113 protein-coding genes (2 of these 113 cut by a window edge) are annotated in these 114,395 nt (G+C 66.5%); 14 read left to right on the forward strand and 99 right to left on the reverse strand.

What is annotated here, in order from left to right; translation table 11 throughout:
• Both ITJ49_RS01450 and ITJ49_RS01455 read right to left on the reverse strand, forming a co-directional pair.
• Positions 1–454, reverse strand: partial view of an ABC transporter permease subunit gene (locus ITJ49_RS01450; RefSeq protein WP_194600582.1) — the start only. It extends 554 nt beyond the left edge of the window; 454 of the gene's 1,008 nt are visible here — the first part of the coding sequence; the start codon lies at positions 452–454; its stop codon lies off the left edge, out of view.
• Positions 455–472: 18 nt separating this feature from the next.
• Positions 473–1,633, reverse strand: a complete 1,161-nt coding sequence (locus ITJ49_RS01455) for an extracellular solute-binding protein (protein ID WP_194600585.1) — start codon at positions 1,631–1,633, stop codon at positions 473–475.
• A gap of 188 nt (positions 1,634–1,821) precedes the next feature.
• On the opposite strand from ITJ49_RS01455, the gene ITJ49_RS01460 reads away from it, so the two are divergent.
• A complete protein-coding gene (locus tag ITJ49_RS01460) occupies positions 1,822–2,529 on the forward strand; it encodes a phosphonatase-like hydrolase (RefSeq protein ID WP_194600587.1) in 708 nt (235 codons plus the stop codon).
• Between the two features lie 88 nt (positions 2,530–2,617).
• On the opposite strand, the gene ITJ49_RS01465 is transcribed toward ITJ49_RS01460, so the two are convergent.
• From ITJ49_RS01465 to ITJ49_RS01485, 5 genes are all read right to left on the reverse strand, one after another.
• Positions 2,618–5,632 carry a glycoside hydrolase family 38 C-terminal domain-containing protein gene (locus tag ITJ49_RS01465; protein WP_194600589.1) on the reverse strand — a complete coding sequence of 1,005 codons (3,015 nt, stop codon included), beginning with the start codon at positions 5,630–5,632 and terminating at the stop codon, positions 2,618–2,620.
• A 90-nt stretch (positions 5,633–5,722) separates the two neighbouring features.
• Positions 5,723–6,553: a carbohydrate ABC transporter permease gene (locus ITJ49_RS01470; RefSeq protein WP_194600593.1), complete on the reverse strand. Its 831-nt coding sequence runs from the start codon at positions 6,551–6,553 to the stop codon at positions 5,723–5,725.
• An 8-nt stretch (positions 6,554–6,561) separates the two neighbouring features.
• Positions 6,562–7,539, reverse strand: coding sequence for a carbohydrate ABC transporter permease (locus ITJ49_RS01475; protein WP_194600596.1), 978 nt, complete (start codon positions 7,537–7,539; stop codon positions 6,562–6,564).
• A gap of 5 nt (positions 7,540–7,544) precedes the next feature.
• Positions 7,545–8,936 carry an extracellular solute-binding protein gene (locus ITJ49_RS01480; protein WP_370544350.1) on the reverse strand — a complete coding sequence of 464 codons (1,392 nt, stop codon included), beginning with the start codon at positions 8,934–8,936 and terminating at the stop codon, positions 7,545–7,547.
• 260 nt (positions 8,937–9,196) lie between these two features.
• The gene (locus ITJ49_RS01485) at positions 9,197–10,495 is read right to left on the reverse strand and encodes an ROK family transcriptional regulator (RefSeq protein ID WP_194600602.1); all 1,299 of its coding nucleotides are present in this window, start codon (positions 10,493–10,495) and stop codon (positions 9,197–9,199) included.
• Between the two features lie 96 nt (positions 10,496–10,591).
• Here ITJ49_RS01485 and ITJ49_RS01490 point away from each other — a divergent pair, with 96 nt between their 5' ends.
• Positions 10,592–11,071 carry an N-acetyltransferase gene (locus ITJ49_RS01490; protein WP_055965141.1) on the forward strand — a complete coding sequence of 160 codons (480 nt, stop codon included), beginning with the start codon at positions 10,592–10,594 and terminating at the stop codon, positions 11,069–11,071.
• Positions 11,072–11,101: 30 nt separating this feature from the next.
• Positions 11,102–11,446 (forward strand): MGMT family protein, encoded by a 345-nt coding sequence (locus tag ITJ49_RS01495; protein WP_194600605.1) that lies wholly within the window; start codon positions 11,102–11,104, stop codon positions 11,444–11,446.
• Positions 11,447–11,526: 80 nt separating this feature from the next.
• On the opposite strand, the gene ITJ49_RS01500 is transcribed toward ITJ49_RS01495, so the two are convergent.
• From ITJ49_RS01500 to sucC, 7 genes are all read right to left on the reverse strand, one after another.
• A complete protein-coding gene (locus ITJ49_RS01500) occupies positions 11,527–13,347 on the reverse strand; it encodes an ABC transporter ATP-binding protein (RefSeq protein WP_194600608.1) in 1,821 nt (606 codons plus the stop codon).
• Entirely contained in the window at positions 13,344–15,212 is a 1,869-nt protein-coding gene (locus ITJ49_RS01505; RefSeq protein ID WP_194600611.1) for an ABC transporter ATP-binding protein, read from the reverse strand. The genes ITJ49_RS01500 and ITJ49_RS01505 overlap by 4 nt, the downstream gene beginning before the upstream one ends.
• 516 nt (positions 15,213–15,728) lie before the next feature.
• The gene (purH, locus tag ITJ49_RS01510) at positions 15,729–17,375 is read right to left on the reverse strand and encodes a bifunctional phosphoribosylaminoimidazolecarboxamide formyltransferase/IMP cyclohydrolase (RefSeq protein ID WP_194600614.1); all 1,647 of its coding nucleotides are present in this window, start codon (positions 17,373–17,375) and stop codon (positions 15,729–15,731) included.
• A complete protein-coding gene (gene purN, locus ITJ49_RS01515; RefSeq protein ID WP_123939522.1) occupies positions 17,372–17,965 on the reverse strand; it encodes a phosphoribosylglycinamide formyltransferase in 594 nt (197 codons plus the stop codon). Before purN ends, purH begins: the two co-directional genes overlap by 4 nt.
• A gap of 154 nt (positions 17,966–18,119) precedes the next feature.
• The gene (locus ITJ49_RS01520; protein WP_194600616.1) at positions 18,120–19,613 is read right to left on the reverse strand and encodes a DUF6350 family protein; all 1,494 of its coding nucleotides are present in this window, start codon (positions 19,611–19,613) and stop codon (positions 18,120–18,122) included.
• A gap of 203 nt (positions 19,614–19,816) precedes the next feature.
• Positions 19,817–20,704 carry a succinate--CoA ligase subunit alpha gene (gene sucD / locus ITJ49_RS01525; RefSeq protein WP_194600620.1) on the reverse strand — a complete coding sequence of 296 codons (888 nt, stop codon included), beginning with the start codon at positions 20,702–20,704 and terminating at the stop codon, positions 19,817–19,819.
• 12 nt (positions 20,705–20,716) lie between these two features.
• Positions 20,717–21,895, reverse strand: a complete 1,179-nt coding sequence (sucC, locus tag ITJ49_RS01530) for an ADP-forming succinate--CoA ligase subunit beta (protein WP_194600622.1) — start codon at positions 21,893–21,895, stop codon at positions 20,717–20,719.
• Positions 21,896–22,118: 223 nt separating this feature from the next.
• Here sucC and ITJ49_RS01535 point away from each other — a divergent pair, with 223 nt between their 5' ends.
• From ITJ49_RS01535 to ITJ49_RS01545, 3 genes are all read left to right on the forward strand, one after another.
• On the forward strand, positions 22,119–22,532 hold the full coding sequence (locus tag ITJ49_RS01535) for an ester cyclase (RefSeq protein ID WP_055965115.1): 414 nt from the start codon (positions 22,119–22,121) through the stop codon (positions 22,530–22,532).
• A gap of 1 nt (position 22,533) precedes the next feature.
• Positions 22,534–22,758: a hypothetical protein gene (locus ITJ49_RS01540; RefSeq protein ID WP_055965113.1), complete on the forward strand. Its 225-nt coding sequence runs from the start codon at positions 22,534–22,536 to the stop codon at positions 22,756–22,758.
• Positions 22,759–22,868: 110 nt separating this feature from the next.
• Entirely contained in the window at positions 22,869–24,920 is a 2,052-nt protein-coding gene (locus tag ITJ49_RS01545; RefSeq protein WP_194600625.1) for a hypothetical protein, read from the forward strand.
• Positions 24,921–25,075: 155 nt separating this feature from the next.
• Here ITJ49_RS01545 and ITJ49_RS01550 read toward each other — a convergent pair whose 3' ends face one another.
• Positions 25,076–27,520, reverse strand: a complete 2,445-nt coding sequence (locus tag ITJ49_RS01550; RefSeq protein WP_194600629.1) for an ATP-dependent helicase — start codon at positions 27,518–27,520, stop codon at positions 25,076–25,078.
• Between the two features lie 52 nt (positions 27,521–27,572).
• A complete protein-coding gene (locus ITJ49_RS01555) occupies positions 27,573–28,583 on the reverse strand; it encodes a glycerophosphodiester phosphodiesterase family protein (RefSeq protein WP_194600632.1) in 1,011 nt (336 codons plus the stop codon).
• Between the two features lie 231 nt (positions 28,584–28,814).
• Here ITJ49_RS01555 and ITJ49_RS01560 point away from each other — a divergent pair, with 231 nt between their 5' ends.
• Positions 28,815–29,669 carry a Bax inhibitor-1/YccA family protein gene (locus ITJ49_RS01560; protein ID WP_194600636.1) on the forward strand — a complete coding sequence of 285 codons (855 nt, stop codon included), beginning with the start codon at positions 28,815–28,817 and terminating at the stop codon, positions 29,667–29,669.
• Between the two features lie 462 nt (positions 29,670–30,131).
• Here ITJ49_RS01560 and guaA read toward each other — a convergent pair whose 3' ends face one another.
• The 8 genes from guaA to guaB form a co-directional block, all read right to left on the reverse strand.
• Positions 30,132–31,715, reverse strand: a complete 1,584-nt coding sequence (guaA, locus tag ITJ49_RS01565; RefSeq protein WP_194600639.1) for a glutamine-hydrolyzing GMP synthase — start codon at positions 31,713–31,715, stop codon at positions 30,132–30,134.
• Complete coding sequence (locus tag ITJ49_RS01570; RefSeq protein WP_055965098.1) at positions 31,712–32,152, reverse strand: DUF3817 domain-containing protein; 441 nt, start codon at positions 32,150–32,152, stop codon at positions 31,712–31,714. Before ITJ49_RS01570 ends, guaA begins: the two co-directional genes overlap by 4 nt.
• Positions 32,153–32,183: 31 nt before the next feature.
• Positions 32,184–33,011 carry an SURF1 family protein gene (locus ITJ49_RS01575; RefSeq protein WP_194600643.1) on the reverse strand — a complete coding sequence of 276 codons (828 nt, stop codon included), beginning with the start codon at positions 33,009–33,011 and terminating at the stop codon, positions 32,184–32,186.
• Positions 33,011–34,441, reverse strand: a complete 1,431-nt coding sequence (locus tag ITJ49_RS01580) for a cation:proton antiporter (RefSeq protein WP_194600646.1) — start codon at positions 34,439–34,441, stop codon at positions 33,011–33,013. The genes ITJ49_RS01575 and ITJ49_RS01580 overlap by 1 nt, the downstream gene beginning before the upstream one ends.
• A 5-nt stretch (positions 34,442–34,446) precedes the next feature.
• A complete protein-coding gene (locus ITJ49_RS01585; protein WP_055965091.1) occupies positions 34,447–35,019 on the reverse strand; it encodes a cation:proton antiporter regulatory subunit in 573 nt (190 codons plus the stop codon).
• A 223-nt stretch (positions 35,020–35,242) separates the two neighbouring features.
• A complete protein-coding gene (locus ITJ49_RS01590; protein ID WP_055965089.1) occupies positions 35,243–36,364 on the reverse strand; it encodes a GuaB3 family IMP dehydrogenase-related protein in 1,122 nt (373 codons plus the stop codon).
• A 100-nt stretch (positions 36,365–36,464) separates the two neighbouring features.
• The gene (locus tag ITJ49_RS01595) at positions 36,465–37,046 is read right to left on the reverse strand and encodes a hypothetical protein (RefSeq protein ID WP_194600649.1); all 582 of its coding nucleotides are present in this window, start codon (positions 37,044–37,046) and stop codon (positions 36,465–36,467) included.
• Between the two features lie 490 nt (positions 37,047–37,536).
• The gene (gene guaB, locus ITJ49_RS01600; protein ID WP_055965083.1) at positions 37,537–39,039 is read right to left on the reverse strand and encodes an IMP dehydrogenase; all 1,503 of its coding nucleotides are present in this window, start codon (positions 39,037–39,039) and stop codon (positions 37,537–37,539) included.
• A gap of 424 nt (positions 39,040–39,463) precedes the next feature.
• Between guaB and ITJ49_RS01605 the strand changes: the two genes are divergently transcribed.
• Genes ITJ49_RS01605 through ITJ49_RS01620 form a run of 4 tightly spaced genes read left to right on the forward strand, consistent with a single transcriptional unit; the run spans position 39,464 to position 43,573 of the window.
• A complete protein-coding gene (locus tag ITJ49_RS01605) occupies positions 39,464–40,768 on the forward strand; it encodes a branched-chain amino acid ABC transporter permease (RefSeq protein WP_370544325.1) in 1,305 nt (434 codons plus the stop codon).
• A gap of 12 nt (positions 40,769–40,780) precedes the next feature.
• Complete coding sequence (locus ITJ49_RS01610; RefSeq protein WP_055965080.1) at positions 40,781–41,767, forward strand: branched-chain amino acid ABC transporter permease; 987 nt, start codon at positions 40,781–40,783, stop codon at positions 41,765–41,767.
• On the forward strand, positions 41,760–42,791 hold the full coding sequence (locus ITJ49_RS01615) for an ABC transporter ATP-binding protein (protein WP_370544326.1): 1,032 nt from the start codon (positions 41,760–41,762) through the stop codon (positions 42,789–42,791). Before ITJ49_RS01610 ends, ITJ49_RS01615 begins: the two co-directional genes overlap by 8 nt.
• Before the next feature lie 59 nt (positions 42,792–42,850).
• Complete coding sequence (locus ITJ49_RS01620) at positions 42,851–43,573, forward strand: ABC transporter ATP-binding protein (protein WP_370544351.1); 723 nt, start codon at positions 42,851–42,853, stop codon at positions 43,571–43,573.
• Between the two features lie 440 nt (positions 43,574–44,013).
• Here the strand turns inward: ITJ49_RS01620 and ITJ49_RS01625 are convergent, their stop codons facing one another.
• From ITJ49_RS01625 to groES, 3 genes are all read right to left on the reverse strand, one after another.
• Entirely contained in the window at positions 44,014–45,345 is a 1,332-nt protein-coding gene (locus tag ITJ49_RS01625) for an ABC transporter substrate-binding protein (RefSeq protein ID WP_194600654.1), read from the reverse strand.
• Between the two features lie 111 nt (positions 45,346–45,456).
• Positions 45,457–46,458 (reverse strand): EamA family transporter RarD, encoded by a 1,002-nt coding sequence (gene rarD, locus ITJ49_RS01630; RefSeq protein WP_194600656.1) that lies wholly within the window; start codon positions 46,456–46,458, stop codon positions 45,457–45,459.
• 125 nt (positions 46,459–46,583) lie between these two features.
• Complete coding sequence (gene groES / locus ITJ49_RS01635) at positions 46,584–46,880, reverse strand: co-chaperone GroES (protein WP_055965070.1); 297 nt, start codon at positions 46,878–46,880, stop codon at positions 46,584–46,586.
• 137 nt (positions 46,881–47,017) lie between these two features.
• On the opposite strand from groES, the gene ITJ49_RS01640 reads away from it, so the two are divergent.
• On the forward strand, positions 47,018–48,232 hold the full coding sequence (locus ITJ49_RS01640) for a class I SAM-dependent methyltransferase (RefSeq protein ID WP_194600657.1): 1,215 nt from the start codon (positions 47,018–47,020) through the stop codon (positions 48,230–48,232).
• A 110-nt stretch (positions 48,233–48,342) separates the two neighbouring features.
• Here ITJ49_RS01640 and ITJ49_RS01645 read toward each other — a convergent pair whose 3' ends face one another.
• The 10 genes from ITJ49_RS01645 to glmS all read right to left on the reverse strand — a co-directional run bounded on the left by ITJ49_RS01645 (position 48,343) and on the right by glmS (position 56,898).
• Positions 48,343–48,534, reverse strand: coding sequence for a hypothetical protein (locus tag ITJ49_RS01645; protein ID WP_194600659.1), 192 nt, complete (start codon positions 48,532–48,534; stop codon positions 48,343–48,345).
• Complete coding sequence (locus tag ITJ49_RS01650; RefSeq protein WP_194600661.1) at positions 48,531–49,124, reverse strand: DUF4190 domain-containing protein; 594 nt, start codon at positions 49,122–49,124, stop codon at positions 48,531–48,533. The genes ITJ49_RS01645 and ITJ49_RS01650 overlap by 4 nt, the downstream gene beginning before the upstream one ends.
• 289 nt (positions 49,125–49,413) lie before the next feature.
• On the reverse strand, positions 49,414–50,472 hold the full coding sequence (gene tsaD, locus ITJ49_RS01655; protein ID WP_194600663.1) for a tRNA (adenosine(37)-N6)-threonylcarbamoyltransferase complex transferase subunit TsaD: 1,059 nt from the start codon (positions 50,470–50,472) through the stop codon (positions 49,414–49,416).
• Complete coding sequence (gene rimI / locus ITJ49_RS01660; RefSeq protein ID WP_370544327.1) at positions 50,469–50,939, reverse strand: ribosomal protein S18-alanine N-acetyltransferase; 471 nt, start codon at positions 50,937–50,939, stop codon at positions 50,469–50,471. The genes tsaD and rimI overlap by 4 nt, the downstream gene beginning before the upstream one ends.
• Positions 50,936–51,622, reverse strand: a complete 687-nt coding sequence (gene tsaB / locus ITJ49_RS01665; RefSeq protein WP_194600664.1) for a tRNA (adenosine(37)-N6)-threonylcarbamoyltransferase complex dimerization subunit type 1 TsaB — start codon at positions 51,620–51,622, stop codon at positions 50,936–50,938. The genes rimI and tsaB overlap by 4 nt, the downstream gene beginning before the upstream one ends.
• 227 nt (positions 51,623–51,849) lie before the next feature.
• Positions 51,850–52,341: a tRNA (adenosine(37)-N6)-threonylcarbamoyltransferase complex ATPase subunit type 1 TsaE gene (gene tsaE, locus ITJ49_RS01670; RefSeq protein WP_194601371.1), complete on the reverse strand. Its 492-nt coding sequence runs from the start codon at positions 52,339–52,341 to the stop codon at positions 51,850–51,852.
• A 35-nt stretch (positions 52,342–52,376) separates the two neighbouring features.
• Positions 52,377–53,555: an alanine racemase gene (gene alr / locus ITJ49_RS01675; protein WP_194600666.1), complete on the reverse strand. Its 1,179-nt coding sequence runs from the start codon at positions 53,553–53,555 to the stop codon at positions 52,377–52,379.
• Complete coding sequence (alr, locus tag ITJ49_RS01680) at positions 53,552–54,655, reverse strand: alanine racemase (protein WP_194600668.1); 1,104 nt, start codon at positions 54,653–54,655, stop codon at positions 53,552–53,554. The genes alr (ITJ49_RS01675) and alr (ITJ49_RS01680) overlap by 4 nt, the downstream gene beginning before the upstream one ends.
• Complete coding sequence (locus ITJ49_RS01685) at positions 54,655–55,047, reverse strand: holo-ACP synthase (RefSeq protein ID WP_370544328.1); 393 nt, start codon at positions 55,045–55,047, stop codon at positions 54,655–54,657. The genes alr (ITJ49_RS01680) and ITJ49_RS01685 overlap by 1 nt, the downstream gene beginning before the upstream one ends.
• A 3-nt stretch (positions 55,048–55,050) precedes the next feature.
• On the reverse strand, positions 55,051–56,898 hold the full coding sequence (gene glmS / locus ITJ49_RS01690) for a glutamine--fructose-6-phosphate transaminase (isomerizing) (protein ID WP_194600669.1): 1,848 nt from the start codon (positions 56,896–56,898) through the stop codon (positions 55,051–55,053).
• A gap of 65 nt (positions 56,899–56,963) precedes the next feature.
• Here glmS and coaA point away from each other — a divergent pair, with 65 nt between their 5' ends.
• Entirely contained in the window at positions 56,964–57,914 is a 951-nt protein-coding gene (coaA, locus tag ITJ49_RS01695) for a type I pantothenate kinase (RefSeq protein WP_055965469.1), read from the forward strand.
• Between the two features lie 30 nt (positions 57,915–57,944).
• On the opposite strand, the gene glmM is transcribed toward coaA, so the two are convergent.
• The 10 genes from glmM to infA all read right to left on the reverse strand — a co-directional run bounded on the left by glmM (position 57,945) and on the right by infA (position 64,873).
• The gene (gene glmM, locus ITJ49_RS01700) at positions 57,945–59,315 is read right to left on the reverse strand and encodes a phosphoglucosamine mutase (protein ID WP_194600671.1); all 1,371 of its coding nucleotides are present in this window, start codon (positions 59,313–59,315) and stop codon (positions 57,945–57,947) included.
• Between the two features lie 19 nt (positions 59,316–59,334).
• Positions 59,335–59,820 carry a 30S ribosomal protein S9 gene (rpsI, locus tag ITJ49_RS01705; RefSeq protein WP_055965039.1) on the reverse strand — a complete coding sequence of 162 codons (486 nt, stop codon included), beginning with the start codon at positions 59,818–59,820 and terminating at the stop codon, positions 59,335–59,337.
• 29 nt (positions 59,821–59,849) lie between these two features.
• Positions 59,850–60,296, reverse strand: a complete 447-nt coding sequence (gene rplM, locus ITJ49_RS01710; protein ID WP_055965036.1) for a 50S ribosomal protein L13 — start codon at positions 60,294–60,296, stop codon at positions 59,850–59,852.
• Positions 60,297–60,481: 185 nt separating this feature from the next.
• Positions 60,482–61,360, reverse strand: coding sequence for a tRNA pseudouridine(38-40) synthase TruA (locus ITJ49_RS01715; protein WP_370544329.1), 879 nt, complete (start codon positions 61,358–61,360; stop codon positions 60,482–60,484).
• 208 nt (positions 61,361–61,568) lie between these two features.
• On the reverse strand, positions 61,569–62,165 hold the full coding sequence (gene rplQ, locus ITJ49_RS01720; RefSeq protein WP_055965034.1) for a 50S ribosomal protein L17: 597 nt from the start codon (positions 62,163–62,165) through the stop codon (positions 61,569–61,571).
• A gap of 51 nt (positions 62,166–62,216) precedes the next feature.
• A complete protein-coding gene (locus ITJ49_RS01725; protein ID WP_055965031.1) occupies positions 62,217–63,209 on the reverse strand; it encodes a DNA-directed RNA polymerase subunit alpha in 993 nt (330 codons plus the stop codon).
• 201 nt (positions 63,210–63,410) lie between these two features.
• Positions 63,411–63,809, reverse strand: a complete 399-nt coding sequence (gene rpsK / locus ITJ49_RS01730; RefSeq protein ID WP_055799944.1) for a 30S ribosomal protein S11 — start codon at positions 63,807–63,809, stop codon at positions 63,411–63,413.
• 42 nt (positions 63,810–63,851) lie between these two features.
• Entirely contained in the window at positions 63,852–64,226 is a 375-nt protein-coding gene (gene rpsM, locus ITJ49_RS01735) for a 30S ribosomal protein S13 (RefSeq protein WP_055965028.1), read from the reverse strand.
• A 204-nt stretch (positions 64,227–64,430) separates the two neighbouring features.
• Positions 64,431–64,547 carry a 50S ribosomal protein L36 gene (gene rpmJ, locus ITJ49_RS01740; protein ID WP_055965025.1) on the reverse strand — a complete coding sequence of 39 codons (117 nt, stop codon included), beginning with the start codon at positions 64,545–64,547 and terminating at the stop codon, positions 64,431–64,433.
• 104 nt (positions 64,548–64,651) lie between these two features.
• Positions 64,652–64,873 (reverse strand): translation initiation factor IF-1, encoded by a 222-nt coding sequence (gene infA, locus ITJ49_RS01745; protein ID WP_055965022.1) that lies wholly within the window; start codon positions 64,871–64,873, stop codon positions 64,652–64,654.
• 267 nt (positions 64,874–65,140) lie between these two features.
• Here infA and ITJ49_RS01750 point away from each other — a divergent pair, with 267 nt between their 5' ends.
• Positions 65,141–66,451 carry an LCP family protein gene (locus ITJ49_RS01750; protein ID WP_194600673.1) on the forward strand — a complete coding sequence of 437 codons (1,311 nt, stop codon included), beginning with the start codon at positions 65,141–65,143 and terminating at the stop codon, positions 66,449–66,451.
• A 48-nt stretch (positions 66,452–66,499) separates the two neighbouring features.
• Here ITJ49_RS01750 and map read toward each other — a convergent pair whose 3' ends face one another.
• The 52 genes from map to ITJ49_RS02010 all read right to left on the reverse strand — a co-directional run.
• Positions 66,500–67,333: a type I methionyl aminopeptidase gene (gene map, locus ITJ49_RS01755; RefSeq protein WP_194600675.1), complete on the reverse strand. Its 834-nt coding sequence runs from the start codon at positions 67,331–67,333 to the stop codon at positions 66,500–66,502.
• Positions 67,334–67,365: 32 nt separating this feature from the next.
• Positions 67,366–67,983, reverse strand: coding sequence for an adenylate kinase (locus ITJ49_RS01760; RefSeq protein WP_194600677.1), 618 nt, complete (start codon positions 67,981–67,983; stop codon positions 67,366–67,368).
• Positions 67,980–69,302, reverse strand: a complete 1,323-nt coding sequence (gene secY, locus ITJ49_RS01765; RefSeq protein ID WP_055965016.1) for a preprotein translocase subunit SecY — start codon at positions 69,300–69,302, stop codon at positions 67,980–67,982. Before secY ends, ITJ49_RS01760 begins: the two co-directional genes overlap by 4 nt.
• 66 nt (positions 69,303–69,368) lie before the next feature.
• Complete coding sequence (gene rplO, locus ITJ49_RS01770; protein WP_194600680.1) at positions 69,369–69,938, reverse strand: 50S ribosomal protein L15; 570 nt, start codon at positions 69,936–69,938, stop codon at positions 69,369–69,371.
• Positions 69,938–70,120, reverse strand: a complete 183-nt coding sequence (gene rpmD / locus ITJ49_RS01775; RefSeq protein ID WP_194600685.1) for a 50S ribosomal protein L30 — start codon at positions 70,118–70,120, stop codon at positions 69,938–69,940. The genes rplO and rpmD overlap by 1 nt, the downstream gene beginning before the upstream one ends.
• Positions 70,120–70,842 (reverse strand): 30S ribosomal protein S5, encoded by a 723-nt coding sequence (rpsE, locus tag ITJ49_RS01780; protein WP_084816339.1) that lies wholly within the window; start codon positions 70,840–70,842, stop codon positions 70,120–70,122. Before rpsE ends, rpmD begins: the two co-directional genes overlap by 1 nt.
• Positions 70,839–71,210, reverse strand: a complete 372-nt coding sequence (rplR, locus tag ITJ49_RS01785; RefSeq protein ID WP_055965011.1) for a 50S ribosomal protein L18 — start codon at positions 71,208–71,210, stop codon at positions 70,839–70,841. The genes rpsE and rplR overlap by 4 nt, the downstream gene beginning before the upstream one ends.
• Positions 71,211–71,212: 2 nt before the next feature.
• Positions 71,213–71,749 carry a 50S ribosomal protein L6 gene (gene rplF / locus ITJ49_RS01790; RefSeq protein ID WP_055965008.1) on the reverse strand — a complete coding sequence of 179 codons (537 nt, stop codon included), beginning with the start codon at positions 71,747–71,749 and terminating at the stop codon, positions 71,213–71,215.
• Between the two features lie 6 nt (positions 71,750–71,755).
• A complete protein-coding gene (gene rpsH, locus ITJ49_RS01795) occupies positions 71,756–72,154 on the reverse strand; it encodes a 30S ribosomal protein S8 (protein ID WP_055965006.1) in 399 nt (132 codons plus the stop codon).
• A 140-nt stretch (positions 72,155–72,294) separates the two neighbouring features.
• The gene (rplE, locus tag ITJ49_RS01800; protein WP_055965002.1) at positions 72,295–72,888 is read right to left on the reverse strand and encodes a 50S ribosomal protein L5; all 594 of its coding nucleotides are present in this window, start codon (positions 72,886–72,888) and stop codon (positions 72,295–72,297) included.
• A complete protein-coding gene (gene rplX / locus ITJ49_RS01805) occupies positions 72,888–73,247 on the reverse strand; it encodes a 50S ribosomal protein L24 (protein ID WP_055964999.1) in 360 nt (119 codons plus the stop codon). The genes rplE and rplX overlap by 1 nt, the downstream gene beginning before the upstream one ends.
• Before the next feature lie 3 nt (positions 73,248–73,250).
• Positions 73,251–73,619, reverse strand: a complete 369-nt coding sequence (gene rplN, locus ITJ49_RS01810) for a 50S ribosomal protein L14 (RefSeq protein ID WP_055964996.1) — start codon at positions 73,617–73,619, stop codon at positions 73,251–73,253.
• Positions 73,620–73,647: 28 nt separating this feature from the next.
• Positions 73,648–73,959: a 30S ribosomal protein S17 gene (rpsQ, locus tag ITJ49_RS01815; protein WP_194600689.1), complete on the reverse strand. Its 312-nt coding sequence runs from the start codon at positions 73,957–73,959 to the stop codon at positions 73,648–73,650.
• Positions 73,959–74,294: a 50S ribosomal protein L29 gene (gene rpmC, locus ITJ49_RS17940; protein WP_055964990.1), complete on the reverse strand. Its 336-nt coding sequence runs from the start codon at positions 74,292–74,294 to the stop codon at positions 73,959–73,961. Before rpmC ends, rpsQ begins: the two co-directional genes overlap by 1 nt.
• Positions 74,294–74,713, reverse strand: a complete 420-nt coding sequence (gene rplP / locus ITJ49_RS01825) for a 50S ribosomal protein L16 (protein ID WP_055964987.1) — start codon at positions 74,711–74,713, stop codon at positions 74,294–74,296. Before rplP ends, rpmC begins: the two co-directional genes overlap by 1 nt.
• A gap of 2 nt (positions 74,714–74,715) precedes the next feature.
• Positions 74,716–75,507, reverse strand: coding sequence for a 30S ribosomal protein S3 (gene rpsC / locus ITJ49_RS01830; RefSeq protein ID WP_055964984.1), 792 nt, complete (start codon positions 75,505–75,507; stop codon positions 74,716–74,718).
• Entirely contained in the window at positions 75,507–75,899 is a 393-nt protein-coding gene (rplV, locus tag ITJ49_RS01835) for a 50S ribosomal protein L22 (RefSeq protein WP_055964981.1), read from the reverse strand. Before rplV ends, rpsC begins: the two co-directional genes overlap by 1 nt.
• A gap of 25 nt (positions 75,900–75,924) precedes the next feature.
• Positions 75,925–76,206, reverse strand: coding sequence for a 30S ribosomal protein S19 (rpsS, locus tag ITJ49_RS01840; protein WP_055964978.1), 282 nt, complete (start codon positions 76,204–76,206; stop codon positions 75,925–75,927).
• Positions 76,207–76,218: 12 nt separating this feature from the next.
• The gene (rplB, locus tag ITJ49_RS01845) at positions 76,219–77,058 is read right to left on the reverse strand and encodes a 50S ribosomal protein L2 (protein WP_055964975.1); all 840 of its coding nucleotides are present in this window, start codon (positions 77,056–77,058) and stop codon (positions 76,219–76,221) included.
• Positions 77,059–77,076: 18 nt separating this feature from the next.
• Positions 77,077–77,376 (reverse strand): 50S ribosomal protein L23, encoded by a 300-nt coding sequence (gene rplW, locus ITJ49_RS01850; protein WP_055964972.1) that lies wholly within the window; start codon positions 77,374–77,376, stop codon positions 77,077–77,079.
• The gene (gene rplD, locus ITJ49_RS01855) at positions 77,373–78,032 is read right to left on the reverse strand and encodes a 50S ribosomal protein L4 (RefSeq protein ID WP_194600693.1); all 660 of its coding nucleotides are present in this window, start codon (positions 78,030–78,032) and stop codon (positions 77,373–77,375) included. The genes rplW and rplD overlap by 4 nt, the downstream gene beginning before the upstream one ends.
• A 3-nt stretch (positions 78,033–78,035) precedes the next feature.
• Positions 78,036–78,689 carry a 50S ribosomal protein L3 gene (gene rplC / locus ITJ49_RS01860; protein ID WP_055964965.1) on the reverse strand — a complete coding sequence of 218 codons (654 nt, stop codon included), beginning with the start codon at positions 78,687–78,689 and terminating at the stop codon, positions 78,036–78,038.
• A 14-nt stretch (positions 78,690–78,703) separates the two neighbouring features.
• A complete protein-coding gene (gene rpsJ, locus ITJ49_RS01865; protein WP_055964962.1) occupies positions 78,704–79,012 on the reverse strand; it encodes a 30S ribosomal protein S10 in 309 nt (102 codons plus the stop codon).
• 456 nt (positions 79,013–79,468) lie between these two features.
• Positions 79,469–80,275 carry a DarT ssDNA thymidine ADP-ribosyltransferase family protein gene (locus ITJ49_RS01870; RefSeq protein WP_194600696.1) on the reverse strand — a complete coding sequence of 269 codons (807 nt, stop codon included), beginning with the start codon at positions 80,273–80,275 and terminating at the stop codon, positions 79,469–79,471.
• A 67-nt stretch (positions 80,276–80,342) separates the two neighbouring features.
• The gene (locus tag ITJ49_RS01875; RefSeq protein ID WP_194600699.1) at positions 80,343–81,317 is read right to left on the reverse strand and encodes a DNA topoisomerase IB; all 975 of its coding nucleotides are present in this window, start codon (positions 81,315–81,317) and stop codon (positions 80,343–80,345) included.
• Between the two features lie 102 nt (positions 81,318–81,419).
• Positions 81,420–81,638 carry an Rv0909 family putative TA system antitoxin gene (locus ITJ49_RS01880; RefSeq protein ID WP_194600703.1) on the reverse strand — a complete coding sequence of 73 codons (219 nt, stop codon included), beginning with the start codon at positions 81,636–81,638 and terminating at the stop codon, positions 81,420–81,422.
• A 200-nt stretch (positions 81,639–81,838) separates the two neighbouring features.
• Positions 81,839–83,029: an elongation factor Tu gene (tuf, locus tag ITJ49_RS01885; RefSeq protein WP_055964949.1), complete on the reverse strand. Its 1,191-nt coding sequence runs from the start codon at positions 83,027–83,029 to the stop codon at positions 81,839–81,841.
• Positions 83,030–83,190: 161 nt separating this feature from the next.
• Positions 83,191–85,305 carry an elongation factor G gene (fusA, locus tag ITJ49_RS01890; RefSeq protein ID WP_055964947.1) on the reverse strand — a complete coding sequence of 705 codons (2,115 nt, stop codon included), beginning with the start codon at positions 85,303–85,305 and terminating at the stop codon, positions 83,191–83,193.
• Positions 85,306–85,429: 124 nt separating this feature from the next.
• Positions 85,430–85,900 (reverse strand): 30S ribosomal protein S7, encoded by a 471-nt coding sequence (gene rpsG, locus ITJ49_RS01895; RefSeq protein WP_055964944.1) that lies wholly within the window; start codon positions 85,898–85,900, stop codon positions 85,430–85,432.
• Positions 85,900–86,274, reverse strand: coding sequence for a 30S ribosomal protein S12 (gene rpsL, locus ITJ49_RS01900; RefSeq protein ID WP_055964941.1), 375 nt, complete (start codon positions 86,272–86,274; stop codon positions 85,900–85,902). Before rpsL ends, rpsG begins: the two co-directional genes overlap by 1 nt.
• Before the next feature lie 269 nt (positions 86,275–86,543).
• Positions 86,544–87,014 (reverse strand): hypothetical protein, encoded by a 471-nt coding sequence (locus ITJ49_RS01905; RefSeq protein ID WP_194600706.1) that lies wholly within the window; start codon positions 87,012–87,014, stop codon positions 86,544–86,546.
• Positions 87,015–87,168: 154 nt separating this feature from the next.
• The gene (locus ITJ49_RS01910) at positions 87,169–87,621 is read right to left on the reverse strand and encodes a DUF6121 family protein (protein WP_194600710.1); all 453 of its coding nucleotides are present in this window, start codon (positions 87,619–87,621) and stop codon (positions 87,169–87,171) included.
• Positions 87,622–87,803: 182 nt separating this feature from the next.
• A complete protein-coding gene (locus ITJ49_RS01915; protein ID WP_194600713.1) occupies positions 87,804–88,601 on the reverse strand; it encodes a hypothetical protein in 798 nt (265 codons plus the stop codon).
• Between the two features lie 2 nt (positions 88,602–88,603).
• Complete coding sequence (locus tag ITJ49_RS01920; protein WP_194600716.1) at positions 88,604–89,461, reverse strand: hypothetical protein; 858 nt, start codon at positions 89,459–89,461, stop codon at positions 88,604–88,606.
• Positions 89,458–90,507 carry a type IV pilus assembly protein PilM gene (gene pilM, locus ITJ49_RS01925; RefSeq protein WP_055964927.1) on the reverse strand — a complete coding sequence of 350 codons (1,050 nt, stop codon included), beginning with the start codon at positions 90,505–90,507 and terminating at the stop codon, positions 89,458–89,460. Before pilM ends, ITJ49_RS01920 begins: the two co-directional genes overlap by 4 nt.
• 46 nt (positions 90,508–90,553) lie before the next feature.
• Positions 90,554–91,384, reverse strand: a complete 831-nt coding sequence (locus ITJ49_RS01930) for an A24 family peptidase (protein ID WP_194600719.1) — start codon at positions 91,382–91,384, stop codon at positions 90,554–90,556.
• Positions 91,381–93,246 carry a hypothetical protein gene (locus ITJ49_RS01935; RefSeq protein WP_194600723.1) on the reverse strand — a complete coding sequence of 622 codons (1,866 nt, stop codon included), beginning with the start codon at positions 93,244–93,246 and terminating at the stop codon, positions 91,381–91,383. Before ITJ49_RS01935 ends, ITJ49_RS01930 begins: the two co-directional genes overlap by 4 nt.
• Entirely contained in the window at positions 93,246–93,962 is a 717-nt protein-coding gene (locus ITJ49_RS01940) for a hypothetical protein (protein WP_194600725.1), read from the reverse strand. Before ITJ49_RS01940 ends, ITJ49_RS01935 begins: the two co-directional genes overlap by 1 nt.
• On the reverse strand, positions 93,959–95,326 hold the full coding sequence (locus tag ITJ49_RS01945; RefSeq protein ID WP_194600728.1) for a hypothetical protein: 1,368 nt from the start codon (positions 95,324–95,326) through the stop codon (positions 93,959–93,961). The genes ITJ49_RS01940 and ITJ49_RS01945 overlap by 4 nt, the downstream gene beginning before the upstream one ends.
• Before the next feature lie 84 nt (positions 95,327–95,410).
• Positions 95,411–95,881, reverse strand: coding sequence for a type II secretion system protein (locus tag ITJ49_RS17945; RefSeq protein WP_305038607.1), 471 nt, complete (start codon positions 95,879–95,881; stop codon positions 95,411–95,413).
• A gap of 211 nt (positions 95,882–96,092) precedes the next feature.
• The gene (locus ITJ49_RS17950) at positions 96,093–96,563 is read right to left on the reverse strand and encodes a type II secretion system protein (RefSeq protein ID WP_305038608.1); all 471 of its coding nucleotides are present in this window, start codon (positions 96,561–96,563) and stop codon (positions 96,093–96,095) included.
• A 239-nt stretch (positions 96,564–96,802) separates the two neighbouring features.
• Complete coding sequence (locus ITJ49_RS17770) at positions 96,803–97,285, reverse strand: type II secretion system protein (protein WP_194600731.1); 483 nt, start codon at positions 97,283–97,285, stop codon at positions 96,803–96,805.
• A gap of 41 nt (positions 97,286–97,326) precedes the next feature.
• Positions 97,327–98,553: a type II secretion system F family protein gene (locus ITJ49_RS01965; protein ID WP_194600733.1), complete on the reverse strand. Its 1,227-nt coding sequence runs from the start codon at positions 98,551–98,553 to the stop codon at positions 97,327–97,329.
• Positions 98,553–100,166: a type IV pilus twitching motility protein PilT gene (locus ITJ49_RS01970; RefSeq protein WP_305038609.1), complete on the reverse strand. Its 1,614-nt coding sequence runs from the start codon at positions 100,164–100,166 to the stop codon at positions 98,553–98,555. Before ITJ49_RS01970 ends, ITJ49_RS01965 begins: the two co-directional genes overlap by 1 nt.
• Before the next feature lie 92 nt (positions 100,167–100,258).
• Entirely contained in the window at positions 100,259–101,926 is a 1,668-nt protein-coding gene (locus ITJ49_RS01975; RefSeq protein ID WP_123939615.1) for a GspE/PulE family protein, read from the reverse strand.
• Positions 101,927–102,110: 184 nt separating this feature from the next.
• Positions 102,111–102,644 carry a GNAT family N-acetyltransferase gene (locus ITJ49_RS18005; protein ID WP_194601381.1) on the reverse strand — a complete coding sequence of 178 codons (534 nt, stop codon included), beginning with the start codon at positions 102,642–102,644 and terminating at the stop codon, positions 102,111–102,113.
• Positions 102,645–102,656: 12 nt separating this feature from the next.
• Complete coding sequence (locus tag ITJ49_RS01985) at positions 102,657–103,856, reverse strand: hypothetical protein (RefSeq protein WP_194600736.1); 1,200 nt, start codon at positions 103,854–103,856, stop codon at positions 102,657–102,659.
• A 44-nt stretch (positions 103,857–103,900) separates the two neighbouring features.
• On the reverse strand, positions 103,901–105,103 hold the full coding sequence (locus ITJ49_RS01990) for a hypothetical protein (protein WP_194600739.1): 1,203 nt from the start codon (positions 105,101–105,103) through the stop codon (positions 103,901–103,903).
• Between the two features lie 233 nt (positions 105,104–105,336).
• Entirely contained in the window at positions 105,337–109,218 is a 3,882-nt protein-coding gene (locus ITJ49_RS01995; RefSeq protein WP_194600742.1) for a DNA-directed RNA polymerase subunit beta', read from the reverse strand.
• Positions 109,219–109,260: 42 nt separating this feature from the next.
• Positions 109,261–112,752 (reverse strand): DNA-directed RNA polymerase subunit beta, encoded by a 3,492-nt coding sequence (rpoB, locus tag ITJ49_RS02000; RefSeq protein WP_055964899.1) that lies wholly within the window; start codon positions 112,750–112,752, stop codon positions 109,261–109,263.
• A 342-nt stretch (positions 112,753–113,094) separates the two neighbouring features.
• Positions 113,095–113,721 carry a LysE/ArgO family amino acid transporter gene (locus ITJ49_RS02005; protein WP_194600746.1) on the reverse strand — a complete coding sequence of 209 codons (627 nt, stop codon included), beginning with the start codon at positions 113,719–113,721 and terminating at the stop codon, positions 113,095–113,097.
• A gap of 38 nt (positions 113,722–113,759) precedes the next feature.
• Positions 113,760–114,395 carry the 3' portion of an SDR family oxidoreductase gene (locus ITJ49_RS02010; protein ID WP_194600749.1) on the reverse strand. It continues 192 nt past the right edge of the window, so 636 of the gene's 828 nt are visible here — the last part of the coding sequence; its start codon lies off the right edge, out of view; it ends in the stop codon at positions 113,760–113,762.

Here is a 114,395-nt window from a genome sequence, read left to right on the forward strand (position 1 = left end):
CGGCATCGACGACGGTGCGGAGCATGCCCTCTGCCTTCGTGCCGAGGAGCGCGAAGCAGACGAGCGCGCCGATGACGGCGCCGAGCAGGGCGCTGACGATCGAGACCAGCAGAGAGCCCTGGAACGCCTTGACGATCGTCGGATCGGTGAGAGCGGAGAGGTTCGCCAGGGTGAAGGCGCCGTCGGCGGTGAAGAAGCCGCTTGCCACCGCGATCACCGCAGGGATGCCGAGGAACAGCACGACATAGGCGGCGAACGGCGTGAAGCCGAGCCAGGCCGCACTGCGGCGTCGAGGTCGCGAGCCCCCGGTGCCGCCGCTGTCGCCCGGGGCCGGGGCGCGCCCGGCGGGGGTGCGCGGAGCGGGTGAACGCCGAGCACTCCCCGCACGCAGCTCCGACGACACGACCGATCCCACCGTGGGGGATGCCGTTTCGGGGATCGATCGTGTCGTCATGAGGTGTCTTCTCCGGTGCTAGTTGACTGCCTTGGCCCAGCCGGCGGTCAGGAGCTTGGCTGCGGCCGTGGCCTGGTCGCTGGTGAGTTGGACGAAGTCGCTGGGCGCCTCGCCGACGGTCTTCAGCGTGTCCTTGTCGACGGTGCCGGCCTTCTCCATGGCGGCGAGGGTCGCGGGGTACGCGCCGGCGGCCAGGTAGAGGTTCTGCACCTCGGGGCTGTAGAGGTACTCCTCCCAGAGGCGCGCCGCAGCGGGGTGCGGGGCGTCCTTGTTGATGGCCTGGTTGTAGTACGAGCCGAGGGCGGTACCCGGGAGCACGACCGTCTTCCAGTTCGGGTTGCCGGCGGATCCTCCGGCAGGGCCCCACGCGAGGTTGTTGTAGCTCCACTGGATCACGACGGGGGTCTCACCCGAGTTGACCGTGGCCTGGGTGGGCAGCGTCGAGTTGAAGTTGCCGTCGCCCTTCAGCTTCTTGAAGAAGTCGATGCCCGGCTGGATGTCGTCGGCCGAGCCGCCGTTGCCGAGGGCTGCGAGGTAGACGGCCGAGGCGGCCTCGTTGGCCTGCGTCGGGTCGCCCTTGATCGAGACCTTGTTCTTGTACTCCGACGAGAGCAGGTCGGTGATCGACGTCGGGGCCGTCTTGATGACGCTGGAGTCGTAGCCGACCGACATGAGGCCGGTGTAGTCGTAGTACCAGGTGCCGTCGGCGTCTTTGAAGTCGGCGGGGATGTCCGACCAGTTCGAGACCTTGTACTTGGCGAGCAGGTCGGTGTTCTCGTTGAGCACGGCCGTGCCGAGGTCGAACACGTCGGGGGCGGTCGACTGGCCCTTGAGCGACTTCGCCGCGGCGACCTCGTCAGCCGACGAGCCGTTCGGGTTCGCCGAGGTGATCTTGATGTCGGGGTACTTCTTCTCGAAGCCGGCGATGATCTTGCCGTAGTTGGCCCACGACGGGGGCAGCGTGATGACATTGAGCGCACCCTCGGCGTTGGCCGCCTTGACGAGGGCATCCATGCCGCCCAAGTCGGCGGCGCTGGTCGCGGTGGCGGCTTTCGAGTCGCTGGCGTTTCCGCCGGCGCTCGAACCCGTCGAGCAGCCGGTCAGCACGATGGCGACGGCCGCGGAGAACGCAAGCCCGGCGACGATGCGCTTCGCCGGCTTCGAGAACGATGTCTGCACTGTGTTTCCTCCAGGACGCCTGCGGTGGTCCGTGGTGCCGGACGGGGGGAATCCGCAGGTCGATCGGGGGCCATGGTTGCCGTCCCCCGTTACGGGGACACGCTGGCTCGGTGAATGGCTTGCGAACTCTCGGCGACCAACGGCTTGACCGTCGCCCTCGGGTTTTCGGCCCCACCTACGCTCGGAGGATGATCGAATTGGCAGTCTTTGACATGGCGGGAACCACCATCGACGACGGGGGCGCCGTCTACCGTGCGCTCTCGGAGGCCGTCACCGGAGCCGGCGCGACCCTCTCGGACGGCGACCTTCAGGCGTGGATGGGCACCGACAAGGTGCAGGCGATCACCGCCCTCCTCGATCTCGGCGGCATCTCCCCCACCGACGAGCTGGTCGCGAGCCGCTTCGCCGCATTCAAGGTCGCCCTCGCCGAGGCCTACCGCACCGACCCGCCGACCGCCTTCGACGGCGTGCCCGAGGCTCTCGTTTCGCTGCGCTCCCGCGGCATTCGGGTGGCCCTCTCGACCGGGTTCGATCGGCCGGTCGTCGAGGGGCTGCTGGCATCGCTCGGGTGGACGGTGGCCGAGGATCCTGCGGCTCCGATCTCGGCCTCCACCACCGTCGACGCGGTTGTGACCACCTCGGACGTCGCCGCCGGGCGCCCAGCGCCGTACCTGATCCACCACGCGATGGAGCTCACCGAGGTGCACGACGTCGCGCGCGTGCTCGCGGCCGGCGACACCCTCGTCGACCTGCAGGCCGCGCGCAATGCCGGGGTGATCTCGGTCGGCGTGCTCACCGGGTCGCTCTCGCGGGAGGCGCTCGCGGAAGGCCCGCACGACTACATCGTCGGCGGTGTGGTCGACATCCCGGCGCTGGCGGAGTGCCGGCCCGCCTGATCGGCGCAGACCCGCACGACCGGCGTAAGCACCCCGCGTAGGGCAGGTGTGGGCGCCGACCGTGCGGGTCTATGCCGCAAGCGAGGGCCTAGCCCACCTTCACCCGCAGTGTCACCACCTGGAACGGCCGCAGCTCGAGCTCGATGGCGTCATCGGCACCCCACCTTGCGGCGGCATCGCCCGAAAGCTCCCGCTCGATCAGGTCGGTGGTCCACGCCGAGACCACCGGCACGCCGAGCCCGATCGTCGCCCGCGCGCGACCGCCCTGCGCCTCGTACAGGCGCACTACCAGGTCGCCCGAGCGGTCTTCGGCGAGTTTGACCGACTCGACGAGCACCGCCGGTGACGAAACGGTGAGGATGGGGGCCACGCCGTCGGATCCTGCGCCCGAAATGGTTCGCGCCGGCAGATTCAGTCGGTAGCCGTAGGCAGCCGCGTCGAGAACGGTGTCGGCGACGGCGAGCGCGGTCCGCAGCACGTGGACGCCCTGGTCGGCCTCGGGGTCGGGGAACCGCGGGGCACGCAGCAGCGACTCGCGCACCAGCGTGGTCGTGCCGCCGTCGTCGCGGGTCGAGCGGGTGATGTCGTGGCCGTACGTCGAGCCGTTCGCCACCGCGATGCCGAAGCCGGGTTCGCCGACGTGCACCCAGCGGTGCGCAATCGTCTCGAAGCGGGCGTAATCCCACGACGTGTTGACGGCGGTCGGCCGGTTGATGTGGCCGAACTGGATCTCGGACGAGGCCTGCTCGGCCCGCACGTCGAGCGGGAACGCCAGCTTCAGCAGCTTCTCGGTCTCGTGCCAGTCGATCTCGGTCTCGAGCTGCACGGCCGCCTCGCCCTCGACGAGCCAGTAGCGCTGGGTGAACGTCGACTGTCCGTGCGTGTGCACGACCTCGACGACGTCGCCCGCGATCGAAACCGAGTCGGGGGTGTCGAGTTCGAATCGGTTGTTCTTGTAGTGGCGGTCAATGTCCCACGCATCCCACTGGTTCGGGGTGTCACGGAAGATCTGCAGGCGCGCGGCCACCTCGCCGGGGGCGACGAGCTCGCGGCCGGAGGCCAGATGACGGACCGACACCAAGGATCCGGCGGCGTCCAGTCGCACGCTCAGCAGCCCGTTGTCGAGGGTGATCCCGTCGCTCGTCTCGACCGGGCGCACGGTGCGCGCGCGTCCGTCCGCACCGGCGCCGAGCGGCGCCACCTCCCCCGCGGCCACGGGGCTCGCGTTGAAGACGAGCTCGGCGTCGCCCGACCCGGCGAGCGCGCGCTGCGCCGCTCCGATGAGCGTCTCGAGCTCCCGCGCGATGCGGGCGTAGTTCTCTTCGGCCTGCTGGTGCACCCAGGCGATCGACGAGCCGGGCAGGATGTCGTGGAACTGCTGCAGCAGCACGGTCTGCCAGATATCGGTCAGCTCGTCGTAGGGGTAGTCGAGTAGGCCACGGGTGGCGGCCGTTGCACTCCAGAGCTCGGCTTCGCGGAGCAGGTGCTCGCTGACCCGGTTGCCCTGCTTGGTGTTCGCCTGCGACGTGTAGGTGCCGCGGTGCAGTTCGAGGTACATCTCGCCCGACCAGACCGACGGGTGGGGCAGCGTCGCCTTCGCCTCGTCGAAGAACTGCTGCGGCGAGCCGATAGTCACCTTGGGCGATCCCTCGAGGTCGTGGGTGCGCTTGGCTGCGGCGAGCATCTCGCGGGTGGGCCCGCCGCCGCCGTCGCCCCAGCCGAAGAGGCCCATCGAGATGTTCGACGCGCCCTTCTCGGCGTACTGCCTCTGGGCGCGGGCCAGATCAGAGGCCGCGAGGTCGGAGTTGTAGGTGTCGCTCGGCGGGAAGTGCGTGAAGACCTGCGACCCGTCGATTCCCTCCCAGAGGAACGAGTGGTGGGGCATCCTGTTGGTGTCGTTCCAGGAGATCTTCTGCGTGAGGAAGGAGTCGGATCCTGACGCCCTGACGATCTGGGGCAGCGCGGCCGTGTAGCCGAACGAGTCGGGCAGCCAGACCTCTTTCGGCTCGTAGCCGAACTCGCGGAGGAAGAAGCCCTTGCCGTGCACGAACTGGCGCACGAGCGCCTCGCCGCCCGGCATGTTGGTGTCGCTCTCGACCCACATGCCGCCGACCGGTACGAAGCGGCCCTCGGCGACTCGCGTGCGGATGCGCTCGAACAGCTCGGGGTAGAACTGCTTCATCCAGGAGAACTGCTGGGCGCTCGAGCAGGCGAAAACGAAGTCGGGGTCGACGTCCATCAGCTGCAGCACGTTCGAGAACGTGCGAGCGCACTTGCGGACGGTCTCGCGGGTCGGCCAGAGCCAGGCCGAGTCGATGTGCGCGTGGCCGACGGCCGTGATGGCGTGCGCGCTGGCGTAGGCCGGCGAGGCGAGGACCGCCTCGAGTGCCGCTCGGCCTCGGCCCGCGGTGGAGGCGACGTCGTCGGGGTCGACCACGTCGCAGACCCTCTCGAGCGCCCGCAGGATCTCGGCGCGACGCGGCAGAGTGGGCTCGAGCTCGCGCATCAGACCGAGCAGGCTCCACACGTCGCGCTCCAGCTCGTACACGTCGACGTCGCGTTCGACGAGGTCGATCTGCCGCAGCGTGTAGATCGACTCGGTGCCGGCGGTCGCCTTGTCGCCGAGGGGCGTCGGAATGTAGAAGAAGTTGCCGCCGACATCGGGGTTCGATGCCGCCTCGATGTAGAAGTCGAGACGGTCGCCCGGAGCGACGTCGATCGGCACGTAGCCGTTGTAGGGCTCGATCGCCTTGACGATGGTTCCGTCCGGGCGAAAGACGAGGCCCTCCGCCTGGAAGCCGGGCTGCCGCGTGCTGAACCCCAGGTCGACGAGGAGTTCGAGAGCCGTTCCAGCGCTGCCCCACCCCGCGGGCACCTCGCCGGTCACGTGGAACCAGGTGGTCCCCCACGGCTTGCTCCACGGGGTGCCGACAGCGAAGGGCGTGAATTCCTGCGCCACCGCCTCGGCGAACGGCACGGGTTCGTCGGGGACGTCCCACGCCTCGACGGTGAGGTGATGGGATCGGCGATACAGGGCCGGGATGAGCCGCTCTAAGACGAAACGGTCGACGCGGACTTCGACGGAGGCAGAGTTGTCGTGCATGGGGTGGTGCTCCTTGCAGAATTCGCGGCCGCCCGAGGGGCGACGCGAGGGCGAGAGGTGGAACGGGATCGAGGGGTTCTGCCTACCGGCCTACCCCTTCACGGCACCGGCCAGTGCGTTCGAGCCGCCGAGCACGCGCGAGATGAAGACGTACAGGGCGATCACCGGCACCGAGTAGACGAGCGAGAAGGCGGCGAGCTGCCCGTAGGCGACGGAGCCGTATTGCCCGAAGAAGTTGAAGATGCTCACGGCCGCCGGCTGGTTGCCCGGGCTCAGTAGCAGGATGAAGGGAACAAAGAAGTTTCCCCAGGCCTGGATGAACACGAAGATGAAGACGACCGCGATGCCCGGTCGCATCAGCGGCACGACCACCCGGGTCAGGGTGGTGAACATCGAGGCGCCGTCGGTCCAGGCGGCCTCCTCGAGTGAGATCGGCACGGAGTCCATGAAGTTCTTCGACATCCAGATCGCCATCGGCAGGCTGGAGGCGGCGAGGAAGAACACGGTGCCGGCCACGGAGTCGATCAGGTTGAGCGACACGAACAGGCTGTAGACCGGCACCATGATCGCGGTGATCGGCAGGCAGGTGCCGAACAGGATCCCGTACAGGAACGGCTTGTTGATCCGCATCCGGTAGCGCGACAGCGGGTACGCCGCGAGGATCGCCACGACGACCGTCACGATCGCGCACCCGCCCGACAGGATGAGGCTGTTCATCAGGGGAATGAACGAGATGTCGGGCGTCAGCACCTTCTGGAAGTTCTCCATGGTGAACTCGGTCGGGATCTTCACCGACAGCGTCGCCGAGGAGTCGAACGAGGCCAGCACGAGCCAGACGAGTGGCACGGCGAAGCAGACGGCGATGATGACGAGCACGCCGTTCGAGACGAACCGCAGGTTGCGGCCGCTGGGAGAGGTCATGGCCAAGGTCAGTCGACCTCCGGCTTGAGGGCCCGGATGTAGACGATCGAGAAGATCGCGCCGATGAGCAGCATGATCGTCGCGATCGCGGTTCCGAAGCCGAGTTGCGAGAACTTGAACGCCTCCTGGTAGGCGAGGATCGGCAGGGTCGAGCTGTTGGTGCCGGGCCCGCCTCCCGTCATCACGAAGATGAGGGTAAAGACCGACAGGGTCTGCAGCGTCGTCAGCATCAGGTTGGTCGAGATGCTGCGTCGGATCACGGGCAGCGTGATGTAGATGAGGCGCTTGAACCCGCCCGCTCCGTCGACCTCGGCCGACTCGGTGATCTCGGGCGGCACCTCTTGCACGGCCGCCGCGTAGACCAGCATCGAGAAGGCCGTGCCGCGCCAGATGTTCGCCAGGATCACGGCGATCATCGGGAACGTGTAGAGCCAGTTCGCGCCCTCGATGCCGAACCACGCGAGCACCGTGTTGAGCGTGCCCGTCTGGTTGAAGAACGCGTACGCGGCGAATGCGGCGACGATCTCGGGCAGCACCCAGGCCGCGACGACGAACGTGCCGACGAGCGAGCGGACGACGGGGTTCGCCGAACGCATCAGGAGGGCGAGGCCGAGCCCCAGGACGTTCTGGCCGATGACTGCCGACGCGAACAGGAACACCAGGGTCAGCACGATCGACTTGGGGAAGTCGGGCGAGTTGAAGAGCTTGACGTAGTTGTCGAGCCCGATGAACGACGACTTCTGCGCCGCGGCCCCGGTGAGCGAGGCGTTGGTCAACGAACCGTAGAACGACGAGACGATGGGCCCGAGCAGGAACAGCGCCAGGAGCACCATCGACGGCACGAGGGGAATCGTGCGGCCGACGGTGCGGATGTTCCGCGCTCGCGCCGACCCCGGCCGGGGCCCTTGCGACGAGGTGCCGCTCGAGCCCCGACCTCCGGTCGGGTCAGTGTCTTTGCCGAGAGGGGTCGGCGCGATCGTTGCCATCAGCCCTACTTCGAGACCGTCTTGTCGGCGCCGACGATGCCGGTGAGGGCTGTGTCGTAAGCCTTCGCCGCTTCTTCGGGCGTCTGCTGGCCCGTCATCACCGCCTCCATCGCCACGGTGATCTGGTTCGAGATCTGGCTGTAGTCGGTGGTCGCGGGTCGGAAGTGCGTGTCTTTCACGAGCGACGAAAAGAACTTGAAGCTCGGGTTCGAGTCGGCGTAGTCGGGGTCGGTCGCGACGTCGCTGCGCACCGCGATCTGGCTGGCGGCGATGTCGTACGACATCGAGCCGTCTTTATCGAGTGCGTCGGCGATGAAGTCGAACGCCTTGTCGGGGTTCTTGCTGGTCGCGCCGACCGCGAGGGTCCAGCCGCCCGACATGCTGTTCACGCCGGGAGCCTCGCCGTTCTGGGTCGGCATTCCGACCTGGCCCATGACCTTGCTCCACTCGGGCCACGGGTTCGTGCCGGTCGAGAGCCAGGTGCCACTGAGCCACGAGCCGTCGAGGTCGATGGCGAGCTTGCCCTTGGGAAGCCAGTCGCCGCCGACGACGGTCGAGATGTTGGTGTCGAGGGCCTGCTCGGGTGTCGGGCCCACTCCGCCCTGGTAGACGTCTTTGATGAAGCCGAGCGAATCGGTGAAGTTCGACGACCCGGTGATCCACTTCTTCGACGCGTCGTCGTAGAGGGTGCCGTTCGGGGTGCCGTAGAGCAGCATCTCGAAGCCCTGCATGGTCGAGCCCTCGCCCTGCGGCTTGCCCGAGTAGACGTTAAGCGGCACGACGTCGGGCAGCTTCGACTTGATCGTCTTGGCCGCACTCAGTACGTCGTCCCAGTTCTTGGGCTCCCACGGCACGGTCAGACCGGCCTTCTTGAAGAGGTCTTTGTTGTACCAGAGGGCCCTGGTGTCGGTGCCCATCGGGATCCCGTAGGTCTTGCCGTCGGTGCCGACGCCCGCCTCTTTGGCGTTGTCGTAGAACTTGCTCCAATCGGCCCACTTGGCGGTGTATTTGTCGAGGGACAGCAGGTAGCCGGCCTCGGCGTCGGCCTTCACCTTGAACGTGTCTTCGTAGATGACGTCGGGGGCCGTCGAGGGCGCGCGCTCCATCAGGGCGAGCTTCGTGTAGTAGTCGTCGTTCTGGGCGGCGATCGGCTCGAGCTGCACCGTCATGCCGGGGTTGGCCTTCTCGAACGTCTTCTTCACCTCTTTGAGGTGGGCGTCGAGTTGCGTGAACGTGCCGAACTTCTGGTACGCGATCTTGATCGTGTTCGAATCGCCACCGCCGCCGGCGCTGCACCCGGTCGCGACCAAAGCTGTGGTCATGACGGTGGCCGCGATGGCGAGGATGCGGGCGGCTCGCCGCCCCCTGCGAGAAGTGGTGGTGCCGGTGCTGCTCATCATGGTGCTCCCTTGCTCCATAAGACGCCGTCTCGGCAACTCCGCCGATCCGCTCGGCATTACTCAATCGTCTTTACTAACCTCTGTCAAGACTCATTTTCGTAACGCTCCAGTCGGGATCCTGCGTTCGCTGGTGCCGTCGCCGCTCGTGCAAATTCGAAAGAGAAACCGCCGCCGGGCGACAAGAAATCAAGGATCCGTCGGGGTCACCCACGCGGATCTCCTTCGAATTCGACACCGTGCCGCGAGCCGCGAGCGGGTCAGACCGAGATCAGCATCCCCGACGGCCGCGGCGAGAACGCATGGTCGAGCACCAGGCACGCAGCGCCGACAGCGGCGACGTCTTCGCCGATCGCCGAGCCGACGAACCCGAGCCTGCGCCGTGGGATGAGAGCGGCCGACTGCTCCACCGCCTCCGGAAGCACCTCGAGCACGACATCGCCGATCTCGTCCCAGAACGGGCCGCCGAAGACGAGCTCGTCGAGGTCGAGCAAATTGACCAGCACGACGATCGCCCGGGCGAGGTGCAGCCCGGCCCCGTGGAGGATGCGCCGGGCGGAGTCACGCTGGTCGGAGGACGGCGTCGCCTGGGCATCGGCCGGGCCGGATCCTTCGATTTCGGTCACGTCGACGGGAGCACCGCCCGCGATGGCCGCGAGCCGGTGGAAGGCCCCGCTGACCGACTCCATATCGGCGCCGTCGTCGAGCGCCGGAAGCAGTCCCGCGTCGACCGCCTGACACACCAGCGCGCGCGGCGTGATGAGGTCGCCCACGCAGCCGGCCCGCCCGCAGACGCAGATCGCCCCCGCGGGATCGACCGTGATGTGCCCCGCGTCGCCGGCATTCGAGCTCGAGCCCCGGACCACTTCGCGGCCGACGACGAGCCCGGTGCCGAACCCGGTGCCGTAGTAGACGAACGCGAAATTGGCGCGCTCGGAGGCCGTCGAGAACCAGAGCTCGGCGACCGCGGCAGCCGTGACGTCTTTCTCGAGCAGCACCGGCAACCCCGTCGCTTCGCTGAGTGCTGCCCGAAGCGGCACATGACGCCAGAGCGGCAGCATCGGCGGGTCGAGGACGATGCCCTGCTCCGCATCGATGGGGCCGGGCGAGGCGATTCCGACACCGATCACGAGCCGAGGATCCACGCCCGAGTCGCCGATCAACCGGTCGATCGAGCGCGCCATCAGGTCGATCAGCTGAACGGGCTCCGATGCGGAGGGCGTGCGGGTGCGGGAGTGCGACACGACGGCCCCGCGCAGATCGAGGACGACGTAGGTGATGACGGCCGGGTCGATATGGACGCCGACCGCGTAGCTGCCGCGAGCTTCGAGCTGCAGGATGGTGCGCGGCTTGCCCGGGCCGTTGACGATCTTGCCCGTCTCGCGCACGAGGCCCGCCTCGAGGAGGCGCCTCGACACGTTTCCGATCGTCTGGGCGCTGAGCCCCGTCTGCACGGCCAGCTCGACCCGGCTCAGCCCCTCGGATGCGCGCCGGATCGCGTCGAGCACGACGGCCTGGTTGTAGCCGCCGATCGCCGGGAGGTTCGTGCCGGTTCGCATGGCGTCGAGAGTAGCGGTCATCCGGCTGACAAGGGGTTCTCCACAAGGGCCGAAGGGATCCTGTTGCACCCCGGAGCCGCACGCTAGCCTGGGCACATGAGTGACCTCCGCCTCGAAGAGCTGTCGGCCAAGACCATCGTCGCGGCCAATACCCTGACCCTCAAGCCGGGCCAAGAGCAGTACGTGGCGCCCGTGTCGCACTCCATCGCCGAGGCCTACGTCAACCCGACGTCGGCGTGGCCACGAGTCGTGCTCGACGGCGACGAGGTGGTCGGCTTCATCATGGGGCAGTTCGACCCCGACAACGATCACGAAGAGCTCCGCAGCTGTATCTGGCGCATCAACGTGTCGGCCGACGCGCAGGGCCAGGGGGTGGGCCGCTTCGCCGTGCACTCGCTGGCCACCGAGGCGCGCAACCGGGGCTTCGAGCGACTCACCGTCATCTACGAGCCCGGCGACGACGGCCCCGAGAGCTTCTTCACGCACGTCGGCTTCGAAGTGATCGGCGAGACCCCCTACGGCGAGCACCTGGCCGCGCTGACCATCGCGCCGTCGCCCCACGACGACGAGGCCTGAGCCCCGACGACGCCTGAGCCGCAGCGTTCCATGCGCTCTTCCGAGCCCGGCGCCGACCTCGCGAGTCCGGCAGACGCCGACGATTGGGTCTCCCGCGTTGTCGCCGTCGTCGAGTCCATTCCCGCCGGGTGCGCGCTCAGCTACGGCGGGGTCGCGGCCCTGCTCGGCTCCCGCTCCTCACGCGGCGTCGGCAAGGTGATGGCGCAGGCCGGCCACGATCTGCCGTGGTGGCGGGTGATCCGCGCGTCGGGTCATCCACCCGAAGGCCACGAGCAGCGCGCCCTCGAGATGTACCGCGTCGAGGGCACGCCGCTCCGGTGGAGCCGCACGGGCACCTGGCGCGTCGATCTCAGCGCTGCCGAGTGGCGCCCCTGAGCCACGAGCGCTCGTGGCACCATGTTTCGGGCCAAGCACCGCCGAAAGACGGTGCCCTGCCCGAAACGTGGTGTCGGCGCTCAGACCAGCGACTCCCGCCACGCCGCGTGCAACTGCGCGAACCGGCCCGTCCCGGCGATGAGGTCATCGGGCGTGCCGTCTTCGACGATGCGTCCGTACTCCATCACGAGCACCCGGTCGGCGATCGCGACCGTCGAGAGCCGGTGCGCGATGATCAGCGCTGTCCGGTCGCTCAGCAGCGTCTGCAGCGCCTCCTGCACGAGCCGCTCCGACGGGATGTCGAGCGACGCCGTCGCCTCGTCGAGAATCAGCACCGCCGGGTCGGCGATGAACGCCCGCGCGAACGAGAGCAGCTGACGCTGACCCGCTGAGACACGACCGCCGCGCTTGTTCACGTCGGTGTCGTAGCCGTCCGGCAGCGCCATGATGAACTCGTGCGCGCCGACCGCCCGCGCGGACCGCTCGATCTCCTCACGCGTCGCGTCGGGCTTGCCGAGCGCGATGTTGTCGGCGACGGATCCCGAGAAGAGATACGCCTCCTGGGTGACCATGACGATCGCCCGGCGCAGGTCTTTCGGGTGCAGGTTGCGCAGGTCGACGCCGTCGAGTCGAATGCTGCCGCGCGAGGGGTCGTAGAAGCGGGCGATCAGCTTCGCGAGCGTCGACTTGCCGGCGCCGGTCGATCCCACGAGCGCGATGGTCTGGCCGGCCGGCACGTGCAGGTCGAATTCGGGGAGCACGACCGCATCGCTGTTGTACGCGAACTCGACGTCGTCGAAGTCGACGGCGCCCTTCGCGTCGTAGAGGTCGGTCGGGCGCACCGGATCGGGCACACTCGGCTCCTCCTCGAGCACGCCCGAGATCTTCTCGAGCGCGGCCGACGCCGACTGGTAGCCGTTGTAGAACATGGCCAGCTCTTCGGCCGGATCGAAGAAGCGTTTCGCGTAGAGGGCGACGGCCAGCAGCGCGCCGATCTCGAGCGAACCGTCGATGACGCGGAACCCGCCGAACAGTACGACCGCGGCGAGGGTCGCGTTGCCGATCATCACGAGGCCGGGGTCGAACGTTCCGAACAGGCGGAAGACCTTCGCGTTGGCCTGCCGGTAGCTCTCGACGTACTCGCCGTAGGTGTCTTCGTTGCGCTTCTCCTTGCGGAACGCCTGCACGGCGCGAATGCCCGTCATCGTCTCGACGAAGTGCACGATCACGCGCGCACTGGTCGTGCGGGTGGCACGGAACAGTCGCTGCGACCGCACCTGGAACCACCGGGTGAAGGCGAACAGCGGGATCAGCGCCACCCCGAGGATCAATCCCGACGGAGCATCGAGGCTGACGAGCGCGACGGCCGTGAAGACCATGTACAGCAGACCCTGCACCAGCTGGTTGATACCCGAGTCGAACAGCTCGCGGATCGAATCGAGGTCGCTCGTCTGGCGCGAGATGATGCGGCCCGACGTGTAGCTCTCGTGGAACTCCAGGCTGAGTCGCTGCGTGTGCAAGAAGAGCCGCTTGCGCAGGTCGAACAGCACACTCTGGCTGATCCGGGCGAAGAGCACCGTGTACTGCGCCATCATGACGGCGCCGATGATGCCGGTCGCGAGGTACAGGCCGACCACGACGAAGGTCGGAGCCCAGTTCTGATCGTCCAGCAGCGCCGGCAGCGCGTTGTCGATGCCGTACGCGATGAGGGTGGGCCCGGCGACCTGGGCAGCGGTCGAGAGCACCACGATGATCGCGGTGACGAGGATCCTGCGCTTCAAAGGGGACAACAAGGATCCGAGAAGACGCCGCGAACGCAACTGCAGTCGCCTGCTCTCGTCGCGCGTGAAGTCGTTGCGCTCTTCGCCCTTGACGCCCTGGGTGCTTGCAGTGGTGCTCACGCCAGCACGTCCTCTCGGGTGGTCCGATCGTCGTCGTCGAGCGACGAGATCACATAGCGGTAGTGGTCGTTGGTGGCGATCAGGTCGGAGTGTCGACCGACCGCGGTGACGCGTCCGTTTTCGAGGAGCGCCACGCGATCCGCGAGGTTCACGGTCGACGGGCGGTGCGCCACGATCAGCGACGTCGTCTCGGAGAGGACCCTCCGGAGCCCCGCCTCGACGCGGGCCTCGGTGTCGACGTCGAGCGCCGACAGCGGGTCGTCGAGCACCAGCACCGACGGCCGCGCCGCGATGGCTCGGGCCAGGGCGAGCCGCTGGCGCTGGCCTCCCGAGAGGCTGAGCCCCTCTTCGCCGACGGTCGTGTCGACACCCTCGGGCAGATCGTGCACGAACCCGGCCTGAGCGATGTCGAGGGCCTCGCGCATCACGCGATCGGCCTCGTCGCCCGACAGGTCGGGTCGTCCGAGCAGCACGTTGTCGCGCACCGTGGTGCTGAACAGGGTCGCGTCTTCGAAGGCCATGCCGATGTGGCGGCGGAGCTCTTCGCGCGTCAGATCGCGCACGTCGACACCGTCGAGCAGCACTTCGCCGCCGGTGACGTCGTACAGGCGCGGCACCAGAGCCAGGAGCGTGGTCTTGCCGGATCCTGTGAGCCCGACCAGGGCCATCGTCTCACCCGGCTGCAGCTCGAGATCGACGCCGTCGACGAGGTCGGCGAACTGCGCCGGGCTGTCTTGGTACCGGAAGTGCGTCGCCCGGAACTCGAGGTGACCGCGGGGGTTCGTGATGGTCTTCGGCTCGACCGGGTCGGTCACCGTGTTGACACTGTCGAGCACCTCGAAGAAGCGATCGACGGCAGTGCGCGTGTCGAAGGTCATCGACAGGAGGAACCCGATCGACTCGACCGGAAAGCGCAGCACGGTCGCCGTAGCGAAGAACGCGAAGAGCTCGCCGACCGTCAACTGCCCCTCGGACGCCAGCCAGATGCCCGCCAGCAGACACAGCGCGAACGCCACGTCGGGCACGAGCAGCAGCCAGAGCCACAGTTGTGCGATCGCCTTCGACTTCTCGATCTCGGTGCCGCGCAGCTCTTCGGCACGCTTCGCGAAGTCGCGCAGCGAATGCTTGCCGCGACCGAACGCCTTGAGCACCCGAATGCCGTGCACCGATTCTTCGACGCTCGTCGCCAGGTCGCCGACCTGGTCTTGGCTCCGCCGCGCGATGACCGAGTAGCGGTTCTCGAACCGCAGACCGACGACCCAGATCGGAATCGACGCGACCACGAAGATCAAGCCGAGCAGCCAGCTGTAGAAGAACAGCACCACGAAGCCGACGACGATCGTCAAGAAGTTGACGATCAGCAGAACGATTCCGAACGCGAGCCACCGGCGGATGAGGCTGAGGTCGCTGACCGAACGGCTGAGCAGCTGGCCGCTCTGCCACCGGTCGTGGAAGGCCACGGGCAGGTCTTGCAGCTTTTTGTAGAGGCCGTTGCGCATGCTCGTCTCGACGTGCGTGCTCGGCGTGAGCACCAGCCAGCGCCGGCCCATGATCATGACCGCCTCGACGACGCCGAGCCCGAGGACGATCCAGAACGCCGGCCACACCTGCCGCGAATCGCCGCTCGACAGCGGTCCGTCGACGAGCTGCTGGAGCACGAACGGGATCAGCAGGGCGACGACGGAGGCCAGGAGCGCGGCCACCATGCCGAGGACGATGCGAGGGAAGGCGGGCTTGACGAAGGGATAGAGGCGCTTGAGCGTGCCGAACGTCGAGAGGCGGTCGGCCGTGTCGGTGCTCGTGGTGTTGCCGGTGTTCGTGTTCGTGTTCGTGTTCGTGTTCGTGGGAGGGGGATGCTGAGACATGAAGGATCCAAGTCGTGGGGCAGGGTCGACGCGGCGATCCTGAAAGTTGCGATGTGGTGGGCGTGACCGTGAAGGAGGTCACGTGAACGGCGCCACGCGGGCGCGGATGGTGCTGCGGAGGCGATCGCTGGTCAGGCGGCCGAGGCAGAGTGTCGGCGAGCGCGCGGGGAAGAAACGGCGCTGATAGCCACCGTCCGGAACGGGGTGTGGGCTGTCTTCGTCATTGTGTCCTCCCGAGGCATTCGCTTCTGCATATAGTCACGTGGCTTCATGCCGCCACCTCGAAGGTGACCGCAAGCAGCCTTACAGGATAAACCGACGCCGACGTAAACCGCAATGAAAAGTTCGGTTCTCGCGCTGCCGCCGAATTCGAAGGAGAAACGCCCGGCCGACCCCGCCCGATCGGCATGGAGTCGTCGGCGCGCTCGCGTTTCTCCTTCAAATTCGGGCCCGATGCCGCGCTCCGGCAGGAGAGCCCGAAATCGGCGGAGACGGCTGGCCTGGAAGACGCCCTGCCTAGTGGAAGAAGTGACGCTCTCCGGTGAAGTACATCGAGGCACCGGCGGCCTGGGCGGCGGCGATGACCTCGTTGTCGCGGATCGACCCACCCGGCTGCACCACGGCGCGAACGCCCGCGGCGAGAAGCACCTCGAGCCCGTCGGCGAACGGGAAGAACGCGTCGGAGGCAGCTACGGAGCCCTGAGCGCGATCGCCAGCCCGCTGCACGGCGAGGTGGCACGAGTCGACCCGGTTGACCTGCCCCATGCCGACGCCGACCGAGGCACCGCCCGAAGCCAGCAGAATCGCGTTCGATTTGACCGACCGCGACGCGATCCAGGCGAACTCCAGGTCGGCGCGCGTGGCCTCGTCGACCTCCTCGCCCGCCACCAAGCTCCAGCCCGACGACGAGAAGCCCGTGAAGCGGTCGCTGTCTTGCACGAGCACGCCGCCCGAGATCTGCTTGTACTCGCGGTCGGCGAGGGCGAACCCGTCGGGAAGCTGCAGCAGGCGGATGTTCTTTTTCGCCGTCAGGATCGCGAGCGCCTCCGGCTCGAAGCCTGGTGCGACGACGACCTCGGTGAAGATGTCTTTGACCGTCTCGGCCATGGCGATGGTGACGGTGCGGTTCGCCGCGATCACTCCCCCGAAGGCCGACAGGGGGTCGCAGGCGTGCGCGCGGGCGTGCGCGTCGGCGATGGGGTCAGCCTCATCGAGACCTCCGACGGCGATCCCGCACGGGTTGGCGTGCTTGATGATGGCGACGGCCGGACGGTCGAAGTCGAATGCCGCCCGCACCGCCGCGTCGGCATCGACGAAGTTGTTGTACGACATCTCTTTGCCGTGCAGCTGGGTCGCCTGCGCGATGCCGGTTCCGTCCGTCTCGGCGTACAGCGCGGCTGCCTGGTGCGAGTTCTCGCCGTAGCGGAGGGTGTGCTCCAGTTCGGCCGAGACGGCGAAGGTCTGATCGAACGGGGCCGAGGATCCTGCCGTCGCCGCTGGGGCATCCGTGCCGGCATCGTGCTCGGCCCGCACCCCGACACTCGCCGCGAAGTACGCCGCGACCGCGGTGTCGTAGGAGGCGGTGTGGGCGAAGGCCTCGCCCGCGAGACGCTGACGCTGGGCCAGAGTCGTGCCGCCGAGGGTGAGTGCCTTCGTGATCTGGGGGTACGACGCGGGTGAGACGGCGATCGCCACGTTGGCGTGGTTCTTGGCCGCCGCCCGGACGAGCGCCGGGCCGCCGATGTCGATGTTCTCGATCACGGTCGGGGCATCCGCGCCCGACGCCACCGTCTCGACGAACGGGTAGAGGTTGACCACGACGAGCTGGAACGGCTTGATGTCGAGGTCGCGGAGCTGGTCTTCGTGCGTCTCGAGGCGCAGGTCGGCGAGCACGCCGGCGTGGATGGCGGGATGCAGCGTCTTGACGCGCCCGTCGAGCGACTCGGGGAAGTCGGTCACCGCACTCACGTCGGTGACCGCGAACCCGGCGTCGCGGATCGTCTGCGCGGTCGAACCCGTCGACACGATCTCGACGCCCGCCTTCGCGAGGGCCGTCGCGAGTTCGACCAGCCCGGTCTTGTCGCTCACGGAGATCAGCGCGCGCGCGATCTCGATGGCGTCGCGGTCGCGGTAGAGGCTGGGGTCGATTGCGTGGCCGCTCATGCGGGAGTCTTCTCCGTCAGGTCGATTGTTCCGTTGGCGATATCGAGGATGCTCTGCACAAGCAACCGGCGCTCGACGACCTTGATGCGGTCGTGGAGCGTGTCTTCGGTGTCGCCGGGGTGCACGGGAATGCGCTCCTGCGACAGGATGGGGCCCGAGTCGACGCCGTTGTCGACGACGATGACGCTCGCCCCGGTCTGGCTCACTCCGGCCGCGATCGCATCGCGGACCCCGTGGGCGCCGGGAAACTCGGGCAAGTAGGCGGGATGCGTGTTGATCAGCCTCGGGCTGAACGCCTCGACGACGCGGGGCGGTACGAGCCGCATAAAACCGCTGAGAACCACGAGGTCGGGCTGCCACTGCCGAATCTGGTCGAGCAGCTCGTCGCCCCAGGCCTCGCGGTCGGGAAAACTCGTGAACGGCACCGAGAACGTGGCGATGCCGAACGCCTCGGCATGCTCGAAACCGTCGGCCGCTCGGTCGGCCCCGACTGCGACGACCCGGGCCGGATATTCGACGTCGCTCGCGGCTTCGAGGAGGGCCCGGAGATTGGAGCCCCCGCCGGAGATGAGCACGACGAGCCTTAGCACCCGGCAAGCCTAGCGTGCGGTCTAGCGCTGCCCGGGCGGTTCTCCACAGGGCTATCCGGCCCGGGAAAGCTGCTCCGAAGCGGGCCCACCAGTCGGCCCAATATGCGGACAGCACACCAAGGCCCACCATGGTGTCGAGTCTGCATCGTGGGCATCAGCGCGTGAACCCGTCGAGGCGCTCAGTCGGAACGTCGTCGGGCGAGCGCGTGTCGGACGAGCGGCCGTCGGACGACCGCTTGTCGCGCGGCAGCACCGTGTCGAGGCTCGGCAGCCCATCAACTCTCTCGGGCGCGCCGGGCCCGCCGGCGTCACGGTCACCGGCACTACGCGAGCGACCAGGATCCGACACGGCCGACACCGGCTCCGTCTTGGCGCGAGCAGCGGCCGCACGCTCCGGCAGCCTCTCGCCCACCACCTGCGCGAGGTCGCCGATCGCCTCGGCCCCGGACTTCACCACGAGGGCGAGAACCGCCGGGATGCCGACCTCCAGTGCAGCGAACGGCCCCACGACCCAGGCGTCAGGACCCACCGACGCAAGCCGACCCGGGCCGGCGGAACCGGCCGAGACGCCGGCCACCCCGCCGATGATCAGACCGGCGACGACGCCCGTCGAGACGCCTACGACGGCGCGGAAGAGAAGGGAGTCGCGGGCGCCCAGAGCGCGCTCGATGCGGCCGCGCATCAACGTGACGACAACGAACGAGGCGACGACGGGAACGAGGAGGCCGACGAAGGCGAAAGCCGGGGTCGACGTAGGCAGGGCGCCAAGGAAGGGCACGGCCGGCATCGGGCCGAGGGTGGTGCCGAGCGGCGAGACCGAGGATCCTTCGCCGAGTGCGAAGCCCGGGCCGACGAGCCAGGACGCGACCCAGGCGACGGCGTTGGGCACCAGTGCGATCTGGCCGATCGTGAGAGCGAGGCCGCCGAGCACCCCGGCGTGTGCCCCCTCGTACAGCGAGATGATCGACGCGTAGTTCGTGAGCAGGAGGAGTGCGAGGATCGCCCCGGCGACGGCGAAGACGATGACCGCGACGGCGGCGCCCGCGCGAAGCGACACCAGGCTGATCGACCGACCGAGTGCCGGGATGGCTTCTACCCCGCGCAGAAGAAGGGCCGTGAGCGGGTCGGGTGTCGCGCCGCGGCGACGCCGGTTGACCTCGGCCGCCGCGAGCAGGGGAACGGCGAAGACGAGCGTGGGCAGGACGATTCCCTGCGCGAGAGAGACGGTCGCCCCGGGACGGCTGGCCGTGGCTGTCACGATGGCCGAGGCGAGGGCGAACGCGAGGACGGCGACGCCGGAGCCGATCGCGCGGTGGCTCGTCTCGGCGATTCGCCGGCCGGCCCGCGCGCCGAGCAGCACGGTGGTGAGCGCAAAACCCAGAGCCGCTATCGAGATGACGATCGGAGCACCCGCGCCGCTGATTCCGGTCGCCGCCGCAGCCGATTTCGACAGCGTCAGGGTGAGGTCGGCCCCGTGACCCACCAGCCAGACGTCGACGCCGGCCTGCCAGAAGACGACCCAGTCGATCTGCAGCCCGTACTGGAAGGCCCAGAGGAAGGTGAGCGACACCACGGGGATGCCCACGCCGATGCCCACGACGAGCAGAGACTCGAGCGCGGCGAAGACGGCGGTGAGAGGGCGATTCATACGGCCACGACTGTACCGGGGGCCACCGACGCTAAAGGGCCGCCCCGCCGAAAGCGGAGCGGCCCTTCAGTAAGCAAGCCTCAGCCCGTGACGCCGGAATTCAGCGCCGACACCGCCGATGGGCGGTCGTGCCACCGAAATGCAGTGTCAGCACCGAAATGCAGTGCCAGGCCCGAACAGCGGCGCGAGGCCTGAGAGCGGCGTCAGAGCGAGCTGTAGACCTCGCGCAGCAAGGCAGCAGTCTCGCTTGGCGTCTTGCCGACCTTGACGCCGGCTGCCTCGAGGGCCTCCTTCTTGGCCTGCGCTGTGCCGGCCGACCCGGAGACGATTGCACCGGCGTGGCCCATGGTCCTGCCCTCGGGAGCGGTGAATCCGGCCACGTAGCCGACGACCGGCTTCGTTACGTTCGCCTTGATGTAGTCGGCAGCGCGCTCTTCGGCGTCGCCGCCGATCTCGCCGATCATCACGATCGCCTTCGTCTCGGGGTCGGCCTCGAACGCCGCGAGCGCGTCGATGTGCGTCGTGCCGATGACAGGGTCGCCGCCGATGCCGATCGCAGTCGAGAAGCCGAGATCGCGGAGCTCGAACATCATCTGGTACGTGAGCGTACCCGACTTCGACACGAGGCCGATCGGACCCTTGCCGGTGATGTTGTTGGGGGTGATGCCGACCAACGACTCGCCGGGCGTGATGATGCCGGGGCAGTTCGGGCCGATGATGCGGGTCGCGCCACCCTTCGACTTGGCGAGCGCCCAGAACTCGGCGGCGTCTTGCGCCGGGATGCCCTCGGTGATGACGACGACGAGCGGGATGCCCGCTTCGATGGCCTCGACGACGGCGTCTTTCGCGAACGCCGGCGGAACGAAGACGATCGACACGTCGGCGCCGGTCGTCTCGATGGCCTCGGTAACGGTGCCGAACACGGGCAGCGTGACGTCGCCGTGCGAGACGGTGGTGCCGGCCTTGCGGGCGTTGACGCCGCCCACGACCTGCGTGCCCGCCTTCAGCATGAGAGCGGTGTGCTTGGTGCCCTCGCCGCCGGTGATGCCCTGGACGATGACTTTGGAGTCTTTGGTGAGGAAGATCGACATTGTTCTGATCCTTTACTTCTCGTCGGCAGCGGCGAAAGCCAGCTCGGCGGCTTTGTCGGCGGCTTCGTCCATGGTCGCAACGACGGTGACGAGGGGGTGAGCGGCTTCGGCCAAGATCTTTCGGCCCTCGTCGACGTTGTTGCCGTCGAGACGCACGACCAGGGGCTTCGTCGCGGCGTCGCCCAGGATGCCGAGCGCGGCGACGATTCCGTTGGCGACGGCATCGCACGCTGTGATGCCGCCGAAGACGTTGACGAAGACGCTCTTGACCTGCTCGTCGCCCAGGATGACGTCGAGGCCGTTCGCCATGACCTCGGCGCTCGCTCCGCCGCCGATGTCGAGGAAGTTGGCCGGCTTGACCCCGCCATGCTTCTCTCCGGCGTAGGCGACGACGTCGAGGGTCGACATGACGAGACCCGCGCCGTTGCCGATGATTCCGACCTGGCCGTCGAGTTTGACGTAGTTGAGACCAGCAGCCTTGGCCTTGGCCTCGAGCGGGTCGGCGGCCTCCGCGTCTTCCAGGGACGCGTGGCCGGGGTGACGGAAGTCGGCGTTCTCGTCGATCGAGACCTTGCCGTCGAGTGCCACGATGTCGCCCTGCTCGGTAAGCACGAGAGGGTTGACCTCGACCAGAGAGGCGTCTTCGCCCTTGTAGACGTCGTAGAGCTTCACGAGCACCGGCGCAACCTTCTCGATCAGGTCGTCGGGGAATCCGCCCGCCCTGGCGATTTCGGTGGCCTTCGCGAGGTCGATGCCCGTCAGCGGGTCGACCTCGACTCGCGCGAGAGCTTCGGGACGCTCGACGGCGAGCTCTTCGATCTCCATGCCGCCCTCGACGCTGCAGAGCGAGAGGTACGAGCGGTTGGCCCGGTCGAGGAGCACGGAGAAGTAAAACTCCTGCTTGATCTGGGCCCCGCCCGCGACCATGACGCGCTTGACCGTGTGGCCCTTGATATCGAGCCCCAGAATCGCTTCCGCAGCGGCCTCGGCATCGGCGGCTGTCTTCGCGACCTTGACGCCGCCGGCCTTGCCTCGACCGCCCACCTTGACCTGGGCCTTCACCACGGTCACGCCGCCGATCTTCTCCGCCGCAGCCCGCACCTCGGCGGGAGTATCGGCGATGATGCCGGGGAGGACTGGTACGCCGTAGACCTCGAAGAGGTCTCTGGCCTGGTACTCGAAAAGATCCACGCTGTTCTTCCAATCCGCATCGCTGCGTCTCACCACACGGTGTCGTTCCTCTCCCAGCCTGGATAACCGGCGGGAAGGGCGTCTCGAACTCTCTCGACATCGAGACTATGGGCCGTCCATCAGCCTAGCGCGCACCCCCAACACGCTTCTGGCGCTGGCCACAGGTCCGTTCCCCTGGGAGCGCCCACAGAACAGCCCGTACCCCGCGGCGTAGACCGGAGGCATGGCTAAAGACACGAACGTCAAGACGCAAGAGAAGCTCGGCGAGATCCTCACCGCCCGTGAGGTGTCACGCCTCGGCGAGGGATTCCACGCCGACGTCGTCGACCACGACCCGGTTCCCGGTGCGCCCGCGGGCCTTGCCGGCATCCAGGAGTTCTGGTCCTCCTTCTTTGAGGCCTTCCCGGACGTCGACCTCAAGGTAGAAACGCTGGTCGCCGACGACGAGTACGTCACCGCGGTCTTCACAATCTCGGGCACCCACACCGGTCCGTTCGAGGGCAACGAGCCGACCGGCAAGAGCTTCCAGGTGCGAGGCATCCAGGTCGGCAAGTTCAACGACGAAGGCCTGATCGTCGAGCGCTGGGGCGCCACCGACCAGGCGACCCTGATGCAGCAACTCGGATTGGACTCCTGACATGAGCGACGCACCATTCACCGACGCGAGTGACCCCGACGAATCGTTCGCCGAGTCGGAGCAGATCGTCACCAACGATGCCGTGGCGGGCGAAACCGTCGAGCCCGGCATCGGTGAAGGCAACGACGGGCCGACGGGCGGCGCACCCTCCGAGGGCGAGCCGGAGTACGCCGAGAACGACCTCGCCGGTGACGACATCGACCTCAGCGACGACGCCGACAACTGATCGTCCACACCTGAAGACCCCCTCTCCACAGAGGGGGTCTTCGTGGTTTCCGGAGCACTTCTGTGGAAAGCGGCGGCGAAGCCGTCCGAGGATCCGAGAGGGTCATCGGCATGAATCGACGAACGTCTGCCCCTCTCCCACCGCCGCACGCGGGCTCGATCCGGCCACGGCGGATCCTGCTCGCCCTCCTGGCTCTGCTGGCCACCTGTCTGCTGTTCGCTCCGCCGCCTCCCGCCTCCGCCCTCCAGTCGACCGGGCACGGTCGCGGATTCCTGTGGGACGGCGACGGGGTCTCCTGGCTCGGCACGTACCGCCTCGCCGACGGGCGGGCCGCGTTCTGCCTCGAGGTCGGCAGGTCGTCGCCGGTGGGCAACGACTACGACCTGAGCTCCTCGGCGACAGGGCTCGGCCTGACCTCGACCGAGATAGCCCGTCTCGCCTATATCGCGCGCACCTGGTCGGGCACCACCGATCCGGTGACGGCGGCGGCGGCCCAGCTCTCGGTCTGGTCGATCACCGGTCTCGACGGGCACACCCTCGAGTACTACGCCGGCCGGGCCAACGAGAAGCGCGATGCGGTGCTGAAGAAGGCGGCCACGTTCAGCGCCAGGGCTGCTGCGCAGGCAACGAACGGGGTCACGGCCGATGTGAGCCTGACCCTCGACGGCACCGGGGCGGGGCGAGTGCGCGCCGATCTCAGCGCCCGGCTCGAATCGGGCGGAGGCACGACGGTGGCAGCGGGTGCATTCGCCGGCTCGATCACCCTCCGTGGAGGCGCCTTCGCCGACGGTTCGTCGACCAAGGCCCTGCGTAACGGTCGCAATCAGTCGTTCCGCGCGACCGGTACGACGCCGATCAACCACGTCAGCGCCACCGCGTCGTTCTCGGGCCTTCCCTACCGCGCCGTGATCACGGTCGGCTCAAGCGCAGCCGGATCACAGCGACTCCTCTTCGACACCGCTCCCACAGGCACGGCGGCGAAGACCGAGACGGTCGAGGCCGTCTCACCCCGCCCCTTCCAGCCCCGGGTGGTGACGACGACCAGCGCGGCACAGGCGGCGGCCGGAGCGACCGTCACCGACGAGCTGAAGCTCTCTGTGAAACCGGGCACGGGGCTGCTGTCGAAGTGGGGGGTCTACCGGGTCTCCGGCACCTCGCATCCCGTGCCTGTGACGATCCGCAGCAGACTCCTCGGACCATTCGCGAAAAAACCGGCGACGTCGTCTGCGTGGCCGGCGAAGGCCCCCGAGGTCTGCCGCCTTGCGACGGTCGTGAAAACGGGGCCGGGTACCTACCGGACGAAACCCTGCACGCTCCCCTCGGAGGGCTACTTCGTCTGGGTCGAGACCATCGATCCGAAAGACACCCCCGTCGCTCAGGGGCGCTCCCGGGTCAAGGCCTGGAAGTCACCGTTCGCGTCCGCAACCGAGGTGACGTTCTCGCCACCGAAACCCCCGTCCCCGCTCCCGTCGATCGCCACGTCGGTGGAGCACGACGAGGTCGTTCCCGGCGAATGCACGCCCGATCGTCTCGTCGCGACCGGCTTCCCCGCCGACGCGGGCGATGTCGTCGTCGAATCCGTCCTTCTCGGCCCCTTCGCCGATGCGCCCGCCGACGGCCACGACTTCGGGCCAGACACGACCCTCGACGATCTACCGGTCGCAGGCCGAGTCGAGACCGCCGTGACGGGCGACGGCGAGTACGAATCACCCTGCGTCGAGACGCGAAAGCCGGGGCACTACGTCTGGGTCTTCCTCTCCGAGGGGTCGAAGCCGATCGGCGCCGCGCAGGCGGTCGCCCCCTTCACCGATCTCACCGCTCACGCGAGCGAGCGGTTCGTCGTGTCGAAACCCGACGTGCCGACCCCGACGCCCACTCCATCCGTGCCGCCCACAACCCCGCCGACGCCACCGACCCCCTCGGTGAGCACTCCTCCGACGACGACGCCCGTGCCTCCCGCACCAGACGAGCCCCGGCCTCCGCGCCTGCTCGCCTTCACCGGGTCCGGGCCTCTCAGACCCATCGCGATCGCCGCCGGAAGCAGCCTCGGACTCGGCTTCCTGGCAGTTCTCACCGGTGTGATCGCTCGCCGCCTCCGAGCTCGGCGCGAACCTGCATCGACTCCAGGATCCGCCGCACCCCCGCTCGACGACACCGTCTAGCCGGCCCACAACGAAAGTGCCCAAAACGGTGCTTGCCAGCTCGGTGAGCGCCGTTTTGGTCACTCTCGTGCCGCGTTCACAATCCGGCCGGACCACCGGGCAGCGCCGCTACCCGGTAGCCGGACCCACCCGGCAGCCAGCACCCGGCAGCCCGCCTAGATCTTTTCGATCGGCGCGACCTTGATCAGCAGTTTCTTTCGGCCCGCGGTGTCGAACTGCACCTCGGCGATGCGCCGTGGACCGATGCCGGTGACGGCGACGACCCGGCCCTCGCCGAAGTCGACGTGTGATATGCGGTCGTCGGCCGCGAGCTCGAGGTCGCCGTTGTCGCGCACGGTGCCGGTGACCCGGTTGGACCATTCGGTCTTGGGTTTCGTCTTGGCCGCGGCTGCCGCCCGGTCGTAGCTGCCGCCCCCCATGCCGCCCCCGCCGCGTAGTCCACCGGCTCGAGGAGCGCCACCAAAGCCGCGATCGGTGAAGCCGCTATCGCGGCGGGCGTTGAGCGCGCGCGGTTCTGTGCCCCCGCGGCTGTTGGCCATGCCGGGCGATTGCTTCCAGTCGATCAGCTCGACGGGGATCTCTTGGAGGTAACGCGAGGGCATCGCCACGTTGACCTCACCGAACTGCGCCCGCGTCATCGCGAGCGACAGGAACAGCTTCTGACGCGCCCGCGTGATGCCCACGTAGAACAACCGTCGCTCTTCGGCGGGCCCGCCCGGCTCCGATGCCGACATGCGGTGCGGCAGCAGGTCTTCTTCGACGCCGGTGAGGAACACCGCCTCGTATTCGAGCCCCTTCGCCGTGTGGAGCGTCATCAGCGACACCGTGCCGCTGGTGTCGTCGAGGTCGTCGGCCGCGGCGACGAGAGTGACCTCGGTGAGGAAGTCGAGGAGGACCCCGTCGGGGTTGTTCTTCTGGAACTCCCGGGTGACGGCGACAAGCTCATCGATGTTCTCGGCGCGGGCCTCGTCTTGAGGATCGCGCGACGCGCGGAGAGCGGTTACGAGCCCGCTGCCCTCGATCAGCGCCGTGAGGATCTCGGAGACCGGAGCGGTCGCCGCGGTGGCTGTCACGTCGTCGAGCAGCTGAGCCAGGCCGGTGATCGCACCGGTCACCTTCGGCCCAAGGCCGAGAGCCGCGGCGTTGCGCATTGCGTCGCGCAGGCCCACCTCGTTGGTGTCGGCATACCGCTGGAGCGCCGTCTCGGTCGCCGGACCGATGCCGCGCTTCGGGGTGTTCATGATGCGCCGGAGCGCCATAGGGTCTGCCGGGTTTGCCACGGCGATCAGGTACGCCATCGCGTCTTTGATCTCGGCGCGTTCGTAGAACTTCGTTCCGCCGAGCACCCGGTACGGGATGGCGGAGCGAATGAAAATCTCTTCGAGGGCTCGCGTCTGCGAGTTGGTGCGGTAGAAGACGGCCACGTCTTTGTAGGCCATGCCGGCCTCGTGCAGGGACGCGATCTCGTCGGCGACGAATTGCGCCTCGTCGTGCCCGGTGTAGCCCGTGAACCCGACGATCTTGTCGCCCGACCCCACTGTTGTGAAGAGGCTCTTCGCCTGGCGGTCGAAGTTGTTCGAGATGACGGCGTTCGCCGCGTCGAGGATGTTCTGCGTCGACCGGTAGTTCTGCTCAAGCAGAATCACCTTCGAGTTCGGGAAGTCGTGCTCGAACTCGGTGATGTTGCGGATGTCGGCGCCACGGAACGCGTAAATCGACTGGTCGGAGTCGCCGACGACCGTGAGCGACGCCCCCGGGATCCGCCCGCTGCCGTCTTTCAGCGAGGCGACGTACTGGCCGCCGCGCTCGAGCTCTTCGACGAGGGGTGTCTCGACCGGGCGCGTGAGCTCGCGGATCAGGGCGTACTGCGCGTGGTTGGTGTCTTGGTACTCGTCGACCAGGATGTGCCGGAACCGACGCTGATAGACGGCGGCCACATGCGGGAACGCTCGGAACAGGTAGACCGTCTGGGCAATGAGGTCGTCGAAGTCGAAGGCGTTGGCGCGCTGGAGCTCGCGGGTGTACTGCCGGAAGATCTCGAGGAACATGACCTCCTGCGGGTCGCCCATGTTGATCTGGCGGGAGTACGTCTCGACGTCGCTGAGCTCGTTCTTGAGCTTGGAGATCTTTCCGGAGGCCTGGCTCACCGTGAACCCGAGCGAGTCGGCGTCGAGCTCTTTCAGGATTCGCTTGAGCAACGCCCTCGAGTCGGCGCTGTCGTAGATCGTGAAGCTCTTGGTGAAGCCGAACTGCTCGGCCTCGCGCCGCAGAATGCGCACGCACGCCGAGTGGAACGTCGAGATCCACATCCCCTCGGCCGACTGCCCGACGAGCTGGGCGACTCGCTCACGCATCTCGGCTGCCGCCTTGTTGGTGAAGGTGATGGCGAGGATCTGGCTGGGCCAGGCCTCACGCGAGTCGAGGAACCCCGCGATGCGGCGGGTGAGCACGCTCGTCTTACCGGAGCCGGCGCCGGCCACGATGAGAAGCGACTGGCCGCGGTACTCGACCGCTTCTTTCTGCTGCGGATTCAGGCCGGCGGTCAGCCGATCGTTCGGCGTGCCGCCGGTGCTGTCGAAGGGCTCGAGGACGATCGTCATGATCCCCCAAGCCTACGGCCGCCCACCGACACCGCCACCCGCGGCGTGCGTCTCAGCTGTTGGCCGACACCCTCGGAAGAACCTCCAGCAGCAGCTCGGGAAAGTCGGTGAAGACCCCGTCGACGCCGGTCGCGGCGATCTCGTGGAATTCGGTGCGCCAATCGCCGTGATCGGCCTTCGCCGACCCGATGCGGTTCGGCTTCGCGAGGAACGCGTTCTCCGGTCGCAGGGTCCAGGTGAAGGCCTCAAGCCCGAGCCCGTGCGCCCGCTCGACCAGGGTCGCGTCGCCGCGACCGCCCTCGCCGAGTAGCAGGCCCTTGGGCACGCTGACTCCGTCGAGACCTCCGTCGCGGTTCAGGGCGGCCATGCCCTCCGCAGTCAGCTGTTCGGCGTACGTCGTCGCCGCCGCGCCATCGCGCGCCACCAGGTCGAACGCCGCGCCCGCCGCCTCGAGCAAATAGACGAAGCGCCCTCCGACACCGCGCCCGCGCAGGTCATCGAGGACGCCCCGCTCGAAGCTCTCCACCGTCAGCCGGGGGTCGTCGATCCAGCCGGTCTCGGCCAGTTCCGTCGCAACCAGCTCGCCGAGCGGCAGCCCGATCGAGGCGAAGTAGGTGGCATGCTTCACCTCGGCCACGAGCGAGACGGCGGCCTCCACGGCCTCGTCTGCGTCAAGGAGGTCGAGCAGATCGCGGAACCGCAGGATCCTGCCCTCGCCGTCGTGGCCCGTACTCTGGGGTCGCAGCAGCGGCAATCTCTCCTGGATGCGCAGGCGCTGCAGCTCGAGCCAGGTGAAGTCTTCGGTGAACCAGCCGGTGACCTGCTGGCCGTCGACCTCTTTGGTCGTGCGGCGATCTTCGAAGTCGGGGTGCTCGGCGACGTCGGTCGTTCCCGAGATCTCGTTCTCGTGCCGCAGTACCAGCACTCCGTCTTTCGACGCGACGATGTCGGGCTCGATGGCGTCGGCTCCGAGCTCGATGGCGAGCCGATACGCGTCGGCGCCGTGCTCGGGGCGGTGGCCGCTGGCTCCGCGATGGGCGATGACGAGGGGTTCGAGGGTCACGAGAACACGGTAACCGCAGGATCCGACAGCCCGGCTCACGACCCTCTCCCCACCCCGCTCTCAGTCGGGTGCAAACGTGCACGCCCTGCACGTTCTCCCGTGGCGAAACCGCCTCTCATCAGGTGAATTCTCAGCACGTGTCTTACAGCAGACACGTAGACTCGAGTTCAACAAAAGCAGTGTCGGTCGACCCCACCAACCATCGCCGACGCGGATCCCCTGGAGGACCAATTGGCTCACTCGAATCCCGGCTTCAGTCAGTCGCCGGCCTTTTCGAACAACGGCAACGACCTGGTGAACTGGCAGGCCGCGCAGTCAGCTCAGGGCAAGGCTGGTCAGCAGCCGGTCGTGAACGGCGGCATGACTGCCGAGCAGCTCAACGACCTGTACAGCAAGCCCAGCGCGACGCCGGTCGACACCGACCGGATGACGTACGAAGACGTCGTCGCCAAGACCGTCGGCGCCTTCGCTGTGCTCCTCGTCGGTGCCGCGATCGGCTGGTTCGTTCCCGCTCTCGCCGTCGTCGGCGGAATCGTCGGCTTGGTCCTCGCCTTCGTCAACATCTTCAAGAAGCGCCCGTCGGGTGCTCTCGTTCTCGCTTACGCCGGCTTCGAGGGTCTTCTCGTCGGTGGGCTCTCGAGCTACTTCGAGGCCGCCTACGACGGCATCGTCGTTCAGGCCATCCTCGGCACGCTCGGCGTGTTCGCGGTGACGCTGGCACTCTTCAAGTCGGGCAAGGTCCGCGAGTCGAAGCGCGCTACCCAGATCTTCCTCGTCGCCATGCTCGGCTACCTGGCCTTCTCGTTGATCAGCTTCGTTCTGCAGCTCACCGGCGTGACCTCGGGTCAGTTTGGCCTCCGCAGCATCGAGTTCCTCGGCATTCCGCTCGGCTTCTGGATCGGCATCATCGTCGTTCTCCTCGCCGCCTACTCGCTCGTGATGGACTTCACGCAGATCAAGGTCGGCGTCGAGCGGGGTGTCCCGCGCGTCTTCGGATGGCAGGCCGCTTTCGGCCTCGTCGTCACGATCGTGTGGCTGTACACCGAGATCCTGCGCATGCTCGCGATCCTGCGCGGCAACAACTAGCTCGCGCCTCAGCAAACGGGCCGCTCTTCTCACGGAGGGCGGCCCGTTTTGCGTCCACCCTGGTGCGGATCGGGCATGAGTTCGGCCGCGGTCGATGGGCAGCCGCGGCCGCTGTGGCCGCCGAGATCGCACTTGGAGTCGCCCTCACCCGACCACTACTGCGATCTCGGCGCCCGGGCGTCGTCGCCCGGCCCGCGAAATGGCCCGATCTTCCGCTCTATGCCGGCATTCCCGTAGTTCAGGCCACCTCGCGCTCTCCGCCCGCACTCCGCCGAGATCGCACTAGTGGTCACCACCACCCGACCACTAGTGCGATCTCGGCGCCGTCACGGTGCGACAAGCCACCCCGCCCCCGCCCTTCGCACCCCGGAACCGCAAACGGCCCACGACACCGCCGAAAGACGGTGTCGCGGGCCGAAAGCGGTGCGCCTCGGAGCCAGGCAGCCAGCTAGTTGCGCGCCGCTACTCCCACTCGATGGTGCCCGGCGGCTTCGACGTGACGTCGAGCACGACGCGGTTGACGCCGGCGACCTCGTTCGTGATGCGGTTGGAAATCTTGGCGAGCACGTCGTAGGGCAGGCGGGTCCAGTCGGCGGTCATCGCGTCTTCGGAGGAGACGGGGCGGAGCACGATGGGGTGACCGTAGGTGCGCCCGTCGCCCTGGACGCCGACCGACCGGACGTCGGCAAGGAGCACGACGGGGCACTGCCAGATCTCGTTGTCGAGGCCCGCCGCGGTGAGCTCGGCACGGGCGATCTTGTCGGCAGCACGAAGCAGCTCGAGGCGCTCGTGCGTGACCTCGCCGACGATGCGGATACCCAGGCCGGGCCCGGGGAACGGCTGGCGGCCGACGATGACCTCGGGAAGCCCGAGCTCGCGACCGATGGCGCGGACCTCGTCTTTGAACAGGGTGCGGAGCGGCTCTACGAGCTCGAACTGCAGGTCTTCGGGGAGGCCGCCGACATTGTGGTGGCTCTTGATGTTCGCGGTGCCGGTGCCGCCGCCCGACTCGACCACGTCGGGGTAGAGCGTGCCCTGCACGAGGAACTTGACCGGCTCGCCAGCACCCGAGGCGTCGGCTTCGAGAACGAGGGCCGTGGCCGCCTCTTCGAAGGACCGGATGAACTCGCGACCGATGATCTTGCGCTTCTGCTCGGGGTCGGAGACTCCGGCGAGAGCGTCGAGGAACTGCTGCTCGGCGTCGACCGTGATGAGACGGATGCCCGTGGCAGCGACGTAGTCGTTCTCGACCTGAGTGCGCTCATCGGCGCGCAGCAGGCCGTGATCGACGAAGATGCAGGTGAGCTGGTCACCGACAGCCTTGTGCACGATGGCCGCGGCCACGGCCGAGTCGACCCCGCCCGAGAGACCGCAGATAACGAGCCCCGCACCGATCTGCTCCTGGATGCGCGCCACTTGCTCGGCGATGACGTTGCCGCTGTTCCAGTCGGCGGGAATACCTGCCGCGCGGTGCAGGAAGTTTTCGAGCACGGCCTGCCCGTGGGCGGAGTGCTTGACCTCGGGGTGCCATTGCACGCCATAGAGGCGTCGGGCGTCGGATGCGAACGCGGCAACGGGGGTCGACGCACTCGAGGCGAGCACCTCGAAGCCCTCGGGCGCCTTCGAAACGGAGTCGCCGTGGCTCATCCACGCCGTCTGTGCGGCGGGTTGACCATCGAGCAGTGTCGACTCGGTGCCCGAGACGGTCACGTCGGTGGCGCCGTATTCACGGGCGCCCGTCTTCGCCACCTCGCCGCCCAGGGCGACGGCCATGGCCTGGAAGCCATAGCAGATGCCCAGCACGGGCACTTCGAGGTCGAGGATGCCGGCGTCCAGGGCCGGCGCACCCTCTTCGTAGACGCTCGACGGGCCGCCACTGAGGACGATGCCGACCGGGCTCTTCGCCGCGACCTCGGCCGCGGTGATGGTGTGCGGCACGATCTCGGAGTACACGCCGGCCTCGCGAACGCGTCGGGCGATCAACTGGGCGTACTGTGCACCGAAGTCGACGACGAGGACGGGCTTCTGCACGGTCTCGTCGCTCATGCGGTGGCCTTCGCCGTCTCGCGCTCTGCTTGCAGCGCCTCGTATTCGGTCAGGGCGATCTTGGCCATGTGGCGCTCCACGAAGAATGACATCAGAGGGATGACTCCGCCGAGAGCGATGAGGATGAACCGAGAGAACGGCCACCGCATGATGCTCCACAGGCGGAAGTCGGTGAACAGGTAGACGACGTACAGCCAGCCGTGGGCGATGAGGATACCGAGCGACAGGTCGAGCGCGGGGCTGCGGATGGTGCCCTCGCGCACGAAGAAGCCGCGAGGATCGCCGATGGCCATCTCGGTCTGGAGGCCGGTGTACTTCAACAGCATCTCGAAGCAGAGCAGCAGGAGCATCACACCGGTGACGTAGGCGGAGATCTTGTACAGGCGCACCGCCCCCGGGATCTTGGGGATATTGCGCGGCCGAGGCTTCAGGGGCATGGGAGCCAGTCTAATCGAGGCGGATCAGGGGTCAGTCGGCGTGAAGCGATGCCTGGGGAGAACCGCCCTCGAGCAGCGCACGGGCCTCTTCGGCCTCCTCGATCTCGCGCTCGAAAGCGTCTCGCACGAGACGGAACCAGAGGAAGATCGCGAAGCCGGCGAAGACCACCCACTCGATCGCGTAGAAGAGGTTCAAGAAGTTGATCGAGGTCTTGTCGATCGGAGGCGGCGAGTAGATCGCCGACAGGTCGCCCCAGGAGCGATCGGCCACGACATAGCCGTTGTAGACGTCGCCCGAGAAGTCGCTCCACTGATTGATGAGCTGCGGTACGGCGACGACCGTCTCCCTACCCTCCTGGAACTTGCCCTCGGATGCAGCCTCACTCGGCAGATACCGCCCGGCGAGCGCGGTCGTCGTCGGGGCCGCCGGCACCGACGAGATCGCGTTCCGCGCGTCGGCGGCAGTCGCACCCCAGCCGAGCGCGACGGCGAGCGAGCCGCCCGTCGAGGAGTCGACGAAGCGGCCGACGAGCCAGTAGCCACTGTCGGAGTGGTTGAGGCGGCCGCTGATGACGCGGAAGTCGTCTTTGTCGAACGCGCCCGTGACCGTCACCTTCTGGCCGGTGAACTTATCGAGGTATTTGCTCTGGGGCGACGTGAGGTCGGAGAGGGGGGTGCTGGTCTCGGATCCTGTGCTGACGGGCTTGAGACTGTCGACGCTGCGATCGAGCTGCCAGTGCCCGAGCCAGGCGAAGAGCCCGGCGACAGCGAGGGCGAGCGCGAGCATGCCGATCCAGCGCGGTCGACGCGCGACCTCCCACATGCTGTCGGGAAGCGGTCTCGCCTGGTCGTCGCGCATCAGTATTCGGGGTCTCTCTGCCGTGTTGCTCGGTGGTCGGACTGCTGGCTGGCCTGCTCGGCCGCAGCGTCGACCTCGTCGTCGTCGGTGCCATAGAGGAATTCGTCGGTGTCGACGGGGACCGCGAGCGCCACAGCCTCGAGGTCGTCGTCGAGATCGGCACTCTGCCGGGGTGTCTCACCGGCGAGGGCCGCCTCCATCAGAGCGATCTCTTCGCTGCCCCGCGGCACGACCTGCTGCTTCGCGTTCGCCCGGGCGGCCTTCTTCTTCTTGCGCAAGAGTACGCCTCCGATCTTCTCGGAATTGGCGGCAAGCAGCGGCCCGATGACGGCCATGATGAGCACGTAAAGACCGGCAAACGGTTGGATGCGGTCGTCGAGCCCCGCCCCCAGCGAGAGCGTCGCGAGGATCAGAGCGAACTCGCCCCGGTTGTGCAGAATTGCTGCCGCGTTGATTCCGGCCTGCGGCCCGAGCTTGTTGAGCCACGCGACGAACTGGCCGGCACCCGCGTTGAGCACGATCGTCATGACGACGGCCGCGATCACGGGCCAGACCACCGCGGGGAAGGTGCCGGGGTTCAGCGCGAGGCCGAAGTTCAAGAAGAAGAACGCCGCGAAGACGTCGCGCATCGGGAGCGCGAAGGTCTCGATGCGGTTGCGGAACCGCGTCGCCCCGCAGACCAGACCGATCAGGAACGCCCCGATCGCGTCGGTGACGCCGAGAATCTCGCCGATCCCCGCGAACATGACGGCGAGCCCGAAGAAGAGGATCGTGAAGAGCTCGTCGTCTTTGGTGCGCATGAGTCTCGAGACCCATTTGCCGCCCCATCTCGCGATGGTGAACATCACTATGAGGAACAGGAACGCAATCGCGAGTTTGCCGATCACCGGCCACGGCGCGGTCTCGCCGCTGAGCACGACCGAGACGATGGCGAGGTAGATCGCGATGAAGATGTCTTCGACGACGGTGATGCCAAGGATCATCGGCGTCTCGCGGTTCGCCAGACGGCCGAGCTCGATCAGCAGCTTGGTGACGATCGCGGACGACGACGTGGCCGTGATGCCCGCGATCACGAGCGCCTCGCGCGTGCCCCAGCCGACCCAGAAGCCGAAGGCCAGGCCGACGACCATATTCACGGCTATGTAGCTGCCACCCGACAGCACCAGCTTGCCGACGTTGCCGAAGAACTCGTCTTGATCGAACTCGAGCCCGAGGTTGAACAGCAGAAGGATCAACCCGAAGATCGCGATTAGCTCGATCTTGTCGGACTCGAAGTCGAGGGGGAACCAGCCCACGTGCGGGCTCGCGAGCAGGCCGACGACCATGTAGACGGGAATGGTCGGGAGGCCGATCAGCTTCGCCAGCCGGCCGAGGATGTACGCCAGGACGAGGAGGATCCCTAAGACGAGGAGCTCTTGACCCAGGTGCATACGGCTTAGACCCCCGGCGGGGAGTCGAGCGACGAACCGCCGTCGACGAGCGTGCTGCCGCCCGCGGGCACGCCGGCCGCCGACTTGATACCGCCGCTGCGGTAGAAGTGGAACGCCTTCGCGACCTTCTCGGGCGAACCTGCGACCACGAGCGTGTCGCCCGGGAACACCTTGAAGTCGCCCGAGGGCGCCGGGTTCGCGGTCTCACCGCGCACGACCGCGACGACGGTCAGACCGACGACGCCTTTGGCCGCGAGGTCACCGAGCGGCTGCCCGGCGATGTGGTCGTCGTAGTCGACCGTGAACCAGTCGATGCTGAGGCCCGGCATCTGCTCGAGCGCCGACAGCGACTCGGTGATGCGGGTGCCGCCGAGCAACTCGGCGAGGGTGTGCGCTTCGTCTTCGCTCAGACGCAGCGACACCTTCGTGACGTTGTCGCCGTCGGCATCGTCGCTGAACGTGATGAGGTCGCTGTGGCCGGAGCGATGCGTAATCACTCCGCACTTGCCACCGTCGTCGGTGATGAAGGTGTGAAGCACTCCCACACCGGGGAGTTTCACACGACGCACGTCAACCATGGGCTGGTCTCCAGAAGCTCGGGGGCAGTCGTCTCAGCTTACCGTCGCGAAAATCGAGGCGAGCCGGGCTGTCCACAGGGTCAACAAGGATCCGGCGGCGGCGCTTCCCGGCACCGGGTCGCCCCGCGCACGCTGTCAGCGAACCCGGTCCGCGGGATCCTACGCTTCTCGTCGGTGCGATCCGAAGGGCCTCAACACGCGCCGCTCGACCCGACCTGCGCGGCTAGTGCGGGTGGTACGGCGCGACGACCACTTCGACGCGCTGGAACTCTTTGAGGTCGCTGTAGCCGGTCGTCGCCATGGAGCGGCGGAGGGCTCCCATGAGATTCGCCGTACCGTTGGTCGTCGGCGCCGGGCCGAACAGGATGTTCTCGAGCGTGCCCGTCGATCCGACGTGCATGCGTCGGCCACGAGGCAGTTCGGGGTGGTGCGCCTCGGCTCCCCAGTGGAAACCGCCACCCGGCACGTCGGTCGCACGGGCGAGGGCGGCACCGAGCATGACGGCGTCGGCCCCCATCGCGATGGCCTTGACGATATCGCCCGAGGTGCCGAGACCGCCGTCGGCGATGACGTGCACGTACCGGCCGCCCGACTCGTCGAGGTAGTCGCGGCGTGCTCCGGCGACGTCGGCGACCGCCGACGCCATGGGTGCGTGGATGCCGAGCGAGGCGCGGGTGGTCGAGGCTGCTCCCCCGCCGAAACCGACGAGGACGCCGGCCGCACCCGTTCGCATGAGGTGAAGCGCCGCCGTGTAGGTGGAGGCACCGCCCACGATCACGGGCACGTCGAGTTCGTAGATGAACTTCTTCAGGTTGAGCGGCTCGGCGTTCTTCGACACGTGCTCGGCCGAGACCGTCGTGCCGCGGATCACGAAGAGGTCGACACCGGCGTCGACCACCGTCTGATAGAGGTCTTGGGTGCGCTGCGGGCTGAGGGCGCCGGCGACCGGGACCCCGGCTGCACGGATCTCGGCGAGCCTCGCCGTGACGAGCTCGGGCCGGATGGGTGCCGCGTAGATCTCTTGCATGCGGGCGGTGGCGATCTCGTCGGGCAGGCCGCGGATCTCGGCGAGCACCGCCTCGGGGTCGTCGTAGCGAGTCCAGACGCCCTCGAGGTCAAGCACGCCCAGGCCGCCGAGCTGACCGATGCGGATGGCCGTCGCCGGGCTTACCACGGAGTCCATGGGGGCCGCGATGATCGGCGTCTCGAAGTGGAACGCGTCGATCGACCAGCCGAGGTTGACGTCGCGGGGGTCACGGGTGCGGCGGCTCGGAACGATCGCGATGTCGTCGAACGCGTATGCGCGGCGGGCGCGCTTGGCGACGCCGATCTCTACCTCAGTCACTCGTCAACCCTACCGGCCTGCCGCCCTCCTGCCCGTGACACCGCTTTTCGGACTCAACACCGCCGATGGACGTGCTCCGCCCCGAAAGACGGTGTCGCCGTCATCGCCGAGTCACGCCGGCGGTGCTCAGCAGCGCGTGAAGCCGTGGCGGCTCCAGCGCATCTCGCCAGACCCATCGCACCACACTGCGAACCTCGGGCAGGGCTTCGAGTCGGCGCTCGCGATGCTTCTCCTCGACGACCACCTGCGACGGTGTACGCCCACGGAGGTACTCGGCCTTCGCGTATTTCTGAAAGCCATCCAGCTCGCCGATAGCCCCCGCTCGCTCCCACCAGAAATCGACGACGCCGATGCGGCCTAGGCGGTCGTCGAAAGGGACCTGCAGCTGCGGCGCCTCGAAGCCGAGGCTGTCGATGACGACGCGCGACAGGCTTTCACCCGGATTGGCCGCCCGAGGATCGGCAAAGGCGAGTACACGCTGAGCCTGCTGGCGCCCGTGGGTCCGGCCGGAATCCCCCAGGGCGCACGCAATGGCATCAATGGTTGTTCCTTCGAGTCGAAGTGCCGCGTCGCAGACCGCGACCGCGTCGGGGAAAGAACTTCCGAGCGCGATATCCGCGAGAGTCCGTGTTGGCGAGGTCAGTGTGAATGGCGGCACCTCGATGACGTCGGTCGCGGTCAACGGGGCAGCATGCCAGACGGTGCCAGACCTCGACCTGGTACTTCGGGCACCCGGGTTCGTGAAGTGAACAAGCTCAGGCTCGTTCAGTAGCGGCAGTCCGAGCAGAACGGCGGCGGACTCGTGAGACAGCACATCCTGAAACCCGCGCGACGCCGCCACCGCCTGAATGATTAGGAGTGATCGCCGTCGGCGATCGCTGGCCTCTCAGAGCGAAGCGTCAACGTACGCGCCGGCTCTCACTCGACGAAGCACACCCGACTTGCAGGCCTGCCGGAGGGTCTCGAGTGCCCGGCCACCCCTCGAGACATAGACGCCCTCGAATGGCCCGGGCGGAAGATCGAATCGCATGCGACGAGCTTCGACGACCCCAAGGATCCTTCGCTCGCGCTCTCCACAGCCCTCGTGGCGAAACACATCCCCGCTCACCGCGGCAAAACGGAGAGGGCACCGCCCATCGGCGGTGCCCTCTCCGGAAAGCGGTGCCTAGCGACTACCGACGGTAGTTCGGCGCCTCCACGACCATCTGCAGGTCGTGCGGGTGGCTCTCCTTGAGCCCAGCAGCGGTGATGCGCACGAACTTGCCACGGGCCTTCAGCTCGGGGATCGTGCGGCCTCCGACGTAGAACATCGACTGGCGGAGCCCGCCTGCGAGCTGGTAGACGACGTTGGCGAGCGCGCCGCGGTAGGGCACCTGGCCCTCGACGCCCTCGGGAATGAGCTTGTCGTCGCTCGGCACATCGGCCTGGAAGTAGCGGTCTTTGGAGTACGAGGTGTTCTTGCCGCGGGTCTGCATGGCTCCGAGGGATCCCATGCCGCGGTACGCCTTGAACTGCTTGCCGCCCACGAACACCATCTCGCCCGGGCTCTCGTCGCAGCCGGCGAGGAGCGAGCCGAGCATGACCGTATCGGCGCCGGCCACGAGGGCCTTGGCGATGTCACCGGAGTACTGCAGGCCGCCGTCGGCGATGACCGGAACGCCGGCCTCGCGTGCGGCGAGCGACGCCTCGTAGACGGCGGTGACCTGGGGCACGCCGACGCCCGAGACGACGCGGGTGGTGCAGATCGAGCCGGGGCCCACGCCGACCTTGATCGCGTCTGCGCCGGCGTCGATGAGCGCCTGGGCACCCGAGCGCGTTGCGACGTTACCGCCGATCACGTCGATGTCGGCAAAGGTCGGGTCGGCCTTGATGCGCTTGATCATGTCGAGCTCGCCGAAGCTCTCGCCATTGGCGGTGTCGACGACGAGGACGTCGACGCCCGCATCGCGGAGCGCCTGGGCGCGCTGCCACGCGTCGCCGAAGAAGCCGATCGCCGCACCGACACGAAGTCGGCCCGCGTCGTCTTTGGTCGCGTTCGGGTACTGCTCGGTCTTGTCGAAGTCTTTGACCGTGATGAGGCCGCGGAGGCGCCCGGCTTCGTCGACGAGGGGCAGCTTCTCGATCTTGTGCTGCGCGAAGATGGCGATCGCCGAGTCGGGATCGACGCCCTCGGCCGCGGTGATGAGCGGCGCCTTTGTCATGACGTCGCGCACAAGCGTGCTGGCCATCTCGAACTTCGAGACGAAGCGCATGTCGCGGTTCGTGATGATGCCGACGAGCGTGCCGTCCTGCTCGATGACCGGCAGGCCGGACACACGGAACTGACCGCACAGGGCGTCGACGTCGGCGACGGTGGCGTCGGGCGTCGTGGTGACCGGGTTGGTGATCATGCCCGACTCGCTGCGCTTGACCTTGTCGACGTGGGCCGCCTGGTCGGCGATCGACAGGTTGCGGTGGATGATGCCGAGACCGCCCTGGCGCGCCATGGCGATGGCCATGCGGGATTCGGTGACGGTGTCCATTGCCGCGGACAGGAGCGGCGTCGCCACCCGGATCCTTTTCGTCAATTGCGACGAGGTGTCTGCCTCGGACGGGATGACGTCGGTGTGCCCGGGCAGGAGCATGACGTCGTCGTACGTGAGTCCGATGAAACCGAAGGGATCCGGCTGGTCCATGAGCCACCTTTTGAGTGAATGAAGCTGCGACAGTGGGGGCCGGTTTCGCCGTCGAGCACCGGTGATACATCTTAACCCGCGAGGCACGCGATCATTCCCGAGACCGGAGCGGAGCAGGCCCGCCCCCGACCCGCAACAGCGCCGACACGAGCCGCCGGTACCGCAATGAGCCTAGGAACCATTTAGACTCCTGTGTCTCTACCGTGTTTTCGCGGAAACACAGCCGACACATAGGGAAAGTACTGTCAACGACGACGGCGAGCCAGACCCTCGGGGAAATGTCCGACTGGGCCGTCCAGGAGGTTCTGTGATTCTCGTGCCCACGAACACACCACCGCTCCGGAGTTCCCGCTCCCTGCGAACGCGTTCTGATACCCGATCGGGCTCCCGTTCCCGCATCCCCACCCGCCACTCGCTGGTCGTCGTGGCATCACTGCTGATGCTCGGGCTGCTGGCCAGCCTCGCCTCGCTCGTGCTCGCGCCGACCTCGGCGCAGGCGGCGACCACGACCTGTGTGGCCGATGCAACGACCGCGTGCATCCAGGGCACGCTAAAGACCAGCGACGGCAAGCCCGCCGAGGGCGTCACCATCTCGGCGAAGCCCGAGTCGGGCGATGCCCTGACCGGCACGACGAATGCGGTCGGCCGCTGGGTGATTCCGGCCAAGACGGCGGGCACCTACACCGTGTCGCTCGACGAGTCGACCCTGCCGAGCGGGCAGTTCCTCGCGAACGCCGGCACGAACGACCGCAAGGTCCAGGTGAGTCTCGGCTCGTCGGCCGGAACGCTCTTCCAGCTGACGACCACGAAGGGCGCGACTATCGACAACGCCGCGACCAACGACGTCACCTGGCAGCGTTTTGCCCAGCAGGCGGTCTCCGGGATCCGGCTCGGCCTCCTTCTGGCCCTCGCTGCCATCGGCCTCTCGCTGGTCTACGGCACGACCGGCCTCCAGAGCTTCGCCCACGGCGAGCAGGTGACGCTCGGCGGGTTGCTCGCCTACACGTTCGCGAACGTGCTGGGGCTCAACCTCATCCTCGCCGCGGTCGTCACGGTGGTGATCTCGGCGGCCACCGGGTTCTTCCAAGACGCCTTGATCTGGAAGCCGCTGCGCAAGAAGCGGCTCAGCCTGACGCAGCTCATGATCGTCACCATCGGTCTCTCGATCGCCCTGCAGTACGCGTTCCAGTACTTCTACGGCGCGGCCACGGTGCGCATCTCGACCGCCAACCCCGAGACGGTGACGATCGGCGGCGTGACGCTGACCGTCCAGTCGTACGTTGCGATGGGCATCTCGATCGTCGTGCTCGCCGGCGCTGGCTTCTTCCTCCTGAAGACCCGCACCGGCCGTGCCACCCGCGCGGTCTCGGACAACCCGTCGCTCGCCGCCGCCTCCGGCATCGACGTCGACCGGATCATCCGCCTCGTGTGGACGGTCGCCGCCGGTCTCGCCGGCCTCTCGGGCGTCATGCTCGGCCTCGTGCTGAACGGTGTCAACTGGCAGACCGGTCTGCAGATCCTTCTGCTGATCTTCGCCGCGGTGACCCTCGGCGGCCTCGGCACGGCCTTCGGCGCCCTGGTCGGCTCCATGATCGTCGGCATCATCGTCGAGCTCACGAACCTCGTGCTCCCCGGTGACTTCAAGTACGCGACGGCCCTCCTCATCCTCATCCTCATCCTGCTGTTCCGGCCGCAGGGCATCTTCGGCCGCCGCGAGCGCATCGGTTAAGGGAGACAACTCATGGACTACATCGTCAATCTCTTCCAATCGCTGACCGTCCAGGCGCTCGCGCCGACGACGGCCGCCTTCGCCATCGCGGCGATCGGCCTCAACGTGCACTTCGGCTTCGCGGGTCTGCTCAACATCGGCCAGGCGGCGTTCTTGTTGCTGGGCGCCTACGGCTTCGCCATCGCGGTCGAGCGGGGTCTGCCGATCTTCGCGGCCGTCCTGGTCGCCATGCTCTGCGCGCTCGTCTTCGCGTTCATCCTCGGTCTGCCTACGCTCAAACTGCGGGGCGACTATCTCGCGATAGTCACGATCTCGGCCGCCGAGATCATCCGCATGGTCGGCCGCTCGAGCATTCTCACCGATCTCACCGGCGGATCGAACGGCATCACGGGCAACTCCTACAACGGCGCCTTCACCGCTCTCTCGCCCCTGCCGAACGGCACCACCACCATCCTGTGGTTCACGTACGACAACAACGGCGTCAACGGCTGGTGGATCCGCATCGTCGGCTGGAGCCTCGTCGCTCTCTTCCTCCTGCTGATCTGGGCTCTCGCCCGCAGCCCGTGGGGTCGCCTGCTCAAGGGCATCCGCGAAGACGAAGATGCGGTGCGCAGCCTGGGCAAAAACGTCTACAGCTACAAACTGCAGGCGCTGGTGCTCGGCGGTGTGATCGGCGCGATCGCCGGAATCATCTACGTGCTGCCGTCGTCGGTGCAGCCGGACGGCCTCGGTCGTTCGACGACGTTCTTCATCTACACGGCGCTTCTGCTGGGTGGTGCGGCGACCGTCTTCGGCCCCGTTCTCGGCGCAATCCTGTTCTTCGTCATGCGTCTTCTCATCCAGACGCTGGCGCAGGATTTCATCCCCGACTCGATCATGGGAGCCCAGCAGACCGTGCAGTTCTCGTACGTTCTCGTCGGAATCGCACTTATGTGCCTGATCATCTTCAGACCACAGGGAATCCTGGGTAACAAGAGGGAGCTGTCGTTCAGTGTCTGAGACCACAACCAACCTGAAGCCCGGTTACGACTACGACCGCGTCGAACTTCGCAAGAAGCTCGCGACCGTCTCCGAACAACCAGGATCCGCCAAACCGAACCCGATCCTCACCGTCGACAATGTGATCCGCAAATTCGGGGGCATGACGGCCGTCGATGTGCAGCACGTCGAGGTGCAGCGCGGCGCCATCACCGCGCTGATCGGCCCGAACGGCGCCGGCAAGACCACGTTCTTCAACCTCCTCACCGGTTTCGACAAGCCGAACTCGGCTCCGTCGCTGACCAACCGGGGCGAGGGCACCGCCCGCTGGGTCTTCGACGGCAAGGCGATGGGTGCGGTCGGCGCCGCGAAGGTCGCCAAGAGCGGCATGGTCCGCACGTTCCAGCTGACCAAGGCGCTCTCGCGCCTGACGGTGATGCAGAACATGCTCCTCGGAGCGCGCGACCAGCCGGGCGAGAACTTCTTCGTCGCGATCGTCAAGCCGCTCTGGAAGAAGCGCGAGGCCGAGATCGAGGCGAAGGCCGAAGACCTGCTGCAGCGCTTCAAGCTCTACGAGAAGAAGGACGACTACGCGGGCAGCCTCTCGGGCGGCCAGCGCAAGCTCCTCGAGATGGCCCGGGCGCTCATGAGCGACCCCGAGATGATCATGCTCGACGAGCCCATGGCCGGCGTGAACCCCGCCCTGACGCAGTCGCTGCTCGGGCACATCCAGAGTCTCCGCGACGAGGGCACCACCGTCCTCTTCGTCGAGCACGACATGCACATGGTGCGGCACATCTCGGACTGGGTCATCGTCATGGCCGAGGGCAAGATCGTCGCCGAGGGGCCCGCCGACACGGTGATGGACAACCAGGCAGTGATCGACGCCTACCTCGGCGCCCACCACGACACCGACCTCGGTGACGACTCCCTCCTCACCGACGACTCACTCGAAGAGCTCGAGGCCGAGGTCAAAGAAGAGGACGCCGCCCGGGCCGAGATCGACCACGGCGCAGACGGCAAGGCATCGGAAGGCAAAGCATGAGCATCCTCGACACCAGCACCCACAAGGGCACGGAGAAGTTCGCCGGCCAGGAGCCGATCATGCGCGCCGAGCACCTCGTCGCCGGCTACCTCCCGGGCGTCAACATCCTGAACGACTGCAACCTCGTCTGCTATCCGGGCGAGCTCATCGGCATCATCGGGCCAAACGGCGCGGGAAAGTCGACGCTGCTCAAGGCACTGTTCGGCGGCGTCAAGATCCACTCCGGGTCGGTCACGCTCGCGGGCCGCGACATCACCAACCTGAAGGCCAACAAGCTGGTCCAGGCCGGTGTCGGGTTCGTTCCGCAGACGAACAACGTCTTCCCGTCGCTGACCATCGTCGAGAACCTCCAGATGGGCATGTTCCTCCGCCCGAAGAAGTTCGAGGAGCGCCTCGACGTCATCTTCGATCTCTTCCCCGTGCTCCGAGACCGCCGCGACCAGCGCGCCGGCTCGCTGTCGGGTGGCGAGCGTCAGAGTGTCGCCATGGCACGAGCCCTGATGATGGACCCGAAGGTGCTGCTGCTCGATGAGCCGAGCGCCGGGCTCTCTCCCGTGCGTCAAGACGAGACGTTCATCCGCACGCGTCGCATCAACAAGGCCGGCGTCTCGGTGATCATGGTCGAGCAGAACGCCCGCCGCTGCCTGCAGATCTGCGACCGCGGCTACGTGCTCGACCAGGGCCGCAACGCCTATTCGGGCACCGGTCGCGAGCTGGCCGACGACCCGAAGGTGATCGAGCTCTACCTCGGCACCCTGGCGAAAGACGTCGACGGCGAGTAACCCCGCCCGCGTGCCCCGAGTGGCGGCAACTGCGACTTCGGCTTCGGCCGGAGCGGCAGATGCCGCCACTCGGCATGTGGGGCGGCTCTAGGGCTGGCTGAGCGGCGGACCGCAGGATCCTGCGCTCTCGATCGTCGGCGCTGTCGTCGCGCATGCCGGCCAGCCACAGACTGCGGGCGGCCTCGGGCTGCATCGCCGCATCCTCGATGGATGACAGGACGGACCGCAGGATCCTGCCCCCGCCGCTCTGAAACCCGCACGACCGGCACGAAGGCTCGCCGATCGGCACGGACGCCGCGGCTAGGCATGCTGTTCGTGCCGGCTGTGCGGGTTTCCGCCCGCCATGCGGGTCTCAGCCGTCCGCGCAACGCAGCCCGCAGCACACGCCAAAGGGCCCGGCAGGATCGCTCCCGCCGGGCCCTCTGTGGAGGGGTGGTGAATTACTTCACGTCACCCTGGATGCTGCTCTGGTAGACCGGCTTGTTGTCTTTGTCGAACTTGTAGATGCCGATGAAGGCGCTCGACGGGTCGTTGTTCTCGTTGAACGGTCCGATACCCGAGGGGCCCGTGTACTGGATGTCCGTGCCCGCGTCGAGGAGCTTCTTGCACTCGGCGTAGGTGGTGCACTTCGTACCACCGTCGGCACCTGAGACAGCGGCCATCTTCGACTGGATCGTCGGAGCGTCGGTGCCCTTGCCGGCTTCGGCGGCGAGAGCGGTCAAGATGATCGCGTCGTACGACTCAGCGGCGTACGAGTAGTCGCTGAGCGCCTTGCCGTTGTTCGTCTTGTACCAGGTGTTGAGGCGCTTCTTCAGGCTGTCGTTCGGCTGCGCGCCGGGGATGGTGCCCTGGGCGCCCGAGAGGGTATTGGCCTTGAAGTCTTTCGAGTAGTCGGCCGTGTTGCCGTCCGACATGTAGACGGTCGACAGGTCGGCGCCCTGCGAGACGAGCTCGGGAACGATCGACTTGGTCTCGTCGAAGGCCAGGATGACGATCGCGTCGGGCTTGGCGGCGAGCGCCGCGGTCACCTCGGACGAGAAGGTCGTCTGACCGGGAGGGAACTCCTGGCTCTTGCCCTTGCCGCCGTAGACGACCGAGCCGCCGGCTGCCTCGATGGCGGCCTGGGTCGAGTCGCGAAGGCCGGTGCCGTACGAGTCGTTGAAGACGAGGAACGCGACCTTGGCGGCACCGTCGTTGACGATGAGCTGGCCGAGAGCCGAACCCTGGACCGAGTCCGGCGGTGCGGTGCGGTAGTAGTACGACGAGTAGCCCGAGAGAGTCGACGCCGTGTTGGCGGGCGAGATCTCGATGGTGCAGCTGCCGGTGATCTGGTCGACCACGTTCAGCGTGACGCTGGACGACTCGGCGCCGAGCACGACGGAGACCTTGGCGGCCTTGAGCTTGGCGGCAGCCGCGCTCGAGACGGTGAGGTCGGTCGAGTCGCCGGAGTCGGTGGCGGTCGAGATCTCGGCGGGCTTGCCTACGACGCCGCCGGCCTTGTTGATGTCTTCGAGAGCGAGCCCGGCGCCGGCGATGGCGGGCGGACCGAGGTACGCGAGCGAACCCGTGAGCGGCAGCATGGTGCCGATCTTCATCGCGTCAGTGCTCGGCGACGAGGGCGCCTTGCAGTTGGCGGCCGGATCGGCCTTCGTGGTCGACGACGCTGACGACGTGTTGGAAGGCGTTGCCCCTGTCGAGGAACAGCCCACGAGGAGCATGGAGGCTGCCCCCATGACGGCTAGTCCCTTGAGGGCGGTGATGGATCGGATCATCCGTGAACCCTTTCTTGACGGTGGTGATGCGGCCGCGCGATGGTGCGCGGCCCAACCGTGTGAATGGGTTAGAACCTATGTGCAGATTGTTTCGACCGTGTGTTGCGGGCGTCACCTTGCGGTTTCGTTAGCAATTCGTGATGAATCACCTGCGTGCTTCTGCGGTTCGTCGGCGGCCATATCGGCTGCGGGCTCGGGTCGACCGCGCCGGGACGCACGGACGGCATCGGTGCTGAGCACGACGAGGGCCACCCAGATGAGCGCGAATCCGATCCACCGAGCGGGCGTCATCGGTTCGTGCAGGAGGGCGACGCCGACGATCAGCTGGAGGATGGGCGCGATGTACTGCGTCAACCCCAGCGTGGAAAGGGGCAGCCGCCGTGCCGCGCTCGCGAAGAGCAGCAGCGGAACAGCCGTGATCACGCCCGTGCCGACCACCGCCACGGTCTGCAGGGTGCCTGACGAGCCGAACGCGAGGCCGCCGGTCTGCGAGGTGAAGCCGGTCGCGCTCACGACGACGAGGGCGACAGCCGCGGGCATTGCCAGTGCAAGCGTCTCGATGCTCAGGCCGCTGACCGCGTCGACCCGGCCTCCGACCCTCTTCTTGATCAGACCGTAGAAGCCGAACGAGAACGCCAGGATCAGCGAGATCCACGGGAATTGGCCGTAGCCGATGGCGATCACCAGGATCGCGACGAGCGAGATGCCGACGGCCACCCACTGGAGCACCCGCAGGCGTTCGCGCAGCAGCAGCACGCCCAGCAGCACCGTCACAACCGGATTGATGAAGTACCCGAGGGCTGCCTCGACGACGTGCCCGGAGAGCGTCGCGAAGATGAAGGTGGTCCAGTTGACGACGATGAACGCCCCAGCGAGCCCCAGTGTGCCCGCGATGCTGCGATCGCGCAGCAGGGCCACGAATCGGCCGAACGAGCGCGTGACGGCAAGGAGCACGCCGCAGAAGACGAGAGACCAGAGGATCCGCCACGCCACGATCTCGACGGCGCCTGCGGGCCGCAGAAGCAGGAAGTACACCGGCAGCACACCCCAGAGGCCGTAGGCGATGACCGCGTAGATCAGGCCGGAACGGGCGGTGCCGATGTCGTCTTTCACTGGGAAAGACTATCGACGACCTCCGTCATCGGAGGGGTTCCGGACTGCCACACCCCAGCACGGGAGCGCCAACGACGAAGGGCCCCGTCTCAACTGAGACGGGGCCCTTCGCAGGGGGCTTCGACCTAGTGGACGATGACCGCCAGCACGTCGCGGGCCGAGAGCACCAGCAGGTCTTCACCCGAGTACTTCACCTCGGTTCCGCCGTACTTCGAGTAGATGACCTTGTCGCCGACGGCGACGTCGAGGGGAACGCGGTTTCCGTTGTCGTCGATGCGACCCGGTCCGACAGCCACGACCTCGCCCTCCTGGGGCTTCTCCTTGGCGGTGTCGGGGATCACGAGGCCGGAAGCAGTGGTCTGCTCGGCGTCGACCTGACGAATGACGATGCGATCTTCGAGCGGCTTGATGTTGACCGACACGGTTGACCTCTTCTTTCTCACAAGCGGCGTGACTCTGGAAATCTCTGGTTGGCACTTCACGCGTGTGAGTGCCAGAACAAACTCTAGAGCGTGGCTGGCACTCGGTCAATCCGAGTGCCAGGTGCGACGATGAACTCATGGAATCCTCCGAGCTCCGCGAGCTCCTCACGCCCGAGGGGCTGCGGCTGCTCGATTCGCTGCCCCCCTTCGACCAGAAGGCTGACGTGGTGTCCCAGGTCGCACGCCTCCGAAAAGCCGGCCACTCCCCCGAGCTCGTCGCCGCGGTGCTCGGCCAGTCGCGGCTGCGCGCCAAGGGTCGTACCAAGTTCGGTGACTTCGCCGAGCGCATGCTCTTCACCGAGGCCGGGCTCGAGCAGGCCACACGCCTGGCGGTCGCCTCCACCCACGCGGGCCGCTTCCGCCGGGCGGGTGTTACCCGGGTGGCCGACCTCGGCTGCGGCATCGGCGGCGACGCCCTGGCGTTCGCGGCCCTCGAGCTGGGAGTGCTGGCCGTCGACCGCGACGAGGTGACCGCGGCCGTCGCGACCTACAACCTCGCCCCGTGGAGCGGCGCCGAGGTGCGGCTGGGTGACGCCGAACAGGTGGATCTGGCGGGGGTGGACGGCGTGTTCCTGGATCCTGCGCGCCGGACGGCCGGCCACGCCAACACGTCACGGATTCAGGATCCGAGTCAGTGGTCTCCGACACTCGATACCGCGTTCGCCTTCGCTTCGCGTTTTCCGACCGGAGTGAAGCTCGGCCCCGGCGTCGACCGCGATCTGCTTCCGACCGATGCCGAATGCCAGTGGATCTCGGTCGACCGCTCCGTGGTGGAGGTCGGCGTCTGGTTCGGCGCTCTGGCTCGCCCGGGCGTCGGCCGCGCGGCACTCGTCTTCGGCCCGGACGGGCCCTCCGAGATGACGGCCCCCGGAGACTCGGACGACGTCGACGTGGCCGAGCTCTCGGAGTACGTCTACGAACCCGACGGCGCCGTGATCCGGGCACGTCTGATCGGCGATCTGGCCCGGGCCCTCAACGCTCATACGATCAGCCGCGACATCGCCTACCTGTCGTCGGCGACCGCTCGGGCCACTCCGTTCGCGCAGTGCTTCCGTGTGATCGAGACGTTCCCGCTCGACGAGAAGCGCCTGCGCCAGGAGCTCAAGACGCGCGGCATCGGCCGGGTCGAGATCAAGAAGCGCGGGGTCGACGTCGACCCGGCGGCGTTCCGCAAGAAGCTGCAGCTGAAGGGCGCAAACGAGGCCACACTGATTTTGACGCGGGTGGCGGGCCGACACACGGCGCTGCTCTGCGAGCGCGTCGTCGCGGCGGATCTCGGCGCGGGCGCCTAGCTCAGACGCTGCGTGAGATGGCCTGATCTCCCGCCGATCGGCACCACAGCTGCAGATACGGCCATCTCGCGGCGCTGCCACTCGAGGCGCCTTCGCTCGCTGAGCGGCACTCAGGCCCGGACGACAACCCAGACGAGCAGGGCGACGCACGCCACTACGACAAGCGCCGCCACGGCCAGCGCACCGATCCAGACACTGAGGATGACGCGTGTCGCCGTGGCCGGCAGGGTGCCCGGCGCACCCGGACGCACCCTGGAGCGGAGGGCAAGGAGCAGCCCGAGCCTCCAGAGGGCCGGGATCACGTGTTCGGGTAGGAGGAGGGGTCGAAGTCGCCGTTCGAGTATCCAGCCGAGAAGGCGACGATCACGAGGATGATGATGCCGATCGCGACGACGACGCCTGCGATGCCGAGGATGAGGCCGGCTAGCGAGAGTCCCTTACCGCCCTGGTTGCGCGCCTTGATCTGCCCGCGCGCGATGATCGCCAGGATGATGGCGGCGATGCTCGGCAGCACGACCGGGAAGATCGTGAGCCCTGCGATGCCCGTGATCAGCGAGGCGATCGCAAGCCCGTTGGTGGTCGGACGGTCGTAACCGGGCTGGCCGTAGGGCTGGTACGGGTTCGGCTGCTGCTGGCCGTACGCCTGCTGGCCGTACTGCTGCTGGCCATACGCCTGCTGGCCGTACTGCTGCTGGCCGTAAGTCGGCTGCTGACCGTACGCCGGCGGCTGCGCGTTCTGCTGGCTGTAAGTCGGCTGCTGGCCATACGTCGGCTGCTGCCCGCTCGGCTGCTGCCCGTAGGTCGGGTTCGGCTCGTACCTCGGCGGCTGCTGCGAGTCTTCCCGCGCCTGATCGTCGGCGGAAGGACGGTCGTGTGAGTTGTTGTCGGTCATGGTGACTAGCTCCGGTCTGTGATCGCGGCCGTGGGTCGTTCATCCCCGACAGTACCCGCCGCCAGGCAGAGGGCGGAGGCCCCAGAAGGAGTCTCCGCCGCAGCCGACAGCTCCGGTCTGACTCGCCCCGGCCACACCTGGCCCGATCGTCAACAATTTGAGAGCGATCCGTTCGGCGCCTCCCACAAGCACGGAGAAAAATGGGGCGACGACCAGAAATCACTCTCAAATTGCCGAGACCACCCCGAGCGCCCAACCGCCCCACCCGCACGCACTCACGCAACGGGCGTCAGCTGGCCTGCGCGCTCGTCACCGGCAACGTCGAGTCGGCACCAAAGCCGAGGGGGCTGGGCGCCCGCCCGCGCGACGCCAGCTCAGCGCCGAGAGCCGCGATCATGGCGCCGTTGTCGGTGCAGAGGGCGAGCGGTGGGATCCTGAGTTCGATTCCCGCCGCAGCGCACCGCTCAGCCGCGACCTGGCGCACGCGCGCGTTGGCGACGACACCGCCGCCGAGCAGGAGGCGCGGCACGCCGAGTTCGGCGCATGCGGCGAGCGCCTTCGTCAGCAGCACGTCGACGACGGCCTCTCGAAAGCTGGCGGCGACGTCGGCGGTCGGCACGTCGGATCCTGCGTTCTGGAGCTTTTCGACGTGCCTGGCGACCGCCGTCTTGAGGCCCGAGAACGAGAAGTCGTAGCGGTGCTGAGCCAGGTCTTTCGGCAGGGTGAGCCCGCGCGGAAACCGGATCGCCTCCGGGTCGCCATCGGCCGCTACCCGATCGATCTGCGGCCCTCCGGGGTAGGGCAGCCCGAGCAGGCGCGCGACCTTGTCGAAGGCCTCGCCGGCAGCGTCGTCGATCGTCTCGCCGAGCAGTTCGACGTCGTCGAGCAGGTCGCGCACGTGCAGCAGCGACGTGTGTCCGCCGCTGACCAGCAGTGCGATGGTGGGGAGTTCGATCTCGCTGCCGTCGTCTCGCAGCACATCGGCGCCGACGTGTCCGACGAGGTGGTTGACGGCGTACAGGGGCTTGCCTGCGCCGAGGGCCAGCGCTTTCGCCGCTCCGACGCCGACCATGAGCGCTCCGGCGAGGCCCGGGCCGCTCGTCACCGCGATGGCGTCGAGGTCGTCGAGCGTGACGCCGGCTTCGGCGAGCGCGGCCTCGAGCGTCGGTTGCAGTGCTTCGAGGTGGGCCCTCGCAGCGATCTCGGGCACGACTCCGCCATAGCGCGCGTGCTCGTCCATCGACGACGCGATGACGTTGGCCAGCAGGGTGCGGCCGCGCACGATGCCGATTCCGGTCTCGTCGCAGCTCGTCTCGATGCCGAGCACGAGGGGGTCGGTGGCGCTCATTCGGCTCGCTCCAGGTCTTTCTTCATCACGAGGGCGTCGACGCCGTCGGGCATGTAATAGCGGGGGCGGACGGCGATCCCCTCGAAGCCGAGCGACTCGTAGAGGGCCTGCGCGCCGGGGTTGTCGACGCGCACCTCGAGGAACGTCTCGCGGGCGCCGCGCTCCACCGCCTCGGCGAGGAGACGGTTCATCAGGGCGCGGGCGATCCCCTGTCGCCGGGCCTCGGGAGCCACCGCGATGGTCTGCACGTCCGACTCCGGCGCCCCTCGCGGCGAGAGCAGCCCGGCGTAGCCGACCACGCTCTCGACCTGTTCGGCGATCAGATAGAAGCCCTGCGGATTAGCCAGCTCGGCAGCCATCAGCTCGGGGCTCCAGGCGTCGTTCACGAACAGCGCCGACTCGAGCGCCATGATCGCGTCGAGGTCGTCGGCCACGGCACGCCGGTAGACCGGTTCGGCGTTCGTCACGAGACCCTCTTGGGCGCGCCCGGAACGGTGACGTCGGGCGAGCGGAGGTAGAGCGGCTCGTCGCGGGCAAACGGACGCCCGGCGGCGAACAGCACCTCGCCGAGCATGCCCAGGGCGGCGGCCGACACGGGAGTGGAGGTCGGGTCGGTTCGCGTCGCCTCGGCGACAAAGGCCGAACCGCAGGATCCGGCGACAGCCTCATCGAGCTCAGCGGGGCGGGCCAGCCCGGGCGCTGCCAGCCGCACCGGCAGCCCGGCGCCGTCGAGTCCGCTGAACGCGCTCCAGTACAGCTCGCGGCGTCTCGCGTCGGTGATCACGAGAAGGGGGGCGGCGGGATCGGGGGCTTCGCCGCTGATCGCCAGGGCCAGCCCGCCGAGCCGCTCGAACGCGATGGCGTCGTGGCTGATGAGCGGCAGGCAGGGCTTGCCCGCCCCGAACGCGAATGCTCGCGCGGCCGCGATGCCGACCCGCAGCCCGGTGAAGGGCCCCGGGCCCATGCCTGCGACGACGGCGCTGAGCTCGTCCGGAGCGACGCCGGCCGCATCGAGGCAGAACGCGATCGACTCGCCGATGACCTCGGCGTGGCGGCGCGTATCGAGCTCGGTCACCTCGGCGAGCACGCCGCCGTCGCGGTCGACCACCGCCACCGAGGTTCCTGACGACGTGTCGATGGCGAGAAGCATCTGTCAACTGTATTCGCCCACGATGCGGACAAGGCACCACGGATCCTGATGGTGCCGAGTCCGCATCATGGGCCCGCCCCGCCTCCCCGCACCCCGGTCTGATTCGCGGGTGGCGGCACCTCCTCAGAGACGTTTTGCGCCGCATCAAATTTGATCGCGCGCAAAACGCCTCCAGGGAGATGCCCGCGCCCGCGTCAACGCCCCCGCCCTGCGTTACCTCCGGCCACTCAGCCCAGCGACACCCCGTGCCAGCGGGGCCCGTGCGCTTCGACGACCACGTGACGCGGCTCGTCGGGCACCTCAGCGGCGTCGATCGCATCGGGGCCCGCAGAACCCGCGTCACCAACACCAGCACCGTCCCCAGCACCCACAGGCCGCGAGATCTTCACGTCCAGCCACGACGACGCCACGCCGTCGAGCAGCCCGGCACCCCACTCCACGACCACCACCGACGCGTCGTAGTCGATGTCGAGGTCGTCGAGCTCGGCCGCCGAACCCAGCCGATACGCGTCGACGTGCACGAGCGGCACTCCGCCCGGGGTGAGCGACGGGTGAGTCCGCGCGAGCACGAACGTCGGCGAGGCCACCTGACCCCGCACCCCGAGACCGCGGCCGAGACCACGCGTCATCGTCGTCTTCCCGGCTCCGAGCGGCCCGGTCAGCACGAGCAGGTCTCCGGCCCGAAGCAGCCCGGCCAGGTGCAGGCCGAAACCCTCCATGGCGGTTGCATCGGCCACAGGACCGTCGAACAGGATCACACGTACACCCGCGGCACCCGCGCCCCGATCGAACAGCACACCTCTTCGCCGATCGTCCCGATCAGGTCGGCCCACTCCCCCACCGTGAGTTCGTTCTGCGAGCCCGAGCCGAACAGCGTGACCTCGTCGCCGACCGACACCTCGTCGTCGCCCACATCGATCAAGAACTGGTCCATGGCGACCCGGCCCACGATCGGGTACCGCTTGCCGTTGAGCGCAATCGTGACCCCGTGCTGCGCCCGCCGCGAGATGCCGTCGGCGTACCCGACCGGCACGAGAGCGAGCGTCGTGTCTTTCGGAGCGACGAACGTGTAGTCGTACGACACGCCCGTCCCGGCGGCCACGCGCTTGACCCGCGCTACCCGAGCCTGCAGCGTCATCACCGGGGTGAGCCCGCGGTCGGAGGCCGAGACGCCATCCGTCACCGGGATCCCATACGTGTTCGACCCCATCCGCACCATGTCGAGCCGCAGTTCGGGGCGCTCCATCCCCGCGCTCGACGCCGTCAGATGCCTCAGTTTGAACCGCGCACCGAGCTCCTGAGCCCGCTCGATCGACTCGGTCAGCAGCATGGCCGAGTCAGTGTCTTCCTCATCGGAGGCCTCCGCCAGGTGCGAGTACACCCCTCGCAGTTCCAGGATCCCCCGGCCCACCAGTTCGACAGCGCGCGTCACGACGGCGTCCCAGTCGTTCTGCAGCACTCCGTCGCGGTGCAGGCCGGTGTCGACGTTCAAGTGCACCCGGGCGGGCTCGACCGAGCGCCCCTCGGTGGCGTCGGGCGCGGCCGCCTCGGCGATCGCCTCGACGGCCCGCGCCACCGCGTCGAGCTGCGCGACCGACGACAGCCCCAGGTCGATCTTCTCGGCGACGGCTCGCTCGAAGGTCTCCGACGCAGCGAACTGCCATGCGAAGACCGCGATCTCGGGGCCGATCCCCGAGGCACGCAACTCGTGCGCGTTCTCGAGACTTAAGGATCCGAGCCACGTCACCCCGGCAGCCACAGCCGCCGCCGCGACGTGTGTCGCGCCGTGTCCGTATCCGTCCGCCTTCACCACGGCCATCAGCTCGGCCGGCGCTACGAGCTCGCGCAGGCGCGCGACGTTGCTCCGGTAGGCGCCGAGGTCGATGGTCGCGCGTCGCAGCCACGGTGTCTCGGCGGGTGAGACCTCGCTCATCGGTAGCTCCTCGGCAGTCGCGGCGACAGTCGCGCCACGACCTCGTAGTTGATTGTTCCCGTCGATTCGGCCCAATCGAATGCGGTGGGGTGCCCGACCGTCGCGTCGCCGAACAGGATCGCCTCGTCGCCGAGGTGCACGGCCGCACCGGCGTCCGTCGACTCGGGCCCGATGTCGACCGTCATCGAGTTCATGGCGATGCGGCCCACGACGGGTCGCAGTTCGCCCCCGATCAGGGCGAACGCACGGTTGCCCGCGTGCCGCTCGATGCCGTCGGCGTAGCCGAGCGGTAGGAGCGCGAGTCGCGTGTCGCGCTCAGCGCGCCAGGTGTAGCCGTACGAGGTGCCCTCACCGGCCGCCACCTCTTTGATGCCGATCACCGGGGCCGACAGGGTCAGTGCCGAGCGGAGGCCGAGGTCGCCGGGTGAACGGTCGGCGAAGGGTGACAGACCGTATGACGCGAGGCCGATGCGCACCATCGTGATCCGCGACGCCCCGTACGACACAGAGGCCGCGGAGGCGGCGAGGTGCTGCAGCGGCGGCGTGATGCCTCGCTCGCCGAGCATGCCGGCGGCGGTGACGAACGACGCCATCTGGTGCCCGTCCGCCTGCGGCGAGGTGTTCGACAGGTGGCTCATGACGCCCTCGACCGTGATGCGGTCGCGGAGTTCAGCCGCCCGGTCGAAGAGCGCCGGCCATTCCGATTCCACAGCGCCGTTGCGACTCAGCCCGGTGTCGAGGCACAGGTGCACGCGGGGCACGCCAGCCGCGACGCAGGCTTCGAGCTGCGCGAGGTCGGAGATGCCCGGGGTGATGTCGTGCTGCACGGCGCGCTCGAACGTCTCGCCGGGGGCGTGCAGCCAGGCGAGTATCGGCAGTTTCACCCCGCCGGCACGAAGCGCTGTGGCCTCGTCGAGGTCGACCACGCCGAGCCAGTCGACGCCGGCGTCTTCGAAGGCGAGCGCGCACGCGACGGCGCCGTGCCCGTAGGCATTGGCCTTCACGACCGTCATCACCTTGGCCGGAGCGACCGCCGCACGGAGCACCTGGACGTTCTGGCGCAGAGCCGCTGTATCGATCGAGACGAGTGGGCCACGCATCAGCCGTCGGATCCTTGTCGTGTCGTTCGCTCGGCGACGACGAAGGCGGTCGCGATGCCGGCGTCGTGACTGAGCGAAAGGTGGATTTCGTCGGCTCCGCGGGAGGCGGCGAGCGCCGCAGCCCCGCCGCTGAGCTGGAGGGAGGGAGCCCGCTGGTCGTCGGCCCCCACGACCATGTCGTGCCAGAAGACTCCCGCCGAACCGCCGAGCGCCTTGATGAGCGCCTCCTTCGCCGCGAACCGGGCCGCGAGAGACTCGATCGCCCGCGGCTCGCCGTTTCGCACCAGTTCGGAGTCGCTGAAAAGTCGCCACCGCAGTTTCGGGGTCCGCTCGAGCGCACGCCCGAAGCGTGCGACGTCGACCACGTCGACCCCGATCCCGACGATGGCCACCGCTTACTCGACCGTGACGCTCTTGGCCAGGTTGCGGGGCTGGTCGACGTCGAGCCCCTTGGCGGCTGCGAGCTCCATTCCGAAGATGTGCAGGGGCACCACGGCGAGCAGCGACTCGAACAGCGGGGCCGCGAGCGGAATGTGCAGCACCTCGTCGGCGAAGGGCAGCACGGCGGCGTCGCCCTCTTCGGCGATGGCGATGACGCGAGCGCCGCGGGCCCGGATCTCTTGGATGTTCGAGACGACCTTGGGGTGCAGCGAGCGCGGGTCGCGGGGCGACGGGACGATCACGAAGACGATCTGGCCCGGCTCGATCAGAGCGATGGGGCCATGCTTCAGCTCACCTGCCGCGAAGCCCTCGGCGTGGATGTACGCCAGCTCTTTGAGCTTGAGGGCTCCCTCGAGAGCGATGGGGTAGCCGACATGACGGCCAAGGAACAGCACGGAGCGGGTATCGGCCATCCAGCCGGCCAGCGTCTTGATCCGCTCGCCGGTCTCGAGCACGCGCGAGATCTTCTCCGGGATCGCCTTGAGGTCGTCGACCTGCTCGGCGATCTCGGCGCTCGTCATCGTGCCGCGGATCGTCGCGAGGTGGAGGCCGAGCAGGAACAGCGCGGTGCCCTGGGCGACGAACGCCTTGGTCGACGCCACCGCGACCTCCGGGCCGGCGTGCGTGTAGATGACGGCGTCGCTCTCGCGCGGAATCGTCGCGCCCTGTGTGTTGCAGATCGACAGCACCTGGGCGCCCTGCTCGCGGGCGTACTTGACGGCCATCAGGGTGTCCATCGTCTCGCCGGACTGGCTGATCGACACGACGAGGGTGTGCGCGTCGAGCACGGGGTCGCGATAGCGGAACTCGTGCGCGAGCTCGACCTCGACGGGGAGGCGCGACCACTGCTCGATGGCGTACTTGCCGAGGATCCCGGCATACGCCGCCGTACCGCACGCGATGATGATGAGACGGTTCACGGTCAGCAGGCGGTCTTTGATCGCGTCGAGGTCGTCGAGGTGAACGGCCCCGTCGACCGCGCGGCCGAGCAGCGTGTTCGCCACGGCCTCGGGCTCTTCGCTGATCTCTTTCGCCATGAAGCTCGACCAGCCGCCCTTTTCGGCCGCCTTCGCGTCCCAGGTGATCTCGAACTCGCTCGCCTCGACGGGGTTGCCCTCGAAGTCGATGACGTTGACGGCCTCGGACGAGATCGTCACGATCTGGTCTTGCCCGATCGCCATGGCACGGTGAGTGAACTCGACGAACGCGGCCACGTCGGAGCCGAGGAAGTTCTCGCCGTCGCCGAGCCCGATCACGAGCGGCGAGTTGCGGCGGGCACCGACGACGACGCCGGGCTGGTCGGCGTGCACGACGAGGAGCGTGAACGCGCCCTCGAGCCGCTGCACGACCGCGCGGAGAGCTTCGGTGAGGTCGCCCGAACGGCGGTACTCCCGGGCGACGAGGTGCGCCGCGACCTCGGAGTCGGTCTCGCTCGCGAACTGGACACCCTCGAGCAGCAGCTCTTCTTTCAGCTCGGAGAAGTTCTCGATGATCCCGTTGTGGATCAGCGCGAGCCGGCCCCCGTCGGAGAGGTGCGGGTGCGCGTTCTCATCTGTCGGGCCGCCGTGGGTGGCCCAGCGCGTGTGCCCGATTCCGGTGGTGCCGTCTCGGAGCGGAGCCGCCTCGAGGTCGTCCACCAGCATCTGCAGCTTGCCGGCTTTCTTGCGCATGCCGAGCTCTCCGTCGGCGTCGACGATGGCGATTCCTGCCGAGTCGTAGCCGCGGTACTCAAGCCGCTTCAATCCGCCGAGAAGTACCTCGACGCTCTTGTCCGTTCCGACGTAACCCACGATGCCACACATGCGAGCCAGCCTATTCGACCTGTCCCGTGCACCTCGTCCGCCTCGCGATGGATAGCCTGTACCGCATGGCCGATGCGACCACCGCCGCTCCTCCCACCCATCCCACGCCGTTCGTCGAGATCGACCGTGCGGACTGGGCTGCGCTCGCGCCCGTGGCGAAGAATCCGCTGACAGAGACGGAGCTCGTGCAGCTCCGGGGGCTCGGCGACCGGCTCGATCTGCAGGAGGTCAGCGACGTCTACGTCCCGCTGAGCCGCCTGCTCAACCTCTACGCCGGTGGTGCGCGCAACCTGCACCGGGCCACCAGCGACTTCCTCGGGGAGCGCGCGCAGCGCACCCCCTTCGTCATCGGGGTCGCCGGCTCCGTCGCCGTCGGCAAGTCGACGGTCGCGCGTCTGCTCCGCGAACTCCTGTCGCGGTGGAGCGACACCCCCCGCGTCGAGCTGATCACCACCGACGGGTTCCTCTACCCCAACGCCGAGCTCGAGCGCCGCGGCATCATGGACCGCAAGGGCTTCCCCGAGTCGTACGACCGCCGCGCACTCCTGAAGTTCGTGACCAACGTCAAGAGCGGGGCCGAAGAGGTCCGGGCGCCGTTCTACTCGCACATCGAGTACGACATCGTGCCGGGGGCCGAGGTGGTCGTCCGACGCCCCGACATCCTCATCGTCGAGGGCCTCAACGTGCTCCAGCCGCCGATCGGCGGTCGCCTCGCGCTCTCCGACCTGTTCGACTTCACGGTCTACGTCGACGCTCGCACGCACGACATCGAGAACTGGTTCGTCGAGCGCTTCCGATCACTGCGAGAGGGCGCGTTCAGCCAAGAAGACTCGTTCTTCCACCGGTTCGCGGCCATCCCGGAGGCGGAGGCCCTCGAATTCGCACGCCAGGTCTGGCGGAGCGTCAACGAGCCGAACCTCAAGCAGAACGTTCAGCCGACGAGATCTCGCGCGACACTCGTGCTTCGCAAGGGCGCCGACCACAAGGTGTCGAGCGTGCTCCTCCGCAAGATCTGACGACAGAACCGAAGGATCCGGCGGCACGCCCTACGCGGCGGCAGTGGCCAGGCGCTCCCGCACGACCTCCGCGAGCGAGTGCGCGATCCGGTCGGCGTCGTCTTGGGATGCCGCCTCGACCATCACACGCACGAGCTGCTCGGTGCCGGACGGGCGCAGCAGCACTCGGCCGGAGTCGCCGAGTTCGCGCTCCGCGGCCAGGACGGCCTCGTCGATGACCTCGTCGCCGGTGAGGCGGGTCCGGTCGACGCCGCGCACGTTGATCAGAATCTGCGGGAACACGGTCATGACCGAGGCCAACTCGGCGAGTGTCTTGCCGGTGCGAGCCATCTCGGCCACGATCGAGAGCCCGGTCAGGATCCCGTCACCCGTCGTCGCGTGATCGGCGAACACGATATGCCCCGACTGCTCGCCGCCGAGGTTGTAGCCGTGCTCGTTCATCGCCTCGAGCACGTAGCGGTCGCCCACTCCGGTCTCGACCATCGCAATGCCGTTGGCGGCCATGGCGCGTTTCAAACCCAGGTTCGACATGACCGTCGCGACGAGCGTGTCGTGCACGAGGTCGCCGCGCTCTTTCATCGCAACGGCGAGGATCGCCATGATCTGGTCGCCGTCGACCACGTTGCCGTCGGCGTCGACCGCGAGGCAGCGATCGGCGTCGCCGTCGTGCGCGATGCCGACGTCGGCCCCGTGCTCGAGAACTGCGGCCGCCAGGTTATCGAGGTGGGTGGAGCCCACACCGTCGTTGATGTTCATGCCGTCGGGGTCTGCCCCGATCACGGTCACTTTGGCGCCCAGATCGTGGAAGACCTCGGGCGAGACGCCGGCTGCCGCTCCGTGGGCGCAGTCGAGCACGACGTGGATGCCGTCGAGTCGGTTCTTCACGGCTCCGAGCAGATGCACGACGTAGCGGTCTTCGGCGTCCGCGAAGCGGCGGATCCTGCCCACGTCGCCACCCACCGGCATCAGCCGCGGGGCGTCCATGGTCGCTTCGATCCGGTCTTCGACCTCGTCGGGCAGTTTGGTGCCTCCGAATGCGAAGAACTTGATGCCGTTGTCGGGTGCGGGATTGTGCGAGGCACTGATCATCACACCGAAATCGGCCCTCGCGTCGTCGACGAGAAACGCCGCGGCGGGGGTGGTGATCACTCCGGCGTCGAGCACGTCGACGCCAGAGGAAGCAAGGCCGGCGGCAACCGCAGCGGCCAAGAATTCACCCGAGACACGGGGGTCACGCGCGAGGACGGCCGTGGGACGGCGGCCCTCCGCGCGGCGGGCATCGGCGTGATGCCCGCGAGTGAGCACGACCGCGCTCGCCTGGGCAAGACCCAGGGCAAGCGCGGCCGTCAGCTCACGGTTGGCAAGGCCCCGAACTCCGTCGGTTCCGAAAAGTCGCGTCATCGCGAAGCCTCGCCAGGTGTTAGCGCTTGGAGAACTGAGGAGCCTTACGGGCCTTCTTGAGACCAGCCTTCTTGCGCTCCTTGACGCGAGCGTCGCGGCTGAGGAAGCCCGCCTTCTTCAGCTCGGCGCGGTTGTTCTCTTCGTCGATCTCGTTCAGCGTGCGGCTGATGCCGAGGCGGAGGGCGCCGGCCTGACCCGAGGGGCCACCACCGGAGATCTTCGCGACGACGTCGTACGAGCCGAGCAGATCGAGGACCTTGAACGGGTCGTTGATCAGCTGCTGGTGCAGCTTGTTGGGGAAGTACTCCTCGAGCGTGCGGCCATTGACGGTGATGACACCGGTGCCGGGCGTGAGGCGCACGCGGGCGATGGCCTGCTTGCGACGACCGACGGCGCCGCCGCCGACGGTGAGGACGGGGCGAGGGGCGGCCGCGGCAACCGGGGCTGCGCTCTCGGTCGTGAAGCTCTCGGGGGTGGATTCGATGGAATCGGCGATGCTTGCCACTGTAGGGATCCTTAAGTCTTCAGCGGTCGCTACTGGGCGACCTGGTCGAGGGTGTACACCGTGGGCTTCTGAGCGGCGTGAGGGTGCTCAGGGCCCGCGTACACCTTCAGCTTCGAGATCTGGGCACGGCCCAGCGAGTTCTTCGGCAGCATGCCGCGGATCGCCTTCTCGACGGCGCGAGTCGGGTGCTTCTCGAGCATCTCGGCGTAGGTCTGAGCGCGGAGGCCGCCCGGGTAACCCGAGTGGCGGTAGGCGAGCTTCGTCTGAAGCTTGGAGCCGGTCAGTGCGACCTTCTCGGCGTTGATGACGATGACGAAGTCGCCCATGTCCATGTGCGGAGCAAAGGTCGGCTTGTGCTTGCCGCGGAGAAGTGCGGCGACGTGGCTGGCGAGACGGCCGAGAACGATGTCGTTCGCGTCGATGATCAGCCACTCCGGCTGAACATCAGCCGGCTTGGGGGAGAAAGTGCGCGTCACAGTAGTGCTGCTTTCTGGTCGAGGTGAGAGGTTCGTGAATCCCGCTCCGTTGCCATTCACTCGCGATGCGAGACGAATGAGTCAGGTGGAGGGCTCAACTTCGGGTGAAGCGCGCAGTTGCGCAGACACCAAGGGGATACGTTACAGGATCCGACAACACCCGGCAAGCGGGCTGGTCGCGTCCGTCACATGGCCTCGCGCTTCGAGCGGGTGAGAGCCGCTCGCGAGGCGAACTCCGCTTCGTCGGGGTAGGCGACGTGCATCAGAGTGAGGCCGTTGGCTGCGGCGACCTTGAACTGGCCCTTGCGGGCGCGGGAGTCTCGGATCCTGACCACGTCGTCGACCTCGAGGCGGCCCTCGCCGACGGCGAGAGTCGCACCGACCAGCGACCGCACCATGCTGTGGCAGAAGGCGTCGGCTCGCACGCGGGCGACGAGGATCCCATCCGGGTCGCGTCGCCAGTGGAATGCCTCCAGTGTGCGGATGGTCGTCGCGCCATCGCGCTGCTGACAGTACGCCGCCCAGTCTTCCAAACCGAGGAGCGAGAGGGCTGCTGCGTTCATCCGGTCGATGTCGACCGTCGCGTCGAACCACAGTGTGTCGAGGCGGCGGATCGGATGCCGAGGGCCCGAGAGATCCGACACCCGGTACTCGTACTCGCGCCAGAGGGCCGAATAGCGCGCGTCGAAGGTGCGGGGCACGATCGTGGCGTCCGTGACGTGGAGGTCGCCCTCGGCACCCGCCAGACCGTTGATCCGACGGCCGAGTCGCATGGCGGGCGGATACGGGGGGTACTTCGTGCGGTTGCGGTGCGCCACCGACAGAAAGGCGAACTGCTCGGGTGTGAGATCGAGGTGCACGACCTGGCCGATGGCGTGGACGCCCGTGTCAGTGCGACCGGCCACGATCAGTCGAGGCGCCGGAAGATAGCGCTGCAGCGTGATCTCGAGAGCCCGGGTGAGCTCGCCCTCGACCGTGCGGAGGCCCGGCTGGGTGCTCCAGCCATTGAAGGCGGTCCCGTCGTAAGAGACGTCGAGGCGGATCCTTGTCATCTCGTCGCTCACGGTCGACGAGTCTACCGACCTGTTGCCCCGCCGAATTTGAAGGAGATTCTCGTCACACCGGGCCCGGATCGGCATGTTCTCGTCGCCGCCGGCGGGTTTTTCCTTCGAATTTGCAAGCGGGGCAGGGCTGGAGACGGCAGGGGCGCGAGACGGCAGAAGGCCCACCCTCCTGAGGAGGGTGGGCCTTCTGTGTGGCGCGAGTTGCTGGTTACTTCTTGGCCTCGTCGGCAGCGGCGTCGTCGGCCGGAGCCTCGTCGCTGAAGGCGGCCTCGGCGTCAGCCTCGGTCGTCTCGGCCGCGTTGTCGGCGTCGGGAGCCTCGGTCGTGGCCTCGATGATCGCCTCGTCAGAGGTGGTCAGCTCTTCAGCCGGCTCCTCCAGCAGGGCCTCGGTCGAGGCGGGAGCGGCAGCAGCAGCCTTCGACGACGACTTCTTGGTCTTCGGGGTCACGGGCTCGAGAACGAGCTCGATCTGCACCATCGACGCGTTGTCGCCCTTGCGGAAGCCGAGCTTCGTGATGCGGGTGTAGCCGCCCTCACGCAGCTCGACCAGCGGCGCGACCTCGGAGAACAGGACGTGCGTGGTCTCTTTGTTGCGGAGGATGCTCAGCACGCGACGACGCGAATGCAGGTCACCGCGCTTGGCGAAGGTGACGAGGCGCTCGGCGACGGGGCGGAGGCGCTTGGCCTTCGTCTCGGTCGTCTTGATGCTCTTGTACGTGAACAGCTGGCCGGCCATGTTGGCGAGGAGAAGACGCTCGTGAGCGGGTCCGCCTCCGAGGCGGGCACCCTTGGTGGGCTTTGGCATGGTGGATTCCTAAAGGTGTGTAAATGGATACGGCGAGAAGAGCCAGGAGACCTAGTTGGTCTCCTCCTCGTCGTAGCCGCTGTAGAAGTGAGCGCCGTCGAAACCGGGCACGGTGTCTTTCAGTGAAAGGCCGAGCTCGACGAGCTTGTCCTTCACCTCATCGACCGACTTCTGTCCGAAGTTACGGATGTTCATGAGCTGCGTCTCCGAGAGAGCGACCAGTTCGGAAACCGTGTTGATGCCCTCGCGCTTGAGGCAGTTGTAGCTGCGCACGGAGAGGTCGAGGTCTTCGATCGGCGTCTGGAGCTCCGACGAGAGGACGGCGTCGACCGGCGCGGGGCCGATCTCGATGCCCTCGGCCGCGTTGTTGAGTTCGCGAGCGAGTCCGAATAGCTCGGTCAGGGTGCGGCCGGCCGAAGCGATGGCGTCGCGCGGGCTGATCGCGGGCTTGGTCTCGACGTCGACGACGAGGCGGTCGAAGTCGGTGCGCTCACCGGCACGAGTCGCCTCGACGCGGTAGGTCACCTTGAGGACGGGCGAGTAGATCGAGTCGATCGGGATCTGACCGGCCTCGGAGAACTCCGAGCGGTTCTGCACGGCCGACACGTAGCCACGGCCACGCTCGATCGTGAGCTCGAGCTCGAACTTCGCCTTGTCGTTCAGCGTCGCGATGACCAGGTCGGGGTTGTGCACCTCGACACCGGCGGGAACCGAGATGTCGGCGGCGGTGACCTGACCGGCACCCTGCTTGCGCAGGTAAGCCGTGATCGGCTCGTCGTGCTCGCTCGCGACGACCAGGCTCTTGATGTTCAGGATGATCTCGGTGACGTCTTCTTTCACACCGGGAACAGTCGTGAACTCGTGAAGCACGCCGTCGATGCGGATGCTGGTGACAGCTGCTCCGGGGATCGACGAAAGGAGGGTGCGACGCATCGAGTTGCCGAGCGTGTAGCCGAAGCCAGGCTCGAGGGGCTCGATCACGAAGCGGGAGCGGAACTCCGAGATGTTCTCCTCGGTGAGAGTGGGGCGCTGTGCAATGAGCACTGTGGATTCCTTTCGGCGAAGAGTCCGCTATATGACTCTTGGCGGTACGACTGGTGGCTGTCAGTCGGTCTGTTGAGTTGTGAAGCACCTCGGCGACCGGACGCGAGCGGCGTCGGAGCCGGGTGACGAGAGAACGAGCGGAACGCCGCGACCCCGGAGCCCCCGCGAGGAGGGCACCGGAGGCACGGCGAAACGGCTAACTCAGACGCGGCGACGCTTCGGCGGGCGGCACCCGTTGTGCGCCTGCGGCGTGACGTCGTTGATGGAACCCACCTCGAGGCCAGCGGCCTGGAGCGAGCGGATGGCGGTCTCGCGACCCGATCCCGGGCCCTTCACGAACACGTCGACCTTCTTGACGCCGTGCTCCTGAGCCTGGCGCGCGGCCGACTCGGCTGCGAGCTGTGCGGCGAACGGGGTCGACTTGCGTGAGCCCTTGAAGCCGACGGCGCCGGACGAAGCCCAGCTCAGCACGGCACCCGAGGGATCGGTGATCGAAACGATGGTGTTGTTGAAGGTCGACTTGATGTGGGCCTGGCCCACTGCGACGTTCTTCTTCTCTTTACGGCGGGGCTTACGCGCGGCCGACTTCGGTGCTGCCAATTTTTTCTCCTACAACCTAGATGGCTACGGCGGGCGCCGGGCCTATCGAGCCTTCTTCTTGCCGGCGACGGTGCGCTTCGGGCCCTTGCGGGTACGAGCGTTCGTCTTGGTGCGCTGGCCGCGAACGGGCAGACCGCGACGGTGGCGGATGCCCTCGTAGCTTCCGATCTCGACCTTGCGGCGGATATCGGCGGCGACCTCGCGACGAAGGTCACCCTCCACCTTGAAGTTGCCTTCGATGAAGTCGCGGAGGAGGACGAGCTGGTCGTCGGTGAGGTCTTTCACGCGGATGTTGCCGTCGACCGAGGTCTCGGCAAGAGCCTTGAGAGCGCGTGTGCGCCCGACTCCGTAGATGTAGGTCAGTGCGACTTCCACGCGCTTGTCGCGCGGGATGTCAACGCCTGCTAGACGTGCCATTGTGGCTTCTCCTTGAGAGATGGTGGAGGTATGTCACAGCATCGGTGCCAGGGCCTCCGCCCTGGGTGTCCGCCAAGGATCCGGAACCACGAGTGGTCGTGGATCCTTAGCTTCTGATGCTGCTTGAAGTGGTGCTGGTGGTGCTGCGTGCTGGTGGCACTGCGTGGAGATGGTGCAGAGAACCGCCCCACAGAGACAGGCTTATTAGCCCTGACGCTGCTTGTGACGCGGGTTGCTGTTGCAGATCACCATGACGCGACCGTTGCGGCGAATCACCTTGCAGTGCTCGCAGATGCGCTTGACGCTGGGCTTGACCTTCATGTTGCTTCCTTTTGACTCGCTGGCCTCGTGCTCGACGGATGCGTCGAGCCGTTCCTTTCCAGCACCAGCCCTTGCCGGGGGTGAACCCTCGGAGAGGAGCTGGCCTACTTGTAGCGGTAGACGATCCGGCCGCGGGTCAAGTCGTAGGGGCTCAGCTCGACGATTACACGGTCTTCGGGGAGGATGCGGATGTAGTGCTGCCGCATCTTGCCGGAGATGTGCGCGAGAACCTTGTGCCCGTTGCTCAGCTCAACACGAAACATCGCGTTGGGCAGCGCTTCGACCACTGCGCCTTCGATTTCGATGACACCGTCTTTTTTGGCCATAGCCTCACTGTCGCTAAAAATTGGTTTGCTGGTCTTGCGGGGATTGGTGCCGCACGTCTCGCAGACGAGACCGAAGTCTTGCCAAGCTGAGAGCCCATGGATTCGACTCATAGGAATCGATCCGAAGATTGCACGCGGAGAGCGGCCCACGGCACCAAGGGTCGATCTTATTCGATTGCGCTACAGTTTTTCAACCTGGCGGGTCAACTCGACACGCCGATCGCCGCGCCAGTCCAGCGACGTCGCAGCCCTACGAAACGAGGAAACGTGCCCGGAGAACGCACGAGCCGTCGCCATACGGGCGCGAACCCCATCGCCCGCCACGGTCAGCTCCGCCGCCCGCACCCCCTCCGCTTCACGGCGATGCTCCTCGCAGTCGCGCTCGGCGTCGGTGTGATGAGCGTCGGCAGCGTGGCGGCCATCGCCGCCTTTAATCTCAAGTCGCAGATCAAGAGCGTGTCGATCGGCGCCGCCGAAGACAAGATTGCCGAGAACACCTCGATCGGCGCCATCGAGGGAGGCGCGAACATCCTCCTCGTCGGCAGCGACACCCGCGTCGGTCAGACCGAGGTGCAGGCCGGAGTCGCCGACGGCAGCCGCAACGACGTCACGATCCTGATCCACTTGTCGGCCGACCACAAGCAGATGACCGCTGTCAGCTTTCCTCGCGACCTGATGGTCGACCTCCCCGCCTGCACGGGCACGGGCGGCGCCACGTTCCCCGCGCTGACCTACCAGCAGTTCAACACCAGCCTCGGCCAGGGTCTCGGCTGCACCGTCGCCACCGTCGAGTCGCTGACGGGTCTCTCCATCCCCTATGCCGCCGAGATCACCTTCGACGGCGTCATCTCGATGTCGAACGCCGTCGGCGGAGTCGACGTCTGCGTCGCCCAGGCCATCAGCGACACCGACTCAGGCCTGCAGCTCTCCGCCGGTACGCACACGCTCAAGGGTCTCCAGGCGCTCGAGTTCCTCCGCACGCGCCATGGTGTGGGTGACGGCAGCGACCTCGCGCGAATCTCGTCCCAGCAGGTGTTCCTCTCCGCCATGATGCGCAAGATCGCCTCGGCCGGCACCCTCAGCAATCCCGTGAAGCTCTACGGACTTGCCTCCGCCGCCGTCAAGAACATGACGCTCTCACGGAGCCTCAGCAACACCGACACCATGATCGAGCTCGGCACAGCGCTCAAAGACATCGACCTCTCGAGCGTCCTCTTCGTCCAATACCCGACGGCCGAAGACCCGCAGAACTCCAACCGCGTCGTTCCGGCCGCAGCAGACGCCGCCATCCTCAATGCCGACCTGCAGAGCGACACCAAGTTCACGCTCGGAGACGACAGCACCGGACGAGCATCACAGGCGGAAAGCTCGACGGGCTCCGGCGGCTCTTCGGGCAGCGGCTCCTCCGGCAGCAGCAGCTCAACCGACGGCGGGACAGCGGCGGGCAGCGGATCCTCGTCCGGCGCGACGGCGACACCGAAATCCTCGGCGACACCGAGCTCGACGGCGACGGCACTTCCGTCGACTATCACTGGTCAGGCGGCCTCCGAGAAGACCTGCTCCGTCGGCAACGGCTGACCTCCCGAAGGCGGCAGGCATCGCCATGCCTCCCTTGGGAGCGGGGTGCTACGGGATCGGAACCGGCTTGACCCCGAGCGGAGCCAACCCGGAGGCGCCACCGTCTGGCGCGGTCAGCACCCAGATGCCGTCGGCATGGACCGCGACCGAGTGCTCCCAATGCGCGGAGTCAGATGAATCGGTCGTCGTGACAGTCCAGTCGTCGCCCTGGGTGAAGGTCTCGATTCCGCCAGCGGTGATCATCGGCTCGATGGCCACGACCAGGCCGGGCTTGACCGACGGGCCGCGACCCTTGACGCGGTAGTTGAACACCGGGGGCTCTTCGTGCATCGAGCGTCCGATGCCGTGACCGACGTAGTCCTCGAGAATTCCGAATTCGCCCTGCGACTCGATGTACTCCTCGATCGCTTCGCCCACCTCATTGAGGTGCGAAGCCGCCGCCAACGCGGCGATGCCATGCCAGAGCGACTGCTCGGTCACGTGGTTGAGGCGCTCGCGCTCAGCAAAACGCTCAGGATCCGACGGGTCGGCAAGCACGAATGTCCGGGCCGAGTCGCCGTTCCACTCGTCGAGCTGAGCTCCGCTGTCGATCGACACGATGTCGCCCGGCACCAGCACCCGGTCGCCCGGAATGCCATGCACGACGTCGGCATTCACCGACGCGCACACCGTGTGCCGATAACCGGGGACGAGCATGAAGTTCGGCTCGCCGCCGCCGGCACGGATCGTCCGCTCGGCGATCGCATCCAGCTCGCCAGTCGTGATGCCGGGACGAATTGCCTCGGCGACGGCCTCGAGCGACGCCGCGGTCAACAGCCCTGGGGCGACCATCCGCCGGAGTTCTTCGGGAGTCTTGTAGATGCCGGGACGGCGAAAAGCCACGCGGTGCCTTCGTTTCTGAGAGCGGGAAGAGGTCAGGCTGCGGCGGTGGGCCGGATGCCTCGTGACGCGAGAGCGTCATCGATGCGCGAGGCCACGTCGTCGATCGAACCGAGTCCGTCGACCTCGAGCACGAGGCCCTTCTCGCCATACGCGGCGATCAGCGGACCGGTCTCGCGGAGATAGACGTCTTGACGGTGCCGAATGGCCTCTTCGGTGTCGTCACTGCGACCCTGCTCAACGGCCCGACGGCGGAGTCGCTCCACGATTTCATCGCGATCCGCGACGAGTTGCACGACTGCTGTGAGCTGCTCGCCCTTGCCCTGCAAGAGGCTCTCCAGGTAGTCGACCTGGTCGGCCGTGCGCGGGTACCCGTCGAGCAAGAAGCCCTGCTCGGCGTCGGGCTGGGCCAGGCGGTCTTCGATCAGCTCGTTGGTCAGCGTGTCGGGAACGTAGTCGCCCGCGTCGAGAATGGTCTTCACCTTGAGCCCCAGCGGCGTCTCGTTCTTCACGTTCGCTCGGAAGATGTCTCCGGTCGAAATCGCGGGGATCCCGTAAGTCTCGGCGATGCGCACTGCCTGAGTGCCCTTGCCCGCGCCGGGCGGACCCACGATGAGAAGTCGCGTTCCTCGGGCGTCTGCAGCCGGAGTCATCGAAGAAGACCCTCGTAGTGGCGCTGCTGAAGCTGGGAGTCGACCTGCTTCACCGTCTCGAGACCGACACCGACGATGATCAGGATGCTCGCGCCGCCGAAGGGGAAGTTCTGATTCGCGCCCACTGTGGCGAGAGCGATCAACGGGATGAGGGCGACCAGGCCCAGATACAGCGACCCGGGCAGGGTGACGCGGGTGAGCACGTAGTCGAGGTAGTCAGCGGTGGGACGACCGGCACGGATACCGGGGATGAACCCGCCGTACTTCTTCATGTTGTCGGCAACCTCTTCGGGGTTGAACGTGATCGCCACGTAGAAGTAGGTGAACCCGATGATGAGCATGAAGTACAGGAGCATGTAGAGCGGCTTGTCGCCCGACGTGAGGTTCGTCTGGACCCAGCTGACCCACGCGGCCGGAGCCGTGCCGTTGGTCGGCGTGTTGAACTGAGCGACCAGGGCCGGCAGGTACAGGAGCGACGAGGCGAAGATGACCGGCACGACGCCCGCCATATTGACCTTGATCGGGATGTACGTGTTATTGCCACCGTAGGTTCGCCGCCCGACCATTCGTTTGGCGTACTGCACGGGAATTCGTCGTTGCGATTGCTCCACGAACACGACAAGGCCCATGATGACGACGCCGACGACGATCACCATCAGGAAGATCTCGAAGCCCTTTGCCTGCTGGATGGCCCAGAGCGCCGTCGGGAACTTGGCCGCGATCGACGTGAAGATGAGCAGCGACATTCCGTTGCCGATGCCGCGCTCGGTGATCAGCTCGCCCATCCACATGATGAGGCCGGTACCGGCGGTCATGGTGATGACCATGAGGAGGATCGCGTACCAGGCGTTGTTCGTGATGAGCTGGCTGCACTCGGACACAGTCGACGAGCCGAACAGAGCACCGGAACGCGCCACCGTGATCAGGGTCGTGGACTGGAGGATTCCGAGGGCGATGGTGAGGTAGCGCGTGTACTGCGTCAGCTTGGCCTGACCGGTCTGGCCCTCTTTGTACAGCGCGTCGAAGTGTGGGATGACCACGCGGAGCAGCTGCACGATGATCGACGACGTGATGTAGGGCATGATGCCCAGCGCGAAGATCGAAAGTTGAAGGAGCGCGCCACCGGAGAAGAGGTTGACGAGCTCGTAGAGACCCGAGGTCGACTGGTTGCCGGCGAGGCAGACCTGCACGTTGCTGTAGTCGACGAAGGGCGAGGGGATAAAGCTGCCCAACCGGAAGAGCGCGATGATGCCGAGCGTGAACCCGATCTTTCGGCGAAGGTCGGGTGTGCGGAATATCCGCGAAATAGCTCTGAACATGGTGGCCTCCCGGTATGAGGATAAACGACTGATGGGGGTGGCCCTTACGGACCACCCCCTCAGGTACTACTTGGTGACTGTTCCGCCCGCGGCGACAATCTTCTCTTCGGCTGAGCCGGAGACCTTGTCGACACTCACGGTCAGCTTGACGGCGAGATCGCCCTGGCCGAGCACCTTGACCTTTTCGTTCTTGCGAACGGCACCCTTGGCCACGAGGTCACTGACGGTGACCTCACCACCGGCGGGGTAGAGGTCGGTCAGCTTGTCGAGGTTGACAACCTGGTACTCGACGCGGAACGGGTTCTTGAACCCGCGGAGCTTCGGGGTGCGCATGTGCAGAGGCATCTGCCCACCCTCGAAGCCGACGCGGACCGTGTAGCGAGCCTTGGTTCCCTTGGTACCGCGACCAGCGGTCTTACCCTTCGAACCCTCACCGCGACCCACGCGAGTCTTCGCCTTCTTGGCACCGGGAGCCGGACGAAGGTGGTGGACCTTGAGGATCTGCGGACGAGCGACGTCAGAAGACCCCGACTTCGCTGCGGCCTGAGTGGTTGCTGCCTTGGTGGCAGGCTTCTTGGTCGCAGCCTTGGGAGCTGCGGCCTTCGTGGTGGCTTCGTCTTTCGAAGTGTCAGCCATTAGTCAATCTCCTCGACCTTGACGAGGTGAGCGACCGTTACGACGTAACCGCGGTTCTGCTTGTCGTCAGGGCGAACGACCGTCTGGCCGATTCGCTTGAGACCCAAGCTGCGCAGCGTGTCGCGCTGGTTCTGCTTCTCGCTAATTTTGGACTTGATCTGAGTCACGCGGAGCTGAGCCATCAGGCACCTGCCTTCTCAGTTGCGGCAGCACGAGCGTCGGCCTCGATGCGAAGCAGACGAGCGGGAGCGACCTGGTCGATGTCGAGACCACGACGAGCTGCGACGGCGCGCGGCTCTTCCAGCTGCTGCAGCGCGGCGACAGTCGCGTGCACGATGTTGATGGTGTTCGACGAACCGAGCGACTTGCTCAGAACGTCGTGGATGCCAGCGCACTCCAGAACGGCGCGAACCGGACCACCGGCGATAACACCGGTACCCGCAGCGGCGGGGCGGAGCAGGACGACGCCGGCTGCAGCCTCACCCTGGACGGGGTGCGGAATGGTGTTCGCGATACGAGGGACGCGGAAGAAGTTCTTCTTCGCCTCCTCGACACCCTTCGAGATGGCGGTGGGGACCTCGCGGGCCTTGCCGTAGCCGACACCGACGAGACCGTTACCGTCACCGACGACGACGAGAGCGGTGAAGCTGAAGCGACGACCACCCTTGACGACCTTGGAGACGCGGTTGATGGTGACGACGCGCTCGAGGAACTGGCTCTTGTCGCGGTCGTCACGACCACCGCGACCCTGATTCCGGTCGCCGCGACCGGCGCCACGGCGGTCGGTACGACCACTGTTGCCACCTTCGCGGTTGTTCGACTCGGAGCCGGCAGCCGTCTCCACGGGGCGCTCGACGACGGCCTCGGCCGTCGGCTCGGGCGTCTTGTTCGTTGCGTCGCTCACAGGTCCAACCCACCTTCCCGGGCGCCGTCGGCGATTGCCGCCACGCGTCCGGCGTACTTGTTACCACCACGGTCGAAGACGACCGCTTCGATTCCGGCAGCCTTGGCGCGCTCGGCGACGAGCTCGCCGACCTTCTTGGCCTTGGCCGTCTTGTCACCGTCGAACGTGCGCATGTCGGCCTCGAGGGTCGATGCGCTGGCGACGGTGTAGCCCTTGCTGTCGTCGACGACCTGCACGAATACGTGACGGGCCGAGCGATTGACGACGAGACGGGGGCGAACTTCCGTGCCCACGATCTTCTTGCGCAGGCGAGTGTGGCGTCGGCTCGTAGCGGCCGACTTGCTCTTACCTCTGGTTCCGAGACCCATGATTACTTACCTGACTTTCCGGCCTTGCGGCGGACGACCTCGCCGGCGTAGCGAACACCCTTGCCCTTGTAGGGCTCGGGCTTGCGCAGCTTGCGGATGTTGGCGGCCACTTCGCCGACGGCCTGCTTGTCGATGCCGGTGACGGTGAGCTTGTTGTTGCCCTCGACCGTGAAGCTGATGCCCTGGGGCGGCTCGACGGTGATCGGGTGCGAGTAGCCGAGGGCGAACTCGATGTTCTGGCCCTTGGCCTGCACGCGGTAACCGGTACCGACGATCTCGAGGCCCTTGGAGTAGCCCTGAGTGACGCCGGTGATCTGGTTCGCGATGAGAGTGCGGGTCAGGCCGTGGAGCGAACGCGATGAGCGCTCGTCATCCGGGCGGGTGACCAAAACGGTGCCCTCTTCGAGCTTGGCTTCAATGGGGCTGGCGACGACGAGCGACAGCTCGCCCTTCGGGCCCTTGACGGTGACGGCCTGGCCGTCGATCTTCACGTCGACCCCGGTGGGGATCGGAATGGGAAGGCGTCCGATTCGTGACATAGCGGGTTACCACACGTAGGCGAGGACTTCCCCACCCACGCCCTTCTTCTCGGCCTCACGGTCGGTCAGCAGACCGGAGGAAGTCGACAGGATGGCCACGCCGAGACCGCCGAGAACCTGAGGGATCTCGGTCGACTTTGCGTAGACGCGGAGGCCCGGCTTGGAAACGCGCTTGATACCCACGATGGAGCGCTCGCGTGCGGGGCCGTACTTGAGGTCGATGGTGAGGGTCTGTCCGACGCGTGCGTCTTCGACCTTCCAGGACTCGATGAAACCCTCTTTTTTGAGGATCTCAGCGATGTGGGACTTGAGCTTGGAGCTCGGCAGCGACACGGTCTCGTGGAATGCCGAGTTCGCGTTGCGCAGTCTGGTCAGCAGGTCTGCGACCGGATCTGTCATCGTCATGCGAATTGATCTCTTTCTCGAGCGGTTTCGACTTCCGGTACACCGGGAGCCGACCTACGCGATCGGGTGGCCTGGAGCGATTCTCCAGACACGGAAGTGCGGCCGGACACTTCGAAACCGAAGTGTCCGACCGAACGATCTTAGTTGGCCGAGTCGGCCGAGCGGAACGGGAAGCCGAGTGCCTTGAGCAGAGCCCGGCCCTCGTCGTCGTTCTTCGCGGTGGTCACGACAGTGATGTCGAAGCCGCGAACTCGGTCGATGCGGTCCTGATCGATCTCGTGGAACATGCTCTGCTCGTTGAGACCGAAGGTGTAGTTGCCGTTGCCGTCGAACTGGCGGTCGCTCAGACCGCGGAAGTCGCGGATGCGAGGAAGCGCAAGCGAGAGCAGACGGTCGAGGAACTCCCAGGCGCGGTCGCCACGAAGCGTGACGTGAGCACCGATCGGCTGACCCTCACGCAGTTTGAACTGCGCGATGGACTTGCGGGCCTTGGTGACCAGCGGCTTCTGTCCGGTGATGGCCGTGAGATCTTTGACCGCGCCGTCCATGACTTTCGAGTCGCGAGCTGCCTCGCCGACACCGGTGTTGACGACGATCTTCACGAGACCGGGCACCTGGTGCACGTTCGTGAATCCGAAGTCGCTCTTCAGCTGCGGCAGGATCTCGGCCTGGTACTTGGCCTTGAGGCGCGGCTGAGCGCTGGGCTCGACCGTCGCGGTAGTGGTGTCACTCATCAGAGATCCTCCCCCGACTTCTTGGCGTAGCGGACACGGACGGTCTTGGTGACCCCGTCTTTCGTGACCTTGTCTTCGCGGAAGCCGACGCGGGTCGGCTTCTTGCTCTTAGGGTCGACCAGCGCGACGTTCGACACGTGGATGGAAGCCTCGTGCGTCTCGATGCCGCCGGTCTTGGTGCCCCGCTGGGTCTGACCGACACGGACGTGCTTGGTGACGAAGTTGACACCCTCCACGACCACGCGGTTCTTCTCCACGAGGACCTCGATGACCTTGCCCTGCTTGCCGCGGTCTCCGCCGCGGGCCTGCGTGGCTCCGGTGATGACCTGAACCAGGTCACCCTTCTTGATGTTTGCCATGACTTAGATAACCTCCGGCGCCAGCGAGATGATCTTCATGAACTTCTTGTCGCGAAGCTCGCGACCGACCGGTCCGAAGATGCGGGTACCACGAGGGTCTCCGTCAGCCTTCAGGATCACTGCGGCGTTCTCGTCGAACTTGATGTAGGAACCGTCGTTACGACGGGTCTCCTTCTTGGTGCGAACGATGACGGCTTTGACGACGTCACCCTTCTTCACGTTGCCGCCGGGAATGGCGTCCTTCACCGTGGCGACGATGACGTCACCGAGACCGGCGTAACGACGACCCGAGCCACCGAGAACGCGGATGGTGAGGATCTCTTTGGCGCCAGTGTTGTCGGCGACCTTGAGGCGGGATTCCTGCTGAATCACTTCTGTCTCCTATCGAGCAGGCCGAGGCCTACTTCGCCTTCTCGAGGATCTCGACCAGGCGCCAGCGCTTGGAGGCGCTGAGCGGACGGGTCTCGCTGATGACGACCAGGTCACCGACGCCGGCCGAGTTGGCCTCGTCGTGAACCTTGACCTTGGAGGTACGGCGGATGACCTTGCCGTACAGGGGGTGCTTCACGCGGTCTTCGACCTCGACGACGATGGTCCTCTCCATCTTGTCGCTCGTGACGTAGCCACGACGCGTCTTGCGGTAGCCGCGGACGAGGGTGTCCGACTCGACAGTGTCTGTCGAGGCCGCAGCAGCCTTCTTCTCGGTAGCCATTACTTGGTCTCCTCGGTCTCAGCGGCCTCGACGGTCTCGTCGGCCGGCTTTGCAGCGGCCTTCTTCGTCGACTTCTTGGCAGCAGCCTTGGGGGCAGCCGCGGCCGGGGCGGGGGTGGCACGAATGCCGAGCTCGCGCTCACGGAGCACCGTGTAGATACGAGCGATGTCGCGCTTGACGGCACGAACGCGGCCGTGGTTCTCGAGCTGGCCGGTAGCCGACTGGAAGCGCAGGTTGAAGAGCTCTTCCTTGGCCTTCTTGAGCTCGTCGACAAGACGCTCGTCTTCGAATGTGTCGAGCTCGGTCGGAGCGAGCTCCTTGGATCCGATCGCCATTATGCGTCGCCCTCCTCGCGCTTAATGATGCGTGCCTTCAGGGGCAGCTTGTGAATTGCACGAGTGAGCGCCTCTTTGGCGACTTCCTCGCTGACGCCGCTGAGCTCGAAGAGCACGCGACCCGGCTTGACGTTTGCGACCCACCACTCGGGCGAACCCTTACCGGAACCCATGCGGGTTTCGGCCGGCTTCTTGGTCAGCGGGCGGTCGGGGTAGATGTTGATCCACACCTTTCCACCACGCTTGATGTGACGGGTCATGGCGATACGAGCGGACTCGATCTGACGGTTGGTGACGTAGGCAGGCGTGAGAGCCTGAATGCCGTACTCACCGAAGCTCACGCGAGTACCACCGGTCGCCTGGCCACTACGGCCGGGGTGGTGCTGCTTGCGGTGCTTGACACGACGGGGAATCAACATGGTTATGCCTCAGCTCCTGCGGTGACCGGGGCGTCCTGCGTCTGCGGAGCACGGGTGTTGCCACCACGGGATCCACGGTCGCGGTCGCCACCACGGTCGTTACGACGCTCGGGGCGCGACGACTTCTGGTTCGCCTGCTCACGCGCGAGCTCTTTGTTGGTGATGTCGCCCTTGTAGATCCAGACCTTGACACCGATACGACCGAACGTGGTCTTGGCTTCGTAGAAGCCGTAGTCGATGTTGGCGCGGAGCGTGTGCAGGGGCACGCGGCCCTCGCGGTAGAACTCCGAGCGGCTCATCTCAGCGCCGCCGAGACGGCCCGAGACCTGGATGCGAACACCCTTGGCGCCGGCGCGCTGAGCACCCTGCAGACCCTTGCGCATAGCGCGGCGGAAAGCCACGCGAGCGCTGAGCTGCTCGGCGATGCCCTGGGCGACGAGCTGAGCTTCGGCCTCGGGGTTCTTGACCTCGAGGATGTTCAGCTGGATCTGCTTGCCCGTGAGCTTCTCGAGGTCGGCGCGGATGCGCTCGGCCTCGGCGCCACGACGACCGATCACGATGCCCGGGCGGGCCGTGTGAATGTCGACGCGAACGCGGTCGCGGGTGCGCTCGATCTCGATCTTGGCCACGCCAGCGCGGTCGAGGGAGGTCTTGAGCAGGTTGCGGATCTTGATGTCTTCAGCGACGTAGTCGCTGTAGCGCTGGCCGGCCTTCGTGCTGTCGGAGAACCAACGCGACACGTGGTCGGTGGTGATTCCGAGACGGAAGCCGTACGGGTTTACTTTCTGGCCCATTACTTGCTCGCCTTCTTCGACGTCGTGGCCGCTTCGGCCTCTTCGGGCGTCGCGAGGACGACCGTGATGTGGCTGGTGCGCTTCAGGATCTGGAACGCACGGCCCTGAGCACGAGGCTGGAACCGCTTGAGGGTTGCTCCCTCGTCGACGTAGGCACTCGAGATGTAGAGGTCTTCGTCGTTGAGGTAGCTGTTCTGAGCGTCGGCCTTCACTCGGGCGTTGGCCATAGCCGACGCGACGAGCTTGTAGACCGGCTCCGATGCGCCCTGCGGCGCGAACTTCAGAATGGCCAGGGCCTCGAGGGCCTGCTTGCCGCGGATCAGGTTGACAACGCGACGGGCCTTCATGGGGGTGACGCGGATGTGACGCACGCGTGCGATCGACTCCACCATTTCTCTCCTCCTTCTCGCCGCCGCGTTAGCGACGACGACCCTTCTTGTCGTCCTTCACATGGCCGCGGAAGGTGCGGGTGGGCGCGAACTCGCCGAGCTTGTGGCCGATCATGGATTCGGTCACGAAAACGGGGATGTGCTTGCGTCCGTCATGCACGGCGATGGTGTGGCCGAGCATGTTCGGGATGATCATCGAGCGACGCGACCAGGTACGGATCACGTTCTTCGTGTTGGCTTCGTTCTGAACAACAACCTTGCGGAGCAGGTGGTCGTCGACGAAGGGGCCCTTCTTCAGACTGCGTGGCATCTTCTACAACTCCTACTTGCGCTTGTTGCCAGCGTTGCGGCGGCGGACGATGAGCTTGTCGCTCTCGAGCTTGGGGTGACGAGTGCGGCCCTCTTTCTGGCCCCACGGCGAGACCGGGTGGCGTCCACCAGAGGTCTTGCCCTCACCACCACCGTGCGGGTGGTCGACGGGGTTCATGGCGACACCACGCACGGTCGGGCGAACGCCCTTCCAGCGCATACGGCCGGCCTTTCCCCAGTTGATGTTCGACTGCTCGGCGTTGCCGACCTCGCCGATCGTGGCGCGGCAGCGCGCGTCAACGTTGCGGACCTCGCCCGAGGGGAGACGCAGCTGTGCGTAGGGGCCGTCTTTGGCGACGAGACGAACCGAGGCACCGGCGGAGCGGGCCATCTTGGCACCGCCACCGGGCTTGAGCTCGATCGCGTGGATGACGGTACCAACCGGGATGTTCTTCAGCGGAAGGTTGTTACCCGGCTTGATGTCCGCGCCAGCGCCCGACTCGACGATGTCGCCCTGCGACAGCTTGTTCGGAGCGATGATGTAGCGCTTGGTGCCGTCCACGAAGTGGAGCAGCGCGATGCGCGCCGTGCGGTTGGGGTCGTACTCGATGTGAGCGACCTTGGCGTTCACGCCGTCTTTGTCGTTGCGACGGAAGTCGATGACGCGGTACTGGCGCTTGTGGCCACCACCGATGTGACGGGTCGTGATGCGGCCGGCGTTGTTACGGCCACCGGTCTTCGACAGGGGACGAAGCAGCGACTTCTCAGGAGTCGAGCGCGTGATCTCAGCGAAGTCGGCGACGGATGAACCGCGGCGACCCGGAGTCGTGGGCTTGTATTTGCGAATAGCCATTATTTATCCCTCCGCGCCCTAGCCGACAGCCGTGAAGATGTCGATGGAGCCCGACTTGAGTGTCACGATGGCGCGCTTGGTGCTCTTGCGCTTGCCGATCCCGAACTTGGTACGACGCGTCTTACCCGGACGGTTCAGCGTGTTGATGCTGTCGACCTTGACGTCGAAGATCTTCTCGATGGCGAGCTTGATCTCGGTCTTGTTCGAGCGCGGGTCGACCAGGAAGGTGTACTTGCCCTGATCAATCAGGGAGTACGACTTCTCGGAGACGACCGGCGAGATCACGACGTCGCGGGGGTCTTTGTGGATGCCGCTCATGCGGTGGCCTCCTTGTTGGTCTTCTTGGCCACGAAGGCCTCGAAAGCGCTCTTGGTGAAGACGATGTCGTCGGAGACGAGGACGTCGTAGGCGTTGAGCTGGTCCCACGAGATGACGTGGACCTCGTCGACGTTGCGGACGCTCTTCTGCGTCAGCAGGTCATCGCGCTCGATGACGACCAGGACGTGCTTGCTCGTGGAGATGCTCGCGAGCAGCTCGAGAGCGGTCTTGGTCGAGACGACGTCGGCCACGAAGGACTCGACGACGTGGACGCGGGCGCCGCGAGCGCGGTCGGAGAGAGCACCGAGCAGAGCTGCGGCGATCATCTTCTTGGGGGTGCGCTGCGAGTAGTTGCGGGGCGTCGGGCCGTGGACGATGCCACCGCCGGTCATCTGAGGAGCGCGGATGGAGCCCTGGCGAGCGCGACCCGTTCCCTTCTGCTTGAACGGCTTGCGGCCGGCACCGGAGACCTCGCCGCGGCCCTTGACCTTGTGCGTGCCCTGGCGTGCGGCAGCGAGCTGCGCGACGACGACCTGGTGGATCAGCGGGACGTTTGCGACGACATCGAAGATCTCGGCGGGGAGGTCGACGGAGCCGGACTTGGCGCCCTTGGCGTCGAGGACATCGACGGCGGTGGAAGCAGTGGTGGTAGCCATGCGCTAGTTCCCCTTCACGGCGGTGCGGACGAAGACGGTGCGGCCACGAGCGCCGGGGACGGCGCCCTTGACGAGCAGCAGACCCTTCTCGACGTCGACGGCGTGAACCGTGAGGTTGAGGACGGTGACGCGCTCCCCACCCATACGACCGGCCATGCGCATGCCCTTGAAGACACGGCTGGGGGTCGACGAAGCACCGATCGAACCGGGCTTGCGGTGGTTACGGTGCGAACCGTGGGATGCCGAGACACCCTTGAAGTTGTGACGCTTCATGACACCGGCGAAGCCCTTGCCCTTGGAAGTGCCGACGACGTCGACCTTCTGGCCGGCCTCGAAGGAATCGACCGCGAGCTCCTGGCCGAGTGCGTACTCGGCGGCGTCGGCGGTGCGAACCTCGGTGAGGGTGCGGCGAGGCGTGACGCCCGCCTTGTCGAAGTGACCGGTGCGGGGCTTGTTGGCCTTGCGCGGGTCGATTGCTCCGGCAGCGATCTGGACGGCGACGTAGCCGTCGACCTCTTCGGTGCGGATCTGAGTCACGACGTTCGGCGAGATCTCGACGACGGTGACGGGGATCAGCTTGTTGTCGGCGTCCCAGACCTGGGTCATGCCGAGCTTCTTGCCGAGGAGACCCTTGACGTTCTTGGTGGTGATAGCCATTAGTTCGTCGCCCCCTACAGCTTGATCTCGATGTTGACGTCGGCGGGGAGGTCGAGACGCATGAGCGAGTCGACGGCCTTCGGCGTCGGGTCGATGATGTCGATGAGACGCTTGTGCGTGCGCTTCTCGAAGTGCTCGCGCGAGTCTTTGTACTTGTGGGGCGAACGGATGACTGCGATCACGTTCTTCTCCGTGGGAAGCGGCACGGGGCCGACCACGGTCGCGCCGGCACGGGTCACCGTGTCGACGATCTTGCGAGCTGACGTGTCGATGACCTCGTGGTCGTACGACTTCAGCCGGATGCGGATCTTTTGTCCCGCCATGTGTGACTCTCTCTCGATATAAACGTCGCGCACCTTCACGGGGCCGCCTGACGCGCCTTCGCGGTCGTATCGCTTTCGCGAACTCCCGCTCGGGCTGGGTCTTGTTCAGACTCGGGTCACTCCGGATGCCGCAGTTGCCTGCACACATGACCGTCGCACCACTGTTGATGTGTCAATCCGTCTTCGACCGCATGCCAAAGGCCTGCGCTCGTAACCGCTCCGCTGATTTCGTAGCCGATTCAGCGTGATGGCCGCCGTGGGGAGGTCATCTCTCGGGTTTCGATTGAAGAGGTGTCCTGCTACCCGCGGCCCAGTCGATACGACTGTGCACTGCCTGGCAGTGATTCGAACCGCACGCAGCGGCCGAAGTGTTGAACCAGACAAGCTTGCCACAGCCCGGCATTTGCTGCAACCCGGGCGTGTCGGAATTGTTGCGACTCAGCTCGTGTCGAGCTATTACGCCTCGGAGGGGCGAAACCACGGCGGGTAGACGGCGACTCGCGGCGCCCGCCCCTCTACATCGCGGAGCAGGCTCTTGACCTCGTCGCGGGTGCGATCGTTCGGCACTCCGATGAGGGTGACCAAGGAGAGATCGAAGGAGTCCGGCACCAGGATCTCGACCTCGAGCAAATCGGGATCAGCGATCGAGGCGCGACGCGCAAGCGTAGCCGCCTCGGCCTGGCCGACCCCGAAACGCGCGAGCGGCCCGGCAGGGTCGCCGTCGGCGAGCACGAAGTCGTCGGGGAGGGCCGCTACGGGAGCCACGAGCACGACGAAGTCGGTGGGACGGGTGGCTCGTGCTGCAGGTGACCACCGGGATCCTTCGGCGCCGCTGCGCACCTCGTTCCAGGTGGCCGCGTCGGGCGAGAGGGCGAACGGCACGTGACTTGCGACAGTGGAACCGGTCGGGAGAGCCGCAGCGGCACGCCGCTCGCGCGCCTCGGGCGACGCGACGTCGAGCTCGGGGACGGCGTCGGCTCGAAGGCGGCCGTCGGAGAAGATGTCGGCGAGGTTCGACAGGTGGGTCCAGTGGTGGACACGCATCGTGGCGAGGTCGATGTCGGGGAGAGCTGCCGCCGCGGGGGTGGCGCGCTTGGCACCCGGAGCACGGACGACTGCCGGCATCCGGATCGCCGAGCCACCGACGGGGGCGCGTCGTGCAGCCGCCGGCCGAGCGACGGGCGCAACCACCGGCTCTTCTCGCTTGCGGGGCGTGCAGAGGTCGCAAAGCTCAGCATCGAGGCCGTGGATGCATTCGGTCACAGCAGTTGTTCCTCTCGGGCGCAACACGAAAGTCGCACAAACTTCAAGATTACGCGACCCGAGGGCATCACCGGTACAGAAGCGAACGAAGCTCCGACTCCACGGCATGCACCCGGGCCGGATCGATCGTCTCGCCCTGCCGGAAGAGGTCGACGAGACGCGGGTCGACATAGCTGGCGCGGGCAACGGACGGCGTATTGCCGAGCACAGCCGACGCATCGCGCATCGCCTGGGCCACCGCGCGCTTGCGCCCGGTCTCGGAAGCCTTCGGCCCGGATGTCGCCAGGCTGATGGCCGCCGCAGCCGTTCCGTGGAGCGTTCGGAAGTCTTTCGCCGTGAACTCCCCGCCCGTCCGCTCGTGCACGTAGGCGTTGATGTCGACGGCGTGCAGCGGCCTCCACGCCGCGCCTTGCTCGGGCCGGTAGGCGAGGAGCCGAGCACGCCCACCCCGAGACTTGAGTCCGCGGATGATCGCGGCGAGCTCGGGATCCTCGATTTCGCTCTCCCACTCCTGACCGCTCTTCGCCGGAAAGGCCAGCCGGATGCTGTCGCCGCTGACTGTCGCGTGCGAGCAGAGCAGGGTGGACAGCCCGTGGCTGCCGTGGGCGGTCGCGTACTGCTCAGAGCCGACGCGCAGCGAGCCCGTGTCGAGCATGCGGAATGCCGCCGCCAGAGCCCGGAGGCGATCCGGCTCGTCTCGCCGGAGGTCGAGTGTGACGAACCGCCGCGCGGTCGGAAGCGCCTCGGCGAGAGAGAGGGCCCGGTCAAACTTGATCCGGTCTTTCTGCTCGCGCCAGGTGGGGTGGTAGATGTACTGGCGCCGACCGACACCGTCGATACCGGTCGCTTGGATGTGCCCGTTGGGGTAGGGCGCGATCCACACGTCTTTCCACGCGGGCGGAATGGCGAGGGATTCAAACCGAGCACGCAATTCAGGATCCGAGACGGTCACGCCCGCATCGTCACGGTACGTGAACCCGCGGCCGGCCTTGACCCGGGTGACACCCGGTCGGGAGGAGTCGGTTCGGCGCAGTCGAGGCATGCCGACGAGTCAACTCCCCCGCGCCGGAGAACAGCTGCAGGAGCACGACACCCGAGCGAACGACGAAGGCCTCCGACGGACATCGTCGGAGGCCTTTAGCGGCTATGCGCCGTCGTTGCCGATCTTCTTGTCGGCCGCGTCGCGCGCTTCCTGGATCTTGTCGTGGTGCTTACCGCCTGTGGCCTTGTCGGCTGCACTGGCCACGGCATCCAGGATGCTGTCGCTGATGCCCTCCGCCTTGTCGCTCTTGAGGGCGTCGGTGACCTTGTTGTCTTTCAGAAACTCCCGCGCCTTCTTGGTGACGTCGTCGAACCCAGCCATATGCGTTCCTCCCTGAACCGGTCGGCACCTCCGACCCGTGCCGACAATCCTGCACCGACCCGACGCGCGGGTCTAGGCCGACAACTCTTCTCTCAGGCGATGGTCCGGGTACGCCAAAGCGGGTCGGACCCGAAGGCCCGACCCGCTCAGGGTGATGCGTATCTACGACGCGTCAGAGAATTTCGAAGAAGTCGGAAGGACTACTTGTTGATCTTCGTGACGGTGCCGGCGCCGACGGTACGGCCACCCTCGCGGATAGCGAAGCGGAGGCCCTCCTCCATGGCGATCGGCTGGATCAGCTCAACGCTGATCTCAGTCGTGTCGCCGGGCATGACCATCTCGGTGCCCTCGGGCAGCGTGATGACGCCGGTGACGTCGGTGGTGCGGAAGTAGAACTGGGGACGGTAGTTCGCGTAGAACGGGTTGTGACGGCCGCCCTCATCCTTCGAGAGGATGTAGACGTTCGCGTCGAAACCGGTGTGCGGCGTAACCGAACCGGGCTTGACGATGACCTGGCCGCGCTCGACGTCTTCGCGCTTGGTGCCGCGAAGAAGAAGACCGGTGTTGTCGCCGGCCACAGCCTGGTCGAGCAGCTTGCGGAACATCTCGATGCCGGTGACGGTGGTCTTGGTCGTCGGACGGATGCCCACGATCTCGATCTCCTCGTTGACGTTGAGCTGACCGCGCTCGACACGACCGGTGACGACGGTGCCACGACCGGTGATCGTGAAGACGTCCTCGATGGGCATGAGGAAGGGCTGGTCGAGTGCACGGATGGGGTCGGGGACGTTCTCGTCCACGGCCTCCATGAGGTCGGCAACCGACTTGGCCCACTTCTCGTCGCCCTCGAGCGCCTGAAGCGCCGAGACCTGAACGACGGGGGCGTTGTCGCCATCGAAGTCCTGGCTGGAGAGCAGCTCGCGAACCTCGAGCTCGACGAGCTCCAGGATCTCTTCGTCATCGACCATGTCGGACTTGTTCAGCGCGACGACGATGTAGGGCACGCCGACCTGGCGAGCGAGCAGCACGTGCTCACGCGTCTGGGGCATGGGGCCGTCGGTAGCGGCAACCACGAGGATCGCGCCGTCCATCTGAGCCGCACCGGTGATCATGTTCTTCACGTAGTCGGCGTGGCCGGGAGCGTCGACGTGAGCGTAGTGACGCTTCTCAGTCTGGTACTCGACGTGCGAGATGTTGATCGTGATACCACGAGCCTTCTCTTCGGGCGCGTTGTCGATCTGGTCGAACGCGGACGCCGTGTTGAGGTCGGGGTACTTGTCGTGCAGAACCTTGGTGATCGCCGCGGTGAGCGTCGTCTTGCCGTGGTCAACGTGACCGATGGTTCCGATGTTTACGTGCGGCTTGGTCCGCTCGAACTTGGCCTTCGCCACTGTGGGTCCTCCTCAGGACTCGGGAGCAGGTGCCCGGCCGGGCCCGTGAAGGCCCGTCTCCGGGGAACTGCGCTTTGGTGTATTCACATGCTACGCGGTCGAGGCTCGACCCCGCATTTCGGGCGGTGCGCTCTGTGGAGAACGCACCACCCTGGGGTGGGCTACTCGCCCTTGTTCTTCGCGATGATCTCGTCGGCGACAGCCCGGGGGACCTCCGCGTACGACTCGAACGTCATCGAGTAGACGGCACGACCCGAGGTCTTCGACCGCAGGTCACCGACGTAACCGAACATCTCCGACAGCGGAACGCTGGCCCGAACGACCTTCACACCACTGGCGTCTTCCATCGAGGCGATCTGGCCACGACGAGAGTTGAGGTCGCCGATGACGTCGCCCATGTACTCCTCGGGCGTACGTACCTCGACGGCCATGATCGGCTCGAGCAGCACGGGGCTGGACTTGCGTGCAGCCTCCTTGTACGCGATCGATCCGGCAATCTTGAACGCCATTTCAGACGAGTCGACATCGTGAGCAGCACCGTCGAGGAGCAGCGCACGAACACCCACGGTGGGGTAACCGGCGAGGACACCGACCTGCATGGCGTCCTGGATGCCGGCGTCGACCGAACCGATGTACTCGCGCGGAACGCGACCACCGGTGACCTTGTTGACGAATTCATACGTCGACTCGGCCGTGACCTCGAAGGGCTCGAGAGCGATCTGGACCTTAGCGAACTGACCCGAACCACCCGTCTGCTTCTTATGGGTGTAGTCGTAGCGCTCGATGCCCTTTTTGAGCGTCTCGCGGTACGCGACCTGGGGCTTGCCCACGTTCGCCTCGACGTTGAACTCGCGCTTCATGCGGTCGACCAGGATGTCGAGGTGAAGCTCGCCCATTCCCTTGATGACCGTCTGACCAGTCTCGGCGTTGAGCTCGACGCGGAACGTCGGGTCTTCTTCGGCGAGCTTCTGGATGGCGATGGAGAGCTTCTCCTGGTCTTGCTTCGTCTTCGGCTCGATAGCAACCTCGATGACGGGCTCAGGGAAGGTCATCGACTCGAGGACGATCTGCTCGCTCGGGTCGCACAGGGTGTCACCCGTGGTCGTGAATTTGAGACCGATGACAGCGTAGATGTGACCAGCGGTCACGCCATCGACGGGGTTCTCCTTGTTGGAGTGCATCTGGAAGATCTTGCCGATGCGCTCCTTCTTGTCTTTCGTCGAGTTGATCACCTGGGCGCCGGACTCGATGGAACCCGAGTAGACGCGGACGTAGGTGAGACGACCGAAGAAGGGGTGCACCGCGACCTTGAAGGCGAGAGCCGAGAACGGCTCCGACGACTCGGGCTTGCGGATGATGATCTTCTCGGCGTCGCGGACGTCGTGGCCCTCCATGGGAGGCACGTCGAGCGGCGAAGGCAGGTAGTCGATGACGGCATCGAGCATCGGCTGGACTCCGCGGTTCTTGAACGCGGAACCACAGAAGATCGGGTAGAGCTCGGAGTTGACGGTCATCTTGCGGACCGCACCCTTGATCTCGTCGACCGTCAGCTCTTCGCCGGCGAAGTACTTCTCGAGGAGAGCGTCGTCGGACTCGGCGACGGTCTCGAGCAGCTTCGCGCGGTACTCGTCGGCCTTCTCTTTGAGGTCTTCCGGGATGGGCTCGATCTCGTACTTCGCGCCCATCTCGACGTCACCCTTGGCGTCGCCGCGCCAGGTCAGTGCGCGCATCTCGACCAGGTCGACGACGCCCTCGAACGAGGACTCCGCACCGATCGGGAGCTGCATGACCAAGGGCTTGGCGCCGAGGCGGTTGATGATCGTGTCGACGGTGAAGTAGAAGTCGGCACCGAGCTTGTCCATCTTGTTGACGAAGCAGATGCGCGGCACGTCGTACTTGTCAGCCTGACGCCAGACGGTCTCGGACTGGGGCTCGACGCCCTCCTTGCCGTCGAATACGGCGACGGCACCGTCGAGGACGCGGAGTGAACGCTCCACCTCGACCGTGAAGTCGACGTGACCCGGGGTGTCGATGATGTTGATCTGGTTTTTGTTCCAGAAGCACGTCGTAGCAGCCGACGTGATCGTGATGCCACGCTCCTGCTCCTGAGCCATCCAGTCCATCGTCGCAGCGCCGTCGTGGACTTCGCCGATCTTGTGGGTGATGCCCGTGTAGAACAGGATGCGCTCGGTGGTCGTCGTCTTGCCGGCATCGATGTGCGCCATGATGCCGATGTTGCGGACCTTGTTCAGGTCGGTGAGCACGTCCTGTGCCACGGGTTCCTCCGATTGGGGGGTTAGAGAGTGTGGTTACTGCGGGGCGGCGACCCGGTGCCGATCGGCACTGAATCGCCACCCGCAGAGGTGGTGCCAGCGGTGCAGCACTACCAGCTGTGATGTCTTACCAGCGGTAGTGAGCGAACGCCTTGTTCGACTCGGCCATCTTGTGCGTGTCTTCGCGACGCTTGACAGCAGCGCCGAGACCGTTCGACGCGTCGAGGATCTCGTTCATGAGACGCTCGGTCATCGTCTTCTCGCGACGGGCCTTGGCGTAGCTGGTGAGCCAGCGGAGAGCCAGGGTGTTGGCACGGTGAGGCTTGACCTCGACGGGCACCTGGTAGGTGGAGCCACCAACGCGACGCGAGCGGACCTCGAGGGTCGGACGCACGTTGTCGAGTGCCTTCTTCAGCGTGGCGACGGCGTCCTGGCCGTTCTTCGCGGAAACACCGGCGAGGGCGCCGTAGACGATGCGCTCGGCGAGGCCCTTCTTGCCATCAAGAAGGATCTTGTTGACGAGCTGGCTGACGATGGGGGCGCCGTAGACGGGGTCTGCGACGACGGGACGCTTGGGAGCGGGACCCTTACGAGGCATTACTTCTTCTCCATCTTCGCGCCGTAGCGGCTGCGAGCCTGCTTGCGGTTCTTGACGGCCTGGGTGTCGAGGGCGCCACGAACGATCTTGTAACGGACACCGGGGAGGTCTTTCACACGACCGCCGCGAACGAGCACCATCGAGTGCTCCTGAAGGTTGTGGCCTTCACCGGGAATGTACGCGGTCACCTCGGTGCCGTTGGAGAGCTTCACACGGGCGACCTTGCGGAGCGCGGAGTTCGGCTTCTTGGGGGTGGTGGTGTACACACGGGTGCACACGCCACGCTGCTGGGGGTTGGCCTTCAGGGCGGGGGCCTTGGTCTTGACGACCTTCGGCGTGCGTCCCTTTCGGACCAGCTGCTGAATAGTTGGCACTGGTTCTCCTTGACTTGGTACTTCTCGGTGTTCTGGCCGGCCCGGTCGGACGGCTTCCTCATCTCTGGAGCACGACAGTCACACTTCGAAATAACGAAGAGTGGTCGTCGCGCGTCTCCCCCAACCAGCGCACTATGAGTGCACAGCACCTACGACACGCGGTGGGGCCCGATCGGTTCGGCGAGAAGTTCGCCACTCCGAAGAGACGGTTAAACGGGCGCGCCGCTAAGCGCACACCCGAGCAAGACTATCCCGTCGCCAGGGCAAGATCAAACGGGCTCAGCTGCGCTGCCGGCGAACCCGTGCTGCGTCTCGGCCTGACGGGCCTCGGTCGCACGAGCATCGACCTCGTGCTGAACGGCGGCGAGCGCCACGATGGCGAGCGCCGCTGTGACGACGGGGACGGAGTCGGCGAGGGTCGGGGCGGCGACGTGCTGGAGTTCGTCGGCGCGGATCCTGCGCTCTGTCTCTTCGAGGCGGGCGGCTTCGGCGGCGCGACGGGCTGCGGCACGGACACGCAGCATGCGCGTGAGGACGACGGCGGCGATGATCGCCCACACGCCGTTCACGACCGCGGAAGGCCAGGCGCCGTGGGCTGCGACGTTGAGGGAGATGAACAGGGCTCCCACCAGATTGCTGAGCTGATAGACCGGCCCGTTCGACAGTCGTCCGAGTGAGAAGAGGCCGTAGCCGCTGAGGATGACGGCAGCGCCGACCCAGCCCAGGATGGAGAGAAACACGCTCAGATACTCCTTGTCGTGCGAGCGCGACGAAGCAGCCAGGAGATCTCTGGCGCCTCGGGGGAAAGTGCCCGGACGAGAGCCGAGCGACCAATTGTAGGCACGCTCGCAGCGCGGTTTCGACACCCCGAGAGAGGGTGTTTCGACGTGTTTCTCAGCGGCCCTCGCGATGGCGTTCGGCCCGGTCGAGGAGCAGGGTTCCGGCGACCACGATCGCCGCCCAGACGGTGGTCGCGATGACGAAGGTCGACAGGGCATACCGGCCGGTGAACAGCACGAGCCAGACCGCTTCGCTGCGCCTCAGCGAGTAGAGCACCGCCCCGACGGCGAGCATGGCGACGTAGCTGGTGGCCAGTGTGATCAGTGCGGACGCGAGGATCCTGGGCTGTCGCCTTTCGGGCTCGCGCTCGGCGACCCCGAAGCTCCGCGCCAGCACGAAGAAGACGGTCGCCATCGAGGCGAGCACCATGGTCGGCCCGAGCGTCGTGCCCGCATCGGATTCGACGATGAGGTCGCGGCCGGTGACGTAGAAGAGCAGACCGGCGGTGAGCACGGCGAGCGCCAGGTGCGTGACCGTGGCCAGGAAGGCGAGGAGGCCGCGGGACATGAGGTCAGGGTACGCGGGGGTGCGGCGGGTCGTCTGGTCGGCGGGGCCGGTGATTGTCCACGATGTGTTGGTGTTCGGGCTTCGCGACCAGCAGATCGGGGACACTCACGCGCAACGGCGGCAGAGAAATGCCACGGGTCGGTCGATCGGGACCTCCGACCGACCCGTGGCGGCTTGTGCCCCTACTTACCGGCGGCGGTGTCGGTGGAGGAGCTGGCTGAGGCCGCGTCGGCCGCGGTGGAGGTGGTGGACTGCTGCGTCTCTTGGACGGAGTCGGCGTCGGCTAGGGCGTAGACCAGGCCGCCGAAGGTCCAGTTGATCGTGTCGGTCGCATTGACGGAATCAGTCGTCGACTCCCCGCCGGTGTCCGAAGATCCCGCCGCGCTGGTGATGTTGGTCACCAGGAACAGCCGATCTCCGTCGCGCATACCCTGGAGAAACGCCAGGGCCTGGGCATACGTCCCCTGCACAGACACCGTCAACGGAATCGTCGTGAAGTTCGACGGGGTGATCAGCGAATCGGTCGTCGCGATGGGTGCGGAGGGTGTCGCGGATGCGCTCGGGGACGGTGTCGCCGTTGCCTCGCTGGTACCAGTGGACGCCGCGGCAGCGGGCGCGGCTGCGGCCACCGGCGCCACGTAGGCCGAGGCGGACCCGAACTGGATATTGCTCAGCGTTGCCTGGGACGACTTGGCGACGCCGTTCAGCTCGGTGATGAGCGAGCCCGTCTCGACGTCGGCGGGAACGGACTGCTTGAGGTCGGCCAGTTCGCTCTTGAGGTCGTCGAGAGAGTCGTACTGCTTTTTGAGCGAAGTCAGGCTGGTCTGAAGCTGAGCGTTCTGGGCCGTCACCGAATCCTCGGTGGCGCGAGCCGTACTGGCGGCATCGAGTTGGGGCTTGACTCCGAGGAGGAAGCCTCCCGCGACGACCACGATCGCAGCGACAACTGCGGCGATCATCATGAGGCGATTGCGATCCATGATCACTTACCTTCCTTTGTGTAGGCGTTCGAGAAGGCCTTCTCGTCGATGTGGACGACTACGCCTGCCGTATAGACACCGGTCTGCAGCTGGATCGTTCCCGCCTGGGCGTCCGTGTAGCCGGGCAGAGTCGCCAGCTTGGTCAGCCAGGTGGGAACGGACGGGAGCGACGTGCTCGTCGCGGAGAAGGTCAACGTGGCGACACGCTGCCCCTCGAGAGGTGTGGTCGCCTGCGCGTAGGACGCGACTGGCGACGCCGAATCGATCGTGACAGTCGCCAGAGTCATGCCGCTCGGGAGGGTCGCCTGGACCTTGGCGAGGTACGCCGGCCAGTTGATGTCGGTCGAACCGCCGACCTTGCGCGCGGCATCGATGAGGTCGACCTGCCCCTGAGTGGTCTTGACCGCCGAGTACTTCATCGTCTGCGACGCCAGGAAGGACGTCTGGTTCTGGGCCGAGGCGAGAGTCGCCTCGCTCCCCTGGGCGTAGAGTGCGGCGGTCCCACCCGCTACTACGACGAGGATGGCCAGGCCTGCAACGGCTGTCCAGGCGCGACGCACATGAACGGCGGCTCGACGCTCGGCACGAACCTCGGGCGGTAGGAGATCGACTCGCGGAAGCCCGCCGATTGCGATGATCCCGCGATTCGGTTTGGGCTGCTTCGGCGGGGATGCCTCTCCAGCGGTCGGGGGCGCTGCCACCAGGCTTGTCGCCGCCGCGGACGGTGCCGGCACGAGAGGGACGTCCGCGGTCGATCGGCGGGTGCCCTTCGGCGCCTTGGTGCTCTTCGCCGCCTTGGCTGAAGCCGGACCGCGACCTTCAGCAGCGAGCTGCGCCTGCTTGGTTAGATAGAACTTCATGCTGCGCTCCCCAGAGCGAGTCCGAGGGCGACGGTCAACGACGTGACATTCGACCGGACGTCGGCTTCGGACGCCGAGCGCGCGAAGGAGACCCCCTGGAGGGGATCGGCGGCCACCACGGGGATCCGGGTCACCTCGGCGAGGGCCTCGGGAAGCCCTCTTAGTTGAGCGCCTCCTCCGGACAGGACGATGTGAGTCACGTGCTCGGTGGGCCTCGTGTTGGCGTAGTAGCTCACGGTATTGCGAAGGCTTCCAAGCAGCTCGTTGACCGTCTCGAAGATGACGGCGGATGCGGTCTTGTCCTCTTTGGTGGCCGAGCTGGACACGAGACCGAGAGTGCGTTTTGCCCCTTCGGCCAGCTCGCGGGGAATCTCGAGGCGCGAGGCGAGATCGTTGGTGATGTCGTCACCGCCCGATGGGATGAGGCGGACGAACTGGGGAACCCCGTCGGAGACCAGTACCACCGACGTGGTCGAGGCACCGATATCGATCAGCGCGACGGTGCCGGTCAGGCGAGCACGGTTGACGAGCAGGCGTGACACGGCGAAGGGGATGAGGTCGACCCCGACGGCATGGAGACCGGCGAGCTTCGAAGCACGGACGTTGCCGAGCACAGCGTCTTTGACGGCGGCGATGAGCAGGCCGTTGATGACCGGGCCGTGCTCCCCGATGCCCTCCGACACCGGGTAGAAGTCCAGGAGCGCATCAGCAACCGGAATCGGAAGCATGTCCTGCACTTGAAAAGGCAGAGCCTCCTGGATACGGGCCTTGGAGGCCTTGGCGACTGTGAGATCGCGCGCGAGAACCCGCTGATTGCCCATCCCCAAGACCACCTGCTTGCTCTTGAAGCCTGCCTGCGACCAGAGCGCCCTCATACTCTGGGCGACGGTCTGCGGCTCGATGACCTCTCCGCGGCTCACTGAACCGGCGGGCAGCGGTACCTCGCCGAAGCGCACGAGTGTGGGCCTGGCCGAGGTCGGGTTGGCGATCTCCACCGCGCGCAGCGAGGCTGCGCCGATGTCGACGCCGACGATGGACTTGCTCATTGGTTCTCCAAGGACGAAAGGCGGGGGTCGGGCGATGCCGTGGACATCACGAGGCCAGACCGAGCAGTGCGAGGTAGCCGTTCCAGACGGCTGGACCGGCGAAGACGCCGAACCACGCGCCGACGAGCATCCAGGGACCGAAGGGGATCCCGCCCTTCCTCCCCATGCGCTTGAGGGCGATCAACACGATGGAGAACACTCCACCGAAGAGGAAGGCCGAGAAGCCTCCCACGATGAGGGGGCCCCACCCGAGGTATCCCAGGTAGAGGCCAAGGAGGCCGGCGAGCTTCACGTCGCCGAAACCCATGCCTGCCGGGTAGATGAAAGCGGCGATGAAGTAGAAGGCTCCGAGGATCACGAGACCGAGACCGGCGCGGCCGAGGTCCTCCCAGCTGCCGGAAAACAGCGACGAGGCCGCGAGAAGCGTGGCGCCGACCGCGTACGACGGGTAGACGATCCGATCGGGCAGCCGGTGGTGCTCGCCGTCGATGATCCCGAGCGCCATGCTGACGGCCGCGAGGTACAGGAAGGCGGCAATGATAAGGATCCGGGCGACGAGCGGTCCTGACCCGAGCGATTCCGAGCCCACCGGCCAGAACCGGATGGCCACCACGACGAAGAAGACACCGGTGGCGAATTCCACGAGGGGGTAGCGAGCAGAGATGGGCGTGCGGCAGTCACGGCAGCGCCCGCGCAGGACAAGCCAGCTGAGGACGGGCACGTTGTCGAACGGACGGATTCCGGAATGGCAAGTCGGGCACGCGCTCGCCGGGTGCGAGACGGACATGCCGGCCGGTACGCGGTAGACGACGACGTTGAGGAACGAGCCGATGACGAGACCGAAGACGGCGGCGAGGACAGGGAGCACGACGATCATAGGTTCGCTCCTGTCGCCGAGATCGCTGTCTTGGACTCCGTGACCTGGGTGATGCCGTAGGTGGTCGAGACTGGTGAGAGGAACTTTGGCGGCGCCTGGAACGCCAGACGGGAGTCGTACTGATAGTTCTTCGCGTAGCCCGTCACGGTGGTGTCGCCCGAGGTTGTCGCGACGGTGCCGCGGAACTTCTGGGCGATGGCACCCAGCACCGTGAGCTTTCCTTTGGGGTAGTTCCGGTCCGCGTCATAGTTCTGGACGGTGAAGGAGTGGAGCACACTCATGATCGCCGCGTCGATGGTGCGATCCGAGGCTGTCCGGTCGAGCAGCTCCCCTGCATGAGTCGTCGTCACGGGGCGGGTACACGTCGCCGGCTTCCGCGTCGTGCCGCAGTTGTACGTCTCGGTATCTGAGGTCGTGTAGGTCGCGGCCATCGGGTTGTAGACGATCACGTTGTTCTCGCCGATCAGGCCGAGCATGTCCTTCGACGCGTCGGCGTAAAGGACGTCGTCAGTCACGTAGAGGTAGTTGTTCGCCGCAACGGTGACATTCCCCTTGACCTTCCCTTGGACGAAAGCATCCCCGTTGGTGCAGCCGTAGGACGTCGCAGAGGGTGCTACCTCCCCCTTGGCCGGGAAGCCGACCCCGTTACCAGCCGTTGAGCCATCGGCTCCGGTGCACGAGTAGTTCTTGGGAGTTTTCGTGCCCCAGTAGTTCGGGTCGCCGCTACCTGCCGACTGAGGGACGTTCTGGACGTAGATGAGGTTGCTGTCGACCACGGGCATCGTCTGACCACCCGGGCTGCCGAGAGTGCCGCCGGCGGACGAGTAACCGGGAGTGCCGCAGCCGTCAGCCACGCTCCCGCCTGTCACCGGGTTCCCTTTGATGTTGGTGGCAAGGGTCCACGGCGAGTACACCGTCATCTTGCCGTCGGAGGTGAAGTTGATCGTAGTCGGCCCCGAGTAGAGGCAACCGGGTCGAGGCACCGTCGAGGCGGTCAGGTCGGAACGAGTCTCCTGAATCAACGATCCGATGGTCGAAGGCATCTGGACGATGTTCTTGCGCGTGACGACGAGACCAGAGTTGTCGCAAGAGGCGGCCGGAGTCGCGTAGTACGGGGCCGTAGGATTCGCCGAACTGACGGTACTCCCAAAGGTCGCTCCGCAGATGTTCATCGTGTCGTTGCTGTGCGCCGGGCCGCTGATGACGTCGTTCGGGCCGAACTGGATCGTGGTGCAGTTCGGTCGGCTCGCGACAGCCCACCCGTATGCGGCCGTGCAGCCGGAGGTCAGAGCCGGGTCACGGATCTCGTAGTCCGTGAAGTAGAGGAAGTCGAGGAATCCCGACTGCTTTAGGTCGGCAACCACGGTGCGCGTGACATTCCCGACGCGACCGGTGGACTGGAGGCGCAAGACACCGGAGGCCGCGTAGTTCGAATTGTTGACCTGGTAGCGGTAGGTACCCCCGGTCGCAACGGACGGGTCGACTTTCGCCCAGGCGGTCGCAGACGTTCCGGAGTCGGGCCCAAGCCCGAAGGCCGGGTTGTTGTTCGTGCCGACGAAGGTGCTGCCCGCGCTGAACGTGTTGCCGAGAGCGCCGTACCGGCTGTACGAGTTGTCGTTGGCCAGCTTGGATTGGTAGTCCTCGACGCCGGCGTAGGCAGCTGCGCCGGCGGCGTTCCAGTTGGCATCGTAGACAGACTTCTGAGCACCCGAGACGGAAACCGAGACGATGGCGCCGCTCATGAGCATGAGGACGGTACCGAGGATGATGACGGTGGCCAACGCCATACCGCGCTCGTCGTCGCGTGCGCCGATGACACGGAGGAGGCGCCCTCCAATGCGTGCCCTGAGAAGCTTCAACATCAGTTCGTCCTAGCGACGTTCAAGTTGGGGAGGCCGACCGTGTTGGTCAGCAGAGTCGATTGGTTGGCACTCGAGGACGCACCGAACTGCAGCGAGACGGTGACGGCGGCGACGTTCGACACCTGAGGGATGGCCACAGCGCCGACGACCGTAGGAATCGCTGCCCCGGTCGAGTCGAGGTAGGTAAAAATCTTTGGGCCGCCCGCCGCGGGAAGGACCACGGGCGTGCCGAGGATGCGACTCGTGCAGGACGTCGTGCACGTCAGCACCGATGGGAACGTGTAGAAACCATCGGACAGACTCGCCGTCCAGGTCCGTTCGACGAGATTCTTCGTCGTCGCATCGACGAAGAACTGGACGCGGATAGGTGCCACACTGCTCGACGCCAGGTTCACGTACGAGTAGACGGTGATGGCATTGTCGGTCGCCTGGACGAATGCCGGGTCAGGAAGAGACTGTCCCGCCACCACATTCGTGGAGGCCCCGCGCAAGACGCGTGTGACCTCGTCCATCGAGTTGGCGGCAGTGCGGTTCGTCGCGTCGATGGCGCGGTTCGTGATGTTGGCCCGGCTCGCGTTGACGAGGAAGCCACCGGTCATGGCGAGGAGGAAGCCGAAGACCGTCATCGAGACGAGCAGTTCGGCGAGCGAAAGCCCTTGCTCGGATGTTTGCCGATCGACAATGACGGAGAGACGGCGGCGGATGGCGCGCATCACGGCGTCACCCCTCTCGGGTCGAGTGTGACGGTGCTGCCGTTGACGGTCCCGCCGGTCAAGACGGCGTTCGACCCGGGCGTGATTCCGAGGAGACCGCCCAATGTCGAGAACTTCCAGGTGCCGAACGGAAGCGCGAGAACGGGCGATCCGGAGACCGCGTTGAAGGTGTACTGAACGCCGGTCTGGCAGCCAGGGTCGCCATTCGCCGTCGAGTTGACCGAGGTTGCGATGATGCCCGTGAGTCCGAGGGTATCCGGCAGCTTCACTACGCCCATCGGGATGTTGACCGGTGAGGTCAGCGCGCCCGGAGCTCCCCCCGTGGTGAAGCCCACACCGACCTTGCCGGCGGCGTTCTTGGTAGTCCAGTTTGCCGGATCCACGTTGAGGCAGGACGCGATCGGCTTGTTGGCTTTGTCGGTGAGACCGTTTGGCACGAGGGCTCCGGTCTCGTACGTGTAGGACGAGAAGGGAAAAAGAGCGACCGGGTTCGTGCTGCCGGGCTGGAAGGAGTCGATCCCGCCCGTCGTGGAGTTGAAGGTGAGGTCGAGGTCCGTCGGCAGCGACGCAGTGCCCGAGTAGTTAGAGGCGTAGTTGAGCTTGAAAGTCGCGGCCGTATCGTAGGTGAACGGCACGGTGGTCGCAGTGCCAGCGACCGCCACGGCAGGGGTAAAGGATGGGTTGGCGACCTGGTTGATATCGATCCCGTTGGTCTTGGTGATCGAAACCTTGTAGTTGCCGGGCTTGACCTTAAGCGCATAGGTGCACCCGTTGGCGTCCGTGACCGACGGCGCGGCCACCGCGTCGGCGCCGTTCGGAGTGGTCGACGTCGGGGCGATCGTCACCGCGACGCCGGGCAGGCCGGCACCGTTCGCACCGGTGACGGCGACGATGATCGTGCCCAGGTTCGGGTCGTTGATACGACTGTTCGGGGCCAGGACGGTGGACGAAGAGACCGAGCCGGATCCTCTTTGCCCGTCCCACGTCACGTTGTCGCGAATGGTCTTGAACTGGAGAGTCCCCGTGCCGGATCCGCAGGCACTGGTCGCGGTCGAGGAACTGTTCCACGCAACCGTTCGAGTGAGGTGATAGGTCGTGCCCTGAACGGTGGTGTCCCACTTCTTGCTCTGCACGGAGAAGACATCGGCGACCGAGCGCTGGAGGTCGAGATCCTGCGCGATCAAATTGGCCGCGGTGGTGCGTGCGCGGCCGTCGCGGGTCAGGAGGAGCGAGTTCGTGATCGTGGCGGCGACGCCGACGGCAATCATCGAGAAGACCATCATCGCGATGATGACCTCGACGAGGCCGAGGCCGGCTTCGGGGTCGCGGTCGACGATGGCGCGGAGTCGGCGGGCGATGCGGTTCATTCGAGGTCACCTCCTTTGGGCGGTCTTGGAGCGGGCCAAGGGGCGGGGAAGCCGGACTGCGCCGGCATCCCCGCCTCTAGCGAGTTACGGGGCTGAGGGAGCCGTACAGGTACCCGGAAGGGTCCCGGAGAGCTTGGTTACTCCGCTGGTGTCGGTCGCGTAGTAGACAGTGCCCGTCGAGCTCTTAGCAGCGATGCAAAATGTGTTGCCTGTCGTGGCCTTCTTGAGGGTGATGAGGCCGGTCGTGGAAGTGTTGCGGGTGTAGCCGGCGTCGGACATTCCCGTGATGCCGCTGATGTCGCTCGTCGAATCGGGGACGTTGCCGCTGGTGGTCTGAATGGAAACAATCGCTGTTTTGGCGTTGGTCAAGTCGGACTGCACGTTGGAATCTTTGGCGTTGTTCTGCACACCGAGGTACACGGGGATCGCGATCGCGGCGAGGATGCCGATGATGATCACGACGACCAAGAGCTCGATGAGCGTGAAGCCCTTCTCGGCGTCCTGGGTGAGGTACTTACGGCGAGCGTTGAGCTTGCCCATGAGCTGCGCGTGCATGCGAGTTCCGTTTCTGGGAGGGGAGATTGGGAGGCGATTCGGCGGCAAGCCCTGCCTGCCATCTACGACGTTATGTGCGCGTTGCGGGGTACAGAATCCCGCGTCCGGGGGGTTTAGGTGGTTTGGTTGTCCCCAGTCCGGGGCGGTGTTGGTCCTACACGGTGAAAGGGCGGCCCCGCCAATGCGGGACCGCCCTTTCAAGTCACGGTGACTAGGAGATCGTGCAAGGAGTCGTAGAGACGCCCGCGCTAGACGTCGCGTAGAAGGTCTTCCCACCCTTGCTGACACCGATGATGCAGAAATCGCCCTTGTTGCTGACTGGGCCGTAGTTCAGGGAGGTGGTGCTGTCCGAGAAGGTCGCGCCGGCATCGCTGTAAGCAGTCGCCACGGTCGAGACGGCGGGGAAGGAGTTGCTTGTGATCACAGCCGAGAACTTGTCCGGGAGCGAGCCGTTGGTGGTCTGAAGGCTGACCACGGCGGTCTTCAGGTTCGTGATGTCGGACTGGGTACCCGAGTTCTTGGCGTTGTTCTGAACGCCGAGGTACACGGGGATCGCGATCGCGGCGAGGATGCCGATGATGATCACGACGACCAGGAGCTCGATGAGCGTGAAGCCCTTGTCGGCGTCCTGGGTGAGGTTCTTACGGCGAGCGTTGAGCTTGCCCATGAGCACTGCGTACATTTTGAATCCTGTCGAGGGAGGGAGGGGTGATCGAGGAGGCAAGCCCTGCCTGCCGAGATAGACGCTACGAGCGCGGGATCGGGGGGAGAATCCCGCATCCGGGGGGTTTCTCAGCAAACCCTGGCCCCAGTTAGGGGTAAGAGAACCCCCGATCAGGGGCCAGTTAGCCGTGAGCGGCCAAAGAAAAAACCCCGGCACCCCGTGGGGCACCGAGGCTTGGACAGCTCTCACGTGATGGGTCAGGGCGCGGAGGTGACATTCGTCGTCGAGAACAGGCCGGCGGTCGTGCAGGAGCCCTTGGCGACTCCGAGCAAATCGGTCGCCGCGAAGCTCTTGCCCGACTTCGAGATTCCGAGGAGGCAGTAGCTCGTGCCGTTCGGGTAGAAGGTCAGGCTCGTCGTGCTGGAACCGAGTGTCGCCCCGGCCTGACTGGTGGTGGTGTCGAACGCCGCCGTGGGAGTCCAGGTCGTCTTGGACGCGGCCAGCGCCGAACCGTTGCTCGTCTGGATGCTCACCGCAGCCGTCTTTAGGTTGGTGAGGTCCGACTGAACGCCGGAGTCCTTCGCGTTGTTCTGCACGCCGAGGTACACGGGGATCGCGATCGCGGCGAGGATGCCGATGATGATCACGACGACCAAGAGCTCAAGTAGCGTGAAACCTCGGTCGGGATCCTGAAGCACTGTTTTTCGGCGCCGCTGGAGGGCGGTGAGGAGCGTGGTCACAAAGGGTCCGTTCGGGTGGCGGGAGAAAGGGCGAGCCGGGCTCAGTGGATCAGCGACGTGATCTGGAAGATCGGCAGGTAGAGGGCGACGATCATGCCGCCGACCACGACGCCGAGGAAGGCGATCAGGAGCGGCTCGATGAGGGACGTGAGCGCCTCGGTGGTCGCCTGCACTTCGGCGTCGTAGAAGAGCGCGATCTTCTCGAGCATGGTTTCGAGGGATCCTGCGTCTTCTCCGACCGCGATCATCTGCGTGACCATGGCGGGGAACACCCCGGCCTCCGACAGCGGCACGGCGATCGACTCGCCCTGGCGGACCGACTCGGCGACCGTGACGAGGGCCTTCTGCAGCACGTAGTTGCCCGAGACCTCCCCCACGATGCGGAGGGCGGTCAGGATCGGCACACCGGCACCGATCATGTTCGAGAAGTTGCGGCTGAAGCGCGCGATGGCGATCTTGCGGATCAGCGGGCCGAAGACCGGCAGCTTGAGCTTGAGCGGGTCGACGACACTGCGGACCTTCTCCGTGTTCTTGTTGACGCGCCACCAGGCCGAGAAGGCGAGGAGCACGACAGCCCCGATGGGAACGACGTAGACCATCGCGTGCGAGGCGTAGACGAGCAGCTGAGTCGGCAGGGGAAGCTTGCCCCCGAGCGACGCGAACATGCTGCTGAAGATCGGCACGATGAACGTCAGCATCACGATGACGGCGATGATCGACATCGCCAGCACGACGACCGGGTAGGTCATCGCCGACTTGATGGTGCCGGTCAGCTTGACCTCCTTCTCGAAGTTCGTCGCGAGCGAGTCGAGGGCCGAATCGAGGAACCCGCCCGTCTCACCGGCGCGGACCATGTTGATCATGATCGGCGGGAGGTACTGCGCGTGCTTGCCGATGGCGTCGGAGAACGACACACCGGTCTCGACGTCCTCGCGCACCTCGGTGAGGATCTTCGCGAGCTTCTCGTTCTCGGTCTGCTCGGAGAGGATCGAGAGGGTACGCAGCAGCGACAAACCCGACGAGATCATCGTCGACATCTGCCGGCTCATGATCGCGAGGTCTTTGAGCTTGACGCCCTTCGAGAAGCCGGGGATCGAGATCTCGCGCTGGAGGCCCGTGCTGCTCGACTCCGAGATCGCGATCGGCGCGACGCCCATGGTGCGGAGGCGCGAGACGACGGCGCCCTCGCTGGACGCCTCGACCTTGCCCTTGACGACCTTGCCGGCGGAATCGCGCCCCCGGTAGGCGTAGGTCAGACTGGCGGCCATCAGTGCTCACTCCTCGAGAAGGCGTCACCGAAATCGATGCCGCCGGCGTCCATGCCCGTGCCGGCGCCGGTGTCGGTGCGCGTGACGAGGCGGTGGAAGCCCTCTTCGTCGTGCACCTTCTCCATGGCCGCCTTGAGCGTGATCTTTCCGGTGTTGACCAGGTCGGCGAGATCCTGGTCCATGGTGTGCATGCCGAGTTCGCGGCCGGCCTGCATCGACGACGAGATCTGGTACGTCTTGCCCTCGCGGATGAGGTTGCCGACGGCCGGGGTCATCATCATGATCTCGGTCGCCACGATGCGCCCGCGGCCCGTGGCCCGAGGAACGAGCGTCTGGCAGACGACGCCGCGCAGGGTGGCGGCGAGCTGCGTGCGCACCTGATCCTGCTGGTGCGGCGGGAACACGTCGATGACGCGGTCGATGGTCTGCGCGGCATCCTGCGTGTGCAGGGTCGCGAAGACGAGGTGGCCGGTCTCGGCGGCGGTCAACGCGACCGAGATGGTCTCGAGGTCGCGGAGCTCGCCGATGAGGATGACATCAGGATCCTGGCGCAGCACGTGCTTGAGCGCGTTGGCGAAACTGTGCGTATCTGCGCCCACCTCCCGCTGATTGACCAGGGCCTTCTTGTGGGTGTGCATGAATTCGATCGGGTCTTCGACGGTGACGATGTGGTCGGCTCGCGTCTCGTTGACCAGGTCGATCAGGGCCGCGAGAGTCGTCGACTTTCCGGATCCGGTCGGTCCGGTCACGAGGACGAGCCCGCGGGGCAGACCGGCGAACTTGCCGATGACCGGGTCCATGCCGAGCTGGTCGAGCGTCTTGATCTCGGTGGGGATGAGACGGAACACGGCGCCGAGCACGCCGCGCTGCTGGTAGAAGTTCACGCGGAACCGCGACTCGGGCGAGAGCGTGTAGGCGAAGTCGAGCTCGAGCTCGGTGTCGAATTGATCCTGGCGGTCGGCCGTCAGGAGGCTGGCAAGGGCCTGCTGCACCTTCGCGCGATCCCACGGCTCCGGCGACATGGCCGGCTGGAGGTGCCCGTCGACCCGGATGGTGGGAGCGGCGTCGACCGTGATGTGGAGGTCGGACGCGCCCTGGTGCACGACCTGGCAGAGAGCCTCGATCAGCTCTTTGTCGGCGTCGGTGCGAGCGTGGTGGCTGAGCTCGATGCCGGCGGTAGCGCCCAGGGGGTCGAATGTTGCGGTGGCTGGCGCGGATCCTGCGCTCTCGATGCGGTGGACCGGAGCGGCGGGAGCCGGGGTGAACGGGGTCGTCGCGGGGACGGCCGCCGGCGCCGGGAACGACGACGTCGGCCACACCGGAGCGTCGGTCGGAGCGGGGAGGTCGAACACCCGGGGCGAGTCGGGCGCCGGCGGGAGGCCGGCGGAGCGGGAGTCGAGCATCGCGGCGGACGCCGGAACGACCAGGTCGGGGAACGCCGTCACGCCCGGCGACAGCGGCGACGACGGCTGCTCGCGAGCCCAGCGCCGGCTGCCGACGGGGGCGGGCGTCCAGCCACCGGCGGGAGTCGTATCGGCGGCGTCGTCGAGGGAGTACACGGGACGCGAAGTGCCGTTCGGCGGCGTCTGCGGATCGTAGAGCGAGTCACTCATCGTGGGTGTCCGTTCGTGGGGGTGATCGTGATCGTGCGTGGCCCAGCGCCACGTCGGGGTCGCCCTGGCTCGCGCCACGGCGGTGTCGGGGTCTAGGCCACGACGCGGAGGATCTCTTCGACGCTGGTGAGGCCCTGCTTGGCCTTCTCCCAGCCGTCCTGGCGGAGCGTGAGCATGCCCTGTTCCTGAGCGAGCCGCGCGATTTCGGCGCTGGAGGCGCGTTTGACGGCGAGACGCTCGATGTCTTCGGAGACCGCCATGACCTCGTGAAGGGCGACGCGGCCGCGGTAGCCGGTGTTGGAGCACGACTGGCAGCCGACGGGCTCGAACACGACCGGCGGCGCGAGATCGGGGTCGATGTGGAACTTGAGCGCGTTCAGGTGCATCGGCGTGTACTCGGCGGGGCGCTTGCACCGGTCGCAGAGCCGACGCGCGAGACGCTGGGCGACCACGCAGTCGAGCGCGGAGCCGACGAGGAACGGCTCGATGTCCATCTCAGTCAATCGGACGATAGCGCTCGGGGCGTCGTTCGTGTGAAGCGTGGAGAGCACGAGGTGCCCGGTGAGCGACGCCTCGATGGCGATCTGCGCCGTCTCGTGGTCGCGGATCTCGCCGAGGAGGACGACGTCAGGGTCGGAGCGGAGAATGCTGCGCAGAGCGCTGGCGAACGTGAGGCCGGCCTTCGGGTTGACCTGCACCTGGTTGATTCCGGGCATGCGGTACTCGACCGGGTCTTCGACCGTGATCACATTGATCTCGGGCCGCGCGACCGCGTTGAGCGTCGTGTACAGCGTCGTCGACTTGCCCGAGCCGGTCGGGCCGGTGACGAGGATCATGCCGTAGGGCTTCGAATACGACTCGGCGAAGACGTCGAAGTTGCGCTCGAGCATGTTGAGGTCGCGCAGACTCATCGAGGTGTTCGAGTTGTCGAGTATTCGCATGACGACCTTCTCGCCCCACACCGTGGGGAGGGTCGCCACGCGGAGGTCGATCTGCCGGTTGCCGTGGCGAACCGACATGCGGCCGTCCTGCGGGCGGCGACGCTCGGCGATGTCGATCTCGCTCATGATCTTGAGGCGCGAGATGACGCCGTTCTGGATGCTCTTGGGCGCCGGCTGCATCTCGTGGAGCACGCCGTCGATGCGGTAGCGGACCCGCACCTCGTTCTCGCCGGGCTCGATGTGGATGTCGGAGGCCTGGTCGGTGATCGCCTGGCTGACCAACAGGTTGACGAACCGGACGATCGGCACGTCGTCGTCAGGACTGCCCGCGATGTCCATCGCGCTCTGATCCTGGACGGTGTTCTCCTCCTCCAGCGTGGAAGTGAGGTCGTTGAGCTCGTCGTCGGCACGGATGTAGCGGTCGATGGCGGTCTTGAGATCGCCCTTCTCCGCCATCACCCATTCGATGGGCATCCGCGAGGCGGCGCGCACGTCGTCGAGAGCGAAGACGTTGCCGGCATCGCTGACGGCGACGAGCAGGAGACCGCCTTGGATGGAAATCGGCAGCGCGCCGTGACGCCGGGCGATCGCGGCGGAGACCATCGTGACGGCGTTGCGGTCGACCGGGTAGTCGACGAGCTCGACGAACGACATGCCCGCCGCCTGAGCGCGCGCCTTCGCGATCTGCAGCTCGGAGACGACACCGCGCGCCAGGAGGTCGCGAACGCTCGCCTCTTCGTCGGCCGGATTGCTCATCAGGTCGAGCTGCTCGATCGGCAGAAGACCGTGCAAGATCAGGATCTCGGTCATCGACGCCATGCGGAACCTCCTAGGACAGGGGGCCGCGAACGGTGCACGCGACCGAGCCCGCCATGGGGAGCGGACCAGGCAAGTGTCACCCGATCGCCGTGCGGGGTACACGTCCCAATCGGAGTGGCACCCGTTGGGGGCGCGCCCCGCACCGCTTGAGGGCGCGGCGGATCCTGGGTCTCGCCCCTGCCTCCTACAGCTCCTTGAGCAGAGTGACCGATCGGTTGATAGGCGTGAACCCGAGGCCGGCGTAGAGCCCTGTCGCACCGGTCGGGCTCTCGGAATCGACGTCGAGGGTCGCGTGCGAGAGCCCGGCGTCGCGAAAGGAGCGCATCGTGTGGTTGAGCAGCGCCTGCGCGACCTTGCGGCCTCGCCACCCGCGGCGCACCCCCACGTAGTCGATGTAGCCGAAGGAGTGCCCGGCTGCCGCCCACTCCTCCTCGTTGACGCTCGAGAGCACGAAGGCGACGACCTCGTCGGTCGCCGGGTCGACCGCGACGAACGAGAGGTCGGGCCGAGCGGTCGGCAGGGCCCGGTCGGCTTCCCAGTCGGAGACCGGGGTGGCCTGCGATCCCCAGTGGTCACGGAAGACGTCGTTCCGCGCGACACGCGTCTTCTCGGACCATCCCGGGCCGGATCTATGCCATCCATCCTGCCGCTTTTCGGCCGATCGGACGTCCGCTGGAAATGCAGCGGCCCCCGCGCACTCTCGTGCACGGGGGCCGATGCCTTTTAGATGCTAGGGGAGGTCGATGGGCGCAGGGTCCGACTCGATCGCGCCGGTCGATTGCGTCACCACGAGACCGGTCACCTTCGGCACGACTATCTGCGTATCGGTGGCAGCGGAGGCGATGCGCTTGACGGCGACGAGCCGATCGGCGTCGTCACGCACCAGGATAAGGGCCCCCGGCGTGCCGACAAGAGTCACGACGGCCGAGGACACGCCGCTCCGGACGGACATGACCTGCGGCGTCGCGGGAACCAGAGCGCCCGCTCCCACGAGAACATTCACTCCGCGCGACTCCGCGATCGCGCCCGAGATCATCCCTCGGACACTGACGAGGTAGGTGGCCTTGGCCGTCGCAGCGGGGAAGACCACTTCGCCTCGGCTGCCTCGCAGCGGTGCGGATGCGACCTCATGACCGAAGAAGTCTCGGACCACGATCATGCTGTCGGCAGGCGCGTTCGAAGTCGCGACCCGGATCCTGACCCGCCCCTCCTCGGCGAGGGCGTTCTCGAGCGTCGGTGTCTCGATGGGGCTGACGGTCGAAGCCCCGGTGTTGACGAGGAACGGGGTCGAACCCGATGTGACGCCGTAGCGCTGGACGAGTGTGAAGCGACGCTCGGACGGGGCGTCCTGGGTGTTCCAGGTGGCGCCGACACGAGCCGGACCTTCTCCGGCGGTGATGAAGCTGTGACCTATTTCTCGGCCACGGGCATCTCGGACGATCAATTCGGCGCCAGGCCTCGTCTCGGCCTCCAGGGTGAAGGAATTCCGACCCACTGGAGTGATGGAGGAGATGACCGGAGCGTCGAGGTGGTCGGCCGTGTTGTCGACCTCGAGTTCGCCGGACACGGCCGCGCCGGCCCCCTCGCCGACCATGGCGACGAGACGGCTGACGGCGCCACGTCGAACCGGGACATCGACGTACGTGCTGGCGGAGGCGATCGACACCGTCACGCGCTCTCCCGACTCGAGGTTCGTGACTGTGAGGCCCTGGCCCCGAGGGCCGTCGCCGCGAACCAGGACACGGGCCGTCTCGCCGTCGAGCTCCCTGAGCTGAAAGGTGGTGAAGGTGAAATCCGGTTTCTGGTCGGCGGCCACGGACAGCGCCGATGGCGCCGGGACGGACGCCGCCTGCGCCGGGACGGACGCGCCGAGGGGCGCAAGGACGAGCGCGATGGAAGCCGCTCCGAGGAGACCGTGTCGTTTGTTCATCAGATGATCTTTCGTCAGGAGGAAGGGATGGCGTTCAGGGGCCATCAGGACGTCGGGATGTCGATGTCGTCGCGGAACGAAGTCGCCCCGCCGAGGGACTGCGAGATGAAGAGCTCATCCGACAGGACGGTGGCCGAGGTGACCAGGGTGGCCACTCCCTTAGCCCCGGCCATCTTGAGCGCCAGGACGTTGTCGTTCGGCCCTGTGATGGTGACGATGGCGTGAGGGCGAGCCGTGACGCGAACGGCCACGCGCGCGCCGCTTCGCGTGACGTCGACGACGCGAGGAGCGTCGAGAGCGGTCTCTTCGGAGGTGAAGCCGGGGCGGAACCAGCGTGTGACGGAGCGCTTGTCTCCGCTGACGGCCTCCACCGAGTAGTCGGTCGCTATCGAGGGCGTCGGAATCGTGAGGGTCGTCTGCGTGTCTGCCCGCCTCGCACTTGCGACGATGTTGTTGCTCCGGTCGCGGATGACGATGCGGTCGTTGTCTGCCTGCGTGGTGACGGTGACGACCGTCCTGCCCCCTGCCGACCGGTACGTCACATCGGGACGCGCGGGACCTGTCGTGGTGAAGTTCGTGGTGCCGGTCTTGCCCGTGTGGGGGCCCGCCGCGGATGCCTCGAATGGTCCGTCGCCGGGATGGACGACCGTGTGAGTCCAGGTGCCGGACTCGGGGACGGGCAACCAGGTGTACGGCATACCGCCACCGGGCTGCCCGACATGGACCCGGCCGCCGGCCGTGCCGTTGCCCGTGAGCGTGACGGTGTCGGTTGCTCGGTCGTAGTCGACGACGTCGATACGCAGCTGTTGGGGCACGATGTCGAGCTGCACCTCGGCGGCGTCGGTCTCCTGCTCGCCGTCTGCCGTCGTGAAGACAGCTTCGACGTCGACGCGCTTGACCGGCATCACGTCGGCCGTGCAGCTCGCGTAGGCCTCCTCGCCACCCCACTCGGCGGGCTGCGTGCTGCGGCAGAGCTCGTCACCGCTCTTCGTGCGGACGATCAAGGTGGCGCCCACGTGCGATTTCTCGGACGAGAGAACGAAGAACGTCGGAGTTCGGTCGTCCGTCTCGGCGAAACCCTGTGTCGTCGAGTCGCTGTTCTGTTCGCCGCCGATCTCCCAGATGACGGGAGCGGTGTCTGCCCAGGAGCCGCTGGCCGGTGTGTCGGCGAGAGCCCCGGAGGCGGGCAGGAGAGAGGCGGCGAGGACTACGGATGCTCCGAGACAGGAGATGAGTGAGGGTTTCATGGCTTCTTTCGATCAGCGAGAAAGCGAAAGGATCACGGTCGGTGGCGTCGCTCGAGGCGATGAGGCACCACTGGCGACCAGGTGCATTCTCTGAGAGGACCAGGTACCGCACGGACAACGCGACACCAGGAAAGCCAATCATGACATACAACATATTATCTCTGGCTGATGGCATCGGTTAACGAGAGAGGGCCCCGCCGCATGACGCGACGGGGCCCTGACTGTGCTGCTCGTTAGTTGTACGTACCCGGCGTGAAGTCGTCGCTCGAGAACGAGTCGAAGTCGACGAAGCTGAGGTCAGCCTCGTTGAACGACGCGTCGTCGGTGAAGACACGGTTCGGGTAGCGCTCGGCCTTTGCCTCTTCGGTGGCCTCGACGGCCACGTCGCGGTAACGGCTGAGGCCGGTACCGGCCGGGATCAGCTTTCCGATGATGACGTTCTCTTTCAAGCCCATCAGCGGGTCGGACTTGCCCTCCATGGCGGCCTGCGTGAGCACACGCGTGGTCTCCTGGAAGGAAGCGGCCGACAGCCACGACTCAGTCGCGAGCGAGGCCTTGGTGATTCCGAGGACCTCCTGACGAGCCGAAGCCGTCTTCTTGCCCTCGGTCAGAGCCGCACGGTTGATCTCGTTGTAGCGCATCCGGTCGACGAGCTCACCGGGGAGCAGGTCGGTGTCGGCGTGGTCGACGACGGTGACCTTGCGGAGCATCTGACGAACGATGACCTCGATGTGCTTGTCGTGGATCGGCACACCCTGCGAGCGGTAGACGTCTTGGACGCCACCGACGAGGTGCTGCTGAACCGCACGGACGCCCTTGACTCGCAGGACCTCCTTCGGGTCGACCGCACCGGCGATGATCTGCTGACCGAGCTCGACGTGCTGACCGTCTTCGATGAGAAGGGTCGAACGCTTGAGCACCGGGTAGATCACCGGCTCGTCGCCGTTGTCGGGCGTGAGGATCACGCGACGTGCACGATCGGTGTCTTCGATCTGCACACGGCCGGCGCTGTCGGCGATCGGCGACGCACCCTTGGGGGTACGGGCCTCGAAGAGCTCCGTCACGCGGGGAAGACCCTGCGTGATGTCGTCAGCCGAAGCCGAACCACCGGTGTGGAAGGTACGCATGGTCAGCTGCGTGCCAGGCTCACCGATCGACTGGGCCGCGATGATGCCGACGGCCTCTCCGATGTCGACGAGGTTGCCGGTTGCGAGCGAACGTCCGTAGCACTTCGCGCAGACACCGACGGCCGACTCACACGTGAGGACGGAGCGCACCTTAATGGTCTCGACACCCGCGGCGACCAGCTGGTCGATCAGGACGTCTCCGACATCGGCGCCGGCCTCGGCGACGACCGTGCCCTTGGGGTCGACCGCGTCGGCCGACAGGGTGCGGGCGTAGACGGTGTTCTCGACCGTTGCATCGCGGACCAGGACGCCGTCGGTGCCAGGAGCAGCGATGGGCATCTCGAGACCGCGCGAGGTACCGCAATCGTCTTCGCGGATGATGACGTCCTGCGAGACGTCGACGAGACGACGAGTCAGGTAACCCGAGTCGGCCGTACGGAGAGCCGTGTCGGCCAGACCCTTACGAGCACCGTGCGTCGCGATGAAGTACTCGGCGACCGACAGACCCTCGCGGTACGAGGAGATGATAGGACGAGGGATGATGTCACCCTTCGGGTTGTTCACCAGACCACGCATACCCGCGATGTTGCGGACCTGCAGCCAGTTACCACGAGCACCCGACGTCACCATGCGGTTGATGGTGTTGTTCTTCGGGAAGTTCGCACGCATCGCAGCAGCGACCTCGTTGGTCGCCTCCGTCCAGATCTTGATCAGGTCGGCGCGACGCTCGGCGTCGGAGATGAGGCCCTTGTCGAACTCGCCCTGCACAGCCGCAGCCTGCTTCTCGTAACCCGCGACGATCTCCGGCTTGCCGGGAGGCGTGAGGATGTCGGAGAGAGCAACGGTGACACCGGAACGCGAGGCCCAGTAGAAGCCCGCGTCTTTGATGTTGTCGAGAGCTGCCGCGACGGCGACCTTAGGGTAACGCTCGGCGAGGTCGTTGACGATCGTCGAGAGGACGCCCTTGTCGGTGACCTCCTGGACGAACGGGTAGTCCTCGGGGAGAGCCTCGTTGAAGATGGCGCGACCCAGAGTGGTCTCGACCAGGGTGGTGTCACCCTCGACGTAACCGGCGGGAGCGTCGCCCTCGGCGAAGGTCAGACCCGGGATGCGGATCTTCACGACGGCGTTGAGGTCGAGCGAGTGCTGATCCTTGGCCAGGATGGCCTCGGAGACGGACGAGAACGCGCGGCCCTCACCCGTGGCACCCTCGGTGACCGTCGTCAGGTGGTGCAGACCGATGATCATGTCCTGTGCGGGCAGGGTCACCGGACGACCGTCGGACGGCTTCAGGATGTTATTCGACGCCAGCATCAGGATGCGGGCCTCGGCCTGGGCCTCGACGCTCAGCGGGAGGTGGACAGCCATCTGGTCGCCGTCGAAGTCGGCGTTGAACGCCGCGCAGACGAGCGGGTGCAGCTGGATGGCCTTGCCCTCGACGAGGAGAGGCTCGAAGGCCTGGATGCCGAGACGGTGCAGCGTGGGCGCGCGGTTCAGCAGAACCGGACGCTCGCGGATGATCTCTTCGAGGACGTCCCACACCTGCGGGCGCGAACGCTCGACCATGCGCTTGGCGCTCTTGATGTTCTGAGCGTGGCTGAGGTCGATGAGGCGCTTGATGACGAACGGCTTGAAGAGCTCGAGAGCCATCTGCTTGGGCAGACCGCACTGGTGCAGCTTCAGCGTCGGTCCGACGATGATGACGGAACGACCCGAGTAGTCGACGCGCTTTCCGAGGAGGTTCTGGCGGAAACGACCCTGCTTTCCCTTGAGCATGTCGCTCAGGGACTTCAGGGCGCGGTTGCCGGTACCCGTGACGGGGCGACCACGGCGGCCGTTGTCGAACAGTGCGTCGACGGCCTCCTGCAGCATCCGCTTCTCGTTGTTGACGATGATCTCGGGAGCACCGAGGTCGAGCAGACGACGAAGACGGTTGTTGCGGTTGATCACACGACGGTAGAGGTCGTTGAGGTCGGAGGTGGCGAAACGGCCACCGTCGAGCTGCACCATGGGGCGGAGCTCGGGCGGGATGACCGGGACGACCTCGAGGACCATGGCGGCCGGTGAGTTGCCGGTCGACAGGAACGACGACACGACACGGAGACGCTTGATGGCGCGGATCTTCTTCTGACCCTTGCCGTTCGCGATCTGGTCGTGGAGGATCTCGGCCTCGGCCTCGAGGTCGAACGACTGGAGACGCTTCTGGATCGCCTCGGCGCCCATGTGGGCCTCGAAGTAGATGCCGAAGCGGTCCTGGAGCTCGTGGAAGACGGCGTCTTCCGGCTTCAGGTCGCCGACCTTGAGGGTGCGGAAGTCTTCCCAGACGCGCTCGAGACGGTTGATGTCTTCGTCGAACGCCTTGCGCGTCTGCGACATCTCCTTCTCGGCACCGTCTTTTGCACGACGCTTCTGGTCGCTCTTGGCGCCTTCCGCCTCCAGGGCGGCCAGGTCGTCTTCGAGCTTCTTCAGACGGTCGGCGATGCGGGTGTCGCGCTGCGACTCGAGCTGCTTGATCTCGAGACGGAGCTCGTTTTCAAGACCCGGCATGTCAGCGTGACGACCCTCGTCGTCGATCGAGATGACCATGTAGGCGGCGAAGTAGATGACCTTCTCGAGGTCTTTCGGCGCCATGTCGAGCAGGTAGCCGAGACGCGACGGAACACCCTTGAAGTACCAGATGTGCGTGACGGGTGCGGCGAGCTCGATGTGGCCCATGCGCTCGCGTCGGACCGAGGACTTGGTGACCTCGACGCCGCAGCGCTCGCAGACGATTCCTTTGAATCGGACTCGCTTGTACTTACCGCAGGCGCACTCCCAGTCGCGGCTGGGCCCGAAGATCTGCTCTCCGAAGAGGCCGTCTTTCTCGGGCTTGAGCGTGCGGTAGTTGATGGTTTCCGGCTTCTTGACCTCACCGTGCGACCAGGCGCGGATGTTCTCAGCCGTAGCGAGACCGATCCGCAGCTCATCGAAAGTTGTTGCTTCGAGCAATGTTTATCCCTTTTTCGAAAAGTGTCTTTGAGAGGGTGAGGCTTAGATCTCGTCGATGTTCGACGATTCGAAGCGAGAAGAGATGTTGATGCCGAGCTCTTCCGCAGCGCGGAACACCTCGTCGTCGTTGTCGCGCAGGCTGACCGTCTGACCGTCGGCCGAGAGGACCTCGACGTTCAGGCAGAGCGACTGCATCTCTTTGATGAGGACCTTGAAGCTCTCGGGGATGCCGGGCTCCTGGATGTTCTCACCCTTGACGATTGCCTCGTAGACCTTGACGCGGCCGAGGATGTCGTCGGACTTGATGGTCAGGAGCTCCTGGAGCGCGTAAGCGGCTCCGTAGGCCTCGAGGGCCCAGACCTCCATCTCACCGAATCGCTGACCACCGAACTGCGCCTTACCACCCAGCGGCTGCTGCGTGATCATCGAGTACGGGCCGGTCGAACGAGCGTGGATCTTGTCGTCGACCAGGTGGTGCAGCTTCAGGATGTACATGTAGCCGACCGAGACGGGCTCGGGGAAGGGCTCACCGGAACGGCCATCGAACAGCTGGGCCTTACCGGACGAGCCGATGAGGCGCTCGCCGTCGCGGTTGACCAGCGTGGAGTCGAGCAGACCGGCGATCTCGTCTTCGGATGCACCGTCGAACACCGGGGTGGCGACCTTCGTGCCGGGCGCCGCCTGGAGGGCGTGCTCGGGAAGGTTGTTGGCCCACTCTTGGATTCCGTCGACGTTCCAGCCCTGCTTGGCGATCCACCCGAGGTGGATTTCGAGCACCTGGCCGAAGTTCATTCGACCGGGAACACCCAGCGGGTTGAGGACGATGTCGACGGGGGTTCCGTCGGCGAGGAACGGCATGTCTTCGATCGGGAGGATCGTGGAGATGACGCCCTTGTTGCCGTGACGACCCGCGAGCTTGTCGCCCGCGGTGATCTTGCGCTTCTGGGCGATGAAGACGACAACGCGCTGGTTGACGCCCGAGCCGAGCTCGTCGTCGCCATCCTGCGAGTCGAAGACCTTGACGCCAATGATCGTGCCCTGCTCGCCGTGAGGCACCTTCAGTGAGGTGTCGCGGACCTCGCGGCTCTTCTCGTTAAAGATCGCACGGAGCAGGCGCTCCTCGGCGCTGAGCTCGGTCTCGCCCTTCGGCGTGACCTTGCCGACGAGGATGTCGCCGGGGCGAACCTCGGCACCGATGCGGATGATGCCACGCTCGTCGAGGTCGGCCAGCAGATCCGGGCTGACGTTGGGGAGGTCGCGGGTGATCTCCTCCTTGCCGAGCTTGGTGTCGCGGGCGTCGACCTCGTACTCCTCGATGTGGATCGAGGAGAGCGTGTCGTCTTTCACCAGGTTCTGGCTCAAGATCATCGCGTCTTCGTAGTTGTAGCCCTCCCACGGCATGAACGCCACGAGGAGGTTCTTGCCGAGCGCGAGCTCGCCGTTCTCGGTTGCGGGACCGTCGGCGAGAACCTCACCGACCTCGACACGCTGGCCGGCCTCGACGATGACGCGGTGGTTGTACGACGCACCCTGGTTGGAGCGGTCGAACTTACGCAGGTAGTAATCCTGCGTGCCACCCTCGTCGAGCTGCACGGTGACGACGTCGGCCGAGACCTCGAGGACCACACCGGCCTTGTCGGTCGTGACCACGTCGCCGGCGTCGATGGCCGTGTAGCCCTCCATGCCGGTACCGACGAGCGGCGACTCGCTGCGAACGAGCGGGACAGCCTGGCGCTGCATGTTGGCACCCATGAGGGCGCGGTTCGCGTCGTCGTGCTCGAGGAACGGGATGAGCGACGTAGCGACCGACACCATCTGGCGCGGCGAGACGTCCATGTAGTCGACCTCGTCTTTGTCGACGAGCTCGACCTCGCCGCCCTTTTTACGGACGAGCACCTTGTCGTCGACGAAGTCGAACTTGTCGTTGAGGGGTGCGTTCGCCTGGGCGACGACGTAGTCGTCTTCTTCGCTGGCGGTCAGGTAGTCGATCGTCGTGGTGACATTGCCCTTGCTGACACGACGGTACGGCGTCTCGATGAAGCCGAACGAGTTGATGCGCGCGAAGGACGCCAGCGAGCCGATCAGACCGATGTTCGGGCCTTCCGGGGTCTCGATGGGGCACATGCGGCCGTAGTGCGACGGGTGAACGTCGCGAACCTCGACACCGGCGCGCTCGCGGCTCAGACCACCGGGGCCGAGAGCCGAGAGACGGCGCTTGTGAGTCAGACCCGAGAGCGGGTTGTTCTGGTCCATGAACTGCGACAGCTGCGAGGTTCCGAAGAACTCCTTGATCGCGGCGACGACGGGGCGCACGTTGATCAGGGTCTGCGGGGTGATCGCTTCGATGTCTTGCGTGGTCATGCGCTCGCGGACGACGCGCTCCATACGGGAGAGACCGGTGCGGACCTGGTTCTGGATGAGCTCGCCGACGGCGCGGATACGACGGTTGCCGAAGTGGTCGATGTCGTCGATGTCGAGACGAATCTCGACCGGGTTGCCGTCGCGGGTGCCGCTGATCGTCTTCTGCTCGGCGTGGAGCGAGACGAGGTACTTGATCGTGGCGACGATGTCGTCGACGGTCAGCACCGAGTCGGTCAGCGGGGCGTCCATGCCCAGCTTGCGGTTGATCTTGTAACGACCCACCTTCGCCAGGTCGTAGCGCTTCGGGTTGAAGTAGAAGTTGTCGAGGAGCGCACGCGCAGCCTCGGCAGCCACCTGCTCGCCCGGGCGGAGCTTGCGGTAGATGTCTTTGAGGGCCTCTTCTTTGGTGAGGACCGTGTCTTTCTCGAGAGTGGCCTCGATCGAGGCGAAGCCCTTGAACTGCTCGGCGATGTCTTCGCTCGTGAGGCCGAGGGCCTTGAGGAACACGGTGACGCTCTGCTTGCGCTTGCGGTCGATGCGGACACCGACCTGGTCGCGCTTGTCGATCTCGAACTCGAGCCAGGCACCGCGGCTCGGGATGATGCGCGACGAGTAGACGTCTTTATCGGAGGTCTTCTCGGGGGTGCGGTCGAAGTAGACGCCGGGCGAACGGACGAGCTGCGACACGACGACACGCTCGGTGCCGTTGATGATGAAGGTGCCTCGCTCGGTCATGAGCGGGAAGTCGCCCATGAACACGGTCTGCGTCTTGATCTCACCGGTGAGGTGGTTCATGAACTCGGCGTTGACGTAGAGAGGAGCCGCGTAGGTCTTGCCGCGCTCCTTGCACTCGTCGATGGAGTACTTGGGCTCTTCGAGCTCGGGAGCCGTGAACGAGAGCTGCATCGTCTCGCCGAGGTCTTCGATCGGCGAGATCTCTTCGAAGATCTCTTCCAGGCCGGAGTTGACGGCGAGGTCGGTGCGGCCGGCAGCCTGGCCATCGGCCAGTCGCCCCTTCCACACGTCGTTGCCGACCAGCCAGTCGAAGCTCTCCGTCTGAAGCGCCAGCAGGTCGGGGACCGTGAGCGTGTCGGTGATCTTCGCGAACGAAAGCCGTGATGCGGCGCGGCCGTTCTTGGGTGAGTTGGTTTGTGCGTTGGGCGCAGCAGCCAAGGAAACTACCTCCGTGGACCCATAGGGCCCTGTCGTCTGTTGGGACGTGTCGTCTGTTGGGACAGTACGTTGTGGTTGTGTGGAGTGGAGCTCGCCAGGTGTCGGGAGGCCGAGACCTCAGACAAAACATCCACCTCGGTGGCGGCGTGAACCGACACAGCGACCGTGTCAGCTAACACAGTCTCGAAGCACCTCAGTCGACCGCAATATGACGTCTGAAAGCATGGGGAGCGCAAAGATCAAGTATATGTGGGTGTGACGCGCCCTGTCCAGTGGGGTCGTTGACCTTTTTCTCATCGACCGGTATAAGCGTCGCGCGGTGGGCAGATCCGGGCCGAAGCGTCAGGCGCCGAGGGCCAGCCGCAGACCCAGCGCGATCATGACGACGGCGATCAGGGCGTCGAGCACCCGCCAGGCCGATGGGCGGGCGAAGACGGGGCGAAGGCTCCGCGCACCGAACCCGAGCCCGGCGAACCAGAGGCAGCTCGCCAGCACTGCCCCCGCGGCCCACCACCAGCGCTCGTCGGGGCCTTGACGGTTGGCGACCGACCCGAGGAACACGATCGTGTCGAGGTACACGTGCGGGTTCAGCCAGGTGAGCGCGAGGGCGGTCAGCACGGCCCGTCGCGCCGACAGCCCGGTCGACGCGTCGGACGCGTCGGACGCCAGGAGTACAGCCGGGCGGAACACGCGCCTCGCGGCAAGGAGCCCGTAGCCGAGGAGGAAGGCCGCCCCGACGACTCGGATCACGACCAGTGCGGCCGGCGCCGCCTCGACGAGCGCGCCGACCCCGACGACGCCCGCGACGATGAGCACTGCATCCGAGACGGCGCAGATCACGACGACCGGGGCGACGACGCCGAACCGACCATCGATGCCGGTGCGCAGCACGAACGCGTTCTGCGCGCCGATGGCCACGATGAGCGAGAGGCCGGTGAGGAGTCCGAAGAGCGCGGGAAGGAGGTGCACGGAGTCACCGTAGAGGCTTCAGCGACCGGACGCGCAGGTCAGGAGCGGGAGCCCACCGTCTTCGCCGCAGCCCAGAGTGCGACCCGCTTCGGCAGGAAGCGCACGCCGACCCGGGCGAGGAGAGCGTTGTAGGTGCCGTCGACGACGCTCGGTCGTCCGTCGGCCAGAGCGCGCTTGGCGGTGTCGATCAGCTGGGCGGTGGTGCGCTTGGTGCGGGCGAAATCTTCTCCCGCGATAGCGAAGAAGGGTGTTTCGGTCGGCCCGGGGCAGAGGGCGAGCACCCGCACCCCGGTGCCCTGCGTCTCATGCCAGAGCGCCTCGGTGAACGAGAGCACGTAAGCCTTCGTCGCTCCGTACACGGCCATCTGCGGCAACGGCTGGAACGCCGCGTTGCTCGCGACGTTGACGATGGTGCCGCGGCGGCGAGACATCATGCCGGGCAGGAAGCGCTGGCTGAGCTCGGTCAGCACCTCGCAGTTCAGGCGGATCTCGTCGCTCAGCCGGTCGGGGTCGGCCAGGGCGACTGGTCCGTGGGTGCCGAATCCAGCGTTGTTGAGCAGGAAGTCGACCTCGATGCCGAGCGCGTCGACCTCGTCGACGAGGGAGGCGGCGGCCCCCGACCGGCCCAGGTCGCGGGCGAGAACGGTGACGTGACGCCCCGAATCGGAGCGGAT

Source organism: Frondihabitans sp. VKM Ac-2883, assembly GCF_015350875.1.
Lineage (GTDB): Bacteria > Actinomycetota > Actinomycetes > Actinomycetales > Microbacteriaceae > Frondihabitans.

Coding starts and splice junctions, on each gene's coding strand:
- ITJ49_RS01475 (WP_194600596.1), bottom strand. CDS start 7,539: ATGGCAACGATCGCGCCGACCCCTCTCGGCAAAGACACTGACCCGACC.
- infA (WP_055965022.1), bottom strand. CDS start 64,873: ATGGCCAAAAAAGACGGTGTCATCGAAATCGAAGGCGCAGTGGTCGAA.
- tsaD (WP_194600663.1), bottom strand. CDS start 50,472: ATGAGCGCCACCGACCCCCTCGTGCTCGGCATCGAGACGAGCTGCGAC.
- ITJ49_RS01935 (WP_194600723.1), bottom strand. CDS start 93,246: ATGTTGAAGCTTCTCAGGGCACGCATTGGAGGGCGCCTCCTCCGTGTC.
- ITJ49_RS01910 (WP_194600710.1), bottom strand. CDS start 87,621: ATGTCCCGCGGCCTCCTCGCCTTCCTGGCCACGGTCACGCACCTGGCG.
- ITJ49_RS01915 (WP_194600713.1), bottom strand. CDS start 88,601: ATGGATCGCAATCGCCTCATGATGATCGCCGCAGTTGTCGCTGCGATC.
- rpsJ (WP_055964962.1), bottom strand. CDS start 79,012: ATGGCGGGACAAAAGATCCGCATCCGGCTGAAGTCGTACGACCACGAG.
- ITJ49_RS01580 (WP_194600646.1), bottom strand. CDS start 34,441: ATGCACCTGGGTCAAGAGCTCCTCGTCTTAGGGATCCTCCTCGTCCTG.
- pilM (WP_055964927.1), bottom strand. CDS start 90,507: ATGAGCAAGTCCATCGTCGGCGTCGACATCGGCGCAGCCTCGCTGCGC.
- ITJ49_RS01620 (WP_370544351.1), top strand. CDS start 42,851: ATGCGCGCCGAGCACCTCGTCGCCGGCTACCTCCCGGGCGTCAACATC.
- tsaE (WP_194601371.1), bottom strand. CDS start 52,341: ATGGAGGGTTTCGGCCTGCACCTGGCCGGGCTGCTTCGGGCCGGAGAC.
- rplV (WP_055964981.1), bottom strand. CDS start 75,899: ATGGTGGAGTCGATCGCACGCGTGCGTCACATCCGCGTCACCCCCATG.
- rpsS (WP_055964978.1), bottom strand. CDS start 76,206: ATGCCACGCAGTCTGAAGAAGGGCCCCTTCGTCGACGACCACCTGCTC.
- ITJ49_RS17945 (WP_305038607.1), bottom strand. CDS start 95,881: ATGCACGCGCAGCTCATGGGCAAGCTCAACGCTCGCCGTAAGTACCTC.
- alr (WP_194600666.1), bottom strand. CDS start 53,555: ATGAGCGAGGTCTCACCCGCCGAGACACCGTGGCTGCGACGCGCGACC.
- ITJ49_RS01485 (WP_194600602.1), bottom strand. CDS start 10,495: ATGCGAACCGGCACGAACCTCCCGGCGATCGGCGGCTACAACCAGGCC.
- ITJ49_RS01505 (WP_194600611.1), bottom strand. CDS start 15,212: ATGTCTCAGCATCCCCCTCCCACGAACACGAACACGAACACGAACACG.
- ITJ49_RS01985 (WP_194600736.1), bottom strand. CDS start 103,856: ATGAACAAACGACACGGTCTCCTCGGAGCGGCTTCCATCGCGCTCGTC.
- rpsG (WP_055964944.1), bottom strand. CDS start 85,900: ATGCCTCGTAAGGGTCCCGCTCCCAAGCGTCCCGTCGTCGCAGACCCC.
- rplF (WP_055965008.1), bottom strand. CDS start 71,749: ATGTCACGAATCGGACGCCTTCCCATTCCGATCCCCACCGGGGTCGAC.
- ITJ49_RS01550 (WP_194600629.1), bottom strand. CDS start 27,520: ATGACGATCGTCCTCGAGCCCTTCGACAGCACCGGCGGCACGCCGAAC.
- ITJ49_RS01535 (WP_055965115.1), top strand. CDS start 22,119: ATGGCTAAAGACACGAACGTCAAGACGCAAGAGAAGCTCGGCGAGATC.
- secY (WP_055965016.1), bottom strand. CDS start 69,302: ATGTTCAGAGCTATTTCGCGGATATTCCGCACACCCGACCTTCGCCGA.
- ITJ49_RS01465 (WP_194600589.1), bottom strand. CDS start 5,632: ATGCACGACAACTCTGCCTCCGTCGAAGTCCGCGTCGACCGTTTCGTC.
- ITJ49_RS01575 (WP_194600643.1), bottom strand. CDS start 33,011: ATGCGCGACGACCAGGCGAGACCGCTTCCCGACAGCATGTGGGAGGTC.
- ITJ49_RS01990 (WP_194600739.1), bottom strand. CDS start 105,103: ATGAAACCCTCACTCATCTCCTGTCTCGGAGCATCCGTAGTCCTCGCC.
- rplR (WP_055965011.1), bottom strand. CDS start 71,210: ATGGGTCTCGGAACCAGAGGTAAGAGCAAGTCGGCCGCTACGAGCCGA.
- rplW (WP_055964972.1), bottom strand. CDS start 77,376: ATGAGCGGCATCCACAAAGACCCCCGCGACGTCGTGATCTCGCCGGTC.
- rplD (WP_194600693.1), bottom strand. CDS start 78,032: ATGGCTACCACCACTGCTTCCACCGCCGTCGATGTCCTCGACGCCAAG.
- ITJ49_RS01975 (WP_123939615.1), bottom strand. CDS start 101,926: ATGGCGTCGATGACCGAGATCCTGATCTTGCACGGTCTTCTGCCGATC.
- ITJ49_RS01875 (WP_194600699.1), bottom strand. CDS start 81,317: ATGCCTCGACTGCGCCGAACCGACTCCTCCCGACCGGGTGTCACCCGG.
- coaA (WP_055965469.1), top strand. CDS start 56,964: ATGGCCGATGCGACCACCGCCGCTCCTCCCACCCATCCCACGCCGTTC.
- ITJ49_RS01970 (WP_305038609.1), bottom strand. CDS start 100,166: ATGAGTGACTCGCTCTACGATCCGCAGACGCCGCCGAACGGCACTTCG.
- ITJ49_RS01965 (WP_194600733.1), bottom strand. CDS start 98,553: ATGGCCGCCAGTCTGACCTACGCCTACCGGGGGCGCGATTCCGCCGGC.
- purH (WP_194600614.1), bottom strand. CDS start 17,375: ATGAGCGGCCACGCAATCGACCCCAGCCTCTACCGCGACCGCGACGCC.
- rplX (WP_055964999.1), bottom strand. CDS start 73,247: ATGGCAAACATCAAGAAGGGTGACCTGGTTCAGGTCATCACCGGAGCC.
- ITJ49_RS01460 (WP_194600587.1), top strand. CDS start 1,822: ATGATCGAATTGGCAGTCTTTGACATGGCGGGAACCACCATCGACGAC.
- ITJ49_RS01495 (WP_194600605.1), top strand. CDS start 11,102: ATGCGCTCTTCCGAGCCCGGCGCCGACCTCGCGAGTCCGGCAGACGCC.
- tsaB (WP_194600664.1), bottom strand. CDS start 51,622: ATGCTTCTCGCCATCGACACGTCGTCAGGAACCTCGGTGGCGGTGGTC.
- ITJ49_RS01545 (WP_194600625.1), top strand. CDS start 22,869: ATGAATCGACGAACGTCTGCCCCTCTCCCACCGCCGCACGCGGGCTCG.
- rplC (WP_055964965.1), bottom strand. CDS start 78,689: ATGGCTATCACCACCAAGAACGTCAAGGGTCTCCTCGGCAAGAAGCTC.
- ITJ49_RS01585 (WP_055965091.1), bottom strand. CDS start 35,019: ATGGTTGACGTGCGTCGTGTGAAACTCCCCGGTGTGGGAGTGCTTCAC.
- glmS (WP_194600669.1), bottom strand. CDS start 56,898: ATGTGTGGCATCGTGGGTTACGTCGGAACGGACAAGAGCGTCGAGGTA.
- ITJ49_RS17950 (WP_305038608.1), bottom strand. CDS start 96,563: ATGTACGCAGTGCTCATGGGCAAGCTCAACGCTCGCCGTAAGAACCTC.
- ITJ49_RS01880 (WP_194600703.1), bottom strand. CDS start 81,638: ATGGCTGGGTTCGACGACGTCACCAAGAAGGCGCGGGAGTTTCTGAAA.
- ITJ49_RS01480 (WP_370544350.1), bottom strand. CDS start 8,936: ATGAGCAGCACCGGCACCACCACTTCTCGCAGGGGGCGGCGAGCCGCC.
- ITJ49_RS01760 (WP_194600677.1), bottom strand. CDS start 67,983: ATGACTCCGGCTGCAGACGCCCGAGGAACGCGACTTCTCATCGTGGGT.
- guaB (WP_055965083.1), bottom strand. CDS start 39,039: ATGGACCAGCCGGATCCCTTCGGTTTCATCGGACTCACGTACGACGAC.
- rpsH (WP_055965006.1), bottom strand. CDS start 72,154: ATGACGATGACAGATCCGGTCGCAGACCTGCTGACCAGACTGCGCAAC.
- guaA (WP_194600639.1), bottom strand. CDS start 31,715: ATGAGCGACGAGACCGTGCAGAAGCCCGTCCTCGTCGTCGACTTCGGT.
- glmM (WP_194600671.1), bottom strand. CDS start 59,315: ATGACGCGACTTTTCGGAACCGACGGAGTTCGGGGCCTTGCCAACCGT.
- ITJ49_RS01570 (WP_055965098.1), bottom strand. CDS start 32,152: ATGCCCCTGAAGCCTCGGCCGCGCAATATCCCCAAGATCCCGGGGGCG.
- ITJ49_RS01610 (WP_055965080.1), top strand. CDS start 40,781: ATGGACTACATCGTCAATCTCTTCCAATCGCTGACCGTCCAGGCGCTC.
- ITJ49_RS01920 (WP_194600716.1), bottom strand. CDS start 89,461: ATGAAGTTCTATCTAACCAAGCAGGCGCAGCTCGCTGCTGAAGGTCGC.
- ITJ49_RS01470 (WP_194600593.1), bottom strand. CDS start 6,553: ATGACCTCTCCCAGCGGCCGCAACCTGCGGTTCGTCTCGAACGGCGTG.
- ITJ49_RS01650 (WP_194600661.1), bottom strand. CDS start 49,124: ATGACCGACAACAACTCACACGACCGTCCTTCCGCCGACGATCAGGCG.
- rplB (WP_055964975.1), bottom strand. CDS start 77,058: ATGGCTATTCGCAAATACAAGCCCACGACTCCGGGTCGCCGCGGTTCA.
- ITJ49_RS01640 (WP_194600657.1), top strand. CDS start 47,018: ATGGAATCCTCCGAGCTCCGCGAGCTCCTCACGCCCGAGGGGCTGCGG.
- rpmD (WP_194600685.1), bottom strand. CDS start 70,120: ATGGCTCAGCTCCGCGTGACTCAGATCAAGTCCAAAATTAGCGAGAAG.
- rplE (WP_055965002.1), bottom strand. CDS start 72,888: ATGAGTGACACCACTACCGCGACGGTCGAGCCCAGCGCTCAGCCGCGC.
- ITJ49_RS01540 (WP_055965113.1), top strand. CDS start 22,534: ATGAGCGACGCACCATTCACCGACGCGAGTGACCCCGACGAATCGTTC.
- rpmJ (WP_055965025.1), bottom strand. CDS start 64,547: ATGAAGGTCAAGCCCAGCGTCAAGCGCATCTGCGAGCACTGCAAGGTG.
- rplO (WP_194600680.1), bottom strand. CDS start 69,938: ATGGCTGACACTTCGAAAGACGAAGCCACCACGAAGGCCGCAGCTCCC.
- sucD (WP_194600620.1), bottom strand. CDS start 20,704: ATGTCGATCTTCCTCACCAAAGACTCCAAAGTCATCGTCCAGGGCATC.
- ITJ49_RS01930 (WP_194600719.1), bottom strand. CDS start 91,384: ATGATCGTCGTGCTCCCTGTCCTCGCCGCCGTCTTCGGTCTCGTCATC.
- rplP (WP_055964987.1), bottom strand. CDS start 74,713: ATGTTGATTCCCCGTCGTGTCAAGCACCGCAAGCAGCACCACCCCGGC.
- ITJ49_RS01520 (WP_194600616.1), bottom strand. CDS start 19,613: ATGAATCGCCCTCTCACCGCCGTCTTCGCCGCGCTCGAGTCTCTGCTC.
- ITJ49_RS01625 (WP_194600654.1), bottom strand. CDS start 45,345: ATGATCCGATCCATCACCGCCCTCAAGGGACTAGCCGTCATGGGGGCA.
- rpsM (WP_055965028.1), bottom strand. CDS start 64,226: ATGGCACGTCTAGCAGGCGTTGACATCCCGCGCGACAAGCGCGTGGAA.
- ITJ49_RS01945 (WP_194600728.1), bottom strand. CDS start 95,326: ATGAACCGCATCGCCCGCCGACTCCGCGCCATCGTCGACCGCGACCCC.
- alr (WP_194600668.1), bottom strand. CDS start 54,655: ATGCGTGGCCCACTCGTCTCGATCGATACAGCGGCTCTGCGCCAGAAC.
- rpsQ (WP_194600689.1), bottom strand. CDS start 73,959: ATGGCTACCGAGAAGAAGGCTGCTGCGGCCTCGACAGACACTGTCGAG.
- rplQ (WP_055965034.1), bottom strand. CDS start 62,165: ATGCCAAAGCCCACCAAGGGTGCCCGCCTCGGAGGCGGACCCGCTCAC.
- rpmC (WP_055964990.1), bottom strand. CDS start 74,294: ATGGCGATCGGATCCAAGGAGCTCGCTCCGACCGAGCTCGACACATTC.
- ITJ49_RS01490 (WP_055965141.1), top strand. CDS start 10,592: ATGAGTGACCTCCGCCTCGAAGAGCTGTCGGCCAAGACCATCGTCGCG.
- rpsC (WP_055964984.1), bottom strand. CDS start 75,507: ATGGGCCAGAAAGTAAACCCGTACGGCTTCCGTCTCGGAATCACCACC.